This window comes from Oleiharenicola lentus, assembly GCF_004118375.1.
In the GTDB taxonomy this organism is placed as follows: domain Bacteria; phylum Verrucomicrobiota; class Verrucomicrobiia; order Opitutales; family Opitutaceae; genus Lacunisphaera; species Lacunisphaera lenta.
In genome coordinates this window covers 2,866,561-2,979,215 of record NZ_SDHX01000001.1, presented here as the reverse complement: position 1 = coordinate 2,979,215, position 112,655 = coordinate 2,866,561, and the positions used below count along the sequence as shown (strand labels likewise).

The 112,655-nt window shown below is 65.6% G+C and carries 99 protein-coding genes and 1 tRNA gene (1 of these 100 running past the window's edge); 38 read left to right on the top strand and 62 right to left on the bottom strand.

The window, feature by feature from the left end; genetic code table 11:
- Nucleotides 1-1,031, top strand: partial view of a pyridoxal phosphate-dependent aminotransferase gene (locus tag ESB00_RS12240; RefSeq protein WP_129047967.1) — the 3' portion only. The gene continues 160 nt to the left of window position 1, outside the view; 1,031 of the gene's 1,191 nt are visible here — the last part of the coding sequence; the start codon falls outside the window, past its left edge; its stop codon occupies nt 1,029-1,031.
- Nucleotides 1,032-1,304: 273 nt separating this feature from the next.
- Here the strand turns inward: ESB00_RS12240 and ESB00_RS12235 are convergent, their stop codons facing one another.
- Nucleotides 1,305-2,672: an RNA polymerase sigma factor gene (locus tag ESB00_RS12235; protein ID WP_218938739.1), complete on the bottom strand. Its 1,368-nt coding sequence runs from the start codon at nt 2,670-2,672 to the stop codon at nt 1,305-1,307.
- Between the two features lie 7 nt (nt 2,673-2,679).
- Complete coding sequence (locus tag ESB00_RS12230; protein ID WP_129047966.1) at nt 2,680-3,093, bottom strand: YciI family protein; 414 nt, start codon at nt 3,091-3,093, stop codon at nt 2,680-2,682.
- A gap of 375 nt (nt 3,094-3,468) precedes the next feature.
- Between ESB00_RS12230 and ESB00_RS12225 the strand changes: the two genes are divergently transcribed.
- The 4 genes from ESB00_RS12225 (at nt 3,469) to ESB00_RS12210 (ending at nt 6,522) form a co-directional block, all read left to right on the top strand.
- Complete coding sequence (locus tag ESB00_RS12225; RefSeq protein WP_129047965.1) at nt 3,469-3,840, top strand: DUF1428 domain-containing protein; 372 nt, start codon at nt 3,469-3,471, stop codon at nt 3,838-3,840.
- Between the two features lie 15 nt (nt 3,841-3,855).
- On the top strand, nt 3,856-4,059 hold the full coding sequence (locus ESB00_RS12220; RefSeq protein ID WP_129047964.1) for a hypothetical protein: 204 nt from the start codon (nt 3,856-3,858) through the stop codon (nt 4,057-4,059).
- 262 nt (nt 4,060-4,321) lie between these two features.
- Nucleotides 4,322-5,029 carry a DNA alkylation repair protein gene (locus ESB00_RS12215; protein WP_129047963.1) on the top strand — a complete coding sequence of 236 codons (708 nt, stop codon included), beginning with the start codon at nt 4,322-4,324 and terminating at the stop codon, nt 5,027-5,029.
- A 464-nt stretch (nt 5,030-5,493) separates the two neighbouring features.
- On the top strand, nt 5,494-6,522 hold the full coding sequence (locus ESB00_RS12210) for an LLM class flavin-dependent oxidoreductase (protein ID WP_129047962.1): 1,029 nt from the start codon (nt 5,494-5,496) through the stop codon (nt 6,520-6,522).
- A 576-nt stretch (nt 6,523-7,098) separates the two neighbouring features.
- Here ESB00_RS12210 and pepF read toward each other — a convergent pair.
- Nucleotides 7,099-9,009, bottom strand: coding sequence for an oligoendopeptidase F (pepF, locus tag ESB00_RS12205; protein WP_246026476.1), 1,911 nt, complete (start codon nt 9,007-9,009; stop codon nt 7,099-7,101).
- A 442-nt stretch (nt 9,010-9,451) separates the two neighbouring features.
- Here pepF and ESB00_RS12200 point away from each other — a divergent pair, with 442 nt between their 5' ends.
- On the top strand, nt 9,452-10,618 hold the full coding sequence (locus ESB00_RS12200; RefSeq protein WP_164976183.1) for an MFS transporter: 1,167 nt from the start codon (nt 9,452-9,454) through the stop codon (nt 10,616-10,618).
- Between the two features lie 171 nt (nt 10,619-10,789).
- On the opposite strand, the gene soxR is transcribed toward ESB00_RS12200, so the two are convergent.
- A complete protein-coding gene (soxR, locus tag ESB00_RS12195) occupies nt 10,790-11,266 on the bottom strand; it encodes a redox-sensitive transcriptional activator SoxR (RefSeq protein ID WP_129047960.1) in 477 nt (158 codons plus the stop codon).
- A gap of 66 nt (nt 11,267-11,332) precedes the next feature.
- Here soxR and ESB00_RS12190 point away from each other — a divergent pair, with 66 nt between their 5' ends.
- Complete coding sequence (locus ESB00_RS12190; protein ID WP_129047959.1) at nt 11,333-11,854, top strand: NADPH-dependent FMN reductase; 522 nt, start codon at nt 11,333-11,335, stop codon at nt 11,852-11,854.
- 167 nt (nt 11,855-12,021) lie between these two features.
- Here ESB00_RS12190 and ESB00_RS12185 read toward each other — a convergent pair whose 3' ends face one another.
- Both ESB00_RS12185 and ESB00_RS12180 read right to left on the bottom strand, forming a co-directional pair.
- Nucleotides 12,022-12,345, bottom strand: a complete 324-nt coding sequence (locus tag ESB00_RS12185) for a zinc ribbon domain-containing protein YjdM (protein ID WP_129047958.1) — start codon at nt 12,343-12,345, stop codon at nt 12,022-12,024.
- 160 nt (nt 12,346-12,505) lie between these two features.
- Entirely contained in the window at nt 12,506-13,267 is a 762-nt protein-coding gene (locus ESB00_RS12180; RefSeq protein ID WP_129047957.1) for a hypothetical protein, read from the bottom strand.
- A 266-nt stretch (nt 13,268-13,533) separates the two neighbouring features.
- Here ESB00_RS12180 and ESB00_RS12175 point away from each other — a divergent pair, with 266 nt between their 5' ends.
- Both ESB00_RS12175 and ESB00_RS12170 read left to right on the top strand, forming a co-directional pair.
- A complete protein-coding gene (locus ESB00_RS12175; RefSeq protein ID WP_129047956.1) occupies nt 13,534-14,064 on the top strand; it encodes a hypothetical protein in 531 nt (176 codons plus the stop codon).
- A 202-nt stretch (nt 14,065-14,266) separates the two neighbouring features.
- Complete coding sequence (locus tag ESB00_RS12170; protein ID WP_164976182.1) at nt 14,267-16,717, top strand: tetratricopeptide repeat protein; 2,451 nt, start codon at nt 14,267-14,269, stop codon at nt 16,715-16,717.
- A gap of 47 nt (nt 16,718-16,764) precedes the next feature.
- Here the strand turns inward: ESB00_RS12170 and ESB00_RS12165 are convergent, their stop codons facing one another.
- Nucleotides 16,765-17,901, bottom strand: a complete 1,137-nt coding sequence (locus tag ESB00_RS12165; RefSeq protein ID WP_129047954.1) for an alpha/beta hydrolase — start codon at nt 17,899-17,901, stop codon at nt 16,765-16,767.
- A 136-nt stretch (nt 17,902-18,037) separates the two neighbouring features.
- On the opposite strand from ESB00_RS12165, the gene ESB00_RS12160 reads away from it, so the two are divergent.
- Nucleotides 18,038-18,433 (top strand): hypothetical protein, encoded by a 396-nt coding sequence (locus tag ESB00_RS12160; RefSeq protein ID WP_129047953.1) that lies wholly within the window; start codon nt 18,038-18,040, stop codon nt 18,431-18,433.
- A gap of 72 nt (nt 18,434-18,505) precedes the next feature.
- The gene (locus ESB00_RS12155; protein WP_129047952.1) at nt 18,506-19,453 is read left to right on the top strand and encodes a substrate-binding domain-containing protein; all 948 of its coding nucleotides are present in this window, start codon (nt 18,506-18,508) and stop codon (nt 19,451-19,453) included.
- A 273-nt stretch (nt 19,454-19,726) separates the two neighbouring features.
- On the opposite strand, the gene ESB00_RS12150 is transcribed toward ESB00_RS12155, so the two are convergent.
- On the bottom strand, nt 19,727-23,095 hold the full coding sequence (locus ESB00_RS12150; protein ID WP_129047951.1) for a tetratricopeptide repeat protein: 3,369 nt from the start codon (nt 23,093-23,095) through the stop codon (nt 19,727-19,729).
- Nucleotides 23,096-23,277: 182 nt separating this feature from the next.
- Here ESB00_RS12150 and ESB00_RS12145 point away from each other — a divergent pair, with 182 nt between their 5' ends.
- The 7 genes from ESB00_RS12145 to ESB00_RS12115 all read left to right on the top strand — a co-directional run bounded on the left by ESB00_RS12145 (nt 23,278) and on the right by ESB00_RS12115 (nt 26,173).
- Nucleotides 23,278-23,670 (top strand): YciI family protein, encoded by a 393-nt coding sequence (locus ESB00_RS12145; RefSeq protein WP_129047950.1) that lies wholly within the window; start codon nt 23,278-23,280, stop codon nt 23,668-23,670.
- A gap of 71 nt (nt 23,671-23,741) precedes the next feature.
- Nucleotides 23,742-24,101 (top strand): SnoaL-like domain-containing protein, encoded by a 360-nt coding sequence (locus ESB00_RS12140; RefSeq protein WP_129047949.1) that lies wholly within the window; start codon nt 23,742-23,744, stop codon nt 24,099-24,101.
- Between the two features lie 2 nt (nt 24,102-24,103).
- Nucleotides 24,104-24,760: a hypothetical protein gene (locus ESB00_RS12135; RefSeq protein WP_129047948.1), complete on the top strand. Its 657-nt coding sequence runs from the start codon at nt 24,104-24,106 to the stop codon at nt 24,758-24,760.
- A gap of 60 nt (nt 24,761-24,820) precedes the next feature.
- The gene (locus ESB00_RS12130; RefSeq protein ID WP_129047947.1) at nt 24,821-25,108 is read left to right on the top strand and encodes a DUF6172 family protein; all 288 of its coding nucleotides are present in this window, start codon (nt 24,821-24,823) and stop codon (nt 25,106-25,108) included.
- Between the two features lie 93 nt (nt 25,109-25,201).
- Nucleotides 25,202-25,597, top strand: coding sequence for a VOC family protein (locus ESB00_RS12125; RefSeq protein ID WP_129047946.1), 396 nt, complete (start codon nt 25,202-25,204; stop codon nt 25,595-25,597).
- A gap of 52 nt (nt 25,598-25,649) precedes the next feature.
- Nucleotides 25,650-25,883, top strand: a complete 234-nt coding sequence (locus tag ESB00_RS12120; protein ID WP_129047945.1) for a type II toxin-antitoxin system prevent-host-death family antitoxin — start codon at nt 25,650-25,652, stop codon at nt 25,881-25,883.
- On the top strand, nt 25,871-26,173 hold the full coding sequence (locus tag ESB00_RS12115) for a type II toxin-antitoxin system RelE/ParE family toxin (protein ID WP_129047944.1): 303 nt from the start codon (nt 25,871-25,873) through the stop codon (nt 26,171-26,173). The genes ESB00_RS12120 and ESB00_RS12115 overlap by 13 nt, the downstream gene beginning before the upstream one ends.
- Before the next feature lie 5 nt (nt 26,174-26,178).
- On the opposite strand, the gene tyrS is transcribed toward ESB00_RS12115, so the two are convergent.
- The gene (gene tyrS / locus ESB00_RS12110) at nt 26,179-27,468 is read right to left on the bottom strand and encodes a tyrosine--tRNA ligase (protein WP_129047943.1); all 1,290 of its coding nucleotides are present in this window, start codon (nt 27,466-27,468) and stop codon (nt 26,179-26,181) included.
- A gap of 438 nt (nt 27,469-27,906) precedes the next feature.
- Between tyrS and ESB00_RS12105 the strand changes: the two genes are divergently transcribed.
- The 7 genes from ESB00_RS12105 to ESB00_RS12075 all read left to right on the top strand — a co-directional run bounded on the left by ESB00_RS12105 (nt 27,907) and on the right by ESB00_RS12075 (nt 35,972).
- Nucleotides 27,907-28,377, top strand: coding sequence for a redoxin domain-containing protein (locus tag ESB00_RS12105; protein ID WP_129047942.1), 471 nt, complete (start codon nt 27,907-27,909; stop codon nt 28,375-28,377).
- 117 nt (nt 28,378-28,494) lie between these two features.
- A complete protein-coding gene (gene acnA / locus ESB00_RS12100) occupies nt 28,495-31,170 on the top strand; it encodes an aconitate hydratase AcnA (protein WP_129047941.1) in 2,676 nt (891 codons plus the stop codon).
- 107 nt (nt 31,171-31,277) lie between these two features.
- Nucleotides 31,278-31,781 (top strand): STAS domain-containing protein, encoded by a 504-nt coding sequence (locus tag ESB00_RS12095; protein WP_129047940.1) that lies wholly within the window; start codon nt 31,278-31,280, stop codon nt 31,779-31,781.
- A 134-nt stretch (nt 31,782-31,915) separates the two neighbouring features.
- Nucleotides 31,916-33,355: a PP2C family protein-serine/threonine phosphatase gene (locus ESB00_RS12090; RefSeq protein WP_129047939.1), complete on the top strand. Its 1,440-nt coding sequence runs from the start codon at nt 31,916-31,918 to the stop codon at nt 33,353-33,355.
- A 43-nt stretch (nt 33,356-33,398) separates the two neighbouring features.
- Complete coding sequence (gene trpB / locus ESB00_RS12085) at nt 33,399-34,622, top strand: tryptophan synthase subunit beta (RefSeq protein ID WP_129047938.1); 1,224 nt, start codon at nt 33,399-33,401, stop codon at nt 34,620-34,622.
- Between the two features lie 60 nt (nt 34,623-34,682).
- The gene (locus ESB00_RS12080; protein ID WP_129047937.1) at nt 34,683-34,955 is read left to right on the top strand and encodes a four helix bundle protein; all 273 of its coding nucleotides are present in this window, start codon (nt 34,683-34,685) and stop codon (nt 34,953-34,955) included.
- Between the two features lie 147 nt (nt 34,956-35,102).
- Complete coding sequence (locus tag ESB00_RS12075; protein ID WP_129047936.1) at nt 35,103-35,972, top strand: YicC/YloC family endoribonuclease; 870 nt, start codon at nt 35,103-35,105, stop codon at nt 35,970-35,972.
- A 91-nt stretch (nt 35,973-36,063) separates the two neighbouring features.
- Here the strand turns inward: ESB00_RS12075 and lspA are convergent, their stop codons facing one another.
- The 6 genes from lspA to hemF all read right to left on the bottom strand — a co-directional run bounded on the left by lspA (nt 36,064) and on the right by hemF (nt 44,084).
- Nucleotides 36,064-36,654 carry a signal peptidase II gene (gene lspA, locus ESB00_RS12070; protein WP_281278163.1) on the bottom strand — a complete coding sequence of 197 codons (591 nt, stop codon included), beginning with the start codon at nt 36,652-36,654 and terminating at the stop codon, nt 36,064-36,066.
- 33 nt (nt 36,655-36,687) lie between these two features.
- Nucleotides 36,688-37,611 carry a TraR/DksA family transcriptional regulator gene (locus ESB00_RS12065; RefSeq protein WP_129047934.1) on the bottom strand — a complete coding sequence of 308 codons (924 nt, stop codon included), beginning with the start codon at nt 37,609-37,611 and terminating at the stop codon, nt 36,688-36,690.
- Nucleotides 37,612-37,626: 15 nt separating this feature from the next.
- Entirely contained in the window at nt 37,627-40,485 is a 2,859-nt protein-coding gene (ileS, locus tag ESB00_RS12060; RefSeq protein WP_129047933.1) for an isoleucine--tRNA ligase, read from the bottom strand.
- A gap of 105 nt (nt 40,486-40,590) precedes the next feature.
- Nucleotides 40,591-41,964 (bottom strand): protoporphyrinogen oxidase, encoded by a 1,374-nt coding sequence (hemG, locus tag ESB00_RS12055; RefSeq protein ID WP_129047932.1) that lies wholly within the window; start codon nt 41,962-41,964, stop codon nt 40,591-40,593.
- A gap of 75 nt (nt 41,965-42,039) precedes the next feature.
- On the bottom strand, nt 42,040-43,065 hold the full coding sequence (gene hemE, locus ESB00_RS12050) for a uroporphyrinogen decarboxylase (protein WP_129047931.1): 1,026 nt from the start codon (nt 43,063-43,065) through the stop codon (nt 42,040-42,042).
- 80 nt (nt 43,066-43,145) lie between these two features.
- Entirely contained in the window at nt 43,146-44,084 is a 939-nt protein-coding gene (gene hemF / locus ESB00_RS12045; protein WP_129047930.1) for an oxygen-dependent coproporphyrinogen oxidase, read from the bottom strand.
- Between the two features lie 123 nt (nt 44,085-44,207).
- Between hemF and ESB00_RS12040 the strand changes: the two genes are divergently transcribed.
- The gene (locus tag ESB00_RS12040) at nt 44,208-45,236 is read left to right on the top strand and encodes a hypothetical protein (protein ID WP_129047929.1); all 1,029 of its coding nucleotides are present in this window, start codon (nt 44,208-44,210) and stop codon (nt 45,234-45,236) included.
- Between the two features lie 103 nt (nt 45,237-45,339).
- Here the strand turns inward: ESB00_RS12040 and ESB00_RS12035 are convergent, their stop codons facing one another.
- The 3 genes from ESB00_RS12035 to ESB00_RS12025 are packed head-to-tail and all read right to left on the bottom strand — an operon-like array spanning nt 45,340 to nt 47,664.
- Entirely contained in the window at nt 45,340-45,750 is a 411-nt protein-coding gene (locus ESB00_RS12035; RefSeq protein WP_129047928.1) for a hypothetical protein, read from the bottom strand.
- Between the two features lies 1 nt (nt 45,751).
- Nucleotides 45,752-45,982 carry a VF530 family protein gene (locus ESB00_RS12030; RefSeq protein WP_129047927.1) on the bottom strand — a complete coding sequence of 77 codons (231 nt, stop codon included), beginning with the start codon at nt 45,980-45,982 and terminating at the stop codon, nt 45,752-45,754.
- Entirely contained in the window at nt 45,979-47,664 is a 1,686-nt protein-coding gene (locus ESB00_RS12025; RefSeq protein WP_129047926.1) for an energy transducer TonB, read from the bottom strand. The genes ESB00_RS12030 and ESB00_RS12025 overlap by 4 nt, the downstream gene beginning before the upstream one ends.
- 149 nt (nt 47,665-47,813) lie before the next feature.
- Here ESB00_RS12025 and ESB00_RS12020 point away from each other — a divergent pair, with 149 nt between their 5' ends.
- Nucleotides 47,814-51,257, top strand: a complete 3,444-nt coding sequence (locus tag ESB00_RS12020; protein ID WP_129047925.1) for a pyruvate carboxylase — start codon at nt 47,814-47,816, stop codon at nt 51,255-51,257.
- A gap of 137 nt (nt 51,258-51,394) precedes the next feature.
- Here the strand turns inward: ESB00_RS12020 and ESB00_RS12015 are convergent, their stop codons facing one another.
- The 5 genes from ESB00_RS12015 to ESB00_RS11995 form a co-directional block, all read right to left on the bottom strand.
- A complete protein-coding gene (locus ESB00_RS12015) occupies nt 51,395-52,888 on the bottom strand; it encodes an SLC13 family permease (protein ID WP_129047924.1) in 1,494 nt (497 codons plus the stop codon).
- 6 nt (nt 52,889-52,894) lie between these two features.
- On the bottom strand, nt 52,895-54,670 hold the full coding sequence (gene glnS / locus ESB00_RS12010; protein WP_129047923.1) for a glutamine--tRNA ligase: 1,776 nt from the start codon (nt 54,668-54,670) through the stop codon (nt 52,895-52,897).
- A gap of 188 nt (nt 54,671-54,858) precedes the next feature.
- Nucleotides 54,859-56,586 carry a hypothetical protein gene (locus ESB00_RS12005; protein WP_129047922.1) on the bottom strand — a complete coding sequence of 576 codons (1,728 nt, stop codon included), beginning with the start codon at nt 56,584-56,586 and terminating at the stop codon, nt 54,859-54,861.
- Nucleotides 56,587-56,662: 76 nt separating this feature from the next.
- Nucleotides 56,663-58,384 carry a putative manganese-dependent inorganic diphosphatase gene (locus ESB00_RS12000; protein WP_129047921.1) on the bottom strand — a complete coding sequence of 574 codons (1,722 nt, stop codon included), beginning with the start codon at nt 58,382-58,384 and terminating at the stop codon, nt 56,663-56,665.
- Nucleotides 58,385-58,483: 99 nt separating this feature from the next.
- A complete protein-coding gene (locus tag ESB00_RS11995) occupies nt 58,484-59,218 on the bottom strand; it encodes a type II secretion system protein (RefSeq protein WP_129047920.1) in 735 nt (244 codons plus the stop codon).
- Nucleotides 59,219-59,347: 129 nt separating this feature from the next.
- Here ESB00_RS11995 and ilvE point away from each other — a divergent pair, with 129 nt between their 5' ends.
- From ilvE to ESB00_RS11955, 8 genes are all read left to right on the top strand, one after another.
- A complete protein-coding gene (ilvE, locus tag ESB00_RS11990; RefSeq protein WP_129047919.1) occupies nt 59,348-60,214 on the top strand; it encodes a branched-chain-amino-acid transaminase in 867 nt (288 codons plus the stop codon).
- Between the two features lie 116 nt (nt 60,215-60,330).
- Nucleotides 60,331-60,840, top strand: coding sequence for a UvrB/UvrC motif-containing protein (locus ESB00_RS11985; protein WP_129047918.1), 510 nt, complete (start codon nt 60,331-60,333; stop codon nt 60,838-60,840).
- Nucleotides 60,837-61,919 carry a protein arginine kinase gene (locus ESB00_RS11980; protein WP_129047917.1) on the top strand — a complete coding sequence of 361 codons (1,083 nt, stop codon included), beginning with the start codon at nt 60,837-60,839 and terminating at the stop codon, nt 61,917-61,919. Before ESB00_RS11985 ends, ESB00_RS11980 begins: the two co-directional genes overlap by 4 nt.
- A 20-nt stretch (nt 61,920-61,939) precedes the next feature.
- On the top strand, nt 61,940-64,474 hold the full coding sequence (locus ESB00_RS11975) for an ATP-dependent Clp protease ATP-binding subunit (RefSeq protein WP_129047916.1): 2,535 nt from the start codon (nt 61,940-61,942) through the stop codon (nt 64,472-64,474).
- A 99-nt stretch (nt 64,475-64,573) separates the two neighbouring features.
- Nucleotides 64,574-65,539, top strand: a complete 966-nt coding sequence (locus ESB00_RS11970) for a DUF4240 domain-containing protein (protein ID WP_129047915.1) — start codon at nt 64,574-64,576, stop codon at nt 65,537-65,539.
- Between the two features lie 44 nt (nt 65,540-65,583).
- A complete protein-coding gene (locus ESB00_RS11965) occupies nt 65,584-65,772 on the top strand; it encodes a hypothetical protein (RefSeq protein ID WP_129047914.1) in 189 nt (62 codons plus the stop codon).
- Between the two features lie 146 nt (nt 65,773-65,918).
- A complete protein-coding gene (gene hemB / locus ESB00_RS11960) occupies nt 65,919-66,929 on the top strand; it encodes a porphobilinogen synthase (RefSeq protein WP_129047913.1) in 1,011 nt (336 codons plus the stop codon).
- A 17-nt stretch (nt 66,930-66,946) separates the two neighbouring features.
- The gene (locus ESB00_RS11955; RefSeq protein ID WP_129047912.1) at nt 66,947-68,341 is read left to right on the top strand and encodes a Gfo/Idh/MocA family oxidoreductase; all 1,395 of its coding nucleotides are present in this window, start codon (nt 66,947-66,949) and stop codon (nt 68,339-68,341) included.
- Nucleotides 68,342-68,407: 66 nt separating this feature from the next.
- On the opposite strand, the gene ESB00_RS11950 is transcribed toward ESB00_RS11955, so the two are convergent.
- Genes ESB00_RS11950 through ESB00_RS19680 form a run of 4 tightly spaced genes read right to left on the bottom strand, consistent with a single transcriptional unit; the run spans nt 68,408 to nt 72,009 of the window.
- On the bottom strand, nt 68,408-69,094 hold the full coding sequence (locus ESB00_RS11950; RefSeq protein WP_129047911.1) for a hypothetical protein: 687 nt from the start codon (nt 69,092-69,094) through the stop codon (nt 68,408-68,410).
- A 4-nt stretch (nt 69,095-69,098) separates the two neighbouring features.
- Nucleotides 69,099-70,550 carry an amino acid permease gene (locus ESB00_RS11945; RefSeq protein WP_129047910.1) on the bottom strand — a complete coding sequence of 484 codons (1,452 nt, stop codon included), beginning with the start codon at nt 70,548-70,550 and terminating at the stop codon, nt 69,099-69,101.
- Nucleotides 70,551-70,564: 14 nt separating this feature from the next.
- A complete protein-coding gene (locus ESB00_RS11940) occupies nt 70,565-71,161 on the bottom strand; it encodes a polysaccharide biosynthesis/export family protein (RefSeq protein WP_129047909.1) in 597 nt (198 codons plus the stop codon).
- A gap of 50 nt (nt 71,162-71,211) precedes the next feature.
- Nucleotides 71,212-72,009: a hypothetical protein gene (locus ESB00_RS19680; RefSeq protein ID WP_164976181.1), complete on the bottom strand. Its 798-nt coding sequence runs from the start codon at nt 72,007-72,009 to the stop codon at nt 71,212-71,214.
- 212 nt (nt 72,010-72,221) lie between these two features.
- On the opposite strand from ESB00_RS19680, the gene ESB00_RS11930 reads away from it, so the two are divergent.
- Nucleotides 72,222-73,286 carry a quinone-dependent dihydroorotate dehydrogenase gene (locus tag ESB00_RS11930; RefSeq protein ID WP_129047908.1) on the top strand — a complete coding sequence of 355 codons (1,065 nt, stop codon included), beginning with the start codon at nt 72,222-72,224 and terminating at the stop codon, nt 73,284-73,286.
- A 49-nt stretch (nt 73,287-73,335) separates the two neighbouring features.
- On the opposite strand, the gene epsC is transcribed toward ESB00_RS11930, so the two are convergent.
- Both epsC and ESB00_RS11920 read right to left on the bottom strand, forming a co-directional pair.
- Nucleotides 73,336-74,250, bottom strand: coding sequence for a serine O-acetyltransferase EpsC (gene epsC / locus ESB00_RS11925; protein WP_129047907.1), 915 nt, complete (start codon nt 74,248-74,250; stop codon nt 73,336-73,338).
- Nucleotides 74,251-74,404: 154 nt separating this feature from the next.
- Nucleotides 74,405-74,489 (bottom strand) — tRNA-Leu (locus ESB00_RS11920).
- A gap of 186 nt (nt 74,490-74,675) precedes the next feature.
- Here ESB00_RS11920 and ESB00_RS19675 point away from each other — a divergent pair.
- Nucleotides 74,676-76,604 carry a hypothetical protein gene (locus tag ESB00_RS19675; protein ID WP_164976180.1) on the top strand — a complete coding sequence of 643 codons (1,929 nt, stop codon included), beginning with the start codon at nt 74,676-74,678 and terminating at the stop codon, nt 76,602-76,604.
- Between the two features lie 29 nt (nt 76,605-76,633).
- On the opposite strand, the gene tsaE is transcribed toward ESB00_RS19675, so the two are convergent.
- From tsaE to ESB00_RS11765, 30 genes are all read right to left on the bottom strand, one after another.
- Nucleotides 76,634-77,068 (bottom strand): tRNA (adenosine(37)-N6)-threonylcarbamoyltransferase complex ATPase subunit type 1 TsaE, encoded by a 435-nt coding sequence (gene tsaE / locus ESB00_RS11910; RefSeq protein WP_129047906.1) that lies wholly within the window; start codon nt 77,066-77,068, stop codon nt 76,634-76,636.
- On the bottom strand, nt 77,052-78,011 hold the full coding sequence (gene thiL / locus ESB00_RS11905; RefSeq protein ID WP_129047905.1) for a thiamine-phosphate kinase: 960 nt from the start codon (nt 78,009-78,011) through the stop codon (nt 77,052-77,054). The genes tsaE and thiL overlap by 17 nt, the downstream gene beginning before the upstream one ends.
- Nucleotides 78,008-78,880: a CPBP family intramembrane glutamic endopeptidase gene (locus ESB00_RS11900; RefSeq protein WP_129047904.1), complete on the bottom strand. Its 873-nt coding sequence runs from the start codon at nt 78,878-78,880 to the stop codon at nt 78,008-78,010. The genes thiL and ESB00_RS11900 overlap by 4 nt, the downstream gene beginning before the upstream one ends.
- Nucleotides 78,881-79,000: 120 nt before the next feature.
- Nucleotides 79,001-80,395, bottom strand: coding sequence for a dihydrolipoyl dehydrogenase family protein (locus ESB00_RS11895; RefSeq protein WP_129047903.1), 1,395 nt, complete (start codon nt 80,393-80,395; stop codon nt 79,001-79,003).
- Between the two features lie 47 nt (nt 80,396-80,442).
- Nucleotides 80,443-81,810, bottom strand: coding sequence for an exopolysaccharide biosynthesis polyprenyl glycosylphosphotransferase (locus ESB00_RS11890; RefSeq protein ID WP_129047902.1), 1,368 nt, complete (start codon nt 81,808-81,810; stop codon nt 80,443-80,445).
- A 42-nt stretch (nt 81,811-81,852) separates the two neighbouring features.
- Complete coding sequence (locus tag ESB00_RS11885) at nt 81,853-83,049, bottom strand: glycosyltransferase family 4 protein (RefSeq protein ID WP_129047901.1); 1,197 nt, start codon at nt 83,047-83,049, stop codon at nt 81,853-81,855.
- Nucleotides 83,046-83,906 (bottom strand): glycosyltransferase family 2 protein, encoded by an 861-nt coding sequence (locus ESB00_RS11880; protein ID WP_129047900.1) that lies wholly within the window; start codon nt 83,904-83,906, stop codon nt 83,046-83,048. Before ESB00_RS11880 ends, ESB00_RS11885 begins: the two co-directional genes overlap by 4 nt.
- Nucleotides 83,899-85,350, bottom strand: a complete 1,452-nt coding sequence (locus tag ESB00_RS11875; protein WP_129047899.1) for an O-antigen ligase family protein — start codon at nt 85,348-85,350, stop codon at nt 83,899-83,901. Before ESB00_RS11875 ends, ESB00_RS11880 begins: the two co-directional genes overlap by 8 nt.
- Nucleotides 85,343-86,467 carry a glycosyltransferase gene (locus ESB00_RS11870; protein WP_129047898.1) on the bottom strand — a complete coding sequence of 375 codons (1,125 nt, stop codon included), beginning with the start codon at nt 86,465-86,467 and terminating at the stop codon, nt 85,343-85,345. The genes ESB00_RS11875 and ESB00_RS11870 overlap by 8 nt, the downstream gene beginning before the upstream one ends.
- Nucleotides 86,468-86,476: 9 nt before the next feature.
- Nucleotides 86,477-87,037: an LbetaH domain-containing protein gene (locus tag ESB00_RS11865; RefSeq protein ID WP_129047897.1), complete on the bottom strand. Its 561-nt coding sequence runs from the start codon at nt 87,035-87,037 to the stop codon at nt 86,477-86,479.
- A gap of 20 nt (nt 87,038-87,057) precedes the next feature.
- The gene (locus ESB00_RS11860) at nt 87,058-88,218 is read right to left on the bottom strand and encodes a glycosyltransferase family 4 protein (RefSeq protein ID WP_129047896.1); all 1,161 of its coding nucleotides are present in this window, start codon (nt 88,216-88,218) and stop codon (nt 87,058-87,060) included.
- Nucleotides 88,215-89,381 carry a glycosyltransferase family 4 protein gene (locus ESB00_RS11855; RefSeq protein ID WP_129047895.1) on the bottom strand — a complete coding sequence of 389 codons (1,167 nt, stop codon included), beginning with the start codon at nt 89,379-89,381 and terminating at the stop codon, nt 88,215-88,217. Before ESB00_RS11855 ends, ESB00_RS11860 begins: the two co-directional genes overlap by 4 nt.
- 6 nt (nt 89,382-89,387) lie before the next feature.
- Nucleotides 89,388-90,842: a hypothetical protein gene (locus ESB00_RS11850; RefSeq protein ID WP_129047894.1), complete on the bottom strand. Its 1,455-nt coding sequence runs from the start codon at nt 90,840-90,842 to the stop codon at nt 89,388-89,390.
- Nucleotides 90,843-90,851: 9 nt separating this feature from the next.
- A complete protein-coding gene (locus tag ESB00_RS11845; RefSeq protein ID WP_129047893.1) occupies nt 90,852-92,156 on the bottom strand; it encodes a glycosyltransferase in 1,305 nt (434 codons plus the stop codon).
- A complete protein-coding gene (locus tag ESB00_RS11840; RefSeq protein ID WP_129047892.1) occupies nt 92,153-93,208 on the bottom strand; it encodes a glycosyltransferase in 1,056 nt (351 codons plus the stop codon). The genes ESB00_RS11845 and ESB00_RS11840 overlap by 4 nt, the downstream gene beginning before the upstream one ends.
- The gene (locus ESB00_RS11835) at nt 93,208-94,425 is read right to left on the bottom strand and encodes a glycosyltransferase (RefSeq protein ID WP_129047891.1); all 1,218 of its coding nucleotides are present in this window, start codon (nt 94,423-94,425) and stop codon (nt 93,208-93,210) included. The genes ESB00_RS11840 and ESB00_RS11835 overlap by 1 nt, the downstream gene beginning before the upstream one ends.
- A 7-nt stretch (nt 94,426-94,432) precedes the next feature.
- On the bottom strand, nt 94,433-95,386 hold the full coding sequence (locus ESB00_RS11830) for a glycosyltransferase family 2 protein (protein WP_129047890.1): 954 nt from the start codon (nt 95,384-95,386) through the stop codon (nt 94,433-94,435).
- Nucleotides 95,383-96,327, bottom strand: a complete 945-nt coding sequence (locus ESB00_RS11825; protein ID WP_129047889.1) for a glycosyl transferase — start codon at nt 96,325-96,327, stop codon at nt 95,383-95,385. The genes ESB00_RS11830 and ESB00_RS11825 overlap by 4 nt, the downstream gene beginning before the upstream one ends.
- Complete coding sequence (locus ESB00_RS11820) at nt 96,324-97,181, bottom strand: glycosyltransferase family protein (RefSeq protein ID WP_129047888.1); 858 nt, start codon at nt 97,179-97,181, stop codon at nt 96,324-96,326. The genes ESB00_RS11825 and ESB00_RS11820 overlap by 4 nt, the downstream gene beginning before the upstream one ends.
- Entirely contained in the window at nt 97,178-97,930 is a 753-nt protein-coding gene (locus tag ESB00_RS11815; protein ID WP_129047887.1) for an O-methyltransferase, read from the bottom strand. Before ESB00_RS11815 ends, ESB00_RS11820 begins: the two co-directional genes overlap by 4 nt.
- Nucleotides 97,931-97,946: 16 nt before the next feature.
- Nucleotides 97,947-98,900 (bottom strand): glycosyltransferase, encoded by a 954-nt coding sequence (locus tag ESB00_RS11810; protein WP_129047886.1) that lies wholly within the window; start codon nt 98,898-98,900, stop codon nt 97,947-97,949.
- Entirely contained in the window at nt 98,900-99,484 is a 585-nt protein-coding gene (locus ESB00_RS11805) for an acyltransferase (protein ID WP_129047885.1), read from the bottom strand. Before ESB00_RS11805 ends, ESB00_RS11810 begins: the two co-directional genes overlap by 1 nt.
- 11 nt (nt 99,485-99,495) lie before the next feature.
- Nucleotides 99,496-100,656: a glycosyltransferase family 61 protein gene (locus ESB00_RS11800; protein ID WP_129047884.1), complete on the bottom strand. Its 1,161-nt coding sequence runs from the start codon at nt 100,654-100,656 to the stop codon at nt 99,496-99,498.
- Between the two features lie 55 nt (nt 100,657-100,711).
- A complete protein-coding gene (locus ESB00_RS11795) occupies nt 100,712-101,758 on the bottom strand; it encodes a glycosyltransferase family 2 protein (RefSeq protein WP_129047883.1) in 1,047 nt (348 codons plus the stop codon).
- Nucleotides 101,759-101,783: 25 nt separating this feature from the next.
- Nucleotides 101,784-103,046, bottom strand: coding sequence for an ABC transporter ATP-binding protein (locus ESB00_RS11790; RefSeq protein ID WP_129047882.1), 1,263 nt, complete (start codon nt 103,044-103,046; stop codon nt 101,784-101,786).
- Between the two features lie 2 nt (nt 103,047-103,048).
- The gene (locus ESB00_RS11785; RefSeq protein ID WP_129047881.1) at nt 103,049-103,879 is read right to left on the bottom strand and encodes an ABC transporter permease; all 831 of its coding nucleotides are present in this window, start codon (nt 103,877-103,879) and stop codon (nt 103,049-103,051) included.
- 2 nt (nt 103,880-103,881) lie between these two features.
- Complete coding sequence (locus ESB00_RS11780; protein ID WP_129047880.1) at nt 103,882-105,000, bottom strand: glycosyltransferase family 4 protein; 1,119 nt, start codon at nt 104,998-105,000, stop codon at nt 103,882-103,884.
- Between the two features lie 198 nt (nt 105,001-105,198).
- The gene (gene asnB / locus ESB00_RS11775) at nt 105,199-107,094 is read right to left on the bottom strand and encodes an asparagine synthase (glutamine-hydrolyzing) (protein WP_129047879.1); all 1,896 of its coding nucleotides are present in this window, start codon (nt 107,092-107,094) and stop codon (nt 105,199-105,201) included.
- Between the two features lie 145 nt (nt 107,095-107,239).
- Entirely contained in the window at nt 107,240-107,653 is a 414-nt protein-coding gene (locus tag ESB00_RS11770) for a hypothetical protein (RefSeq protein WP_129047878.1), read from the bottom strand.
- A gap of 307 nt (nt 107,654-107,960) precedes the next feature.
- The gene (locus ESB00_RS11765) at nt 107,961-108,500 is read right to left on the bottom strand and encodes a DJ-1 family glyoxalase III (RefSeq protein ID WP_129047877.1); all 540 of its coding nucleotides are present in this window, start codon (nt 108,498-108,500) and stop codon (nt 107,961-107,963) included.
- A gap of 174 nt (nt 108,501-108,674) precedes the next feature.
- Between ESB00_RS11765 and ESB00_RS11760 the strand changes: the two genes are divergently transcribed.
- On the top strand, nt 108,675-109,565 hold the full coding sequence (locus tag ESB00_RS11760) for an NAD-dependent epimerase/dehydratase family protein (protein WP_164976177.1): 891 nt from the start codon (nt 108,675-108,677) through the stop codon (nt 109,563-109,565).
- A gap of 366 nt (nt 109,566-109,931) precedes the next feature.
- Here the strand turns inward: ESB00_RS11760 and ESB00_RS11755 are convergent, their stop codons facing one another.
- The 3 genes from ESB00_RS11755 to ESB00_RS11745 all read right to left on the bottom strand — a co-directional run bounded on the left by ESB00_RS11755 (nt 109,932) and on the right by ESB00_RS11745 (nt 112,615).
- Nucleotides 109,932-110,903: an MBL fold metallo-hydrolase RNA specificity domain-containing protein gene (locus tag ESB00_RS11755; protein WP_164976176.1), complete on the bottom strand. Its 972-nt coding sequence runs from the start codon at nt 110,901-110,903 to the stop codon at nt 109,932-109,934.
- Nucleotides 110,904-111,060: 157 nt separating this feature from the next.
- Nucleotides 111,061-111,426 carry a hypothetical protein gene (locus ESB00_RS11750; RefSeq protein WP_129047874.1) on the bottom strand — a complete coding sequence of 122 codons (366 nt, stop codon included), beginning with the start codon at nt 111,424-111,426 and terminating at the stop codon, nt 111,061-111,063.
- A 49-nt stretch (nt 111,427-111,475) separates the two neighbouring features.
- Nucleotides 111,476-112,615 (bottom strand): AI-2E family transporter, encoded by a 1,140-nt coding sequence (locus tag ESB00_RS11745; protein ID WP_129047873.1) that lies wholly within the window; start codon nt 112,613-112,615, stop codon nt 111,476-111,478.
- Nucleotides 112,616-112,655: the final 40 nt, after the last annotated feature.

Below are 112,655 nucleotides of genomic sequence, written 5' to 3'. Positions count from 1 at the left end.
AGGCCTGCATCGCCGCGCTCAAGGGCGGCAAGACCAAGTATGCGCCCACGCCCGGCATCGAGCCGCTGCGCCAGGCCATCGCCGACCGCTACGTTGCCGAATACGGCCTCAAGGTCGTGCCCGCCCAGGTCGTCGTCTCCCCGGGTGGCAAGTTTTCCTGCTACCTCGCCGTGCTCGCGACCTGCTCGCCAGGCGACGAGGTCATCATCCCCGCGCCGTTCTGGGTCTCCTACCCGGAGATGGTGAAGCTCGCCGGCGCGGTGCCGAAGTACGTCGCCTGCGACGACAAGGCCGGTTTCAAGCTCACGCCCGCGCAGCTCGAGGCGGCCATCACGCCGAAGACCCGCCTGCTCATTCTTAATTCCCCTTCGAACCCGACCGGCGCCGTCTATACTCGCGCCGAGCTGCAGGCCATCGCCGCCGTCGCGCTGAAGCACAACCTCTACATCCTCTCCGACGAGATGTATGAACACCTCGTCTATGACGGCGTCACCCCGACCTGCGTGGCGACCTTCAGCCCGGAGATCGAGGCGCGCACGATCGTCGTGGCCGGCTTTTCCAAGACCTACTCGATGACCGGCTGGCGTATCGGCACGCTCGTGGCCCCGCTGCCCATCGCCAAGGCCATCGCCGAGCTCCAGAGCCAGATGTCCTCCAACGTGACGACCTTCGCCCAGTTCGGCGCGCTCGCCGCGCTCAAGGAGAAGGAGAAGACTGCCGCCGCGCTGAAGGTCATGACCGACGCCTTCGACCGCCGCCGCAAGTTCCTCCACACCGAGCTCAACAAGATCCCCGGTGTCACCTGCCTGTTGTCGCAGGGCGCGTTCTATCTCTTCCCGAACATTTCCAGCTTCGGCCTCAAGGACGCCGACTTCTGCGCCCAACTCCTCGAGAAGGAGCGCGTCGCCGCCGTCCCCGGCTCGGCCTTCGGCCTCGAGGGCTACCTGCGCCTCAGCTACGCGACGAGCGACGCCGTCCTCCAGAAGGGCGTCGAGCGCCTCGCCCGCTTCTGCGCCACGCTGAAGAAGTGAAGGTGGAGCCCGCGCTTCGCGTGGGCTGGCTTTCTTGTCGGGCGGGATCTCCTAATCCCGCCCTTTTTATTTGGAGGGCTCTGCTCCCGCTGAGCCGTTTCGGCTGGCTCAAGGTCCCGAGCCTGTCGAGGGACCGCGGCCCATCGGGAGATGGGCCCTCCACTTCAAGTGTAGGGTCGTCGCTTGCGACGACCTCGGCCGCAAGCGCGGCATGCGTCGCTTTCGCGGCTGAGGTCGGCCCAAGGGCCGAACCTACACGAAGCGATAAAGTTCTCACCCCGCCGAGCGCTCGGCCTCCGGAAGCGCGCCGCCGCTGCGCTCGATCATGCGCGCGAGGTAAGCCTGCTCGGGACCGACCTGCGAGAGACTGAGCGCCCTGCGGAAATTCCACGCGGCGGCCTGGTGGTTTTGCAACCGCCAGTGCAGTTCGCCGGTCACGGTGTAGAGCAGGTAGTGGCCCTCGAGCTTCTCGCGCTGCGGGATGGCGGCGATGGTGTCGAGGCCGGCTTGTGGCCCGTGCAGGTGCGCCACGGCGACGGCACGGTTGAGCGCGACGACGGGCGAGGGCTTGAGGCGCAGCAGCTCGTCGTAGTGCAGCAGGATTTTTTCCCAGTCGGTCGAGGTGTAATCCGGGGCGAGGCAGTGCAGGGCGGCGATGCCGGCCTGCAGGTGGTATTCGCTGATCTCCGTCCCTTGCGCAGCATGGCCGAGGTGCATCAGGCCCTGCGCGATGAGCTGCTGGTCCCATTTGGAACGGTCCTGGTCGTCGAGGCGGAGCAGTCCGCCCTGTTCGTCGAGCCGGGCGGGAAAGCGGGCGGCGGTCAGCAGCATCAGGGCGAGCAGGGCATGGCTGCGCGGGGCGCGGCCGGCGGGGTGGGTGATGATCAGCGCGGCGAGGCGGATGGCCTCCTGGCAAAGTTCCTCGCGGAGCAGGCGGTCGCCGGAGGAGGCCTTGTAGCCTTCGTTGAAGAGCAGGTAGATCGCGGCGAGCACGCCGTCGAGCCGCGGGGCGAGGTCCTCGCCCTCGGGCAGCTCGTAGCCGATGCCGGCATCGGCGATGCGTTGCTTGGTGCGCGTGAGCTGCTTTTCAATGGCCGCCTCGGTGGCGAGGAAAGCGCGCGCGATTTCGCCGGTGCTGAAACCGCAGAGAATTTTCAGCGCGAGGATGACCTGGGCGTCGGGCGCGATCTCCGGGTGGGCGCAGACGAACATCAGGCGCAGGGCGTCGTCGCGGATTTCTTGGGAGGTCTCCCCGGCGACGGGGAGCGGGGCGGTCATCTGCTCGTGATGGGTGATGATCGCCGCCTCCTTGCCCGTGGCCATCTTGCGGTGACGCAGGGCGTCACGGGCGAGGTTCATCGCGACCTGCGTGATCCACGCCGAGGGATTGGCGGGCACGCCGCCCATGGACCAGGTGCGGAGCGCGCGGAGCATGGCCTCCTGGGCGACATCCTCGGCGAGCGAGAGATTGTGGACGCCGAGCAACCGCACCAGCGCGCCGTGCAGGCGGCCCTTCTCGTGGCGGAAGAAGTGCTCCACCAGCAGAGCGGGCTGGGTGGGCTCCGTTTTTGTAGGGTCGGCCCTTGGGCCGACCTCGGAAGTCGCCGCAAGCGGCGACCCTACATGGGAATCCTTGGACACGAGAAGCTCAGGCCGTGGCGGGCACGCTCTTGGTATTCACGCCGAGGTGGCAGTGCGGGGTCATCTCGCGGACCTCGATCAGCATGCCGTAGTCGAGGCCGGGGTGGCGCTGGGCGATGGCGGTGGCTTCGGCGAGGCCGCTGACCTGCAGGGTCACGAAGCCGCCAACGGCTTCCTTGGTCTCGGGAAAGGGGCCGTCCACGATGCGCGCGCCGCCGGGGCCCGCGACAATCCGCGTGGCATCTTCGAGGGGCTGGCCGATGGTCGCCTTGCCCTGGTTGACGAGGTTCTCGAACCAAGCGTTCCAGCGTCCGACCAGTTCCTGTTGCTGGCTGGCGGAAAGGTGCCGGTAGTTCTCCGCGCCGGTGTTGCGGAAGATCAGCATGAACGGCGTGGAAGCGGGGGCGGGGGACGTGCTCATGACGGGAAGAGGGTTGGGTGTTCACAGGCTACGACGAAGCGCCCCATGCCGGAAGGACAGAGTTTGGGTGGTTTTTCGGATTAGAGGTAACCACTAATGAGATTCGCCAAAGGCGAATCTCCGGTGTGCCCTCCGGCTAATCGCCTTCGGGGTAGTAGCTGCGGGGTCTGCTTATCGCAGACCGGGATCAAATGCCCGCGATAAGCGGGCCCCTTGAACCAATCACGGAGGCGATTAGCCGGAGGGGATTCTTAAAATTCCGCCGTTGGCGGAATTGATCAGTGGTTCCTCAAACTCGGTGTCCGGAAGCGTTCGGGTCGTTCGTTGAGGGATTGAACCACCCCTCATCCACCCATTCCCAAGGAGACTCCCCCCATGGCCCAATATGTTGACGGATTTGTCATCCCGCTCCCCCGCAAGAAACTCGCGCTCTACAAGAAGATCGCGACCCAGGCCGCAAAGGTTTGGCGCGAACACGGCGCACTCGACTACCAGGAGTGCGTTATGGACCCCTCGCCGCAACCCAAGGGCGTGCCCGGCGATCTGTTCAAGAAACTCGCCAAGACCAAGCCGACCGAGACGGTCGTCTTCGCCTACATCCGCTACCGCTCCCGTGCGCACCGCGACCGCGTCAACGCCAAGGTCATGGCCGATTCCCGTCTCGCCGCGATGTGCGATCCGCAGAAGATGCCCTTCGACATGGCCCGCATGACCTTCGGCGGCTTCAACGTGCTGGTCTCCGGCTGACCCGATTCGCCCGCCATGCCCGCCGATTCTCCTGTCTGCACTGCGCCCACCGTGCTCGACCGGCTGCGCACCGAGCTGGCCGACCTCGCCTACGACCTCGAACGCCAGGGTCGGCTCGACGCGGCCGACGTCGTGATGCAGATTGATACCCGCGTGCGCGAGCTGGCCGCCGAGGATGGCTGGGATGAAGCGGGGGGTGCTGTGGTAGGCCCATCCTGATGCAGCCCGCTCGGCAGCGTCTCTCCTGGGCAGGAAAAGCCACAAGAATCACTGAATTTGAACCGCAGCGCTTCGGTCGAGGTGGAGCGGCTTGTCTCCAAGACGCTGGTTTGAGCATGTGACTTGCCCAACGCGTTGAGAGCAACGCGAGCCACCTTGGTGACCTTGGTAATGATCGTCTCCGCGCCCTTCGCGCTCTCCGCGTTTAACCTGCCTTGAAAGTGCCTTGGCTCGGTCTGCATTTCATCGCATCACAGCCAACATGCCCGCGAAGAAACCAGCCCTGTTCACCGGTGACCCCGCCACCGGGGCCAAGGAAGCCCTCGCCGAACTGAAACGCCTGAGCAGCGCGAAGGTGCGCGACGGCATGGCCCGTTACGGTCTGCCCAACGACAAGGCCTGGGGTGTGGGCGTGGGGGAGATCCAGAAGCTCGGCAAACGGCTCGGCAAAAACCAAGCGCTGGCCGAGGCGCTGTGGGCGACCGACGTCTATGAGGCGCGGCTGCTGGCGTCGTTCGTGGGCGAGGCCGACCGGCTCACGCCGAGGCTCATGGACCGTTGGTGCCGGGATTTCGACAACTGGGGCGTGGTGGACACGGTGTGCTTCAAACTCTTCGAACAGAGCCCGCACGCGTGGGACCGCATCGAACCGTGGACGAAGCTGAAGGGCGAGTTCCAATGCCGCGCCGGCTACGTGTTGCTCGCCTGCGTGGCCGCGCACAACGACGGCATCCCCGACGAAAAATTCCTCCGTTACCTGCCCCTGATCGAGCGCGGCGCGACCGACGAGCGCAACTTCGTGAAGAAAGGCGTGAGCTGGGCCCTGCGTATGGTCGGCCTCCAAAGCCCCGGCCTCCGCAAGGCTTGCACCGCCCTGGCCAAGCGCCTCACAGAATCCGAGTCCGCCTCCGCCCATTGGATCGGCCGGGAAGCCCTAAGGGAGTTCGCGAAGCTCCGAGGTAAAATGTAAAGCATGTGCCCCTTTCGGGGGCTTTTCGCCTTAGAAAGAGGATACAAAGCTAAAAAACAATCCTCCGGCTGAGAGGATAATAAACGTTAGCACTCCAATCACCAGCATTACGAAACCATTATTCACTCTCTTGCGAAGCAGAAAGGGGATAACAAATGCTGCGACTCCAGCTACACTAACGGCTGTCACATTTTTCCATGGCTCGACATGAGGCATGTGTGCGTTCGCTGTGCTGGTCTGCGCGAGAGTCAGCAAAAACATCAGTGCAAATTGCTCCTTTCTGCTCATAAACATAGGGCATTACCCTGACGGGGTTGATCCGCTTACGCGTAAGTTGGTCTTTTGAAGAAATGAGGGAGGTTAAGCTGTTCGTTTTCAATCTCGGATTCGCGAGCGCAGGCAATTCTCGGGAGCAGGCAAAGCGATGACTGGCCAATTCGAGGAAGCAGGGCTATGTCCCCCGGATGCAAATTGGCGTGGATACGTTTGTCGCGACGGCGCAGCCGGGGCCTCCGGGGGATGCGCGGCGGGTGCAGGAACTGCTCGAGGAGATCGAGCTGGCCGATCAGGTCGGGCTCGATGTCTTCGGCGTGGGCGAACACCACCGGCCGGATTATGTGTCTTCGGCGCCGGCGGTGTTGCTGGCGGCGGCGGCGGCGCGGACGAAGCGCATCCGGCTGGCCAGCGCGGTGACGGTGCTCAGCTCCGACGATCCGGTGCGGGTGTTCCAGCAGTTCGCCACGGTGGACCTCGTGTCGCAGGGGCGGGCGGAGATCATCGTGGGGCGCGGCTCGTTCATCGAATCCTACCCGCTCTTTGGCTTCGATCTCGACGACTACGAGGCGCTGGCGGCCGAGAAGCTCGACCTGCTGCTCAAGGTGCGCGATCAGGTGAAGGTCCATTGGTCGGGTCAGCACCGCGCGGCGCTGACCGGGCAGGGTGTGTATCCGCGTCCGCTGCAGCATCCGCTGCCGGTGTTCATCGGCGTCGGCGGCACGCCGGAGTCGGTCGTGCGCGCGGCCAGGCTCGGGCTGCCGCTCATCGTGGCCATCATCGGCGGCTCGCCGCGGCAGTTTCGTCCGTTGGTGGACCTGTATCGCTCGACCTGGCGGGAGGCGGGGCATCCGGCGGAGAAGGCCTTTGTCGGCGTCCACAACATCGGCTTCGTGGCCGACACGACGTCGGACGCGGCGGAGACCTTCTGGCCCGCCTACCGCGATGCCTTCGGCCGGATCGGTCGCGAGCGCGGCTGGCCGGCGCCCACGCGCGAGCAGTTCGACGCGCAGTGCAGTCAGCTGGGGGCGTTGCTGGTGGGCAGCCCCGAGGCCGTGGCGGAGAAGATCGTGCAGGAGAGCCGGTGGTTCGGTGGCTTGGACCGCCTGACGGTGCTGATCGACAACCGCCTGCTCACGCACGCGCAGATCATGCGGGCGATCGTGTTGCTCGGGACGAAGGTCGCGCCGCTGGTGCGGAAGGAGCTCGAGACGGGGTGAGGGGATGGCCCACGGAACACACGGAACACGCGGAACACACGGAAGGGAAGCAGGCAGGGGGAGTAACCACGAAATACACCAAAGACACGAAAGGGGGCCAAAGCAGTGAATTGGTCCAACGCGTGAAGGTGATTATGGCGGTTGAACCACCAAAGCATAGAGGCGCGAAGGGAAAGGCAGAAGTGAACCACTAATGGGATTCGCCAACGGCGAATCTGATTGGATCCCCTCCGCCTAATCGGCTCCGGTTTGGGTTCCGGGGAGCGGCTAATCGCCGCTGGAGATACTGGCAGCCGGTGATTAGCCGGCCCCCGAAGCTCAGGGGCGGAGCCGATTAGGCGGAGCTGCACCAAGTAGCAGCGCCGTTAGGCGGTGCATCAGTGGTTCACAAATTCCGGGGCTTTTCCAGAGGCCACCTTGTCGCTGCGCTCCAAGGCGGCTACTCGATACAAAAAGAAACCGGCCCGAGGGTGGGCCGGTTTGTCTAGCTGGATCGCCACGGCCCGACTTGCGGGCCTCGCGATGACAAAAGTCTAAAAGCTATGGACGTTTTTTATCAGCCTTCCGGGGGAAGACTCACTTCGCCGCGGGGGCGATCTTGGCGGCTTCGATTTCGAGCTGGGAGACGAGTTCGTTCATCTGGTCGATGACGGCCTGCACGGTCTCGCGCTTGGTGAGGTCCACGCCGGCCTTCTGCAGCTGGTTCATCGGGTGGTCGTTGCCGCCGCTGCGCAGAAGGGTGAGGTAACGCTCGGTGGCGGCGGCGCGCTCGGCAGGCGTGCCGGTGTTCATCGCCTTGAAGAGCTGGGCCGACGAGGCGAAGCAGGTCGCATACTGATAGACGTAGTAGGGCGAATTGTAGAAGTGCGGGATGCGGGCCCAGGTGTATTTGTAGAGATCGTCGATCGTGGCGGCGTCGCCGTAGTAGTCCTGGAGGAGTTTCTGGTAGATGCCATTGAGCACCTCGGCGGTGATGGGCTGGCCCTGCTCGACGCGGCGGTGGGCCTGGAGCTCGAAGTCGGCGAAGAGCACCTGCGTGTAGAAGGTGCGGAAGATGGAGTCCACCGCGTGCTGGAGGAGGAGAAAGCGCTCCTTCGGGTCGGAGGTCTGGCCGAGCAGGTGGTTGAGGAGGAAACGTTCGTTGGTGGTCGAGGCGACCTCGGCGACGAAGATGGTGTAGCTGGAAGTGACGAAGGGCTGGCTCTCGTAGGACAGCACGGTGTGCATCGCGTGGCCGGCTTCGTGGGCGAGCGTGAACATGGCGTCCTGCGTGTCGTTGTAGTTCATCAACAGGTAGGGACCGACGCCATAGACGCCGGCGCAATAGGCGCCGCTGCGCTTGCCCTCGTTCTCATAGACGTCAATGCGGCCGCCGGAGACGAACTGGCGGTATTTCGCCGTGTAGTCGGCGCCAAGCGGGGCGACGGAGGCGATGACAGTGTCCTTGGCCGAGTCGTAGGGATAGCGGGCGTCGGACTTGAAGAGCGGGACCGAACCGTCGTAGAGGTGGTAGGATTCCAGGCCGAGGAGCTTCTTGCGCAGGCGCAGGTAGCGCTGGAGCGGGGCGGTGCCGGCACGGGTGGTGTCCACGAGCGTCTGCACGACGGCGGGCGGGATGGCGTTGCCGTCGAGCGCGGCGTCGAGGGTGGTCGGGTAGTTGCGGGCCTGGGCGTTGGCCCAGCCGCGCTGGAGGATGGCGTTGTAGATCGCGGCGTAGGTATTGGCCGTGGCGGCGTAGGTGTTGAGGTGGGCGGTGAAGGCCGCGGCGCGGTCCGCCTGGTTGTAATTGGTCTCGAGCAGGTGGCCGTAGTTGGCGGGCGAGACGGTCACTTCCGTGCCGTCGGCGAGCTTGATGGCCGGGAACTTGATGTCGGAGGTGCTGAGTTCCTGGAAGATGGCGCCGGGGGTCGAGTTGAAGCGGGAGCCGTAGGAAAGGAGCTTCTCGCCCTGTTCATCGAGGACGTGTTTCTGCTGGCGGTAGGTGTCGAGGATGGTGAACGCGTAGGGGGCGAGTTCGGGCGTGGCCTTGATCCACTCCTCCATCTTCGCCTGCGGGATGGTGAGCAGCTCGGGGTTGAACCAGGCCGTGGCGGTGCCGAACTTGGCGAAGATGACGCCGACCCGCTGGAACTTGCCGGCGATCTCCTGGTTGCGGGTGTCCACGTCGCGCTGGAGCTGCGGGTAGCGATAGACGCGGTATTGGAGCATGCCGATCTCGTCGTAGAGCTTGTAGGCCTTGAGCACGGCGGCGGGACCGGTGGCGAGGCTGCCCTTGAGGGCGGCGAACGTGTCCATCTTGCCCTCCATCTCCTTCATGCCGGCCTCCCACGCGGCCCAGTCGGCGTAGATGGGCGAGAAATCCCAGCGGTATTGGGCGGGGATCTCGGCCCGGACGCGCGTCGCGGGTTTCAGGCTGGCCGTCGAAGTCGCGGCAAAGGTGGTGAGGGCGGTGAAGGGGAGCAGCATCAGCAGGGTGGATTTTTGCATGGGGGATACAGTGTCGGGTGCCGGCGATTTGTCTAGGCGGCAGTGGCTGAGGGGGTGGCCCACGGAACACACGGAAAGGAACCAAGGCAGGGGTTGGGTTGATCAACCATGAAACACACCAAAGACACGAAAAGGGGGCGGCGGAAGAATTTGACCACGGACGGAACGGATGGGCACGGATTCCGAACAAGCCCAAGGCATTTGATGGCCACAAAAAGGCTCAATAAATCGACCACAATGAGACTCTCAAGGCGCCTATAGGTGCGCGGAAGATTTAAGAAGCAGAGCGGAGCCTTTTGTGCCTTTTCGTGGCAAAAATCCGCTGGCCTTGAATCCGTGCCCATCCGTGCAATCCGTGGCGAAATTGACCGGGTGCTGGATTGATAGAGCGGGCTCGCGCCTTGTCATTCTTGGGCGCGGCTGTCTGCGTGGGGACTTCATCGTGGACCAACGTCGCGCTTCGCTTCTCCTGCTGCTGATCATCTACCTCGGCTATATCAGCCTCGGGTTGCCCGACGGCACGCTGGGCGTGGCGTGGCCGGCGATTTATCCGGAGCTGAACCTGCCGATCGGTCTCGCAGGCACGATCATCACCATCGGCACGATCCTGACCGGCTCGGCAGGATTCGCGAGCGGGTGGATCATTGCGAAGTTTCGCACGGGGCCGGTGGTGTTTGTGAGCGGGCTGCTCACGGCCGGTGGCATGTTCATCCTGTCGCAGGCCGAGGGCGCGCTGTGGCTTTATGCGGCGTCGGTGCCGCTGGGCATCGGCGCCGGCGCGGTGGACGCCGGACTCAATGGCTACGTGGCGCGCCACTACAGCGGCCGGCACATGAACTGGCTGCACGCGTGTTGGGGCATCGGCGCGACGAGCGGGCCGTTTTTCATCGGCTGGGCGCTCGGATCGGGCCACGGCTGGCGCGCCGGCTACCTGCTCATCAGCGGCGTGCAGGCCGCGCTGGCGGTGCTCTTTCTGCTCACGCTCGGCCTGTGGAACAAGGTGCCGGAGCGGAGCTTTGCGGACCATCACGCCGCGGGCGGCAAGGTGCCGACGATGCCGGCCAACTCTTTTGCCGGCTGGCTGTCGCCCTTCATTTTCGCGCTGTATGTCGCCGCCGAGTCCACGATCGGCGTGTGGGCGGGCACGGTGCTGGTGGTGCGGCGCGGCTTTGCGCCGGAGACGGCGGCGCTGTGCGTGGCGGGGTTCTTCGGCGCGCTGACGGCCGGGCGCATCGGCGTGGGCTTCGTGATCGAGCACTGGGGCAACCGCCGGACCATCGCGATCGGCGCGGGGGTTGCCGCGATCGGCATCGCGGGCTTCGCCTTTGCGGCGGTGGTGCCGGCGGCCGTGTTCACGCTCGCGCTGGTCGGCTTGGGCATGGCGCCGATTTATCCCGCGCTCATGCACGAGGTGCCGCGGCGGTTTGCGCCGGCCGCGGTGCAGACCGTCATCGGGCGCCAGTCGGGCAGCGCGGCTTTCGGCGCGGCGGTGGTGCCGGCCGTGGCCGGTTGGTTCGCGCAGCATTCCATTTCGACCGTGCCGTGGATTGCGTTCGTCGTGTGGCTGGGCATGATGGCCTGCATCCGGCACCTGAACCGGATCACCTGAGGGGCGGCGGGGCCGCGGGGCAGCCAAGTAACAAGGGACAAGTAATAAGTATCAAGAGGGAGCGGAGGGCGCTGACAGGAAATCGCTCTCTTTCTCGTTCTCCTCTGAGCAGGCAGGCGTTCTGCCGCGAGAACGATCACGAGCAGGAGAACGAGAACGATTGGGATGTGGTCAGTCCTTCGTCTTGCAGGCCAGCAGGTGCGGGCCGGGGCCGCGGCGGGCGAGCTGGTCGCCGGGATTGCGGAGCGGGCAGGATTGCAGCGAGAGGCAGCCACAGCCGATGCACTCGCCGAGCTGGTCGCGCAGGCGCGTCAGTTCCGTGATGCGACGGGCGAGGTCGGCCTGCCAACGGGCGGAGAGTTTGCGCCAGTCGGCCTCGGTGGGGGTGCGACCGCGCGGCAGGGCGTCGAGCGCGGCCTTGATGGCGGCGAGCGGAATACCGAGGCGCTGCGCAACCTTGATGAGCGACACGCGCCGCAGGGCTTCGCGCGGGTAGCGGCGCTGGTTGGCGGCGTTGCGCCAGCTGTAGAGCAGACCCTTGGTCTCGTAGAAGTGGATGGCAGAGACAGCGACGCCGCTGCGGCGGGCGATCTCGCCGACCCCGAGTTCACGGACGCAGTCGGTGCAGGAGCTTCTTTTGGCGGGCATGGTTGACCTCAAGTGCGGTTAAGGCGCTACCCTGCGGGCCTTCCACCAACCTGCAAACCAAACCTCATGATCCTGATCCTCTCCACCAGCCTGAATCCCGACAGCAAGAGCCGCCTGCTGGCGCACGAAGCCGCCCGCGTGCTCGCGGCCGAAGGCGTCGCCGCCGAGGTGCTCGACCTGCGCGAGCATCCGTTGCCGCTGTGCGACGGCGGGTCCGCCTACGCCGATCCCGAAGTAGGGCGGGTGCAAGCCCGTCTCGCTGCGGCCGACGCGCTCATCGTGGCCACGCCGATCTACAACTACGACGGCAGCGCCGCGCTGAAGAACCTCATCGAGCTGACCGGCTCGGCGTGGGAGAACAAGCCGGTCGCGTTTCTTTGTGCGGCCGGCGGCAAGTCGAGCTACATGTCGGTGATGGCGCTGGCGAACAGCCTGATGCTGGATTTCCGCTGCCTGATCGTGCCGCGTTTTGTCTATGCGGAGGCGGAAGACTTCGCCGACGATCGGGTGAGCAATCCCGAGCAGGTTCGCCGCGTCGAGCAACTGACCCGGGCGACGGTCCGCCTGACGAAGCTGCCGCCAGCCTGAGCGCGGGAGCACGACCTCCGGGCGCGCTTAAGGATGACGACGGATGTTGTAGGGCGGCGTCTCCGACGGAGGCTTGGCGGAGATGGCGAAGCAACCCCGCCTATGTTCGAAGACGGTGCCGCATTCGAGGCGGGGGTCGGAGACCCCGCCCTGCATTCAATGAGCACTCAGGCCTTCTTCACGAAGCAGGCTTTCAGGCCGTAGGCGATGCCGTCGATCTTGCAGTCGATCTCGTGATCGCCGTCCACGAGGCGGATGTTCTTGGCCTTGGAGCCCGCCTTGAGCACCTGGGCGCCGCCGAGCTTGAGGTCCTTGATGACCGTGATGCTGTCGCCCTCGGCAAGCACGTTGCCATGGGCATCCTTGACGACGCGCGCGGCCTCGGGGACTTCCTCTTTGGGCCATTCGTGGCCGCAGGTCGCGCATTCCCAGTGGTTGGGATGCGAGAGAACATCGTCGAGGGTGCAGGCCGGGCAGGCGGGCTTGGTCATAGCCGACGAGCGAAAGGCGTCACCGTGTCGGGTTAAAGAGTAAAGTGGGCGGGCGGCCTTAGGTGGGGCGCGTTGTTCCCCAACGCGCCGAGGCGGTTCACGCCGCAAGAAGCGCCCTGAGGAGCAGGTCGCTCCACCTTACCCAGGCTCAACCCAGGGATCAGTTCCCCGACAGGGGACCGCCGCCGACGAGCAGGAAGTGCACGCCGCCGACGCTTTCGATGTCCTTGGCGCCGACGGCGACGATGTTGCGGCCGGGGCTGTGCTGGCGGGCGACGTCGGTCCAGACCGGCAGCCCGAGGAGTTCGCGGGCCTCGTTGGCGAGCGCGAGCGGCACGCGCTGGGTGCGGAGAAAACGGCTGTTCACGGCGATGGAGGGCGTGCCGGTCGTGACCATCAGGCCGGGCTGGTTGCGAAACGCCCAGTTCTCGATCGCGCCGACGAGGACGACGTAGGGCAGGGTGCCGTAGGGTTTCCAGTAGGCGATCTCCTCGGGATAGGCGTCGCGCCGGATCACGAGCTGGTAGGCGCGGTTGATGACCTCGCGGTAGGCGTCGGGCTGGGTGGCCAGTTTGGCCAATTCGGCCTTCACAGCCTCGGCATAGGTGACGCCCTTGGGGTGCGCGCTGCCGGCCTTGAATCCCTGGTGCGCGCCCGTCGCATCCCGATAGGCCTGCACATACACGGCGTCCTGAAGTGCGGCATCACTGCGCAGGTTGTCCCGGTGCATTTCGATCAACTGCGCCAGGGCTTTGCCGGCGTAGGCTTGCTGGGTCAGATCGGCTTCGCCGGCCGGCCGGCCCAGCGCGATCAGGCAGGAGGCGGAAATGGTCTCCGGAGGCGTGGCGGCCTGTCCAAAAAGGGCTGGGAGAGGGGCGAGCAGCGAAGCAAGGAGCAGGGCGGGAAGGAGGCGCAGTTTCATGGGGAAGGGGGCAACGTGGTCACCGGCACAGTCCCCGCAAATGTCGTTCCGGTCAAACAATGGCCTGATGCCCGGGCTCCTCCAGTATCAAGCCTGTAGGGCGGGGTCTCCGAACCCCGCCTTGGGTGGCATCACGAACGAACGTAGGCGGGGTTGCTTCGCCATCTCCGCCAAGCCTCCGTCGGAGAACCCGCCCTACAGACGGAAAAGGGGTGGCTTTGCGGCGAAATCCGGCGATAATGGACGCGAGGACGTCTCCCATGTCTATGCACCGCCGCCTTCTTCTTTGTGCACTTGTCTCCGTATTTTTTGGCGCGCACCGGCTCCCTGCCGCGCAGGTCGCCCTGCCACCGGCGCCGCCTGACCTGACCGGGGTCTATGACGATGCCGGCACGGCCGCGTCGATCCCCGAGGGTCAGCCGACTCCGGCCGTGATCTCGTTGCATGCGCTCCTGAGCCTGGAGTTCAACCCGGGCATGGCCCGACTGCTGCAGGAGCGGACGCGTGAGATCCGGATCACGCACGACGAAAAGGCGCTTTCGGTCGAATTCCTCGACCGCGACGGCGAAAAGATTTGGAACCCGGTTTGGACCCGCGAGAGCGGCTACTCCGTGCGCGACCGGCGCGTCCAGCTCCACCTCAAGCCTGGCAAGTTCGGCAACGACGAGTATGTGCTCGTCCTCGAAAACGTCACCACGCACCGCCTGCTCCAGGTGAACGTGCAGAAGCTCAAGCCGACTTTTTTCGGCCCGGTGTTCCAGTCGATGGGCACGTTTTTGTTCCCGCGGCTGGATTGAGTTTGGTGGCCTTCGGATCGGCTAGGTGTTGCCGGACATGGGCGTTCCCACATTGGGGTAGTTTTCATCCGCCATTGCGGCGCGGGGGCACATTCATTCTTACTCGGGTGCGACATTGCTTTCAGGGGCCGAATACTGGTTCGACGAAGTTGCCCTTACCCATAAGGTTTCTGAAATGATCAACGTCAGGCGGATTAGGTGCATGTGTTCGAGCATTCGAAAAAGACCCTGGGTCATTCTCCTGTTCATCGGCAGCTTCGCCCTGTTTCCTGGGTGTCAATCACCGGGTGATCGGTCGCAAAGAGACCCGGCCTCGGCGAAGGGTTCCGAATCCAAGGAGGGAGCTGATCCTGAAACGGGAGCAATGGCGCTGTTGATGGGATTGGTAAGCGAGCAAGAGCAGGATTATGCCTCGGCAAAGGGGCACTTCGAGGAGGCCGCCAAGGCAGGCAACAGCGAGGCAATGTATCGACTGGGAATGCTGCATTCAAGGGGGCATGGGGTCCCCGCTGATTTCGCGGTGGCGCGGGAGTGGTATGACCGGGCGATCAACGCTGGCAGTGCCAACGCTCTCTACACGATGGGCTGGCATTATGCCAACGGGGACGGAGTGCCGCGTGATCTCGAAAAGGCCCGCTATTGGTATATGCGGGCGGCCGAGAAGGGAGTGAGTGACGCCATGAACAATCTGGGTTGGCTCTGTCATGAGAACGGGGATGGTGCACCGGACTTCGTCGGAGCCCTGTATTGGTATGAGCAAGCCGTCGCTCTTGGAAACAGGTTAGCGATGAACAATCTGGGCCGCCTTTATAGCCAAGGCCATGGAGTTGCGCAGGACTATGCCAAGGCCCTTCTGTTGTTCGAAACTGCCGCCGCCCTGGGAGATCCCGATGCAATCGGCAACCTTGGACAGATGTATGAGAATGGCGACGGGGTGTCGGCGGACTTGGAACTCGCCCGTCAGTATTTCAAAAGCGCAGCGGTGGCTGGCAACAAGGTTGCCATGGGAAAACTGGCGGAATTCTACTTTGATGGAAAAGGCGGTGCACAAGATCTGGGTATGGCCCGCCATTGGTTTGAAGAGGCGGCTGAGGCCGGTGACATGAACGCGATGTATAATTTTGGTTTGCTCCTCGAGCAAGGGCACGGCGGTCCGCAGGATCTTCCGCAAGCCCGCCATTGGTATGAAAAGGCGGCTGAGGCTGGTGACGTCACCGCCATAGTCGCTCTGGCTGGGCTTCTCGAAAATGGTCGGGGAGGACCGACGGACTTGTCGAAGGCATGTGCGTGGTATGAACGCGCGATTGCAGCGGGGAACAGCGACGCGATGGTCAAGCTCGGTGTGATCTATTTCAGCGGACGCATGGGCGTGCGCGATCTCGGGAAAAATCGAGATTTGCAGGAGATGGCCGCCGCGCAGGGAAACTTCGACGCGATGCACAATCTAGGAATTCTCTACTATTTTGGCGATGGCGTGCCGCAAGATTACATGTTGGCCCGAGAATGGTTTGAGAAAGCGGCGGTGGCCGGCAGCCGCGAAGGTATGGCTGCTCTGGCTAAACTTTACGAGCATGGCACCGGCGTGCCGCAGGACTACCATCGCGCCCGAGAATGGTATGAAAGAGCGGCCAACGCCGGTGATGACGGTGCCATGGTCAATCTGGGTGTGATTTATGCCGACGGAAAGGGTGTCGTGCAGGACGTCGCTCTGGCGCGGCAGTGGTATTTTAAGGCCGCAGCCAACGGAAGCGCGCTGGCTATGTTTAATCTAGGTGCCTCCCATGCGAGCGGCAATGGCGCGTCCAAAGACGAGGTGCAGGCGCGTGTTTGGTATGAAAAGGCTGCATTGGCGGGCCACCGTCTGGCCATGTATAATCTCGCGGCCATGTATGCAGACGGCGATGGAGGAGATCGGGATTACCAGCGGGCGCGGCAGTGGTATCAGAAGGCGGCTGAAGCCGGAGAAAGGGAGGCTATGTTCAATCTCGGCCTGATGTATAAGCGGGCCGAGGGCGGGGCGCAGGACTTTCAACTGGCACGTCATTGGTATGAACGGGCTGCCGCCGCGGGCAGTGGCAAGGCGATGAACAACCTGGGTCTCATGTTTGAGGCCGGAGAAGGAGTAGAGTTAGACTATCAGCGGGCTCGGGAATGGTATGAAAAGGCTGCCGCCGCGGGGGACGTTACCGCGATGAACAATCTCGGTGTGCTCTATGCCACTGGCCGAGGCGTGCCGCGCGATTACACGACAGCGCGGCATTGGTATTTACAATCCGCTCGTCAAGGGAACGCTTCGGGCATGTTTAGCCTCGGAGCATCCTATGGTGGTGCGGATGATGCCCCAAAAGACGAAGTGCAGGCGCGGATCTGGTATGAAAGAGCGGCGTTGGTAGGCGACGGCCAAGCTATGTTCAATCTCGCGATCATGTATGGGCGAGGAGCAGGCGGAGAAAGGGATTTTCAGCAGGCCCGAGAATGGTGTGAGAAGGCGGCTGAAGCCGGAGTTGTGGATGCGATGTTTTTCCTCGGCTCGCTATATCAGCGCGGCGAAGGGCTGGTGCAGGATTTTCAGCAGGCTCGGAAATGGTATGAGAAAGCAGCCGAGGCCGGCCACGAGCAGTCAAAGGCGAGACTTGGGCTTCTCCCGCAATAATTGCGAAACTTTCGACGTACGGCAGAGCTCGTGCAAAGATCAGGCTTTCACGGCGCCTTGGCCGGCGCGGGCGCGGGCGCGGGAGGCGGTCCGGGCGGGCGGAAGGAGCGCGGCTGGCGGTCCAGACTGGCGGCGACGTCCCGGGCGGCCAAGGTTTCGACGCCGGGGGCGCCGAGGAAGCCGAGGTCACGGAACCAGTCGAGGAAACGGGCCGACCAGGTGCCGTAGGGGATGCCGCCCATGTTGCTGATGCTGCCGGTGGCCGGCGGCTCGCCGGGCGCGGTCTTGTCGCCGGGATGGCGGCCGCGCGCGTAGAGGAGCATCTCGATGTTGGGCACGCCGTCCATCAGCAGGGCCTCGTAGAACTCGATCGCCCACACCGCGTGGATCCAGTCGCCCTGACCGGCGCAGGCGATGAAGACCGGGGGCATGGCGCGCGGGATGGCGGGTTTTTGCTCGGCGCGGAAAAAGAGCGATGGGCCGGGATAGATGCTGCCGACGAAGTCCGGGCGCGATGAAACCTTGGCCAGCGGGTTGCCGGGCGTGTCGTTGACGCGGTCGAAGTCCTCCCAGCGCAGTGCGGCGTTCATGGCCAGCTCGGCGCCGGCGGAGAAGCCCATGATGCCGACCTTGGCCGGATCGAGTTTCCATTCCTTGGCGTAGGCGCGCACGAGCTTGATGGCCTGGAGGGCGTCGTTCACCCCGTCGGTTTTGGGCTCGTAGCCGTCGCTGCGCAGGCGGTTGCGGAGGATGACGCTGCTCACGCCCTGATGGGCGAGGAACTGCACGAGCGGGGAGGCCTCGCCGACGTTGAGCGTGCGGTGGCCGCCGCCGCCCGCGAGGATGACGACCGCGCCGGTGTTGAGCTGGCTGTTGCCCGCGTGAAACTCGAGCGAGGGGTTGTGGATGTTCGTGACGGCGCCGACGAGCGCGGGCCCCCACAGCTGATAGACTTCGGGCTCAGTGATCTTGTCGGGTTTCAGGTAAGGCGAGCCGGCGGGGTAAAGCGGGATGACCACGCCGCCGGGCAGCACGGCCTGCGGCGCGTAAGGGGCGTCGCTCTTCGGACCGGGAGCCGGGACGCGCTGTGGGGCGGGGAGGGGCGGGAGGGACGCGTCGGTGGCAAAGGCGGAAGCAGCGACAATCAAGGCGAGGACGAAGACAAGGCGGGGCAGGGTAGGCATTGGGTAAGGGGGCGCGGTCAGGATGGGCGGTTCGCGGCGGTATGCAAAAAATTTGCTGAGGAACTTGGGCAGAGTGCCTGTGTCGTAACGGTGTCGGTTGGGCCACCGGCAATCATTATCCCCTAACCCCGTCTGCATGAAAGCCCTCCTTCGCCTGGGTCTGCTCGTCGTCTGTGTGATTATCGTGTCCGGTTGCGCTGCCATCGTGGAGGCGCACATGCGCTCGTTTGCGGCTCCCTCTGATCCGTCGCTGGTGCTGCTGGGAGAGGTGAGCACCGGCGGCGGCGGTCTCATGCCGCCCCAATCCGTGTTGCGGGAAACCTTGCGCGCAGCTGCGGCCGGAAAGTTCAGCGTTCCCGTGGAGGAGATCGTGCTGGGGCCGTTGGAGATTGGCGGCAGCGCGGAGCTGGGTGAAGAGGCGGAATACACGAATGTCGGCGTGGCAACCGTGGCTTTGCCGCCTCGACCGCGCGGGACGGGTTCCTGGCAGGCCTCCGCCGAGGCCAGCCGCCGGATTCCGAAGCAGAGCTGAGGTCCGGGGTGAAAAACGCCCGCCGGCGTTTCTGCGGTTTCATTTTGGCGGGCGACCGCTAGGGTGCGGCGCATGCTATCCCGCCTGTTCGTTCTCGCCCTGGGCCTGTTCACCGCTGCGCTCCATGCGGCCGACACCTACACGCTCGGCATGGTGGCCAAGTCGCAGGGCAACCAGTTCTTCGAGGCGGCCCGCGCCGGCGCCAACGACGCGGCCCGCGAACTCGGTGCGAAGCACGGCATCACGATCAAGATCGACTGGCGCACGCCCAACGAGGAGGACGCACAGAAGCAGGCCGACTTCATCGAACAGCTGGTCCTGTCGGGCGCCGACGGCATCATCGTGAGCTGCTCCGACGCCAATAAACTCACCGACGCGATCAACAAAGCCGTGGACGCCGGGCTCCCGGTCGTGACTTTTTCCGGCGACGCCCCGGCCAGCAAGCGCATGGTCTCGATCGGCATTGATGACTTCGCGTGCGGCGAACGCACGTTCGACGAACTGGCCAAATTGCTCGGCGGGCACGGCGTGGTCGCGGCGATTGATGGCAATCCCAATGCCGTGAACCTCCAGCAACGCGCCGCCGGTTTCCGCGCCGCGGCGAAGCGTCATCCGGGCATCAGGCTGCTCGACATTTTCTACCACAAGGAGACGCCGCTCGATGCCGTCGCGAAGATCGAGCAGGTCATGCAGGCCAACCCCGACATCACGGGCTGGGGTTTTCTCGGCGGCTGGCCGCTCTTCACCGACCGGGCGCTGAAGTGGCCGCCGGGCACGATCCAGTGCGTGTCGGTTGACGCCCTGCCGCCGCAGCTGCCCTACGTGCGCAGCGGCCACGTGCAGATGCTGCTCTCGCAGGACGTCTATGGCTACGGCTGGCGCGCGGTGGAGCGACTGGTCGAGAAACTGCACTTCAAGCAGTCGCCGGCCAAAGTGATCGAGGACACCGAGCTGACCGCGATCACCAAGGCCAACGTGGACGCCTTCGCGAAGAACTGGGAGAAGTGGCTGCCGAAGTGAGGCGGGTAGGGCCGGTCTTCGCCGGCCGGTTATTGGTAACCGCGCCTGAGTCCTGCGCAGCAGGGCGAAAGCGTGGTCCGGCAACGACCACGTTTTTGCCGTGCCGCAACGCGGCCACTAGAGCAGTTAAAAAGAAGTGTAGCCGCTTTGGAGCGCAGCGACAAAGTGGTCGTCCCCTGACCACGCTTTCGCCTGCGGCTCAAGCGCGGCTACGCCTTTTCTGAAAAGGCTCTAACGATGCGCGCGCCTGCATCGGCCGGTCGGAGACCGGCCCTACTGGCTGTCCAGCAGATCCGCGGCGAGGGCGTGGTTCGGGTCGCGCTTCAGCACGGTGCGCAGCAGGCGGCGGGCGGTGGGCCTTTCGCCGAGACCTAGCCGGGCCTGGGCTTCGAGGAAGAGCGCCGTGGTGCCTTGGCGGGCGGCGAGGTCGTCGTCGAAGAGCAGCATCGTTGGCAGCGACGTCGCGAAGTAGTCGATCTTCGCAGGTTGGCGCGCGAGGTGACGGGCGTAGGCGAACAGCGTGAGGAAGAGTATTTGAGCCTCGGCCCTTCGGCCGAGTCCGGTCAGCGAGAGTGCGGAGTAGTAGGTCATCTCCGAATGGGCGCGCACGCTCATGTCCTGGAAGTCACCTTTGGAAGTCGCCGCCTTGAGCCACTCTTCACGGGCCGCGCTTTTTTCTCCGGTCGCGGCCAGGGCCGCGCCGAGCCAGTAGTGGACGTGGCTGCGGTTGGCGAGCAGGTGCCAGGATTCGCCCAGGTTTTCGGGCGGCTGAAGGGCCTGGCGAAAATGTCCGACGGCCGTGGCAGCGTCGCCTTTGGCCATTGCGGCCCGACCCAGGCCGAGCCGGGCGCGCACATACTGCCCGAGCACCTGGCCTTCGCCGCCTTCCCAAGGCTGAAAGCGTCGCGGTCCGAGCGTGGCGAGGGCGAGGTCAGGCCGCCCCTGGTGATTGAGGAGCGCGCAGAGTTCCACCGTGAGATCGTCGCGTTGCGCGACCAGCCGCTCGTGCCGGCGCAGTTCGCGCAAACGGCGGGCCGGCGTGACGCCGAGGCGCTTCCACAGCTGGTCGCGCTCGAAGAGCAGGCGGGCGTCGCGTGGCGCGGCGCGGAAGGCGCGCTCGTAGGCGGCGCGGGCGGCGGCGGGCTGGCCCAGGATGTTGAAGCAGCCGATGCCAAGGTTGCGCCAGGCGACGGCGTTTTTCGGTTCGAGTTTCACGGCGCGGCGCCAAAGGGCGATGGCTTCGCGGTGGCGGCGGCGGTCGTAAAACAGGTTGCCGAGGTAGAATGGTGCGCGGGCGTCGCGAGGATTCGCATCGATTGCGTGCTGGAGAATGGCGATCTCCTCGGGGCGCGCGGGGAAGCAATAGTCGGGAGAGGCTTGGGCGGCGGCACGGAGGGTGCGGCGCGACTCGGACTTCCGGCCCAGGCGATGCAGGAGCCAGCCACGGTAATAGCCGATGAGCGGAGCCGTGCCCGTGTGCGGTTCGGGGCGGGCGCCGTCGAGGACGGCGACGGCCTCCGAGTGGAAGCCGGCGCGGGCGTAGTCGAGCGCGAGGTCGAGGCGCACCTGGTTGTCGCAGGCCAGTTTTTCGCCGAGCAGATCCCGCGACCACCAATCGAGCGGGTCGAGCGCGCGGGTTTCCCGCAGCAGAGCGACGGCCTCGGCGGGCCGGCCGAGCCGGCGGAGAACCAGCGCCTTGAGGTTGCGGGCGAGGAGATGGTCGGCATTCAGGCGCAGGCAGCGGTCGAGGTGGTCGAGCGCGGTGTTCCAGTCGGCACGCGCGCTGTCTATCTCGGCGAGGGCGTGGAAGGCGGCGGACTGCCAGGCGTGGTTCCACGTTGCCTTGGAGAAGGCGGCATAGGCGTCGGTGCGCAGCGAGTCGCGAGTCTGGTCGCTCCCGGAACAATCGGCCTGCGCCCGCAGGCACCGGCCGAGTTGGTAGTGCGCCTCCCCGTCGGCGGGATTGGGATTGCGCGAAGTGGCCCGGGCAATGCTGGCGCGGAGATGGCGCGCAGCGGCGGCTAGTTCGCCGCGGCGCAGGTGCCAGCGGCCGAGGGCGAGATGGCAGCGGGCGTCGCCGGCATCACGACGCAGGGCTTCGCGCCAGTAGGCCTCCGGATGGCGGGTGGCGTGGCGGTATTGCTCGAGGTGCAGGCCGACGAAGTAGAGTTCGTCATTGGTGGCCACGTCGCCGGGCGCGGCGGGTTCGGTGGCGGGCGGCGGAGGCGGCTGCCCGCGCGGCGACCTCGGCGTGTAGCGGATGAGTTCGCGGCCGTCGCGGGTGTGGACGGTCAGCGTCAGGTCGTGTGAGCGCGGCAAGCGCTGGGTCTTGGTAAAGGGAGTGGCCGGTGAAAGGTCGTGCGTGAAGCCGGCCAGCTTGCGCCCGGCGGAGGCGAGCGTGATGCGCGCGGCGGGGTGCGCTGCGGTCACGGCCACGCCGAGGTGAACGCGGCCGCGCGCGATGCGCAGGCTGAGGGCGGCTTCGGGGTTGGCCTGCTGGGCCGGGCCGATGGCACGGATGGGATACCAGCATTGGGTCCAGGTCTTGGTTTCGCCGGGCTGGAGGAAGGAGAAGTCGGGTTGGTTATCGGTGAAGACACCGGCCATGAGCTCGATGTAGGGCGCGTATTCGCCGGCGGCATCGGGAGCGGTGAGGTTGCGGTCCCAAGCGTAACCGAACTCGTGGTTACCCCACGTCCACTGCTTCTTGCCGGGCGCGATGTGGTGGTCGGCGATATGGACAAGACCGGCCTGGGCGCGGTGATCGTAGCCGCCAAAAAAATCCTCCTGCGAGCCCATGACCATGTAGGACGTGGGCACGGGGATGTTGGCATACCAGGAAAGGTCGTTCGCGGCGTAGGACCCGGGCGGCGGTTGAAACTGGCGCGGCTGCTCAGTGGCGGGCACGCCCTCGCGGGCGCGGGCGGCGTAGTCCACGCCGTAGTAGCGGCCGGAGGAGAGCGGAAAGGTGTCGGTTGCGCGTTTGGCGTGATCGGCGATGTGGGTGACGTCGGGCGGGAAAAAGGACTGGTAGTGTTCGTGGACGCGGGTCGCGACGTTGGCCCACCAGAGGAAGGTCTGCACGTCGGCCGTGCGGTTGTAGGCGCGGACGAGAAGATCGAGGCGCGAGCAACCCGGGCGGAGGCGCACGCCGTGCATGCCTTTCAGGCGCGCCATCGGATCGTGATCGCCGAGCCAGACGGTGGCGGAGCCGTCGGGGTGTTTTTCAATGGCCACGTCGGCCGGCAGGAAGGTCGAGGGGCGGTGGTGCTGCGGCCAGTTGAACTCGATGCCGCCGCTGGCCCACGGACCGGCGAGGCCGACGAGGGCGGGCTTGATGACCGGCTGGTGATAGACCGCGTCGTAGCCGTTGGTTTTGTCGAGCACGCGGTGAATGCGCCCGCCGAGCTGGGGCAGAATCATCACGAGCAGAAATTCGTTCTCCAGAAACACGGCCTCCCAGGCGTGGGGCACGGATTTTTCGGCGATGCGGTCGGTGAAGGGCAGGGGATAGACGCGGCCGCTGGAACCCTGATAGACGCGCTTTTCCAGGAACATCGGGTTGCGGTCCGGGGCGGCGGGCAGCCAGGTGGGCAGGGTGACGGTGTCGCGACGGACGAGGACGGCGCTGGGGCGGGGCATGGGTGGAACGCGCAGTCTGAGGGAATCGCCGGGCGCGGCAAGAGCCGGCACGCGTCGGACTGTTCGCGGGGATGTTTTGCCATTAGCCGTCTCCGCTCTGGCCGGACCCAGGCGGATTTTTCGTGGAATATGTCCGCCGGGGCTGGTTTCGTGCGTCGGTTTACTTGAATCCCCAAGCGCCCATGTCTTCCGCTTCCTTTCTCCTGCTCATCCGCAATTCCGGTGCCGACGTGCACGCGCACCTCACGCCGGAGCAGCGCACCGCGCTCGCCGGGCAGTGGAACGATTGGTTCGAAAGCCTCGCCGCCCGCGGCCAGGTCGCGCACGCCAACCCGCTCGACACCGGCGGCCGCGTTGTCTCCGGCCCCCGCGGCGAACGCGTGACCGACGGTCCCTACGCCGAGGGCAAGGAGGTGGTCGGCGGGTATTTCCATCTCACGGTCGCCACTCTCGACGAGGCCACCGCCATCGCCAAGCAGTGTCCCGGCCTGCCGCTCGGCATGACGGTCGAAGTACGACAGGTGATCGGCCAGAGTCCGGTGCTCCCCGAGGTGCGCGGCAGCTTGGCGCGATAGGTTCCTGACATAGGGCTGACAGGAGGATCTGTTAGCCTCCCGACGATTCAACCCGCAACCCCGCCACAATCATGACCACTCAAGCCATTGCCGAGAAACTCGTCGCCCACTGCCGCAAGGCCGCCTGGGAATCTGCCCAGCGTGAACTCTACGCCGACCAAGCCGTCAGCCTCGAACCTTACGCGACCCCCGCCTTCGCCCAGGAGACCAAGGGATTGGCCGCTATCCTGGAAAAGGGGAAGAAATTCGAGGCCATGGTCGAGACGATGCACGCGCTGAGTGTGTCGGATCCGCTCGTCGCCAACAGCTCGTTTGCGTGCACGATGAGCATGGATGTGACCATGAAGGGCGCGGGCCGCATGCAGATGACCGAGCTCTGCGTTTATGAGGTGAAGGAGGGCAAAATCGTGTCCGAGCGGTTCTTCACCTGACCGTGCCGACGGGCGGAGAAAGCGACGCGCACCGGAACCTGAAGCGCCTCGCGCTCGGCTGGGCCCGGGCGCGACGGTTGGTGCTGGCGGCGACCGAGGTGAAGTTGCCGCGCGCGGCGTATCGCGCTGACGTGGCGGCGGCCACGCCCCGCATCCTGTCGGAGGGTGCGCTTACGGCGGTCTTCGAGTGCAAGGCCTCGCGGGCGGACTTTCAGCGGGACAGCGCGCCCGAGGAACGGGCGAAGGTCGCCGCCCTGGCCCGGCGGCTCGACGCGCTGCGTGCGCTCATCGCCGCGCACCGACCGGATCTGCGCCGCGGCGAAGAACTGTTTGCCGAGTTTGACGCCTACGACCTGCGCGGCTTGAAGCATGAGACCCACGACCGCCTTGCCGCCGATCTGCAGACGGCGCAGCGCAAGCTACACGAAGGCACGAAATTCGCCAAGCTGGGCCGCTGGCAGGCGGCGAGTCTCCTCTACGTGGTGACGGAGGAGGGCGTCATGGAACCGTCCGAAGTGCCGGACGGCTGGGGCTGGTTGGTGCGGCGCGGCGAGGGGCTGGAGCTTCTGGTCCGGCCCGGTTTGAACCCGGGCACCCCCGAGCAGCGGGTGGCGCTGCTCGAGCGCATCGCGGCCCGGGCGGGCCGGCCGGTGGCGTGAACCGAGCGGCGGCGACAAATCTCATTGAGTCGCGGCCGGGGCGCGCGACGATGTCACCCCATGAAGAAGAATTTCCCCCTGCAAGCCCCCGGAAAGGATGATGCCCGGGTCCGCGACAAAATCCGTCACGAGATCAACAAATACGTGCGGCGCTGCCGGGGGAAGCCGGTGCCCGAGGGCTTCATGCAGTGGGAGTTCATGTGCCGCGTGGGCCCGATCGCGGAGAGCGCCGAAACCAAAACGCTCAAGGAAGTCGGCGGTGCGGTCGATGACGTGGCGCAGACCGGGGCGACCGCCGTTTATGTCGAGATCGAGGCCGTGCCGGCCCAACGGAGTTCCCGCTCCTGAGCCGGCCATGGCAGTGTCACTTGTGCGCGGCCTGTCGGCGCGGCCGCACCGGTTTCGGCGTGCCTCCATGACGTTTTGTGTTTGGCTCACGGCATGAAAAAAGCGCGCGTGACCGGGCTGGGCGGCATCTTCTTCAAGGTTAAGAACGCAACGAAGCTCGCGGCCTGGTATCAGAAGCACCTCGGCCTGCCGATCGAGCCCTGGGGCGGCTGCTCCTTTGCGTGGCGCGAGGCGAAGAACCCGAAGAAGAAAGGCACGACCGTGTGGAGCCCGTTCCCCCGCGACACGGAGTATTTCGGGAAGGGCCAGCAGGGCCACATGATCAACTACCGCGTGGCCGACCTGAAGAAGGTGCTCGCCGCCCTGAAGAAGGAAAAGGTCTGGATCGATCCGAAGGGGATCGAGAAATCCGAATACGGCCAGTTCGCCTGGATCAAGGACGGCGAGGGCAACCGTATCGAGCTCTGGCAGCCGCCGAAGGGGTGCTGAGGAAACTGGCTTGTGGATTGACCGACACGTCGGCCAAAGCTTCATTCACCCCATGAAAGTGGCGGCCAAGCGCAAAAGCTCCGAATACAGGCAGGGCGAGTCGCCCGCGGTGCTGGTGAAGGAGAATGGCGTGGCGGCCTACCTGGTTGAGGCGAAATCTTACGAGGCGATGACGAAGCGCCTACGGCTGCTGGAAGGGTTGGCGCAAGGCGAGAAAGCCATCGCCGAGGGCAGGGTGGTGTCACATTCACGGGCCAAAAAGCGAATGGCCCGATGGCTCAAATAATTTGGACGGAGCCAGCGCTCGCCGATCTCGAAGCCATTGCGAGCTACATCGCGTTGGACAAACCAACGGCAGCCAAGCGGCTCGTGCAACGGGTCTTTGCCCGGGTGGATCAACTGGCCATCTTCCCGTTATCCGGTGGAAAACCCTCCGGCTTGGCCGACACGCCTTACCGGCAGCTGGTGATCAACCCGCTTAGGATTTTCTACCGGGTGGAGGTAGATCGGGTCTTCATCGTATATGTGATGCGCGGGGAGCAGTTGCTTCGTCTGCGCGATCTTCAGGAGCGTTGAACGACTCACTTCACCGTCAGCACCGCGTAGCTCTTCTTGCCCTTGCGAAGGAGGAGATACTTGCCGAACAGCAAATCGGCGGACGTCACCGCGCGGGTGTGGTCGGGGATGCGGACGTTGTTCAGGTAAACGCCGCCGGCTTCGAGAGCTTTGCGGGCGGCGCCCTTGGAATTTTCCAGACCGGCGAGGACGATGAGATCGACGATCGAGGCGCCGGGGCCGTCGAGTTTGGCGCGTTCGAGGTCTTTCGTCGGCACCTCGCCGACCACGTCGTTGAAGATCGCCTCGGTGACGCCGTCGAGCGAACCGCCGAAGAGGATTTCGGAGGCCTTGAGCGCGCCGGCGAGGGCGTCGGCGCCGTGGACGAGGGTGGTGACCTCGCGGGCGAGGGCGCGGTGGGCCTCGCGGGCGCCGGGGTTGGCGGCGTGGGCGGCCTCAAGCGGTTCGATCTCGGCGCGGGAGAGGAAGGTGAATTTGCGGAGGTATTCGCAGACCTTGGCGTCCTCGGTGTTCACGAAGAACTGGTAGAGGCGGTACGGGCTCGTCTTTTGCGAGTCGAGCCACACGGCGCCGCTGGCGGTCTTGCCGAACTTCGTGCCATCGCTCTTGGTGATGAGCGGGAAGGTCCAGCCCCAGGCGGTGGCCTCGTGGCCGAGCTTCTTGCGGATGAGGTCGGTGCCGGCGGTGAGGTTGCCCCACTGGTCGGAGCCGCCGATCTGCAACTCGCAGCCGAAGGTCTTCTTCAGGTGGAAGAAATCGTAGGCCTGCAGCAGCTGATAGCTGAACTCCGTGTAGCTGATGCCGCCGTCGCCCTCCATGCGGGACTTCACCGAGTCCTTGGCGAGCATGACGTTCAGCGTGAAGTGTTTTCCGACGTCGCGCAGGAACTCGAGGAAACTGAACGGCGCGATCCAGTCGGCGTTGTCCACGAGGCGCGCCGGGTTGGCCGCGGCCGTGAAGTCGAGCAGGCGCGAGAGCTGGGCCTTGATGCAGGCGATGTTGTGGGCGAGTTGCTCGCGGGTGAGGAGGTTGCGCTCGGCGGAACGGCCGGACGGGTCGCCGACCATGCCGGTGGCGCCGCCGGCGAGGGCGATCACGTGGTGGCCGGCGCGCTGGAAGCGGGCAAGGGTGAGCTGGCCCATGAGGTGGCCGACGTGGAGCGAGTCGCCGGTCGGGTCGAAGCCGCAATAGACCGTGAGGGGCGAGCCGGTCGCCAGCCGCTTGCGCAGGCCGTCGAGATCCGTGCAGTCGGCCAGCAGGCCGCGCCATTCGAGGTCGGAAATGAAGTCGCTCATGAAAGCCGCTGTTTATCGGCAGCCCGTCAGCCTGTGACAAGTGGCAAGTGAGCCGGGGAAATTCCAGGCGACGCTAAGCAAAGTAACAAGGATCAAGGATCAAGTATCAGGACGAAGCCAGCGGATGCGCTTGGCGCAGGAAAGACAGACGTCGGGGGGAGTCGCCTGCTGTCGGAAGTATCAGGTCTAGGATCGCCTAAGTTTGCTGGCGAGTGTCAGGGCTGGGGCCTGTCTCTTGTTCCTTGGAGACTTGATACTTGTTACTTCGCGCTGATTTGGACGGTGGGCAGCAAATCTTATAGCCCGACGTGCGGATTTAGTAAGCGTCGTCATACCCGCCCAAAATGGTTTGCGGGGGCTCGCCGGCCGGCTCTACGTTTGCGGCTCCACGCGACGACCGACCGTCGTTCAAATACGAACCATCACTCCCTCCTCACCATGCCCCTCGCTGTTGGCTCCAAAGCCCCTGATTTCTCCCTCAAGTCCAAAGCCGCCGATGGCCTCAAGGACGTCAAGCTGAGCGACTATGCCGGCAAGCAGGTCGTGATCCTGTTCTTCCCGCTGGCCTACACCGGCGTCTGCACCCAGGAGATGTGCGACCAGACCGCCGGCCTCGGCGAATACGAGAAGCTCGGCGCCAGCGTCCTCGCCATTAGCGTGGACAGCCCGTTCGCGCAGGAAGCGTGGGCCAAGGCCAACAATATCAAGGTCACTCTCGCCAGCGACCTGAACAAGACCGTCACCAAGGCCTACGACGTGCTCTTCCCGATGCTCGCCGGCGTGGGCGACACCGCGGCCCGCGCCGCCTTCGTGGTTGGCAAGGACGGCGTGATCAAATACGTCGAGCAGACCCCGACGCCGAAGGATCTCCCGAACTTTGCGGCAATCAAAACCGCGCTCAGCAGCTGAGCGCGGAAAAAATCCAAACGCCAAGGTCCAAACGCCAAACAGTCAGACCGGGCGGGTGATGGCCTCCCGCCGCGCCGATCTTCAATCGAGAATCGTAAATCCAAAATCGAAAATCCTGTGTCCCTCCCGAATCCCTTCAACACCCTCCAGACCTTTGAGGGCGGCAAGAAGTTCTACTCCCTGCCCGCGCTCGAGAAGGCCGGCTTCAACGTCTCGCGCCTGCCCGTGAGCATCCGCCTCGTCCTCGAGGCCGTGCTGCGCAACTGCGACGGCAAGCGCGTGCTCGAGTCCAACATCAAGGAACTCGCCTCGTGGAAGCCCACGGAGGCCCGCACCGCGGAGATCCCCTTCGTGGTCGCGCGCATTGTGTTGCAGGACTTCACCGGCGTGCCGCTGCTCGTGGATCTCGCGGCCATGCGCTCAGCCGTGGCCAAAATGGGCAAGAACCCGAAGATCATCGAGCCGCTCGTGCCCGTTGACCTCGTGGTGGACCACTCCGTGCAGGTGGACTTCGCCGGTTCGGCCGAGGCGATGCAGAAAAACCTCGATCTTGAGTTCTCGCGCAACCGCGAGCGCTACCAGTTCCTCAAGTGGGGCATGCAGGCCTTCGACACCTTCAAGGTCGTGCCCCCGGGCATCGGCATCGTCCATCAGGTCAACCTCGAGTATCTCGCCAAGGGCGTGCTCAACCAGGGCGACGTCTATTATCCTGACACCCTCGTCGGCACCGACTCGCACACCACGATGATCAACGGCATCGGCATCGTGGGCTGGGGCGTCGGCGGCATCGAGGCCGAGGCCGGCATGCTCGGCCAGCCGGTTTACTTCCTTACACCCGACGTCGTTGGCGTTTATCTCACCGGCGCGCTCAAGGAAGGCGTCACCGCCACCGACCTCGCGCTCACCGTCACGCAGCTCATGCGCAAGACCAAGGTCGTCGGCAAGTTCGTCGAATTCTTCGGCCCCGGCGCCGCTGCGCTGCCCGTCGTGGACCGCTCGACCATCGCCAACATGGCCCCCGAATACGGCGCGACCATGGGCTTCTTCCCGATCGACGCCGAGTGCACCAACTACCTGCGCGCCACCGGCCGCGACGAAAAGCACGTCGCCACCTACGAGGCCTACTACAAGGCGCAGGGCCTCTGGGGCATCCCGCAGAAGGGCCAGATTGACTACTCGCAGGTCGTCGAGCTCGACCTCGGCACCGTCGTCCCGAGCGTCGCCGGCCCGAAGCGTCCGCAGGACCGCATCGAGCTGAACAAGCTCAAGGACAACTTCGTCGGCTCTTTCTCAAAGCCGGTCACCGAAAACGGCTTTGGCAAGAAGGCCGAGGAGTTTTCCACCGTGAAGGCTGACATCGCCGGCACCAAGATCGGTCACGGCTCCGTCCTCATCGCAGCCATCACGAGCTGCACGAACACCTCGAATCCCTCGGTTATGCTCGCGGCCGGTCTGCTCGCCAAGAAGGCCGTCGAGAAGGGCCTCAAGCCCAACCCGGTGGTGAAGTCCTCGCTGGCCCCCGGCTCGCGCGTCGTAACCGACTACCTCAACAAGACCGGCCTCACGCCGTATCTCGACAAGCTCGGCTTCCAGACCGTCGGCTACGGCTGCACGACCTGCATCGGCAACTCCGGCCCGCTCGCCGCGCCTGTCGAGGAAGCTGTGGTGAAGTACGACCTCGTCGCCGCGTCGGTGCTCTCCGGCAACCGCAACTTCGAGGCCCGCGTCCACCAGAACATCAAGGCCAATTTCCTCATGTCGCCGCCGCTCGTCGTGGCCTTCGCGCTCGCCGGCCGCGCCGACATCGACCTCAGCTCCGAGCCGATCGGCACGGGCAACGACGGGAAGAACGTCTTCCTGAAGGATATCTGGCCGACCATTCAGGAGGTTCGCGACCAAATGCAGGCCGCGCTCAAGCCCGAGGTTTTCCGCAGGCTCTACACCGACTTCGCGGCGCAAAACCCGAAGTGGAACGAGATCCCGTCCACGACCGGCAACGTTTACGCCTTCGACGCCAAGTCCACCTACATCCAGGAGCCGCCGTTCTTCACCAACTTCGGCATGAAGCCCGGCACCATCGCCGAGATCAAGGGCGCCCGCGCGCTCGGCATCTTCGGCGATTCCGTCACGACCGACCACATCTCACCCGCCGGCGCCATCAAGAAGACTTCGCCCGCCGGCAAATACCTGCTCGAGAACGGCGTGACCTTCGAGGACTTCAACTCCTACGGCTCCCGCCGCGGCAACGACCGCGTGATGACCCGCGGCACCTTCGCCAACGTCCGCATCAAGAACCTGATGCTCGGCGGCAAGGAAGGCGGCAACACGCTCGGGCCCGATGGCGTCGAGACCTCGATCTACGACGCGTCCATGGCCTATCAGAAGGCCGGCACGCCGCTGATCATCCTCGCCGGCCAGGAATACGGCACCGGTTCCTCGCGCGACTGGGCCGCCAAGGGCACCAACCTCCTCGGTGTAAAGGTCGTCGTGGCGCAGAGCTTCGAGCGCATCCACCGTTCCAACCTCGTCGGCATGGGCGTCCTCCCGCTCCAGTTCAAGGAGGGCACCACGGCCCAGTCCCTGAAGCTCGACGGCTCCGAGACCTACGACGTGGTCGGTCTCAGCCCGGCGGTGAAACCGCAACAGGACCTCACGCTCAAGATCACCCGCAAGGACGGTTCGGTCGAAAACGTGTCTGTGCGTTGCCGCATCGATACGCCCATCGAGATCGATTACTACCAGCACGGCGGCATTTTGCCGTATGTGCTGAGGCAAATCGTGGCGCGCGCCTGAAGGCGCGCGAAGTAACAAGGATCAAGTAACAGGTGACAAGAACCAGAGGATCGCCGCTCCCATCCTGATACTTGGAAACCTGACACTTGTTACTTCCTGCCTCTCCCATGTCCGACTCCGCCCAGCCCGTTTTCCTCGTCGATGCCTACGCCGATCCGGTCGTTGTGCGCATCGAGGGGCGGGCTTCTTTTCTGAACAGTGCGGCGGTGAAGGAATTCTTCACCGCCATGGTCGGGCAGGGGAAGACGCGCTTTGCGGTGGATTTCAAGGCCTGCGCCAGCATGGACAGCACCTTCCTTGGCGTGCTCGCCGGCGCGGCGATCCAGCTGCGCAAGCTGAACCCGCCCGGCTCGCTGACGCTCGTGCGGGTGGGGGAGCGCAACCTCGAACTCATTCGCAACCTCGGCCTCCACCGCCTCGCGACGGTGGACACCGGCGGCACCGTGGCGGAGGGCGCCATGAACCAACTCGACGCCCGCAAGCTGGGTGAGATCGAGAACGCCCGCCTCGTTTTGGAAGCGCATGAGAACCTCGTGGCCACCGATCCCGAGAACGCCACGAAGTTCCAGGATGTGCTGGCCTTCCTGCGCAACCAGCTCGGAAGCCGCTGACGCGGCCAAGTAACAAGTGGCAAGTTTCCAAGGATCAGGAAAAGCTGGCTCAGCTGCGGGATCTGCGAAGGTCGGGCCTTCGCTTCGGTCTCTTGTTCCTTGTTCCTTGATACTTGTTACTTCAATTTGAACGCATGTCCCTGTTCCTCCTCGGAGCCCTGCTGAGCGCGGTGATCGTTTACGCGTTCTACTGGCGTGCCCAGCGAGAGGCGGCGCGGCTGCAGGAGGAGAACCAGGTGCTAATGGAGGAGCGGCAGATCGTGATCGACTACATGCACACGATGGTGGACGCCGTGGGCGAGCGGCTGCCGCGCGACGAGCTGTTCCAACGCATCGTGCATGCGGCGATCCTGAGCACCGGGGCGCTGAGCGCCTGCATCTTCGAGAAGGGGAACGATAACCTGATGCGCGGCGTGGCCGTCGAGGGGCTGTTCCCGCCGCACCGGCCGATCCCCGACACCCAGCGCATGAAGATGGGCACACGCGCCAAGTTCATCGAACAGGTGCTCAAGTCGGAAACCTTTCCCGTCGGCGAAGGACTTGTCGGCCGCGTGGCCGCCACGGGTCGCGGCGAACTGATCGCCAACGCCGCCGCTGACCCGCGCATGGTCCGGCACGACGACACGGCGCTCGCGGTGCGCTCGGTCATCGCCGCGCCCATCCTCGTCCGCAAGCGCCTCGTCGGCGTGCTCTGCGTGTGCAATCCGGCCGACGGCCAGCCTTTCACCGAGACAGACTATTCGCTGGTCGAGGCCCTGGCCGAGCAGGCCGGCCTGGCGGTGCACAACGCCGACTTCCTCGCGTTGCAGGTGGAAAAACAGCGGCTCGACCTCGATCTCGGCCTGGCGAGCGACATCCAGCAGATGCTCCTGCCGCGCAGCATGCCCATGGTCCCCGGCGTGGACTTGGATGCCCGCTACCTGGCGGCACAGAAGGTGAGCGGCGATCTCTACGATGTGTTCGAGCTGGGCTACGGCCGGCTGGGCCTCGCGGTGGCCGACGTCTCCGGCAAAGGCGTATCGGCCTCGCTGCTGATGGCGAGTTGCCGCACGGCGCTCCGCCAGATTGCACCGGCGCACTTCTCGCCCGCCAAGGTGCTCACCGAGTTGAACCGGGCCCTGGCGGGCGACATGCGGGAGGGAACCTACATCACGATGGTTTATGCCGTGGTGGACGCCACGCGCAACAGCCTGATCTTCGCGCGCGCGGGACACGAGCGTCCGCTGGTGTCGCGCCGCAGCGCCAGCGCGGGGGGCTTTGTGAGCGAGTTTGTGGCGAGCGAGGGCATGCCACTGGGCCTGGTGGAACCGGCCCTGTTCGAGTCGGTGATCGAGGACAAAGCCGCCGAGTTTCTGCCCGGAGCAACGCTGTTGCTCTACACTGACGGCCTGACGGAGGCGCCCAACGCCGAGGACAAGGAGTTTGGCGGCGCGCGCCTGGCGGACGCCCTGCGCAGCGCGCACGCCGGTTCCGCCCGCCAGATTAACGACGCCATCCTGCAGTCGGTGCAAAATTTCACCGGTGCAGCCGGGCTGCGGGACGATTATACGTTGCTGACGGTCAAACGGGTCTGAGAAACACGTTGCCTTTGCCGGGGCCCGGCCTTGCGATTTGGCCATGTCCGCCACCGCCACGCCCGCTCCCACACAGCTTCCCGATGCCGCCGGGCATTTTGGTCCCTATGGCGGGGTCTATGTTCCGGAGACACTGATGACGGCGCTGGCCGACCTGACGGCGGCCTATGAGCACGCGCGCCAGGATCCGGCTTTTGTCGCGGAACTGAAGTCGCACCTCAAGGAGTTCGCCGGTCGCCCGACTGAGTTGTATTATGCCGGCCGGTTGACCGAGCACTGCGGCGGCGCGAAGATCTATTTTAAGCGCGAGGACCTGCTCCACACGGGTGCGCACAAGATCAACAACGCCCTGGGCCAGGCGATCCTCGCCAAGCGCATGGGCAAGCAGCGCATCATCGCCGAGACCGGTGCCGGCCAGCACGGCGTGGCCACGGCGGCAGTTTGCGCGAAGTTTGGCCTCGACTGCACGGTTTACATGGGCGCGGTGGACATGGAGCGTCAGGCGCTGAACGTCTTCCGTATGCGGCTCATGGGCGCCAAGGTCGTTGCCGTCGAGGCCGGCCAAAAGACGCTCAAGGATGCGGTCAACGAGGCCATGCGTGACTGGGTGACCAACGTGCGCAACACCCACTACATCCTCGGCTCCGCGTTGGGCGCGCACCCGTATCCGATGATGGTACGCGATTTCCACCGTGTGATCGGGCAGGAATTAAAGGAGCAGATTCTCGCCCGGGAGAAGCGCCTGCCCGACGAAATCGTCGCCTGCGTGGGCGGCGGCAGCAACGCGATCGGCGTGTTCTTCGACTTTCTCCAGGACAGTGCCGTGAAGCTCATCGGCGTGGAGGCCGGCGGCCATGGCATCCGACGGGGCGAGCACGCGGCCCGCTTCGAGGGTGGGAAGCTGGGCGTGCTGCAAGGCAGCAAGACCTACATCCTCCAGAATCCCGACGGCCAGATCGAGCTAACGCACTCCGTGTCAGCGGGGCTCGACTACGCCGCCATCGGCCCGGAACACGCCTACTACCGCGACGCGAAGCGCATCGACTACGCCTACGCCACGGACGACGAAGTGATGGAATCTTTCCAGCTGTGTTCACGTCTGGAGGGCATCATCCCGGCCCTCGAATCCACGCACGCGCTCGTGCACGGCCTCAAGCGCGCCAAGGCCCTCGGCAAGGACAAGATCGTCGTGGTGAACCTTTCCGGTCGCGGCGACAAGGATGTGCAGCAAGTGCAAAGGCTCCTGTCGGAGCAAAGTAACAAGTAACAAGGATCAAGTAACAAGAGACGAGTCACCGGGCCATTGACTCGCAATTGAGGAAATAAAATGGCCCGTGAATCCAATGACCTTCTCAGGCGAACCTTCGTGTTTGCCCAGTGCGTGAGGCGTTTGGTGAATCAACTGCCGCGAACCATATCGAACATCGAGGATGCGAAGCAGTTGGTTAGGGCATCCGGCTCGGTGGCTGCAAATTACCTGGAGGCGCAGGAGGGGCTGAGCCGGAAAGACTTCTTCTACAGGATCAAGATATGTCGCAAGGAGGCCCGTGAGTCAGGGCTCTGGCTGCGGCTGTTGGAATTGCCCAGAAGGTCGACGTGACTGTGCTCCACGACAAACTTTTGGTCGAGGCGGAGGAGTTGAAGCGAATCTTCGCCAAGATCGCGGGGAAGGATGATACCCAGGACTAAACGCGCTTGGCATCCCTGTTCTTGCTACTTGTTACCTGATACTTGTTACTTCTCCTGCATGAACAGCATGACCGGCTATGGCCGCGCCACTGCGGCGCTGGGTGACCAGACTCTCACCGTTCAGGTGAATTCCGTGAACCGGAAGAACCTGGATCTAACGATGAAACTGCCCGCCGAGTGGGATGGCTTTGAGGCGGCGGTTGGGGAGGCGGTTCGCAAGGTCGCCTTGCGCGGCAAGGTGCATGTGGCTGTCGAGGTGACGGGCAAAGCGTCCGGGGCCACCGACTGGGACGAGACGGCAGTCGAGGAGAGCCTGGACCAACTTGCGGAACTCGCCAAACGCAAGGGCATCAAATTCGAGCCCAGCGCCGACCTGCTCTGGCAGATCGCGAACAGTCAGCGTGCCGCCGGCGGCTTGCCGGCGGACGACGAGGCCGCGGGAGTCGTGCTCAAGGCGCTCGGCGAGGCCCTGCGGGGCCTGGCGGCCATGCGCGCGAAGGAGGGTGAGGCCCTTCTGGTGGATTTTCTCGGTCGCTGGGAGAAGCTGCATGCCGCGACCGAGGTGATCGCGCAGCGGGCCCCCGGTATCACGACCGCCTACCGCGATCTGCTGCTGCAGCGGCTGCGGCAGGCCGGGCTGGAACTGGAGCTGAACGACGAGCGCGTGCTCAAGGAAGTGGCGCTGTTCGCCGACCGTTGCGACATCACCGAAGAAATCACCCGGCTGCGGCACCATTTGGGGCAGCTCAAGGAGCTATTGCGCAGCAAGGGCGAGATCGGCCGCAAGGCGGAGTTCATTCTCCAGGAGATCGGGCGCGAGATCCATACCATCGGCAGCAAGGCCAACGACCTCGCGGTTTCGCAGAAGGTGATCGAGTTCAAGAACGAGCTCGAGCGCGTCCGGGAGCAGATGGCGAACGTGGAGTGAGCATGGCTCACTCCACGAAGTGCAAAGTATCAAGTAACAAGGATCAAGAGACCGTCAGGACTCTTCCTGATACTTGAAAACTTGATCCTTGTTACTTTGCGGCAGCCGGCTCGGCCGGTTGCCGCAACGACCAGAGGATATACCAGAACACGCCCACGCAGATGCCGCTGTCGGCGACGTTGAAGGTGGGGAAGACGTAGCCGCCGAAGTGGAAGTCGAGGAAATCGATGACGTGGCCGTGGGCGAGCCGGTCCACGATGTTGCCGACGACGCCGCCGACGAGCAGGCCGAAGGCGGGCTGAGCGGCCCGGTATTGCAGGCCCAGCGTGTGCCGCCACCAGAACATCGCCCCGAGGGTCACGATCGCCAGCACCGCGAGCCAGAGGCTTTGACCGGTGAACATGCTCCATGCCGCGCCGGTGTTGCCCACATGGACGAGGTTGAAGAAGCCGGGAATCACCTCGATCTGCGCAAACGTGCCGTAGCTGCCAAAGGGCAGGCGGTCGGCGATCATCTGCTTGGTGATCTGGTCGGCAGCGAAAACCAGCACGCCGACAATCCAGAGGTGGCGATACGCCCAGATCCGCTGAATTTTTGATCTTTGATGCCCGGATTTCGATTGGCCGGAATCGCCGGAAGCAGGCTCGCCCGTCGGTCCGGGAGTCTGGGATTCAGGCTTCAATCGAAAATCCGAAATCCAAAATCAAAAAATATATCATTCTTCGTCGCCGCCGCTGTCGTCGGCGATCTTGCCGCCTTCCTCGTCGGTGCCGTCGCCGAAAAGACCGCCGCGCTGGATGGCGCGGTGAGAGTGGCGCTCAACCTGTTTCTTGGCCTCGGTGGAGTAGCGGGTGAAAGGCACGGCGAGCAGGCGCTCCTTGGCGATGGGCTTCTGGGTGGCCTCGCAGATGCCGTAGGTGCCGGCGTGGACGCGCTTGATGGCGGCCTCGATTTCGGCGAGGGCCTCCTGCTCGTTGGAGACGAGAGACAGGGCGAAGTCGCGGTCGAAGGTGTCGGTGCCGGCGTCGGCCATGTGCTGGCCGTAGCCAGAGAGGTCGCCGGAGTCGTCCTTGGACGACTTGAGCAGGGTCTCCTCGGTGTGTTCGCCGAGCTGCTGGAGCACATGGCTGCGCAATTCGAGCAGGAGTCGGTAATAGCGGCGGAATTTTTCGGGCACCTCGGACTCGTCCACCATGGCGGTCGGCGCCTTCTTGCCCTTGGCCGGGTTGAAGCCGAGGATGTCCGACAACGAGGCGGTTTTCACATGGTGCGGCTTGTGCGGCTTCTCGAGCTGGGCGAGGTCGTGCGCCTTGGTCTTGGCCTGCGTGGCGGCCTTGCTGGTCTTGGCCGAGGACTCGAGCTGCTTCTCGTTCTTCTGCGCGATCTCGCGCACCTCATCGAGGGAGAACGCGATGGCGCGGGTGGACGTGGCGGGTTTGCGTTCGAGGAGCTTGCGCTTGATGTCAGCGGACGACATGGGTGCTTTGGACGTGGATTTGGCGGGAGCGGACGCCGGCGCGGGGGCCTTGGCGGGTGCGGTCGGTTTGGCCGGGGCGGCTTTGGCGGCGGGCTTTTTGGCCGGGGCCGGTTTGGCTGCGACAGGCTTCTTCTTGGCGGTGGTTTTCTTGCTCGTGGCCATAATCGGTAAAACGGGTCAGGAGTTAAGGGCTTCCGCACAGCGAGGGCAAACCTCTCCGTGCGGGGTGGAGACGATTTTCGGGACCCAGCGCCAGCAGCGCGGGCAGCGGGTGAGGCCCGCCTCGGTGGCAGTTGTGATGGTTAACTCGCCAAGATTGGGATTCGTCGTCTCGGAGAGCAAAACATCAGAAACGATGAAAAGTTCAGGCAATTTGGAGAGGTATTTTTCGAGGAGTGCCGAATCAGGGGTAGGATTGGCTGATTGCCGATGAATCGTGACAATAGCGTCCAATGACTTGCCGATCGAGCCGGCCTGGCGGAGCGGTTCGAGAGTCTCGGTGGCCTTGGCGCGCAGCTTCAGCAGCTGATCGAACTCGGCGGCGAGCGACGGGTTGGTCCATTCAGATGGCGCTAGCGGCCAGTCCTGCAGGTGGATGGAGTCGTCGGAGTATTCCTTGCCGGTCTTGGCGAAGCTCCAAGCCTCGTCGGCGGTGAAAGTGAGGAAGGGGGCGAGCAGCTTGACCAGTGCCTCGAAGATCGCGGCGATGGCGGTCTGCGACGAGCGGCGGAGCGGATGGGCGGCGCCGAGGGTGTAGAGGCGGTCCTTCAGGATGTCGTGATAGACGGCCGACAGGGTGACCGAGCAGAACTGGTTGCAGAGCTGATAGACGCGGTGGAACTCGTAGGCGTCGTAGGCCTTGGTGCACTCGGTAATTAGCGTAGCCGTTTGGTGCAGGGCCCAGCGGTCGAGGGCGTCCATCGCTGCGACCGGGACGGCGTGCTGCGCGGCGTCGAAGTCGAACAGATTGGAGAGCTGGAACCGGAAGGTGTTGCGGAAAAGACGGTAGGCCTCCCCGACGTTCTTCAGTATCTCGTCGTCCACGGGGATGTCGTCGCGGAAGTCCTGCGAGGCGATCCAGAGGCGGATGACGTCGGCGCCGTGCTGCGCGATGTAGGCGTCGGCGGTCTGGGGCTTTTGGTAGGTCGAGCTCTTGGAAATCTTCTGGCGGTTCTTGTCCACGATGAACCCGTGGGTGAGAACGGCTTTGTAGGGCGCGGCGCCCGAGGCGATGACGCTGTTCCAGAGGGAGGACTGGAACCAGCCGCGGTGCTGGTCGCTGCCCTCGAGGTAGAGGTCGGCCGGCCAGGAGGTGCCGCCCTGACCCCGCTTGAGCACGGCAGCCTGGGTGGAGCCGGAATCGATCCACACGTCGAGAGTGTCGCGGCCGCAGGTGAGTTCGGTCGCGGCGGGCCAGCCGGCGGGGAGCTTTACACCGTCAAGAATCTCGGCGGCGGAGGCGTCATACCAGAAATTGGTGCCCTTGGCGGCGATCTTGTCGGCCACGGCGCGGACAACCCCGGCGTCAAGGTAGGCTTGTTTGTCAGGGCCGTAGAAGGCGATGATCGGCACGCCCCACGAGCGTTGCCGGCTGATGCACCAGTCGGGCCGCGACTCGACGGCGCCGCGGATGCGGGCCTCGCCCCAAGCGGGAATCCAACCCTGGTTGGCCGCGATCTTGGCAATTTCAGATAGGGCGATCTGGCGGTGGCCGGCCTTGTCCAAGGAGACGAACCACTGGTCCACCGCGCGGAAAATGATCGGGGTCTTCGAGCGCCAGCAATGCGGGTAGCTGTGCTGGTATTTGGCCTTGGCGAGGAGCGCGTTGGCCTCGGCGAGCTTCTTGAGGACGGCGAGATTGGCGGGCGAGGGCTTCTTGGCGGCGAGGTCCTCGACGGTTTCGAGCGTGGTCAGGCCGACGAGGTCGGCGGGGACGCGGCCGTCGTTGAGGTATTTGCCGTCGTCGCCAACCGGGCAGTAAACCTCGAGGCCGTTCTTCAGGCCGGTCTGATAATCCTCCGCACCGTGGCCGGGGGCGGTGTGGACGGCGCCGGTGCCGCTGTCGGTCGTGACGTAGTCCGCGAGCACGACGGGCGAGGCGCGGTCAATTAAGGGGTGGCGGGCCGCGAGCTTCTCGAGTTTGGCGCCAGCGACGGTTTGCACGACCGACGGCTGCGGCTCGATCTTCGCCGCAGAGGCGACGGAGCCAAGCAACGCCGAGGCGACGATGATGCGTTCGGCACCGAGGTCGGCGACGGCGTATTCCACCTCCGGATGCAGCGCGATCGCGAGGTTGGCGGGAATCGTCCAAGGCGTGGTCGTCCAAATGACGATGGAGAGCGGCTTGTCCGTCGGCAGGCCGAACTTCGCAGCCTCGGCGGCGGGCACGGCGAACTTCACCCAGATGGCGACAGAGGTGTGGTCCTTGTATTCGATCTCGGCCTCGGCGAGGGCGGTCTCGAAGGGGATGCTCCAGTAAACAGGCTTCTTGCTGCGATAGACGAGACCCTGTTCAACGAAGGCGGCGAAAGTGCGAAGGATGTCAGCCTCGAAGGCCGGGGCCTTGGTCTTGTATTCGTTCGCCCAGTCGGCGAGCACGCCGATGCGTTTGAACTGGCTCTTCTGCTTGGCGATCCAGCCTTCGGAAAACTCGTCGCACTTCGCGCGCATCTCGGCGGTCGTGAGCGTGAGGTTCTGGTCCTTGATCTCGCGGCTGACCTTCTGCTCGATGGGCAGGCCGTGGCAGTCCCAACCGGGCACGTAGGGCGTGCGGAAGCCGCGCATGGACTTGTAGCGGTTGACGAAATCCTTGAGCGACTTGTTGAGCGCGGTGCCGATGTGAACGTCGCCGTTGGTGAACGGGGGGCCGTCGTGGAGGACAAAGGCGGGTTTCCCGGCGCGTTTGGCCTGGATTTTGTCGTAAAGGCCCAGCTTTTCCCAGTGGGCGACCCGGCCCGGCTCGCGTTTGACGAGGTCCGCCCGCATGGGGAAATCCGTCTTCGGAAGCAGCAGGGAATTTTTCAGGTCTTGGGCCATGGAAAGAAAAGCGCCGGACGCTACTCCGGGGCTACAAAGTATCAAGTATCAAGTATCAGGTATCAGGACGCTACAGCCCCTTGATACTTGGAAACTTGCTACTTGTTACTTGTCCAAGGCTCGCTCCGCCAGCCGCAGCCCCGATTTCACGCAATCCGGCACGGAGATCCCGTCGCGGGCGTTGCCGCCGATGAAAAGGCGGGCGTGGCGGTTCTCCAGGGCGGTGAACTGCTCCTGCCAGCGTTCGTAGCCGAGGACGTATTGCGGGATGGCGCGCGGCCAAAAGGTATGACGGAGAAACACGGGCGCGCCGCTGACGCCGGCCAGATCGCGCAAATCCTGGTCGATCTTGGCGAGCAGTTCCGACGACGTCAACCGCGCCAATTCGGGCTGGCGCATACCGCCGATGAAGACGGTGAGCGCAACGTGGCCGTCGGGGGCACGGTTGGGGAAGAGGGTTGAGGAAAACAGGATGCCCAGCACGTTGCGACGCTCAACCGCGGGCACGAGTCCGCCAAAGCCGTCGAGCGGATGTGCGACCTGGTCGCGACGGTAGCCGAGGAACAGCGAACTGACGGGCGGGTGGGGGATGTTTTCCAGCGAAGCGAGCGGGCGCTCGCCGAGCGTGCCGATAGTGAGCTGGGCCAGCGCGCCGGCCGGCGCGGCCAGCACGACGGCGTCGAACTCGCCGGACTGGGTCTGGCCGTCCTGTTTCCAAACGAGGCGGTGCGGCTGGCCGGGGAGCAGGGTTTCGACCGCGGCGTTGAGCTTGAGCGAGCCGGCCGGGAGTTTCGCGGCGAGGGTGTCGGTGAGCGTCTGAAGCCCCCCGGTGAAAGAAACGATGGGCGGGATGCCGCCTTCGCCGGCGGCCTTGCGGGCCTTGGCGCCGGCCATCATGCCGCGGATCAGCGAGCCGTGCGAGCGTTCGGCCTCCCAGAGCATGCGGAAGGAATGGCGAACCGAAAGTTTCTCCGGATCGCCCGCGTAGATGCCCGCGACGAGCGGGTTGACCGCGTAGTCCACGAGTTCCTGCGTGAAGTGCGAGCGGACGAGTTCGGCGAGGCTGAGGTCGGTGGTGCGCACGCGCGGGCGGCTGAACATTTCCAGCGGCAACGAGAGCTTGGTGCGCAGGCCGAAAAGCGACGTCTTGAGGAAGGCCGGCGGCGAGGATGGCACCTGCACGAACTTGCCGCCGCGGACGACGAAACGGCGCTTAGCGAGCGGGTTGGCGGGCACGACGGACGATTCCAATCCGAGGTCTGAGACCAGCTGCTTGATGTCCTTGCCGTATTGGAGGGAGTTGGGGCCGGACTCGTAGAGCCAGCCCTCTTCGGCGGTGGAGCGGATGGAACCGCCGGGCTGGGGGCCCTTTTCGAAGACGGTGACGCGGCAGCCGCGCCGGGCGAGGTGGAACGCCGCCGTGAGGCCGGTGATGCCGGCCCCGACGATGGCAACGTGCGTGGAAGTTGCGTCGGACATCGGATTAGCTCCGAGGATACTCAAACCATGACCCGGGGACTGCGCAAATCTTGGCCATGGTTGCGCCGATACGGGTCATTTCCAGCGGGTGACCGTGTCCACGAGGGCTTCCATGCACTCGATCTTGGCCTGGGGCATGATGCCATGGCCGAGGTTGAGGATGTGGCCAGGGGCGCCGCGCAGGGATTCGAGCAGGCGGGTGGTCTCGCGACGCACGATGTCGGGCGTGGTGTTCATCAGCACCGGGTCGAGATTGCCCTGCAAGGCGATGTTGGCCGGCACGAGGCGGCGCACGACGGACAGATCGGCCGTCCAGTCCACGCCGAGCACACGCGCGCCGCTGAAGGCGAGGTCGGTGAGCTGGGAGTTGACGCCCTTGGCGTAGAGGATGATCGGGAAATCCTTCGGCAGGGCCGCGATGATCGCGCGCATCCAGCGGAGCGAGGCGGCCTCGTAATCCTGCCCCGCGATGATACCGCCCCACGAGTCGAAGAGCTGGATGGCGTCGGCGCCGCAGCGGATCTGCATCTGGAAATACTCGATGAGCGCGGCGGTGAGTTTTTCCATCAGCGCGTCGAAGAACGGCCGGTCGGTGTAGAACAGCTCCTTGATGCGGACGTAATCGTCGGAGCTGCCGCCCTCGACCATGTAGGTGGCGAGCGTCCACGGGGAGCCGCCGAAGCCGAGCAGGGCGCGCTCGCCTTTGAGCTCGGCCTTCACGCGCGCCAGGGCCTTGCCCACGTAATCGAGGCGGAACTGCACGCCCGTCGGGTCGAGCCGGTCGAGCTGCGCGCGGGTTTCCAGGCGGAATTCCATGCCGATGCCGCCGCCCTCGCGGAACTGGTATTTCTGTCCGAGCGCCTCGGGGATCACGAGGATGTCGGAGAAGATGATGGCCGCATCGAGCGCGAAGCGGCGGAGCGGTTGGAGCGTGACCTCGGCGGCGAGTTCGGGCGTTCGCACCATTTCGACGAAGGAGTGCTTGCCCTTCAGGGCGCGGTATTCGGGCAGGTAGCGGCCGGCCTGGCGCATCACCCAGACGGGCGGGCGGTCGAGCGGTTGGCAGGCGGTGGCGGCGAGGAATCGTTCGCGACTGGTCATGAGGTTATTGGCCACAAAAAGGCGCAAAAAGCCACGAAAAGGAATGGTTTGTTTTCGTGTATTCTCGTGCCTTTTCGTGGCTATTCATCCGCCCAGTTGCGCGGTTGGAGGAACACGTCGTAGAGCCGGGCCTCCGGCGTGCCGGCGTCGGGTTTCCAGTCGTAGCGCCAGGCGACGAGCGGAGGCAGGGACATGAGGATGGATTCGGTGCGTCCGCCGCTCTGCAGGCCGAAGTGCGTGCCGCGGTCCCAGACGAGGTTGAACTCCACGTAGCGGCCGCGGCGGTAAAGCTGGAAGTCGCGCTCACGTTCGCCGTGCGGCGTGGCTTTGCGCTTTTTCACGATGGGCAGGTAGGCGGGGATGAAGGCGTCGCCGACCGCCCGCATGAGCGAGAAACTCGCCTCGAAGCCCGGGGCGTTGAAATCGTCGAAGAACACGCCGCCCACGCCGCGCGGCTCGGCGCGGTGTTTGAGGTAGAAGTAATCGTCGCACCACTTCTTGAAGCGCGGGTAGTGCTCCCCGGTCGCAGCCTGCGCGGTGCGATGCCAGTGAACGCAGTCCTCTGCGAAGCCGTAATAGGGCGTGAGGTCAAAGCCGCCGCCGAACCACCAGGTCGGATTTTCGATTTTTGATTTTTGATTTTCGATTGGTCCACCTTGGTTCGCCGCCGCTGCCGTCGTAAAGAAGCGCACGTTCATGTGCGACGTGGGGACGTAGGGGTTGCGCGGATGGATCACCAAGGATACGCCTAGGGCATGAAAGGCTTTGCCGGCGAGTTCAGGGCGGCTGGCGGTGGCGGAGGGGGGCAGCGAGGCGCCGGAAACGTGGGAGAAGCCGACACCGGCCTTCTCGAACACCGCGCCCTCGCTGAGCACCCGTGAACGGCCGCCGCCGCCTTCGGCGCGGGTCCAGGCATCTTCCCTGAAGCGGGCGCGGCCGTCCTCCATTTCCAGGGCGGCGCAGATCGAGTCCTGCAGGGCGAGCAGGTAGGAGCGGACGGCGTTCAGATCGGGCGGCATGGCGGTCAAAGGCCCCAATCAGCCACAAAGCAGATGGAAAATACATGCCAAATCTGCGCTGCGGCGGAACCGGGTGAGGCGGGACCGGTCCCAAAGATGGCCTTTTCACCCCAACCCTTCCCCATGAAAACCTGCGTCCGCCTCGGCGCGATGGTCCTCGTCCTCAGCCTCGTCGGCCTTTTCGCCGGCTGCGCCAGTCAGTCCTCGGCCTACCGCCGCCAAGCTGCCGACGACTTCGAAATTGTCGAGACCTCCACCAAGCGCACGTTTAGCGACCGGGAGATGGCCTACCTGCGGGCCAAGGCCATTGAATACCTCAACCGCGAGGGTCAGACCGGCAGCGGCGACTACTACCTGAAGATCAATCTGGCCGAGGAGGCGGGGCAGCCGAAGGATGAATGGGTGGTCGTGCGTTACTCGCGCTTCCCGGAGGCGGAGGTCCGGATGGTGGCGTCCTATCCCAGCACCTCCTATCCGCTCTATCCGCGCTATTCCTATGATTATTCGCCTTTCGGGTGGTTCGGTTTCAATGCCTTCACTTTCCGCTACTACGACGATCCCTACTACGGCTATGGCAGCTATTATCCGTCGTGGACGTATCCGCACTACACCGGCAACTGGCGGCATCCGGACCGCCGGCCGGATCATCGGCCGGATCGCGATCCGCCGACCACCGACGGCCGGCCCAATGGCGCGCTGAAGCCTTCCTACGTGCCTTCCCAGGGCGATCGCACCCGCTGGAGCGGCAACAACCGGGACAACGACAACCGGGGACGTGATCGCGGCAATCAGACCTCGAACAACGGTGGCACCCGCCCGAACTGGCGCGATCGCGACAACCGGTCGGATGCGCAAAACACGGGCAGCACTTACTCTCCGTCATCGAACTCCGGTTCGAACCGACCGGCCACGCGTTCAGATTTCCATCGCGACCGCAGCACCTCGGGGGACAATTCTTCGAACCGTGGGCGCGATTATTCGCCGCCGCCATCGTCGCAATCGTCCACCGCGACGGAGAGCCGTTCCTATTCTCCGCCGGCTCCCAGTTACACGCCGCCGCCCAGCTACAGTCCGCCGGCTTCCTCCGAGTCCTCGCAACCGGCCACGCGTTCCGTCCTGCACGACGGCGGACGCACAGCGCGGGAGCCGTGAAGCTGCGGGCGGCGCGATTTCGGAAAGTCCGGGTTACCGCCAGGTCGGGTCCCAATTCCCGGGGCGAGGGCGCCCCGGTTCCATCCCGAGCCACCCACCACGCTCACCTTTTCAGTCTGAGCTTGGTGGAGGGTTTCTTCCGCTTTCGGGGCTGCGGCGTGATGCCGATCCGCGGGTCACGCCGACGGGCCAAGGCAACGAGCTTGGTGGCGGTCGCCTCAAAGGCATCGGCCGTTTCGGGCAGGTAGAGCCATTTCGGCAGGATCGGGTGTGGTGTGAGGGCAGCGAACTCCGTCTGCAGGGCCGCTTGGCGTTCGTGGCTCGTGCAAACCAGCACGCCACGCCAAGGCTCTTCGCCGGCGCTGAAGCAGAGCACCATCTTGCCGTCCAGATACACGGCTCGGGCGCCAAACATGGAACGCAGCACAAAGGTCGCGTCGTCGGCGAGCGGCTCCCACAGCCATTCGTAACGGTGGGGTAGGCGGGCGGCGGGCGGTTGGCGGGACTTGAGCATGTCAGGACCGGCGGCTCAGGTGCTCGCGATAGAGCGCCTCAACCTCCTGTCGCGCCCAGGGGGTGCGGCGCAGGAACTTCAGGCTGGAGCCGATGCTCGGCTCAAAATTGAAGCAGCGGATGCGCACACGCCGCCCCAGTTCGGCCCAGCCGTAGGCGGCTTCGAGTTCCGTGAGGATTTTCTCGAGGGTGACTCCGTGCAGCGGGTCCTTGGATTGGTGGGGCGTGGTCATCGGTCGCGGAAGCGCAGGCGGGTGACGAAGCTCCAGTCGCCGGCGACATTCTGGATCTTGATCAAAAGGTGGTTTTTGCCGGCCTTCAGGCGCAGCGGCACGATGTCGTCGTCGATGCGGCTGATGCGGCGCGTCCAGCGGTCGTTTACGAGTTCGCCGTTGTGCCAGACCTTCAGGCCGTCGTCACTGCCGATGCCAAGCCAGGCCTGGGTGTCGGCCGAGACCTCGATCTCGGTCCACGCGTAGCCGACGCAGTATTCCGGCCGCGGGTAGATGCCTTCCTGCAGGTTGACATAGCCGTTCTGCGACTGGATCGCCTTCCAGGCATAGGCCTTGCCGTCCACGATCTGGGCCTGTCCGTCCACGGGCACAACGTTCGCGGCGCCGGTCTCGCCGAAGAAATCACTGTTGAACGCGCTCTCCTGCGAGGCACGGGAAACGCGCCGGTCAGAGACCTCGAAGGCACGCAACACGACCCGCCCGTCGGGACCGACGCTTTCGATTTCGCTGAACTCCTGTTCGTTGACCGGGATCGGCCCGAGGGTTTTCCAGGCCAGCAACGGCACTTCGCCCCGGATGCTGCGGTCGAGCCATGCGAGGTCGGCGTCGGCCTGCGGAGTGGCGGGCGGGACCTCGAGCACGTAATCGCTGGTGGAGGCGACGGCTTGGCCCCCGTTCATGGCGGGCAGGAACATGGCGCGTTTCAGCGCGTCCGTGAGCGGGCCGGCCAGTTTCGCGGGCACGGCGGCGTCGGGTTGCAGGGTGGCGGCGGTAACCTTGCCCTCGGCGTCGATTTCGAGCTTTGCGGTGACGCGACCGACGCCGCGCTGGCGCAGCCCGTCGGCGCGGAGGGGATTGCCAATGAGCTCGGGGCCGGTGTCGGTGCTGGCGTAGGCAAGGGAGCGCACGGCGCGGCCGTAGTGCGCCCGATCGGTCCAGGCGCGGCTGTTGAGCGGGCTGGCGGCCCAGACCAGATCGGATAGGTCGTCGATAAACTTCCGGATGGCCGCAAGGTTGAGCGGACGGGCCCACAGCAGCAGGTCGCCGTCACGCGTCATGACGACCATGGCCGAGCCGTCCGGCGGAGCCCGGCGGGTGAGGGTGGGCATCTCCGCCTGACGTTTGAAATCGGTGACCAGCCACGGAGTCCAAGACTGGATGGTGACCCGCTCATGCTCCTGCTCGTTGTGCCACATGCCATAGAAGACCGTGGCCGTGAGACCGGGATAGACGTTTTGCAGCCGGTTATGGATCGGCACGAGATTGTTCGAGAGCATCCAGGTGCCTGAGTCGCCGTGGTAGCCGTAGATGACGACGAGCAGCTCAGGCTCGGGCCGGTCCGAGAGGTCGGCCGGGATCATGCGGCGATATTGGTATTCGAGGCGTTTCAAGGCGCCGTTGAGTTCGCGGGTCGCCGCGCTCTGCGCTTCCGACCAACGGGTCGCGCGGGCCGGACGGCTGGCCAGGACTTGGTGGAAACGCTGACATTCCTCGATTGAGAGCGCGCGCAGCGGCACGCGCTTGAGCACCGGGTCGGTGGTGCGAAACAGCGCGAGCGAGCCAAAGATCGCGGCCGGTTCGCCCTGGAAACGGACGCCATCGGCATCGGGCCAGTCGGTGGTCGCGCCGAGGCGCGCAACGCTGACGAAGATCAGCAGGACAAGCAGGAAGCGGGGTGACACGCCGCCATTGCTGCACGATGCCCGCCGGATGTGAAGCCGGTTTCCGGGCCAGGCGTCGGCGGTTTCAAATTAGGACTGTCCGGCAACCTCTGCAAAGTTGACGCCGTCCGCCGCGCCCGCCTTTGTGCAGGCAGCTTTCTACCCCACGCATGACCAAGCTGCTTGTTGCCAACCGGAGCGAGATCGCCATCCGCGTCTTCCGCGCCGCCACCGAACTCGGCATCCCGACCGTTGCCATCTATGCCCACGAGGACCGCCTCGGCGTGCACCGTTTCAAGGCCGATGAGGCCTACCTGATCGGCGCGGGCAAGGGCCCGGTCGCGGCTTACCTCGACATCCCCGGCATCGTGGCGCTGGCCAAGGCCAAGGGCGTGACGCACATCCACCCGGGCTACGGCTTCCTGTCGGAGAACGCCGCCTTCGCGCGCGCCTGTGCCTATGCGGGCATTACCTTCGTCGGTCCGCGGCCTGAGCTGCTCGACATGATGGGCGACAAGACCGCCGCCCGCGCGCTCGCCCAGAAACTCAGCGTGCCTGTGCTGCCCGGCACCGAGGAACCGGTGAGTGACCCGGCCGAGGCCATGAAGCTCGCGCGCAAGATCGGTTTCCCGCTCATTATCAAGGCGGCCTTCGGTGGTGGCGGACGCGGCATGCGCGTCGTGCACAAGGAGGAGGACTTGCGCGCCCGCCTCGACGAGGCGCAGGGCGAGGCCGCCACGGCCTTCGGCAACCCGGCCGTCTTCCTCGAGAAGTTCCTCCCGCGCGCCAAGCACATTGAGGTGCAGGTGATCGGCGACCGCCACGGCAACGTCCTCCATCTCCACGAACGCGACTGCTCCGTCCAGCGCCGTCACCAGAAGGTCATCGAGATCGCGCCTTCCTATGGCCTGCCTGAGCAGGTGCGCAAGGAGCTCTGCGAGTCGGCCGTGCGGCTGGCCAAGGAGATCCGTTACGACAACGCCGGCACGCTCGAATACCTCGTCAACGCCGACAACCCGGCGGAGTGGTATTTCATCGAGATGAACCCGCGCATCCAGGTGGAGCACACGGTGACGGAGATCGTCACCGGCGTGGACATCGTGCGTTCGCAGATCCTCATCGCGCAGGGCCACACCCTGCACGGCCCGGAGCTGGACCTGCCGGTGCAGGCCGAGGTGCCTCGCATCGGCTACGCGGTGCAGGCCCGTATCACGACGGAGGATCCGGCGAACAAGTTCACGCCCGACTACGGCAAGATCGTCAGCTACCGCAGCGCCGCCGGGCTCGGCATCCGCCTCGACGGCGCGATGGGCGACACGGGCAGCGTCATCACGCCGTTCTATGATTCACTGTTGGTGAAACTGACCGCCTTTGGTCCTAAATGGGGCATCGCACTCCAGCGCATGGACCGTGCGCTGAAGGAATTCCGCATCCGCGGGGTGAAGACCAACATCCCGTTCCTCGAGAACGTGATCACGCATACCGACTTCAAGTCCGGCGCGGTCACCACCGGGTTCATTGACCACAACCCTGGGCTCTTCGAGTTCAAGCAGCGCCGCGACCGCGCGACCAAGGTGCTGGCCTTCCTCGGCGACATTGTCGTCAACGGCAACCCGCATGTGAAAGGCCGTCGCCCGGCCAAGGTGCCCACGCAGCCCGCGGCGCCGTCGTTCCCGCCCGAACTGCCGCCGCCGGCCGGTTCGCGCCAGCTTCTGCAGAAACTCGGGCCGAAGAAGTTCGCCCAGTGGGTGCGGGCCGAGAAGCGCCTGCTCGTCACCGACACGACCATGCGCGATGCCCATCAGTCGCTCATGGCGGCCCGCGTGCGCACTTACGACATGCTCCGCGTGGCCGATGCCGTCGCCCGCCGCACGCCGAACCTCTTTAGCCTCGAGTGCTGGGGCGGCGCGACCTTCGACACCTCGATGCGCTTCCTGCGCGAGGATCCCTACGAGCGTCTGTCCGCACTGCGCTCCCGCGTGCCAAACATCCTGTTCCAGATGCTGCTGCGCGGCGCCAACGCTGTCGGCTACAGCTTCTATCCCGACAACGTCGTGCGCGGCTACGTGAAGCACGCGGCCGCGGCCGGCGTGGACCTTTTCCGCGTCTTCGACTCGCTCAACTACCTGCCCAACCTCTACGTGGCCCTCGACGCCGTGCTGGAGACGAACGCGCTCGCGGAGGCGGCGGTCTGCTACACCGGCGACCTGCTCGACCCGAAGCGCGACAAATACTCGCTCAAATACTACGTGCAGATGGCGAAGGACCTTGAGAAGCGCGGCGCCCACCTGCTCGCGATCAAGGACATGGCCGGTCTGTGCAGGCCCTACGCCGCGGCGAAGTTGGTGAAAACCCTGCGCGAGGAGGTCGGTCTGCCGATCCATTTCCATACGCACGACACCAGCGGCATCGCCTCGGCCTCGGTCATTGCCGCGGTGGACGCAGGCGTGGACGTCGTGGACCTCGCGCTCGCCTCGATGTCGGGCTCGACCAGCCAGCCCAACCTCAACTCGATCGTCGCCGCGCTCGCCCACACCAAGCGCGACACAGGGTTGAACCTCGACACGCTCAACGAATTCTCCGGTTACTGGGAACAGGTGCGCGACCTCTACGCGCCGTTCGACTCGGCTCCCCGGGCCGGCAGCGCCGAGGTTTACCAGCACGAGATGCCCGGCGGCCAATACACCAATCTCAAGGAGCAGGCCGCCTCGATGGGTCTCGGCGCCCGCTGGCCCGAGGTCGTGCGCACCTACGCCGAGGTGAATCTGCTGTTCGGCGACATCGTGAAGGTCACGCCCTCGTCCAAGGTGGTCGGTGACATGGCTCTCTTCCTCGTCTCACGCGGCATCAAGACCGCCGACGTGGTCAACCTGGAGCCCGGCTCGATGCCGTTCCCGGCCTCGGTCGTGGACATGCTGGCCGGCGAACTCGGCCAGCCTCCCGGTGGCTGGCCCAAGAAGCTGCAGAAAGTCGTGCTCGGCGCCCGCCAGCCTCGGCGCGGACGTCCCGGTGCAAACCTGCCGCCCGTCGACCTCGAAAAGGAAAAGGAGGCGCTGCACAAGAAGCTCAAGATCGAGGTCGGCGACGCGGCGCTCTACAGCCACCTGATGTATCCCGAGGTGTTCGCCGACTTCGCGAAGTTCCAAGTTACCTACGGCGACGTCAGCGCCGTGCCTACGCGGGCATTTCTCTACGGGCTGTCCGTCGGCGAGGAAATCACGGTCGAGATCGAGGAGGGCAAGACGCTCTTCATCAAACTCATCAACGTCAGCGAAGTGGACCGCGACGGCTTCCGCACGCTGAACTTCGAGCTGAACGGCCGTCCGCGCGAAACCCGCGTCGCCGACAGGTCAGTGGCCACTCCCGCCAAGGTTCGCACCAAGGCTGATCCGGCCGACGCGCTCCAGATCGGCGCGCCGATTCCGGGCCTGGTCACCGCGCTCGCCGTCAGTGTCGGCGCCAAGGTCACCAAGGGCGACAAGCTGCTCACGCTCGAGGCCATGAAAATGCAGACCACGCTCTACGCCTCCGCCACCGGCATGGTGAAAGAGGTCCTCGCGTCCGTCGGCGACACCGTCGAAAGCAAGGACCTGCTCGTGCGCTTGCAGGCCTGAGGTGTTTGGCGGACAGCCTGTGGAGGCGAGCTTGCCCGAGGTGTTGAAAGTCCAAACGCGTCGGCAAGCCCGCTCCCATGGTCTGAAGCCGGTTCAGCTGCAAAATCCGGTCTGGCCGGGAAGCCGCTGGCGGCTGGTCAAAGTTTGAATACCCAGCGGCCGAGCGTCCACATGAGCACAGGCAGCAGAAGCGCGAAAGTGAGGTTCATCCAAAGACCGGCGCGCACCATGCGGGGCAGCGGCACGAGGCCCGAGCCGTAGGCGATGGCGTTGGGCGGGGTGCCGACGGGCAGCATGAAGTCGGCACTCGCGGCCAGGGCGACGGGCACGCACAGCAACAGCGCCGGCTGGCCGACGGCGAGCGCCAGTGCACCGGTGACCGGCAAAAATGCCGTGGCGGTGGCCGTGTTGCTGGTGAGCGCCGTGGCGAAAATCATGACCAGGGTCACAAGAAATACGACCGCCAGCGGTGGCCAGCCGTTCATGCCCTCGAGGGCCTGGGCGAGCGCGAGCACGAGGCCCGTTTTTTCCAGTGCAGCGGCGAGGCTCAGGCCGCCGCCGAACAGGATAAGCACGTCCCAGGGCAGCTTCCTCATGTCGGACCAGCTCAGCACGAACCCTTGGCCGCGTCCGGCCGGGATGAAAAACAGGAGGAGCGCCGTGCCCATGGCGATGACCTCATCGGTGAGCAGCGGGCCGAGCGGCGGGATTCCCTTCCAGAACTCGCGGCTGATCCAGAGCGTGACCGCGAGCACGAAGGCACCGGCGACCGTCCATTCCGCCCGGCTCAGCGGCCCGAGTTTGGCGCGGGCGGAGGCAATTTCATCGCGCACGCCGGCCGAACCACTCGCGGGCACGCGGAAACTGAGGCGGGTGAGGATCAGCCACGCCACGGGCAGGGCGAGCAGGATCAGAGGCACGCCCAGCATCATCCACTGGCCGAAGCCGATGCTGATCCCGTGTGAGCGTTCGAGGTAGGCCTTGAGCACGGCATTGGGCGGCGTGCCGATGAGCGTGCCCATGCCGCCGATGTTGGATCCATACGCGATGGCCAGGACCAGGGCGGCACCGGTCTCACCTGCACCGGATCGAACGGCGGAGGAAGATTGCAGGAGGGAGTAAACGCTGACGCCGATGGGCAGGAGCATCATCGCCGTGGCGGAGTTGCTTGTCCACATGCTGATGAACGCACCGGCGCACAGGAAACCCAGGACAAGCGAGCGCGGGTTCGTGCCGACGGTGGCGATGATCGCGAGTGCGAGCCGCAGGTGCAGGCGGCAGCGCTCCATCGCCAGCGCGAGCATGAAGCCGCCCATGAAAAGGTAGATGACGGGATCGGCGTAGGGCGTGGCGGCCTGCCGGATAGGCGCGATGCCGAGCAGGGGCAGCAGGACCAGCGGCAGCAACGCGGTGGCCGGGATGGGCGCGGCCTCGGTCACCCACAACACGGCCATCAGGGCCGTGAGCAGGGCGACCTTGGTGGCGGCGGCGTCCAGCGTCCCGAGCGGCGGCAAAAATAGCATGGCCGCGAAAAGAACGGCCCCCAGACCCGCGCCGATGCGCTGTCGGAGATCGTAACCGGTTTCCGAGGTGTCCGGGGGCGCGGAACGGGGAGCCGGGCTGGGGTCCATGGCGGGCTATTTCGCCCAGGTGTCCTTGAGCGTGATGGTGCGGTTGAAAATCAGGCGCGAGTCGGGGGCTGAATCCTTGTCCAAGGCGAAGTAGCCGAGGCGCTCGAACTGGAAGCGGTCGGCGGGCTTGGCGGTGGCGAGGGAGGTCTCGAGCCTGGCGGTCACGATCTCGAGCGACTTCGGGTTCACGACCTTGAGGAAGTCCTCCTGCGCGGCGGGCTCGGCCACCGTGAACAAACGGTCGTAGAGACGGACCTCGGCTTCGATGCAGTGCGAGGCGCTGACCCAGTGAATGGTGCCCTTGACCTTCTTGTCGGCGTTGGGCTGGCCGGAACGGGTGTCGAGCTGGGCCGTGCAACGGAGCTCGGTGATGGTGCCGGTGGCGTCCTTCACGATTTCGTCGAGCTTGATGATGCAGGCGTATTTCAGGCGCACCTCGCCGCCGGGTTTCAGGCGGAAATACTTCGGCGGCGGGACCTCGGCGAAATCGTCGGACTCGATGAAGACCTCGCGCGTGAGCGCGACCGGGCGCGTCGTGGGATTTTCGTCCTGCGGGTTGTTGGTGGCGGTGCACTCGACGACCTCGCCGGGCTGGAGGTTGGTCAGCACGATCTTGATGGGCTTGAGCACGGCCAGCCGGCGGGCGGCCGTGGCGTTGAGGTCGTTGCGGACAGCGTTTTCGAAGACGGCGGCCTCGGTGAGGGAATCAAACTTGGTGACGCCAACGCCGGTGACGAAGGTGCGGAGCGCGCTGGCGGGGATGCCGCGGCGACGCAGGCCGGAAATCGTGGGCATGCGCGGGTCGTCCCAGCCGGTCACGACCTTCTCGTTGACGAGCTGGAGGAGCTTGCGCTTCGACACGAGGGTGTAGGCGAGGTTGAGTTTCGCGAATTCGTATTGGTGCGGAAGGGCGCGGGGCAGGCCGAGGGAATCGAGCACCCAGTCGTAGAGCGGGCGGTGGTCCACGAACTCGAGGGTGCAGATGGAGTGTGTGATCCCCTCAAGGTAATCGCTCAGGCAGTGGGCATAGTCGTAGAGCGGGTAGATGCACCACTTGTCGCCGGCGTGGTGATGGGCGACGTGGCGGATGCGGTAGAGGAGCGGGTCGCGCAGCCACATGTTGGGCGAGGCCATGTCGATCTTGCTGCGCAGCGAGCGCGCGCCGTCGGGGAACTCGCCGGCCTTCATCCGCTGGAACAGGTCGAGGTTCTCGGCGACGGAGCGGTTGCGGAAGGGACTGTCCTGACCCGGGCGGTCGGGCGCGCCGCGGTATTTCTCGGTGTCTTCGGGGCTCAGGTCGCAGACGTAGGCCTTGCCGCGGCGGATGAGTTCGAGGGCGTATTCGTAGAGCTGGTCGAAATAGTCGCTCGCGAAAAATGCCTCGCTGTCGGCGCCGGGTGCGACCGGTCCGAGGTAGTAATCCGGCTGGCCGTTGCTGGTGACCTTGGCCGGATGCGCGCCCTTGGGCTTGAAGCCGAGGCAGTGGTCGGCCCAGCCGGCAACGAGCCACTGCACGTCGGTGGTGATGGACTGCACGTATTCGACATCCTCCTTGACGGGATTGGTGTCGTCGAAGCGCAGGTTGCACTGGCCGTTGTGCTCGCGGGCGATGCCGAAGTTCAGGCAGATGGATTTGGCGTGGCCGATGTGCAGGTAGCCGTTGGGCTCGGGCGGGAAACGCGTGACGATCTTGGCGTAGCGTTTTTCGGCAACGTGGCCGGCGACGATATCGCGGATGAAATCGCTGGGCGCAGGCGCGGGAGTGGTGTTCTCGACGGACATTCGCACCCATGAAAGGGCCAACCGCCCCGGCAAGGCAATGGCGCAGTTGGGATCGGTCGGGGCCTTTGGTTTTCCGGCTGGGTTGCCGTGCAGGGGCGTTGACTGCGCCGTCCTCGTGCATGAGGTCGGCCCAAGGGCCGACCCTTGTTGCTACATTCGATCAAGCTATCGGGGGCTTTCCGTGGGAACTACTTCAGTCCGGCGCCGGCCGGCAGGAGCGACAGGAGGCTGTTGAACTGGGCTTTGGTGGCTTCGTCGGCAGCGAAACGCAGGCCGAGACGCGCAATGGCGGCGGCGGTGTCCGCCGCGCCGATGCGGTGGTAAAGCAGGGCGGTCTGGTGAAGCAGGGCGCTATTGCGGGGGAAGCGCCGCACGCCTTCGTCGAGCACGGCGAGGTGCTCGGGTTTTGGGGCAATGGAACTGGCGGCCCAGGCCTCGGCGATGGTCTCGTATAGTTCGGGTATGGGAGGCGGTAAACTGCGGGCCTTGAAGAGGGGGCCAAGCACCGCGGCGAGCTGTTGCTGGGTAAGCTTGCCGTCTGGGCCCGGGTCGGCGCGGAAGGCGGCGAGGCGGTTGCGGGCCTGGCGGACGAAGGCGGAGGGCCGCGTGACACCGGCCTTGATTGCCTCGTCGGCGAACTTGGCGGCCATCTCGGGGTTGGGCACGGTGGCGGAAAGGCCGGCGAGCAGCGCGGGCTCGCGACTGCCGCGGCGATAGGTGTTGCGATATTCGGTGTAGGCGGCCTCGGGGTGGCCGGCCAGCTGGAGCGTGTCGCCCTTGATCAGTCCGACCTGGGTGGCGGAGGCCACGGTGAGCTCGATGTCGGCCGTGGTGAGGCGGTCGCCGGCCTGCAGGTTGTATTGCTGGTATTTGTGGCGGGTGTGGCGGAGGTAGCCGTTGAGCTCCTCGACCATGCCCTTGTAGCCCGTCTTGAAGCATTCTTTGAACAGCTCCTCGCTGAGCGGCTCCTGCACGAGGCGGCCGACGAAGGTGACCAGCGCTTCCTTGTGGCGGAGATTCGCGCCAAACATGCAGTAGTGGACGAAGGCGTAGGCCTGCTTGGCCCAGAGGTTGTTGCCCAGGGGAGTGCGGGCGATTTCGGAGTCTTCGCTGACGGCGAAGAATTCGTCCAGCGGCATGAGCCGGCGGAACTGCAGCACGGCGTTGAACGGACGCTCGCCCACGACGGCGGTGGGAGCGGCGGCATCGGCATCCTCGCCGGGTTCGAGCGGGGAAACGCCGGAGACATCGCCCTTAAAGGTGTCGATTTTGCCGTAGATCAGGCGACGGTCATTCAGTTCCACGTCCATGATGATCTGGGCGAGACCTTCCTTGAGCCAGGCAGGGATGCGGGCTTCGGACTGGCTCAGCAGGTAGTGGATGTATTCGCGGTAGAGTTGGCGGTAGTGGTCCACTTCATACTCGGCCGCGGAGGAGGCGGCGTTGAGCGTCGCCATCGGATCAAGGATGCTCATCCGGGTGGTCTCAAGATCCACGACGATGGCGATCTGCTCGCGATTGCGCAGGAAGAGACTCGGCAGGGGCGCGTCGGCGTTTTTCAGACTGTTCGGGATGAAGGCATCGTAACGGCCCTTCTCACCGCAGAGCACCAAGGTTGAGGCGGCGAGCGGCTTGATGGGCGCCGGCCAGACGAGTTTCACCGCCTGCCGGAACTTCTGAAAGTCCACGAGCAGGCGCTTGATGTCGCGCTCGTTTCCGCAGGCGAGGATTTCGAACGAGTCGAGCCGGGTGTGGTGCCATCGTTCCAACTCAGGCAGGTCGGCGGGCTCGTTGACGGTGAGCTTGGGCAGCTCGAAGATCGGCTCGGTGGCGGGAAGATCTGCGCCCGATTGGGCGTCGAGGACACCGGCGGCGATAAACGGCAGGGCGGCAAGACGGAGAAGGAGGCGGCGCATGCGCGGGTGGGGCTGGGAGAACGTAAAACGAGACGGCCGGCGGGAACCCCGGTTACGCACGCCGGGGCTAAGCGGTTCAGCGCGTAAAGGGCGCGCCGCTCCGGTTGCGGGTGCCGGGTGACACGTCGTCGTGGCTCATCGCCTTCAGCACGTCGGTGAGGTAGGGGATGAGCTGCTTCTTGCGGCTGACGACGCCGGGCAGGTCGAAGATCTCGTCCTGCTGCACATGGGCATAGGAGATGCGGCGGATGAACTCAGGGTCGCCCTTGGCGAGCATGAGCGAGTTCTGGGTGTTGATGTCGGTGACCAGCAGGGCGGCGAAGGCCAGCCGCTCGGTCGCGCGCAGATCGGCGAGCGCCTGGGAGAGTTGCGTGGCGTGCTGCCAGAAGTTGTCGAAACCGAGTTCCTCGACCTGGGAGACGGCGAAGCGCACGCCCTCCTCGGCATAGACCTTGAAGTCGGAGCGCACGACCTTGTCGGCGGGGTTGGCGAGAATGACGGAGCCCGAGCTGAAGATGAGGTGGGCGAGTTCCTGCGCCTTGATGTCGGCGTGACTTTGGAGCCAGTTGAGCACGTCGGCGTCCTTCGGCGTGGAGGTCGGGCTCTGCAGCAGCAGCGTGTCGGAGATGAGGCCCGACATCATGATGCCCGCGAGGTCGGCGGAAGGTGCGATCCCATGCCGGCGGAAGTGGTCGGCGACGATCGTGCAGGTGGAGCCGACGGGCTCGTTGATGAACAGAATGGGCTGCGAGGTGGCGACCGGCCCGAGGCGGTGGTGGTCGAGGATCTCGGTGATGACGACCTCGTCGGCGCCGGGCACCGCCTGGGTGAGCTCGTTGTGATCCACGAGCACGAGGCGCGTGGGCACGGGCTTGAGCAAGTCGGACTTGGTGAGGATCCCCTGAAGCAGGTTGTCCTCGCCGGTGACCATCATGGCGTGCGGGGAGAATTGGGAGAATTTCCGGCGCACGTCCGCGATTCGGGCCTCGGCGTTGAGCGAATTGAAGCGACGGTCGGCCAGCTTGCCCACGGTCGAGGCGGTGCGGACGAACCAGGCGGTGGTGGCGGTGTCGTGCGGGCTGGAGATGAGGCCGACGCCGCGCTCCTTGGCGAGGGAGACGATTTCAGGGTCAACGGGGAGGCTTCCCGTGATGACCAGCGCGCGCACGCCGAGCTCGATGCTGCGATGCTGGATGTCGCGCCGGTCGCCGACGATGATCAAGGATTGGGCGGCGGAAATCTGTTCGCGTTCCGAGATGGACCAGAAGGTGCGGACATCCATCGCGCCGATGCGGACGTAGAGGTCCTCAATGCGGTTCTCCTCGGCGGTGTGGAGCACGGCGCCCTGCAGGGTGCGGGCGATGCGCGCGAGGCTGGTGCGGACCTGCCGCATGGCGCGGGGTTCGTCGAGGCGGGGGATGAAAAAGTGGCCGAGCTGGGCGAGGGTCAGCGAGCCGACGGCCTTGTTTTGGTCGGAAACCACCGGCACGTAGGTGATGCCGTGGCGGTCGATCAGGCTGAGCGCCTCGGCGCAGGTTGCCTCCTCGTGCACGACCAGCGGCTCGTAGGACATCATATCGCGCACGCGCGGATAGACGTCGCTCAGATAGTGGGGCAGGGGGGTGTGGAACCGTTCGAGGATGGCATCGATGCGGGCGTTGGAGTTGCCGCAGCGGGCCGCCAGGTAGCCATGTTCCCCGCGCGCCTGCTTGAAGGCGGCATAGGCGATCGCCGAGCAAATGGAGTCGGCGTCGGGATTGCGGTGGCCGATGACGTAAATGGGGTTGGCGGGGGCCATGGTGTGGTCCGGCCAGACTGGGCCGCGCCTGCTCCGGGGGGAAGAAAAAAGCCCGGCTGCATGAGGCAGCCGGGCCGGACTGGGAGAAGCCTGTTCTACTCAGGGCGCGAGACCGGCCGTGCCGGTGAGCGATCCGATGGTTGTGCCACCCGACGGGGTCGTCGCATAGATGCGCGCCGATACCGGTATGGCTTGGCGGATGTTCGCGCCCTTGGTGCCGTTGGTGAGCGTCAACTGGGTGTCGGTGGCGCTGACGTTGGGGTAGAACTGGATGTTGCCCCCCAGGAAGGCGATGTGGCCGCCGGTGTCCTTGTAGGCTCCGCTCGTGGTGTCCCATGCGCCCGAGGTTTGCAGTCCGCGGGTGAAGGCCACCGGCGTGTTGGCGCTGTCGCCCATGCGCAGACCGCCGACGAATTCGAAGCTCAGGGTGCGAGCGCCGAAATCGGTGGCGATGGTGGTGGGGCTGGCGGGTTGCACGACGGAGGCCGGGGCGCTGCCGCTGTAGAACGGGTCGTTCTTGGCGAAGTAGAACGCGGCGTCGGTAACGATGCCACGTTGTGCCAGGATGCCCGCCCATGCGTAGGGACCGGATCCCAGGTTGGGGTATTGGGTGGCGATCACCGCAGGGTCGGGGAGCCGGTCGTTGTTGTCCGCGGCATAAATGCTCGCGGCTTTGACGACCTCGCGGAGGTTGTTGGCATCCACCGTGCGTTGGGCGGTCTCGCGGACCTTTCCGATGGTGGGGAATATCAGGGCTGCCAGGATGCCGATGATGGCAATAACCGTGAGCAACTCGATGAGCGTGAAGCCGTGAACGGCTCGATACGGGCGCATATACTTACTGGGGTTGGAGGTTTGCGGCCCGTGCGCCGTCACAGTCTCCCGTCGGAGGAGCGGATACAAGCCCATTCTCCCATCCCGGGACTCGACAAGCGTCATAGCTTGGGGTCACATCCGGTCACCATGGTCGTTTACTTTGATGGCAAATACGTGGACTCCAACGATGCGAAGGTTTCGGTCTTCGATCACGGCCTGCTTTACGGCGACGGAATCTTCGAGGGCATCCGCATCTACGGCGGCAACGTGTTCCGCCTCGACGAACACCTCGAGCGCCTCGAGCTGTCGGCCCGCGCCATCATGCTCACCATCCCGCAGTCCCGCGCCGAGCTGGCCGAGGCCGTCTGCGAGACCTGCCGTCGCAACCAGCTTCAGGACGGCTACATCCGTCTCGTGGTGACCCGCGGCGTTGGCGATCTCGGCCTCGCACCTTGGTCCTGCGCGCATCCCACGACGTTCATCATCGCCAGCAAGATCTCGCTCTACCCGCAGGAGTATTACGACAACGGCCTGAGCATCGTCACGGTGCCCACCCGCCGCATCGCGCCCGACGCGCTGCCGCCGACCGTGAAGTCGCTCAATTACCTCAACAACATCCTCGCCAAGATCGAGGCCAAGCAGGCCGGCGCGCTTGAGGCCATCATGCTGAACCAGCAGGGCTACGTGGCCGAGTGCACGGCGGACAACATCTTCGTCATCTCCAAGGGTGAGATCATCACCCCCGCCTCCACCGCCGGTGCGCTCAAGGGCATCACTCGTGGCACGATCTTCGATGTGGCCAAGGCCATTGGCGTCACCATCCGCGAGGCCAACCTCACTCGCTACGATGTCTGGTGCGCTGACGAATGTTTCCTCACCGGCACCGGCGCCGAGGTCATCCCGGTGGTGAAGCTCGACGGCCGCGTCATCGGCACCGGCAAGCCCGGTCCGATCACGGCCCAGGTGCTCGTCGGTTTCCGTCAGCGTGTGCTGGTCGAAGGCACCCGCATCTGACGGCCTCCGCGCTTGCTTCGGGCTGCGCAACGGGCACAGTTTTTGCAGAAGGAAGGGCCAGTCCGGCGCATTTGCGTTTCCGGGCCGCGGCGCTTATCCTGCCTTAACCTTTTTCCATGGCCAACTCTCTCAAGTGCGACCTCTGCTCCAAGCCCGCGACCGTCCATCTCACCCAGATTGTTAACAGCAAGATACACAAGGTGGACCTCTGCGAGGCGTGCGCGCAGGCCAAGGGCGTAACCGATCCGAGCGGCTTCTCGCTGGCCGATCTGTTGCTGAAGGCCTCGCTCAACCCGGAGCCGGCCGGCGACGCCAAGTGCTCGGCCTGCGGCTTCACGCAGCAGGACTTCAAGAAGACCGGCCGCTTTGGCTGTCCGGAGTGCTACTCGCACTTCAGCCGCCTGCTCGATCCGATGCTCGACTCGATGCACAAGGGCAGCGCCCATACCGGCAAGATTCCGCAGAAGGCCGTCACGCGCCGCTCGCTCTACGAGCGACTCACCCAGCTGGAGACGGAGCTCGACCAGGCCATCAAGGCCGAGCGTTACGAGGATGCCGCGCGTTACCGCGACGAGATCACGCAGGTCCGCCAGGCCGCCGGACGCAAGGAGGAGGCGGGCAAATGAAGATCAACGAACTCATCGACTCTCCCTCCGAGCTGACCGACACCGCCGCCAGCAAGAGCGCCGTCGTGTTGATGACGCGGATCCGCCTCGCGCGCAATCTCGCCGCCCAGCCGTTCCCCGGCTGGGCCCGTGAGGCGCAGAAGAAGGAGATTCGCGACCAATGCATGCAGGCCGTCGCCGCCTTGCCGCAGATGAAGCGTGGCCTCGCGATTCCCGTGGAGAGTCTCGACGAGCTGCAAAAGCAGATCTTGGTGGAGCGCCATCTGATCAGTCGCGAGCTTTGCCACGCCAAATCCGGCTCGGGCATCGTCATCAGCAAGGACCAGTCCTGTGTCGTCATGGTCAATGAGGAGGACCACCTGCGCATCCAGGTCCTCCGCGCCGGCTTCCAGTTCAAAAAGGTCTGGAACACGATCAACGCACTCGACTCCGACCTGGAGGAGCACCTCGACTTCGCTTTCTCGCCCAACCTTGGCTACCTCTCCGCCTGCCCCACCAACCTCGGCACCGGCATCCGCGCCTCGGCGATGATGCACCTGCCGGCGCTGGTCATCTCCAGCCAGATGGAGAAGGTCGTGCGAGCCGTGAACCAGCTCGGCATGGCCGTGCGCGGCCTGTTCGGCGAGGGCTCCGACGCGAGCGGTAGCATCTTCCAGATTTCCAACCAGACGACGCTCGGCGAAAGCGAGGAGGAGATCATCAAGCACCTGCACGGCGTGCTGAACACCATCATCGAGCAGGAACTGAATGCCCGCGAGAAGCTGATCGAGACCGACCCGAACAAGCTCTTCGACAAGATCGGCCGCGCGTTCGGCATCCTCCAGAACGGCCACCTGCTCAACTCGGGCGAGGCCATGAACCTGCTGTCGCTCATCCGGCTCGGCATCGACTTCGGCGTCTTTGCCGACACCCAGCGGGCCGTCGTGGACCGGCTGTTCATCGAGTGCCAGCCCGGCCACGTCCAGCACGCGGCCAAGGGCTCCTTCGATCCCAATCAGCGCGACGTGCTGCGGGCCAGCCGCTTGCGGTCTGAATTTGCCAAATTGCCCCCGCCGGACTTCACTTCCGCCGCCAAGTAACCGATATAACCAAGGCACCCATGGAACCGATGAACAACTTTACGCCGCGCGCCCAGCAAGTGCTGGCCTTGGCCCGCAAGGAAGCCGACCGCTTCCACCACAACTACGTCGGCACCGAGCACCTGCTGCTCGGGTTGATCAAGCTGGGGCAGGGCGTCGCCGTGAGTGTTCTCCAGAAGATGGGTCTCGACCTTGAGACCGTCCGCGCCGAGGTCGAGAAACAGGTCGGCATCGGCCAGGAGTCCAAGACGCCCGTCGGCAGCATTCCCTACACGCCCCGCGTGAAAAAGGTCCTCGCGCTCGCCGGCAAGGAGGCCAAGGCGCTCAATCACTCCTACGTCGGCACCGAGCACATCCTCCTCGGTCTGCTCCGCGAGGGTGAGGGCGTCGCCGCCCGCGTGCTCAAGACCCTCGAGGTGGATATCGAGCGCACCCGCAATGAGATTCTCCGTGAACTCGACCCGCAGTTCTCTTCCGGTCAGGGCGACGGCGGTCAGGGCTCCGCCGGTGGTGGCGGTGGCGGCGAGGAAGTCGCCCCGCGTGGCAGCTCCGAGGAGGGCAAGAAAGAGGTCAAGACGCCCGCGCTCAAGGCCTTCGGCCGCGACCTCACCGAGCTGGCCCGCAAGGGCGAGATGGATCCCGTCGTGGGCCGCAAGAACGAGATCAGCCGCGTCATCCAGATTCTCTGCCGCCGCACCAAGAACAACCCGGTGCTCGTGGGCGAGGCCGGCGTGGGCAAAACCGCCATCGTCGAGGGCCTCGCGCAGGAGATCGCCAAGGGCAACGTGCCTGAGATCCTCGCCGACAAGAAGGTTATCACCCTCGACCTCGCGCTCATGGTCGCCGGCACGAAATACCGCGGCCAGTTCGAGGAACGCATCAAGGCCGTGATGGACGAGATCAAGCGTTCCAAGAACGTCATCATCTTCATCGACGAGATGCACACCATCGTCGGCGCCGGCGCCGCCGAGGGCGCGATGGACGCCTCCAACATCTTCAAGCCCGCCCTCAGCCGCGGCGAGCTGCAGTGCATCGGTGCGACCACCCTCAACGAATACCGGAAGTATATCGAGAAGGACAGCGCCCTCGACCGCCGCTTCCAGATGGTCAAGGTCGAGCCGCCCTCCGTGGACGACACCGTGATCATCCTCAAGGGCATCCGCGGCAAGTACGAGGAGCACCACAAGGCCGTCTTCACCGACAAGGCCATCGAGGCCGCCGCCAAGCTCTCCGACCGCTACATCACCGGCCGCTTCCTGCCTGACAAGGCCATCGACGTGATGGACGAGGCCGGTTCGCGCGCCCGCATCACCACCCTCAACCGTCCGCCCGAGATCGAGGCCCTGGGCAAGGAGATCGAGGAGGTCTGCACCAAGAAGGAGCAGGCCATCGCCGCCCAGCACTTCGAGGAGGCCGCCAAGTTCCGTGATCAGGAAAAGCAGCTTCGCGCCAAGCAGGACGAGCAGATCGAGTCGTGGAAGAAGACCCGCGACGAGAACCGCATCACCGTGGACGAGGAGCAGATGGTCCGCGTCGTCGCCGAGTGGACCGGCATCCCGCTCAACCGCCTGGAGAAGAAGGAGAGCGAGCGCCTGCTCGCCCTTGAAGGCGAGTTGCAAAAGGCCATCGTCGGCCAGGATCCCGCCACCGTCGCCATCGCCCGCGCCCTCCGGCGCTCCCGCGCCGACCTCAAGGACCCGCGCCGCCCGATCGGCTCGTTCATGTTCATGGGCCCGACCGGCGTCGGCAAGACCGAGCTCGCGAAGCAGCTCGCCGCGCAGATCTTCGGCAACCAGGACGCCCTCCTCCAGATCGACATGTCGGAATACATGGAGAAGTTCGCCGTCTCGCGCCTCATCGGCTCGCCTCCGGGCTACGTCGGCTACGAGGAGGGCGGTCAGCTCACCGAGGCCGTCCGCCGCCGGCCGTATTCCGTGATCCTCTTCGACGAGATCGAAAAGGCGCACCCCGACGCGCTCCAGCTGCTCCTGCAGATTCTGGAGGACGGCCGCCTCACCGATTCGCTCGCCCGGACCGTGGATTTCCGGAACACCATCATCATCATGACGACCAACGTCGGCGCCGCGCTCATCCAGCGCCAGACGACGATGGGTTTCGCCGCCGCCAAGGCGTCGGACTTCCACGACATGGACAAGCTGAAGGAGAAGGTGCTCGAGGAGGCCAAGCGCGTCTTCAAGCCCGAGTTCCTGAACCGCATCAACGACCTCGTGGTCTTCAAGCCCCTCGACAAAAACGACCTGCTCAAGATCGTGGAAATCGAGACGGCCAAGGTCGTGAAGCGCCTCGCCGCGCGGAACATCCACCTGGAGTTCTCGCCCGAGTCCAAGGCCCTGCTGGTCGAGAAGGGCTACGACGAGAAATACGGCGCCCGTCCGCTGCGCCGTGCCGTCGAGCACCTCCTGGAGGACCCGCTCGCCGAGGCCCTGCTCCGCGGAGACGTCAAGGAAGGCGAACCCATCACGGTCGTCCGCAATGGCGACAAGCTGGAGTTCAAGACCCAGTCCCCCGCCGCCGGCAGCGGCGTAACGTCCTAAGGCAGTACTTTTCTGATTTCACGCCGCCGGCGCCCTTGCGTGCCGGCGGCGTTTTGCTTTGCGGGATGGGGAGCGCGCTTTATCACTCCTGCCTTGTCCATGAAGCTGCCTCGCCTCGCTTGTGTTGCCCTATCGCTGGGACTCGGGGCGACCGCCGGATGCATGAAGGAGCGTTCAGATGTCGTCTTCCGGCCGACAAACAAGGAATACCCGCGTGAAGTTCAGGTCGTGGACGGAAAGGCGCATGAAGTCGTATTGCTGAAGCCGGCCACTGTCGAGGAAGCCGCTGGCATCTACGCGGATTTTTCGAAAAAGGAGGTCCGGGTGCCTCGCGCCCTAATCGAACAGCCGTTGGCCGATCATGGCGAGTCCCGGGTGGCTCCTGACGGTGTGACCAACTTCATGGAGTTTGTGCTTCCTCTCAGTCGTATCGAGATTGTTCGCCTCAATGGGGACGCAGCAGAATTCCGGACGTGTGCGATTCCTTTTGGACGCATTGTCGCCAAGACTCCGCCCCGCGCCACTCCCGAGCAAGTCGCAGCCGCTAAGGCGGCCATGGACCTCGACCGGTTCTGGCAGCTCATCGAAACGGCGCGTATCGGGAGCGGGCAGGAGGCCGACGGCTTCCGCCTCGCCATCGCATTGCAAACTGAACTCGGCAAGCTGCGGGCGGAGGAAATCCTCGGATTTCAGTTCCACTTGAACGAGCGCATGGCGGAGTGCTCCCGCTGGGACCTTTGGGCGGTCGCTTACATCGTCAATGGCGGAGCTTCTGACGATGGTTTCGGATATTTTTGCGGATGGCTGATTTCTCAAGGCAGAGCCTATCATGAAGCAGCACTGAAAGGTCCGGTTCGTGCCGCTGATCGTGCGGTCAGACATCAACAGAACGAGAATGAGCAGATATTTTATTCCGCCATGCAGGCCTACCAAGCCAAGACCGGCGCAGCCATGCCCCAAGTGCCGTATTCCGGCCCGACCAGCCCGATAGGGAAGCCGTGGAAGGAAGAGGACTTGCCCAAGTTGTATCCGGAGCTGACTAAGCGGTTTAACAGCGGCTCCTGAATCCGCACCTTTAAGAGAGGAGGCGTTGTAGACTATCTTGCACTATGAGCAGCACGAGGGAGCTGGCGGATGCGGCAATTGAGGCGCTACCGGAAGATGCCACCTTGCAGGATGTCGCTTACAAGCTGGCGCTGCTCGCTGCGTTGGAAAAGAACCGGGATAGCTGCAAAACGGGCCATTGGAAACCGCAGGCAGAGGTGGAGAAGCTGCTGTCCCAATGGCTCGGAATATGATCTTTCACGATTTAATGCTCCCGATGACGGCCCCCTCACATGAGGGGGCTTCGCTGCGCAATTTCTGCGTGTGATTTGGACGGTCCGCGCGTAAAAGATTGGCGTGAAATGCCGGGAAACCTTGGTTTACTGGCGTTCTTCGCACCATGGCCAAGACCCCCAAACTCGACCTCACGCACCGTCCCCGCCGGCTGCGCCGCCAGCCCAGCCGCCGCGCCCTCGTCGCCGAGACCGCCCTGCGCGCGCAGGACCTCATCGCGCCGCTCTTCGTGGTCGAGGGCAAGGCTCGGCCCGAGCCCATCGCCTCGATGCCGGGCGTGTTCCGCCTGTGCATTGACGATCTCGTCAAGGAGTGCCGCGAGTTGCACAAGCTCGGCGTGCCCGCCGTGGCGCTGTTTCCCAAGCTTTCGCCCAAGCTGAAGGACGAGGTGGGCACCGAGGCCCTCAACCCCGAGACGCTCGTGTTGCGGGCCGTGCGCGCGGTGAAGAAGGCCGTGCCGGAGCTGACCATCATCACCGACGTGGCGCTCGACCCCTACACCAGCCACGGCCACGACGGCGTGCTGACCGAGGCCGGCGACGACGTGGACAACGACCGCACCGTGACGATTCTTGGCCGGATGGCCGTGTTGCAGGCCGAGGCGGGCGTGGACTTCGTGGCGCCGTCGGATATGATGGACGGCCGGGTGGGGCACATCCGCAAGGCGCTCGACGCCGCCGGCTTTACCGACACCGGCATCCTGGCCTACTCGGCGAAATACAACTCGGCCTACTACGGCCCTTTCCGCGACGCCGTCGGCAGCGCGCAAGCCGCCGGCACGCGCCTGCTGAGCAAGGCTACTTACCAGATGAATCCCGCCAACCGTCGCGAGGCCGTGAGCGAGGTCGAACTGGATGTGGCCGAGGGCGCGGACATCGTGATGGTGAAGCCCGCCGGCGCCTACCTCGATATCATCCGCGACGTGCGCAACGCCATCCGCGTGCCGGTCGCCGCCTACCAGGTCTCCGGTGAATACGCCCAGATTCACGCCGCCGCCCGGCTCGGCTGGCTCGACCTCGCGCGCTGCCGCGACGAGTCGCTGCTGGCCATCAAGCGCGCCGGCGCCGACATGATCCTCACCTATTTCGCCAAGGAAGTGGCGAAACAATTGCGTTGAAGCAGCGTCTTTACCCCATGCCCGTTACCCCTCGTCCCAGTCCCGAAGTCACCAACCCCGCCCGCCGTCAGTTTCTCACCGCCTCGCTGGCCGCGGGTGCTGCACTCGCCCTGACGCCCTCGCGCCTCGTGCGCGCAGCGGAGGTCGCGCCCGAGGGCCGCAAGCTCAAGGTCGCCTTCGTGGGCATCGGTTTCCGCGGGCTCGACCTGGTGAAGACCTTTCGCGACACCGGGATGATCGAGACGGTGGCGATGTGCGACGTGGACCTCATGGCCGAGCACACGGCCGAGGCGCGGGCCATTTTTCCCGACGCCAGGCTGTTTCAAGACTACCGCGAGATGTTCGCCAAGGCCGGCGACACCTTCGAGGCCGTCATCATCGCGACTCCGGACTTCACGCACTTCGTCGTCGCCATGCACGCGATGAAGAAGGGCAAGCATGTCTATGTGGAGAAGCCGCTCGCGCACACCTTTCATGAGGTCGAACTGCTCATGGCGCAGGCCGCAAAGAGCAAGGTCGTGACGCAGATGGGCAACCAGGGGCACTCCGGAAACAATTTTCACCAGTTCAAGGCCTGGCAGGAGGCCGGCATCATCGCCGACGTTACCCGCGTGGACATGTTCATGAACTCCCCGCGCCGCTGGCACGGCTGGGAGGTGAAGGGCTACGATTCCGGCGATCCGGTGCCGCCGACCATCGACTGGAACCTCTGGCACGCCAACAAGCCCGTGCATCCTTACAGCCCGCGCCTGCATCCCGGCAACTGGCGCGGCTGGTTCGCCTACGGCAATGGCGCCTTCGGCGACTGGGGCCCACACATCCTCGACACCTGCCACCGCTTCCTGAACCTAGGCCTGCCGCACACGATCGAGGCGGTGAAGCGTGAGGGCGCCAACGACTACATCTTCCCGCAGGCCACGACCATCCGCTTCGACTTCGCCGCCCGCGGGGCGATGCCGCCGGTCGAGGTGTTCTGGTATGACGGCGTGAACAACCTGCCGCCGCTGCCGGCCGAGCTAGGCGCGAACCCGAATTTCACGCAGAAGAACGGCAAGTTCATCTACAGCAAGAAACTCACCTTCCTCGGCGGCACGCATGGTGATACGCTGCGCATCATTCCGCAGGAAAAAATGAAGGAAGTTGGTCCGACCCTGCCGCGCATCACCGGCGGTTTTTCGGATCACTTCCAAAACTTCGTGCTGGCCTGCCTTGGACGCGAGGAGACGAAGTCGCCGTTCCATGTCTCCGGCCCTCTGTCGCAGGTGTTCATCCTCGGCGTCATCGCCCAGCGCCTCGGCGGCAAGCTGGAGTTCGACCCGGTGAAGAAACAGTTCAAGAACAACGTCCGCGCCAACGACCTTCTGACGATGGAGCCGCCCCGCGCGGGATGGGAAGGGTATTACGGGGTGTGAGGGTAGGGCCAGTCTCTGACTGGCCGTAGCGCCGCGAATCCGAATGTGGCCGGCCGGAAACCGGCCCTACTTGGCCTGCCGGCCCCACAGCGCCCGCGTCAGCACGATGTGCCCGAACAGCGCCCCGCCGACACAGACCGGCGCAATCAGCGCGTAGGGCAGGTGGAACGCGAGCAGGAGCGGTGGCTGGACGTTCCAGCCGAAGGCCACCGGGGCGGACAGGATGGCCACGCGCATGACATTCAACAGCAGGGCGAATCCGACGACATTGGCCAGGCGCGCGGCCCACCGATGGCGGTTGGCCAGGGGAAAGCAGGCGAGAGCAACGAGGCCGCTGGCGATGTCCCAGTTGTAGCCGGACCAAGTCATGGTCTCCGGGATCACACCCTGCTTAAACCAGGCGTGCAGGACGAGCTCGAGGGGCAGGCGGAAGGCCTGGAAGCCGACCAGCGCGGCGAGCGAAATTGTGGCGGCGAGTCGGCCACCAACCGGTGAAACCGCAAATCCAATACAGAACACGAGAATGGGGCCAAAAAAGAACGGCAGGCCGTTGAGCGGCAGGGTGGCCAGGCGTCCGCTGGCGACAAGGGCGGACAGGATGCCCAGCCAGATGCCGATCACGATGCCCGCCAAGGCGGTGATCTTCAGGGATCGCCACGCGAGGTGGATCGCGAACAGCACGGCGTAGAGCACGCCAATCAGGATGGAGCAGAAGGCGAGCAGCGAGCCGGTGCTGGCAGGCGTGAAAGGCACGGTCTCACTTCGCCAGCAGGCTGTGTCGACGGCTGTAACCGAAGTAGATGACGAAGCCGAAGCCCATCCAGATGGCGAGGTTCAGCCAGGTGATGAGCGGCAGGAAATACATCTGGAGCGCACAGCTCCCGATGCCCAGCAGCGGCACGAGCGGTACCCAGGGCGTGCGGAACGGCCGGGGCAGGTCGGGCCGCGTGCGGCGCAGCACCAGCACGCCGGCGCACACCAGCGAGAAGGCCAGCATCGTGCCGATGGAGATCAGTTCACCCAGCAGATCGAGCGGGAAGAGCCCGGAAATGACGGCGCAGGAGATGCCGGTGATCCAGGTCGTGATGTGCGGCGTGCCGTATTTGGGATGAATCTTGGCAAAGGTGGGCGGCAGGAGGCCGTCGCGTGACATCGAGTAGAAGATGCGCGGCTGGCCCAGCAGCGACACGAGGATGACGGAGGTCAGGCCGGCGAGGGTGGCAGCTTCGATCAGATAGCGGAAAAAGGCGGGGGCCTGAACCTGCTGAAGCGCAAAGATGAACGGTGCGTCCACGTTGAGCTGCTTGTAGTTCACCATGCCGGTGAGCACGAAGGACACGGCGATGAAGAGCACGGAGACGACGCCCAGCGTGCCAAGCAGGCCGATGGGCATGTCGCGCTGGGGATTCTTGGTCTCCTGCGCCGCGGCGGACACGCAGTCGAAGCCGACGTAGGCGAAGAAAATGGCCGCCGCGCCGCGGAAGATGCCGCTCCAGCCGTATTCGCCGAAGGTGCCGGTATTCTCCGGGATGAAGGGCACGAGGTTGGCCTTAGCGATTTCCGGGTTCTTCAGCAGATACCAGAGCCCATAGCCGACGAGGGCGACCAGGATGCCGACCTTGATGAAGACCATGAAGTCGTTGACGGTGGCCGACTCCTTGATGCCGATGTAGAGCACGTAGGTCAGCGCAAGCGAGATGAAGACTGCCGGCAGGTTGATGAGTGCGCCCGTGGTGACGATGCTGCCACCGGTCACGGCCAGCGGGGCGCTGGAGAGTGCGACGGGCAGGGTGACGCCGAATTCGAGCGCGATGTCGCGCACCGCCCCCGACCAGCTCACCGCAACGGCGGCGCCGGAGAACAGGTATTCAAGCACGAGACACCAACCGACGATCCAGGCGAAGAGTTCGCCCAGAGTGGCATAGCTGTAGGTGTAGGCGCTGCCCGAGACCGGAATCATCGAGGCAAGCTCGGCGTAGCACAGGCCCGCGAAGAGGCAGGCAATGCCGGAGAAGACGAACGACAGTGCGATACCGGGGCCGGCGTATTGGGCGGCCGAGGTGCCGGCGAGGACGAAGATACCCGCGCCCACCACCGAGCCGATGCCGAGGCTGATCAGACTGAGCGGCCCGAGCGTGCGTTTGTAGCCGTGTTCGGCGCCGGCTTCCCGCTGCAGATCGGCGATGGGCTTGGTGCGAAAGAGGCTCATGCGCAGTCGTCGCCTCAGAAGGCGGAGCGGGGCACCTGGATCGAGTCGCCCGGGAAGAGCAGCGGGTCCTCGTTCGGCTGGCGCTGCGCGAGCTTCACGTCGAAGTCGTAGGCCTTGCGGTCGCGGGTCAGCGTTACCTTGTTCTCCTTCGCGTAGAGCGTGAAACCGCCGGCGGACTGCACGGCCTTGGCGAGGGTCAGGTCAGGTGACCACGGGATGCGGCCCGGACGCTGCACTTCGCCGCCGATATAGACGTAGCGCTCGGTGACGCTCACCGAGACATCGAGCGTGGTGTAGAATTTCTTGGCGATGTAGGTGTCGCGAATGCTTTGGGAAAGCTCGGCGGTGGTGAGTCCGGCGGCTGTGACCGCCCCGATGTATTGCAGGCGGATCAGGCCCTGCTCGTCGATTTGCACGTTCGTCGTGATCGGCTCGGGGATGCCCAGCAGCGAGACCAGCATGGTGTCACCGGGCCGCAACTGGGCGGACATCGAGGGCGCGTCGATCCGGGGATTGGCCGTCGCGGTCGTCGTGCCTTCGGTGACACAACCGGCCCAGCAACACGCGAGCCAGAGGGCGGCCAGAAGAACGGACAGTCGGCGAGAAGTCATGCGGTGTGCAATCCAGTGAGGGATTGTCCGCAGGCTGGCAACACCGGCTTTCAGCGCCCGCGCTTGCTGCTGCGGCGGGGCTTCTCGTCCTCTTCCTCGGAGTCGTCCGAATCCTCGTCGTCCGAGTCTTCGTCCTCGTCGTCGCCTTCCTTCTTTTTGCCTTCGCCGTCCTCGTCGGAGTCCTCGTCCTCATCCTCGTCCCACTTGAGCGAGGAGTCGTTCTTCATCTTCTCGTCCTCCTCCTCTTCGACGTCGGGCAGATCATCCTCGTCTTCCGCGGCGCGGCCTTTGTCGGACTCTTCGTCCTCGTCGCCGAAGCCCTCGGGGGTGTAATCGAGGATGGCGGTGATCTCGGTGAAGAGATGCACGGCCTTGCCCTCGATGAAGTCACTGTTTTGCGCCTCGCGGATCTGGTCCTCCACCTCGTCCACGGTAAGCTTCTCCTCGAGATCGAGGACCTCGTTGAGCATCTTCACGCGCAGGCGGGTGATGTGATCGAGGAAGTCGGCATAAGGGCCGTTCTCCTCGTCGATCACGTCGGGCAGGGCAAAAAGCTTTTCCTCGGACTCCAGCAGCGGCTGTTTGACGCGGGTCAGCCGGACCTTGCCCTTGCCGAGGTCCTTGGCGATGCGGAAGGGGATGAATGCGCGCTCGAAGACATCCTGGTCGAAACCGTATTCGCGCAACGGTTCGATGAGTTCGACGATGTGGTCCACCTGGCGGGGGTCGATGATGCTGAGACCATCAACATCCCAGTGGACGGGGTCGCTGACCTCGTCCACCCACCAGTTGTGATCTTCGCCGAGACGGACGACGCACCATTCGAGTTGGGGGGAGCCTTTCGCCATAGTTTTTTACTTATTTCGGTTGGACCAAAAGGGCTGGCTTCCGGCCTTGTCAAATCCTGAAACACAAAATGTTGGAATATTTGCGTAACACACGGATGCCGATGCCTTCCTCGGGGCGGAGGGTGGGGCCGAAGGATGCGCAAACAAGGACAAAAATGGCCCCGGGCGGGGGCTTGAAAGTTGGCGTCCGGGTGCCACAGTCCGCGCACACCATGGGCTGGCTCTACCAAAATGTCCTCAAACCCGCCTTCTTCCGGCTCGATCCCGAGCGCGCGCACCACGTTGCCGTGGACAATCTCGCCCTGCTGGGTCGGGTGCGGCCGCTCTGCGCAATGCTGGAGCGCCTGCACCGGCTGGACCCGGCACTGCACCGGCCGGTGGAGTGTTTCGGCCTGAAATTTCCGAATGCGGTCGGACTCGCCGCGGGTTTCGACAAAAACGGCCGTGCCTGGCCGGCCGCCGCGGCGCTGGGCTTCGGTCATGTGGAAATTGGCACGGTCACGCACCAGGCCCAGCCGGGCAATCCGCAGCCGCGGGTCTTCCGCTATCCGGCGCAGCAGGCCGTGATCAACCGCATGGGTTTCAACAACGGCGGTGCTGCCGCCTTGGCCGCCCATCTCGCCAAGCTGCCCGGGCCGGGGCAGCGGGCCATCCCGCTTGGCATCAATCTGGGCAAGACGAAGGTGACGCCGCTCGAGCAGGCCACGGAGGATTACCTCGGCAGCTTCCGGCTGCTCGCCGATTACGCCGACTACGTCGTGGTCAACGTGAGCAGCCCGAACACGCCGGGACTGCGCGAACTGCAGGACGCCTCGTGGCTCAAACCGTTGCTTGCCGCGCTGGTGGCTGAAAACCGGACGCGCCTCGGCGCCGGCAAACCGCGCCGTCCGGTATTGCTCAAGATTGCGCCTGACCTCTCCTGGGCGCAGGTGGACGCCGCCTTGGACGTTATCACCGATCTCGGCTTGGATGGAATCATCGCAACCAACACGACGCTGGCGCGCCCGGGTTTCTTCGCCTCGGTGAACGAGGCCGGCGGCCTCAGCGGCGCTCCGGTGCGTCGGCGCTCGACGGAGATCGTGAACTACATTTCCCGCGCCACGGGCGGTCGCCTGCCGATCATCGGGGTCGGTGGCATCATGGACGAGGCCGGTGCGGCTGAGAAAATGGATGCCGGTGCCACGCTGGTGCAGCTCTATACCGGACTTGTTTACCGCGGTCCGTTTTTCGCTGCCGAGGTGGCGCGGGCGTTGGCGGAGCGGCAGCGCGTTCGCTGAACTTGGAACCACACGACGGGACTGATAATCCCGCCGCCAACGAAGGATTTCAAATATTCCAATCCGCGCCGTCCACGAGGATTTCGTGCGGCTTGCGCGGGCGGACGACCAGACTGGTCTCCTTGTAGTAGGCGATGCTGTGGGGCGGAATTGAGTCACGCACCCAGACATTGGCGCCGATCACGGAGTGGGCGCCGATGCGGGTGTCGCCGCCGAGGATCGTGGCATGGGCGTAGATCGTAACGTGGTCCTCGATGTCGGGGTGACGCTTCACGCCCTTGACCGGGTTGTTCTTGCCGTCGGTCTCGAAGGATTTCGCCCCGAGGGTCACGCCCTGGTAGATCTTTACGTGCGTACCGATGGTGGCGGTCTCGCCGATCACGACGCCCGTGCCATGATCGATGAAAAAATGTGAACCGATGTGCGCGCCGGGGTGGATGTCGATGCCAGTGCGTTCGTGGCCGTATTCGGTGAGCATGCGCGGCAGCAGCGGCACCTGCAGCGCGTAGAGCATGTGGGCCAGGCGTTGCAGCGAGATGGCCAGCACACAGGGGTAGGCGAGGATGATCTCGTCGGTGCTGCGGGCGGCGGGGTCGCCGGAGTAGGCGGCGGCGACGTCGGTTTGCACCAGACGGCGCACCTCGGGCAAAGTGCTCAGAAACTGCGTGGTCAGGCGCGCCGCGTTGGCCTTCGGATCGGGGTCCTTGGCGAAGCGCAGGCATTTCTCGACCTCGATGACCATCCGGGAATCGATCTTCTCCAGCAATTTGTCGAGCCAGCCGGGCGCATCGGCCTGGGTCAGCCCCGTGTCTTCGAAGAAGCCGGGGAAAAGCAGGTGCATCAAATCACGCGCGAGTTCGGTGACGCGGTCCTGCGAGGGCAGGTTGGCCCCGTCGAGGTGGTTGATGCCGCCACCCAGGGCGTAGGATTCCAGGAGGGCCTGTTTGATGGCGGGGGGCGTCATGGCTTGCGGGTCGGAGGCGGAATCTTCCGCAAAAAGCCCCTGCGGTCAAATGCGTTGGGGAGCCAATTCGTCATAGCGGACGACAGTTCCCGCGGAGAATTCCGCCAGATTGTCGTTATCAAGACTCTGTCTGCGGCTTCGGAGGAGCGAAAGCTGGTGCTCGGGACAGGACTCGAACCTGCACGCCTTACGGCACACGCACCTCAAACGTGTGTGTCTACCAATTCCACCACCCGAGCGTTCCAACGATGGGAGCGGTGACTTAGGTAAATCCGCGAAGTCTTGTAAAGCCCCGAAATGCGCTTGCGTAGCACTTTCTTCTGGGAGCACACTCCGGTTCCGTTGGCTTGACCGCCAACAACGGAACTTCCCGACCTAAACCAAGCATCGACACCGGGTAACCACGCCCGTTCTTCCGCCCTTTCATGGACGATAACAAGCCTGCCAATGAACCCAACGAGCCGGGGTTGAACAAAATCGACCTCAGCCAGTTGCAGTCCTTCAACTTCGGTACCCAATGGACCGAGGTGAAGCCCGTCTCCCCCGGCCGCCGTGAGCGCGATTTTGAGCGCGATGACCGCGGGGATCGTCGCGACCGGCGTGACCGTCGCGAAGGCGGTGGTGGCGGCGCCGGTCCGGCCGGTGCGCCGCGCGATCGTCGCGGTTTCCGCAAGCCCGCGGGAGCGCCGACCGGTGGTCCGGGAGCTGCGCCCTCGGGGCCGGCCGGTGAAGGTGGGGCCCAGCCTCAGGGCGGCCCGGGCGGCGAACGCCGCCGTTTCGAACGCGGCCCCGGTGCGCCGCGCCGTGATTTTCGTGGTGGTGATCGCAGGGACGGTGGCGAACGCCGCGAGGGCGGCGGCCAGCCGTTTGATCGCGCGCCCTATATCAGTCCGTTTTTCTCCGCGACCTGCTACCCGGAAGACACGGGGTTCGCCGCGATCGTGAAGGCCGTGCGCGCCTCTTGCCGCACTTTCCAGCTGTTCGAGATCACCAAGGCGGTGCTGGAGAAAAATGACCGCTTCGTGGTCGTCATCCAGCGCACGAAGCCGGCCTCGTCCGAGGGCCAGCCGGCCGCGAAGCCGGCGCCGCTCTACATGTCGATGCCCGACCATCTGCCGTTCGACACGGAGGACGCCGCGATCCAGCACGCCATTAATAACAATCTCGGAGCCTTCTTCGAGATGCAGGAAGTCGAGGTCGAGGCGCCCAAGGGCAGCTACCCGATCATCAACAAGTGCGGCGTGACCGGTGAACTGCTCGGGCCGCCGAATTATCACCGTTACCAGCAGATTCTCCAGCAGCACTACGCCGCCAAGATCAAGGGCATGTCGTTTGACCGCTTCCGCGACAGCGTCGTGTCGGTGCGCGAGCCCGAGGTGGTCGCCGCCTGGCAGGAGAAAATGAAGAAGGCCACCCGCTACACCTGGAAGCCTCCGGTCGCCCGCACCTCCACCAAGCCGCCGATGGAGGTTCCAGCCGCTACCGAAAATTCCGCCGAGACCTCTGCTCCGGCAGAAGCTCCGGTCGAGGCCACTGCGGTTGCCGCGGAAGCTGCTCCCGCGGCCGCGGAAGTCGCGCCCGCCACTCCGGCCATCACGTTTGACAGCCTGGAGGATGCGCGTCTGCACCTGCTCACCCACGCGCGCGAGCGCATGGTGCGCACGGTTGAAACCGTCCGCTTCCACGGCAAAAACTTGGAAAAGCTTCCCCCCGGCGAAATTCGTCGCGCGCTGGAGGGCCATATTGAGCGCCAGCGCCGCTTCCCTCTCGATACGGCTAACGCCCTGCGGGGCCGCCTCCGTCGCGAGGGCTTCACGATCTTCAAGAAGGGATCGCGCGGCGTTTCCTACGTCTGTGCGGTCAAGCGCCGCTTCCGCGTCCCCGGCCAGGTATTCTCCGAGAGCATCGGTACGCTGATCGACTTCATCGAAAAGCATCCGATGGTGCATGTGAAGGACCTGCCCAAGGCCTTCCTCGGCATCGAGATTCCGTCCGCGCCCGCGGCGCCGGCCGCTCCCGCCGAGGGAGCCAGCGCCTCCCAGTCGCCGTTTGCGGCGATGCCGCCCGAGCAGTCGGAAAAGCTGCGCAAGATGAGCAACGACCTGCGCTGGCTCGTGATGGAGGGATACGTCACCGAGTTCTCCGACGGCAAACTCTTCGCCCCGCCGGTTATGGCGCCGCAGGCTGCCAAAAAGGCCGAGGCGGGTGAGGAAGAGCACGACCCGGTGGACTTCCCCGAGGCGCATCCGGCCGTGGCCGCGGCTCCCGCCGCCGAGCAAGCGGCCCCCGAGGCTGCTCCCGCCGAGCCGGAACCCGCTCCCACTGAGGAACCCAAGCCGGAAGGCCTGGCCTGATTTCAAGCCCGCTCGCGAGAGCGGGCTTTTTAGTGCAACCGCACCGAATGCCGGTCGCCGTCCACGATGGACAGGGTGAGGTGCCACGCATTCGCCGGCAGCCAGGCGCCGGTCTTCTCCGGCCACTCGACGGCGAGGCACCACGGGCTGGTCAGGAACTCCTCGAGCAACAGCTCCTCCAGCTGGCGTTCGTTCTCCAGCCGGTAGGCGTCGAGATGGACGAGCTTGGCGCGCGTCCCTGCGTAAACCGAGTAGATCGCGAAAGTCGGACTGGTTACCTGCTCCTTGACGCCGAGACCCTGCGCGAGGCCCTGCACAAAGGTGGTTTTCCCCACGCCCATGTCGCCGTGCAGCGCAAGCACGGTGTCGGGAGGTAGAGCGTTCGCGAGTTCCGTCGCAACCCGGCGGGTTTCCCCGGCCGAGCCGGTCACGAGACCGGGACGAAGTTTATCGCAGATGTTCATAGCCACGCAGGGAAGTGAGATCCAGTGCACCGGACGGGCGCCGCCCAACCAGCTCGAAACATCCGATCCGGCTGAGGGGCAGGCGAGGAAAGCGCCGGTGCCAGTCGCGGTGCAGGCGGGCGGGATCGGTGCGGGCCTTCACCACGACCAGCAGTTCGTAATCTTCACCATCGGAGAGAGCATGAGCCAGCGGGGACCGGCCGGAACGACGCGCACTGAGCCGGGCGGCGGGGCTGAGGGGAATGGAGCGTTCGTCCAACGCCACCACGAGGTGGCTCGGAGTCAGCGCGTCGAGGTCGTTGGCGATCCCGTCGCTCACATCCATCATGGCAGCAACCTCACTCCGTCCCGCCAGCCAGGCGCCTTCGGCCAGCCGGGGCGTGAATTTGAAATGGTGACCGAGCAGGCTGCCGCCGAGTCGGCCGGTGACGAACAGGTGATCGCCGCGGCGCGCGCCGGTGCGCGTGACGACCCGGTTGCCGGCCGATTCCCCGTGGAGGGTGAGAAAGGCGCCGAAGAAACCAGCGGGGGCCTGGGTGATGTCGCCGCCCACGATCTTCACGGCGAACTTCCGGGCCATGGCGGCGAGCCCCAGATAGAAATCGCGCAGCCACGCGGTGCTCGTTTCCGGTGCCAGCGCCAGCGAGACCACCGCGGCGACCGGCTTGCCGCCCATGGCGGCGATGTCGCTCAGGTTGCGCTTGAGCAATTTGGCGCCCACGGCCCGGGCCGGCACGCTGTCATCAAAGTGCCGGCCGTGGATGACCGGGTCGGTCGTGACGAGCTGATGCCGGCGGGTGGGCGGGATGACCGCGCAGTCGTCGCCGATGCCAAAGGGGGCTGCCGGCGAAGCGTCGCCGAGCCAGCGCCTGATTTCCCGGATAAGGGCGCGCTCACCCAGAGCAGAGACGGCGTTCGGGCGACGGGTGGTGAACGGGCTCATGGGCTGAGGTCGTGCAGGCCGGAAAGCACGATCAGGATGGTGTTCAGATTAAAGAGGCTGTGGGCCAGCACCGGCACGCGGATGGAGCCGGTGGCCTCATAGACCAGCGCCAGCAACATGCCCAGCACCGCCAGCGGGAGAAATCCCGCCCAGTTGCCGTGCAGGATCCCAAAACAAACGCCGCTTACCAGCAGCGCGGGCCAACGACCGAGCTTCTGCCGGATGAAGCGGTAAAGTCCGGCGCGGAAGATCAATTCCTCGCTCAGCGGCGCCAGCACACAGGCGACCAGGAGCATGCCGGTGACCACGAGCGGCGAACGGGTCTCGATAAAAACACCGATCAGATCCTGCGGCTGGTCGGGCAACCCGGCGGCGCGCAAGCCGGCGGTCCAGCCGAGGCTGAGCACCGTCAGCACCGGCAGCGCCACCAGCAGGGTGCCGAGGGCGTAGCGCAGCAGCCGGTCCCACGCCAGAGTCGGTGCCGCCCGCAAGGGTGGGGGCTGGCTCCCGTATTCCGCATAAAGCCGGCGTCGCAGCAGGGGGAAAAGGCTGCATCCGCCCAGAATGCCGCCATGGAATCCGGCGCCATAGAGAAACAATTCCAAGCCGGCTTGGTCAGCCTGGCCCGCCAGATGTGGACCGGCCAGCGAGTGGACTGCCGCCTGCACCATGAAACCGCCGGCGAACACCAGCATGGCGGCCATCAGGAACTCGGGGATCGAAACCTCCCAGTAGGTCAGGGCGTTCGTGCCGAGCCAGCGCTGACGCTGGCGGGCGTTGACGAGCAGCCAGAGCAGAAAGCCGGCCCCGCCGAAAAGCAGGGTCATTTCCAAGGCGACGAGGGAAAGTTGAGCGGGCCCGTTAGGCATGAAGCGTCCCCATGGTTGGCAGGCCCGGTGGCGAAAAACCACCCCGAAAGAGCGAGCCGGCCCGGCCGGTCTGAAATGCGGACATGGCGATGCCCCCTGAGGACCGGTTGGTGGGCGGCCTCAACCCTTCAGCTGGTCGGCGATCTCCTCGAGCGGATAGGTGACGATCTCCGCGAGGGTGGGATGATACCAGGGCGCCCGGAGCATGTCGCGCACGGTGGCTCGCAGGGCGAGTGGCGTGGAAAAACAGTGGATCAACTCACCGGCGTCCTTGCCCACGATCTCGGCGCCGAGGATGCGGCCGCGCTTGGGTTCGGCGAGGACCTTCACGTAGCCGTAGTTGGCCTCCATGAGGATGGACTTGCCGTGGTCGTTGAACGGGTAGCTGGCCTTGAGGTAGCGCACGCCGCGCGCCTCAAGGTCGCGTTCCAAGGCGCCGATCGTGGCCAGTTGCGGGTCGGTGAACACCACATTGAGCAGCAGCGAAAAATCTACGGGCTTCAGTTGCTTCACGCCGGCGGCGTGCCGGGCGGCGAGTTCACCCTGGGCGATGGCGATATGCACGATTTCATGGGGTCCGGAACAGTCACCCGCCGCGTAGATGTGCGGAGTGCTGGTTTGCTGCCAGCGGTTGATGAGGATCTGGCCGTCGGGGCGGGTTTTGACTCCGGCGGATTCCAGTCCGAGACCGGCCGTATTGGGCACGCGCCCGAGGGCGTTGAAACAGTGCGCGGCCCGGCGAGTGACGGTGCGGCCGTCGTGCTGGAAGGTGATGCTGACGCCGCGGCGATCTTGGGCGATTTGGTTGATCTGCGTGCCGGCGAAGAGTTCGATGCCTTCGTCGGCGAGCGCTTGTTGGACGACTGTCGAGGCGTCGTCGGAGTGGTCGCGCAGGATGTTGCGGCTGCGCTGGACCAGCATGACCTTGGTGCCGATGCGGTTCAGGAACTGCGCCAGCTCGCAGGCCACAATGCCGCCGCCGAGCACGAGCACGCTTTTCGGCACGAAATCCAGATTGAGCACCTCGTCGCTGGTCCAGGTCTTGATGTCGGCCAGGCCGGGCACGGGCGGCACCGCGACCTTGGAACCGGTGCCAATCAGAAAGTGCCGGCCCCGGATTTTCTTCCCGCTGGAGAGCTCCAGGGTGTGCGGATCCACGAACCGTGCCTGCGCTCGGATGAGATCGAAACGGCCGGCGGTAAGCGCCTGGTGACGGTATTGGGCGAAATCGGCGATGATGCGCTTTTTGCGTGCCTGGACGGCCTTCATGTCCGCGCGGGCTCCGGCGACCTTCAGGCCGAAACGCTCCGCGTGGCGGGAATGGTGCAACACTTCGGCGGCATAGAGCAGCGTTTTGGACGGCATGCAGCCGCGGAGGATGCAGAGTCCGCCGAGCTCGCGGGCCCCGTCCACGACAGCGGTCCGGAGGCCGAGGGAGACGGCGACACGCGCGGCGTTGAATCCGGCGCTGCCGCCGCCGATGCAGATGAAGTCGTAGGATTTGGGTTTAGCCACGGATCGAACAAATAGCCGCAAAGTCGCTTGAGTCGAATGCGCCGTTGTCACCGGCCTTTGCCGAAGATCATGATGTGAATCGTCTTCAGGACGATCGAGGCATCGAGCACGAAGGAGAAATAGCGGATATAGTAGAGATCGTATTCGAGCTTGTGCAGGGTGTCATCGAGATTGGCGCCGTAGGGGTAGTTGACCTGCGCCCAACCCGTGATGCCGGGCTTCACCAGATGCCGGAAGTGATAGCAGGGGATCTTTTTCTCGTAGTCCTCCACGAGTTTCACCCACTCCGCCCGCGGTCCGATCAGGCTCATGTCGCCGGTGAGCACGTTCCAGAGTTGCGGCACCTCGTCGAGGCGCGTGGCGCGCAGGAACCGCCCGATCGCGGTGATGCGGCTGTCCTGCTCGTCGGTGTAAAGCGCGCCCTCCTGATGCACGCGCATGGTTCGCAGCTTCAGGATGTCAAACAGCACGCGGTTCTTGCCGACGCGTTGCTGGCGGAAGAAGACGGGGCCCCGGTCTTCCAGCCAGATCGCCGCGGCCACGAATGGAAAAAGCGGCAGGGCGATCAGCAGGCCAAGGGAGGCGAGCGTGATGTCCGAGATGCGCTTCAGGCGCTCGAAGACGGGTTCGCGCGCGATCTGGAATCCTTCCTGGAAGAGCCAGGTCTGGTTGAGGCGGTAGAGCGGGATCTTGCGCCAGTAGATCTCGTGGAACAGTTCGAGCGTGTAGGTCGGCACGCCCGAGAAATGCAGCTGCATGAGGCGGTCGGCCACCGGGGTGGGCAGCTCGATGCTCGACTCGCGCAGGATGATGGCGTCGAGATTGCCCTCGTGCTGTTCGAGATAGTTGGTCACGTCGCCCATCGGCGGGAGGGAGACTTCGGAAGGCGGCAACCCGTGCACGATGGTCTCGTAGGTCGCATAAAGCACGGACTGGGTCATGCGATTGCGCCGGCACTCCTCCTTGAAGGCGACACAGCTTTCCGGTGTGCCCAGAAACAGGAAGCTGCGCTGCTGGCGGCGTGACTGTCGCCGCAGGTAGAACCAGCGCCGGTAGGGCAGGGTGAGCGGGATGACCAGCAGGCTGGAGACTGTCAGGACGAAGCGGCTGGATTGCAGAGGGAAGCCGGCCGGAATGAAGACGTAGGTCAGCAGCAGGGTCAGCAGGGCCACCGTGAGCAGGGCGATGGCGTGCAGGCTGGTGTAGGTGAGCGACAGCACGTCGGTGCGCGGGTTGTATCCGTCCACGAGATAGACGGCGATGACGTGCATCGTGAGCGGCAGCAGCAGCGCCGCGACCAGCGGCTGTTCCCAGCGCACGACGCCGTAGAGCCAGCCGACGGAGTTGAAGACGAGAAACACCACGACGGCATCCAGCAGCAGCAGGGTGAGGGTGACTGATCTGCCCTGGTTCATGGTTCGAATAACACGCGGGTGGCGGGTGGTGGCAAACTGAAGTTAGCGCCGGGCGGCCACGCGGCGCAGCAGGGCTTCCCAGCCGGCGAGGGCGGCGTCGCCCGTGAAACGACCGGTGTAGAGCTGCCGCGCGCGCTGGGCCTGGCCCTCGCGCAGCGAAGTGTCTTCAGCGAGCCGGCGGATCAATTGGACGAGTCCGGCCACATCGCCGGGCAGGCAGGCGGCGCCGCAGCCGGATTCACGCACCAGCCGGGCGATTTCGCTGTCGGCCGGACCGACAAAAAGCACGGGACGGCCGGCGGCCAGCACCCCGGCCAGTTTGCTCGGATAGACCAGCTGACGGTAGGCGGGCAGAAGGGTGACGAGGTGGGCGTCGGCCGCCCCCAGCAGCTGGGGCAGCTGCGTGCGTGGCACCGGCGGCAACAGGCGGACATTGCCGAGGGAACGTTGCCGGGCGGACTGCGCGATGCGCTCGAATCGGGCGCCACCGCCGACAAAGAGCAGAGTGATCCGGGGATCGTCCCGCAGCCGGGCGGCCGCCTCGACGATCGTGTTGGCATCATGCACCCGGCCAAGGTTGCCCGCGTAGGCGACGATGAATTTGTCCGCCAGGCCCCACCGGGCCCGCAGGGCGGCGAGTTCGTCGGCTGGAGGCTGCACATGCAGTTCGCGGGGCGCCCAGTTGGGCAGGATGCTGATGCGGCTGCGCAACACGCCCTGTTCCGAAACCAGCGCGGCCATGTCCTCGCCCAGTGTGACGCAGCCGGCGGCGGAATTCCAGGCCGCATCGCGCTTTCGGCGCAGGGGCTCCAGCGCCAGGCTGGCCAGAAAACCGAAATGGGCCGCGGCGATCTCCGGGTAGATGTCCTGGATCCAGTGGACCAGATGCGCTCCCTCCGGTGCCGCCCGGGCCACGGCGGCGCCCAGCATGGGGGGATCGGTCATGGGCACCAGGATGTCGCCCGGCCGGGCCAGCGCGGTGATCCGGGCCGCGGCGTCACGCAGAAATTTCCGGTAGTTGCGCGCGCGGGAAATCATGCCGCCATGTTCGCCGCCGCCGCCCGTCCGATGGATGGTTACGCCGTTGCGGACGGTGCTGTCCGTCCCGGTGGCGATCACCTCCACCGGCCAGCCGCGCACGGCGAGTCCCTCGGCGAGATCGGTGAGCAGTTGGGCGGTCGCGGCCGTGGACGGCCAATAGACGCGGTTGACGAAGATGACGCGCGGGAGACCGCTCACGGGAGGGGCTGCTTGGGGCCGGACCGGCGCAGTTCGCGCGCCTTGGCGGTGTTCAGGAATTCATACCACCCCATGAGGCGGCAGAAAACGAAGCCGCGGTGGCCGTCGAGAAATCCGGCCCGCCAGACATAGTGGTAGAGAAATCGCAGCGTCGGGCGAAAGGGCAGGCGCCACGCGAGGCGGCGGAGACGGCGTTTGCGGGCGAGGTGCGGGTCAAGGCCGGCGGCGTCGCTTGTTTCTCCGGCGACCTGCTGCTTCGCCTCCCAGTTGCTGTAGCGGTTGTGCTTCTCCACCCAGGTGGCGATGTCGGGAAAGGCGTAGTGCTCCATTTCGCCGGCGAGATAGCCGGCGGTGCCTTGCAATTCGACATGTTCGTGAACCTCGTTGTCGCCCGAACCGGCGGCGACGGCCCCCGCCGGCTGCTCGTAGCGTCCCAAGCGATGCCGGAAGAGGCGCAGGTTCCAGCTCGGGTAGTAGCCGCAGTGGTTGAGCCAGCCGTCGAGGAACCAGAAGCGGCGGTTCACGTAATAGCCGGCGTGCGGGCCGGCGAGGGCCGCGCGCATCGCGCGCTCCAGTTCGGGGGTGGCCCGTTCATCGGCGTCGATGATGAACACCCACTCGTGCTTCCAGGCGACGTGGGCCAGGGCCCAGTTCTTTTTGCGCGGGAAAGTGCCATTCCACCGGAAGTCCACGACCCGCGCGCCGGCGTTCCGGGCGATTTCCGGCGTGCCGTCGGTGCTGCCGGAGTCCACCACGACGACATCGTCGCACCACGCGACCGAGGCGAGGCAGGCGGCGAGGTTGGCCGCCTCGTTGCGGACCGGGATCAGCACGGAGATGGGCGCGCGCTCAGCCACGGGTGCGGGCCTCGTCGGTTGGTTCGGGCTGGTCAAGGGCGGTGTAGCGCACGGCACAGCAAAGGAGCGCGCAGAATGTGAGGAGCACCGCCGGGTTGGCAAAGGGGAATTCCAGCCAGGCGTAGAGCAGGATCAGCCCGCAGCCGGCGAGCAGGTAGCGCGGCAGCAGCGAGCGGCTGCGCCGCCAGCGGGTGGAGAACAGCACGCCAAGGCCCAACACGAGGAGCAGGCCCGTGCCGACGAAGCCGACCTCGGCGAGGGCCTGCAGCCAGTCGTTGTGGGCCTCCGCGTAGAAGGGAATCCACACCCAGGTCTCGGCGGCGCGCTGGGTGTTGAAGATGCGGAAGACGTGCGCGTAGCTCTCCAGTCCCCACCCAAACCATGGCTTCTCGGCCGCCATCTGCCAGGTGTCACGGTAGAGCGTGAGACGCGAGGCAATCGCCTGCCCCTCGGAGAAGTTGGCGAGCTGCCGGGAGGTCTGCTGGATGCGCTCGGCCATCGCGCCCCGTCCGAGGTAGGCGATGGCGGCGGCGGCCAGGACCGCAACCACCACGAGTCCCGCCAGCGGCGCCGCCACGGGTTCGCCGGCTTCGCGTCTGCGCCGGACGATGCGCAGGGTGAAATGCAGCAGCGCTCCGCTCAGCAAGAGGGCGGCCAGCAGCGTGCAAGAACGCGAGGCGCTCAGCGGCACCGAGGCGGCGAGCAGCAGGGTGGCCACCGCGCCCAGCGGGAGCGGCGAGTGCCACGGGTCACGGTAGCCGCCATGCCGGTGATAGTGGAACAGGAGCGCCAGGCACACGGAGGTGTTGAGCAGCGTGAACGCGCCCCAGTGGTTGTGGTAGATGAAGGTCGCGAAGAAGCGCTGGTTGGGCGACGGGACCGCACCAAACCAGAGGCCGTCCGCGCCGACGAGCTTTTGGAAACTGCCGAACACGGCGAGCGCGACGGCGTTGCCCGCGATCAGGAACAGCAGTGTGCGCACCTGGCTGCGCCGGCGCAGGGCGTAGAGCAAATTGAAGCAGGAGAGCACGAGGCCGTTGAACTGCCAGAGCTCGCGCGCGGCCAGCCGGGGCAGCGCGGCCGTGGGCAGCCAGGGATGGGGCGAGCCCTTCGCCAGCATCGCTTCGCCCGCGACGGTGATCTCGCGAAACCCCGGGTTGAAGCAGCTGATCACCACGATCAGGTCGAACACCCAGAGCGGCCACAGCAGGCGGATGGCCGGATGCAGCCGTCCATCCGGGCGCGAATGGACGAAGGAGGCCCAGAGAAACAGCGCCATGCCGGCCGTGCCCCACCAGGCGATCACCAGGCGCGCCCACGGGGCCTGCCCGCCAAAGGCCCAGGTCGTGAAGACCAGCAGGACTCCGAAATGGATCGGAATCAGCCGGTGCGGCCAGGGTGGGCTCCGGGACAATTCCCGATGACGGTGGCCGGGCTCAGGCATGCAGCAGGTGGCGGTAGAAACTGTGCAGCAGGCTCGCCGCACGGGACCAGGAATACTCGTTGGCCACCCACTGGCGGCCGCTTTGGCCCATGGCCTTCAGCTCGGCGGTCGGGGTCAGCAGGGCCTGGGCGAGGGTGGCGGTGTAGTCCGGCCACGGCACGCACCAGCCGGCGTGGTTGGGGGTGAGATCCGACCACGGTGTCGTGTCGGTCACCACCGCCGGCACGCCGGCGGCCAGCGCCTCGGCGATGACCAGCCCGAAGTTTTCCGAATGGGACGGCAGCACAAACAGCGAGGCAATCGCATACGGCGCCGGCCGGCCGGCGCCGTCAAACACCCGGATGTTCTCGGTGTGGCCGAGGTCGGCGACTTCCGCGGCGAGTCTCTCGGCGGTGTATTCCTCCGCGGTGCCGACGATGAGCAGCAGCCAGTCGCCGCGGGGAATGGAGAGCCAGGCGTCGATCAGCTCGCGCACGCGCTTCTTGTGGTGCAGGCGCGAATAAAAAAGCGCCACCGGCCGCGTGCGGGCTTCCGGGCAAAGTTCCAGCCAGGTCGCCCGGGCGGCGGCAAGGTTGGCCGCCTCGGGGAGGTCCACGCCGTTGGGCGCAACACAGACCGGCTGACGGAAGCCGAGCGCGTGAATGTCGGAGGCTTCCTCCGCGCTGGTGGCATGCCAGCCGGCCGCGTGCTTCAGGGCGCCGGGGTGGATGAGTTTTTCGGCGAGGACTTTTCTCCAGCGACGGTGGCGCCAGGCCCAGGCGTTCATCATGCCGCGGGGGGAGATGACCAGCGGCGCGCGGTGCCGGCGGGAGGCCTCGGTCGCGTAACGGAGGGTGAGCAGCCAGAGCGAGTGGTGGTGAATGAGGTCGGCCGGCACCTCGACGAGGTAGTCGCGCAGCGTTGGCGAGCAGGTCAGCCATTGCGGCGTAACGCAGCGGAAGAGCCGGATCTTGGCCCGGTCGTCGGGCGCCGGGGTGACGGTGTCGCCGCGCACGCCGGTGGCAAGGAGCTCGACCGCGGCGCCGGCGTCCACGGCGTGGTTGGCGAGGGCGCGGACCGATTTGGACGGACCGCCGTGCCGCTCGGCGAGACTGGGCACGATGTGGCAGAGACGCATGCGGTTGGTTCAGACCGGTTGCGACCGGTCCCGAATCGGCCGGCAGGGCGTGCCGATACAAATTTTCCCCGCGGGAAGGTCGTCCACGACGACCGAGCGGGCGCCGACCACGGTCAGTTCACCGACGGTCACCCCGGGACCGACAAAGACGTCGGCCCCGATCCAAGCGTTGCGTCCGAGAGTAATGGGGGCGGCGATGAGCGGCATGGACCAGCGGGTGAAGTCATGGCTGCCGGCGCAGAGGTGCGTGTGCTGGCTGACGTTGGCGCCGTATTCGAGGCGGATGGGCGCCAGGTTGTAGAGGAGCACGCGCGGCCCGATCATGCTGCGCGGCGCGAGCGAGAGTTTCCAGGGGAACGTCACCCGCACCGTGGGGAAGACCACGACCGGTCCCTCGATTTGCGCGCCGAACAGCCGGAGCAGCATCGCGCGGAAACCGTGCAGCGGGCGCGGACTCCAGCGAAAGACCGTGGATTGCACCACCAGCCAGAGCCAGCGGCGCAGCACCTCCGATTTCGGGTAGGGGGTGACGCAGTTCTGGCCCAGGTAAGGACTGTCTGTCGTGCTCAAGGCTTCGGGGATGATCCCAGTCAGCGAGGGGAGGCCGGAGCGGTCAACCGTGCAAACTCGCCGAGGAGACAACGCGCCGCCTCGGCGTAGTCGTGGCGGCGCACGTCGGTCTGGCCCTGCCGGGATACGCGTTGCCGCAGGGGTTCATCCTGCAGCAGCCGGGTGAGAATGTCGGCAAGCTCCCGGACGGCCGTCGGACTGGACTGGTCGAACTGAAACCCATTTTCCTTCGGACGGATCAGGTCGCGGTAGCAGTCGAGTTGGGAAACGACCGCCACCGCCCCCGCGGCCATCGCCTCCATCGGGGCGATGCTCAGGCCCTCGCCTTTGGCGGCGAGGCTGGGATAGCAGAAGATCGCCAGCCGGCCGTAATGTTCCGCCAGGATGTTGGCGTCGTAAACGGGCGGCAGGATCGCGAGTCGGTCGCCAAGCAGCGGGCCGTAGCGGGCCAGCAGGCCGTCGCGGTAGGCTTCGCCTCCGCCGCCTTGCGGCACGGCCACGGGCCCGATGAGTTCAACCCGCCAGGCTGGCAGGGCCGGCTGTTCGCGCTGAAGCAGCACGGCGGCGTCGAGCAACTGTTCGAGGCCCTTTTCCGGGTGGATGCGCCCGATGTAGCCGATGGTCAGGACGCCGGCCTTGGCGGCGGCCCCGGCGCGCTGATGCAGCTGCCAGTCGATGGGATTGGGAAATTTGAAGATGCGCGCGTCGAGCGAGGCGTTTTCCGCCCGGATCTTGTCGGCCACGGCCGTGCTGGTGGCGAGCAACGTGTCCACGGCGGCGTAGGCGCGGTTCTGGCCCTTAGGCATCCGCCCGAGGACAACCGCCACGCGCCCGGCGGCTGGTTTTACCCAGCGGAGATAGACGGGCAGGGTGACCGTGTTGCAGACGACAACATCGGCCGGGGGCAGATGCCAGGCAACCTGTAGGCCCCAGAGAAAATCAAGCAGCAGGTTGAGCGGCAGAAAACGCGTGTGCGTGCGGCCAGGCAGGCGCAGGTGGGTGAGCCCTCCATCCAGCTCGGTCTCGCGGTCCGGCCAGCCGGGCCAGCGGCGGGAGACCATCGTCACGGTGTGTCCGGCGGCGACGAACTCGCGGGCGAGGCGATGCCAGATTTTTTCGGTGGAGCCGCCGAGGATCGGGGGCACCGGAAGAAAAAAACCGCAGACAATGGTGATTTTCATGGCGAGTGGGCGGTGGCCTGGTCGAGGGCCGACTGGAGCCCGCGGGTGGCTTGGGCGTAGGTGTAGCCGCCGATGCGGGCGGCGAGGCGCAGGCGGAGCGGCTGGGTGTCGCCGCGCAACCCGTCGAGGGCGCGGCGGAGCGCGGCTTCCAATCCAGCCGGGTCGGTCGCGGGAAAGACCCAGCCGGTCTCGCCGTCGGTGACGAGATCGCGCTGGCAGCCCACGCGGTCGCTGACGAGACAGGGCACGCCGAGGTGCATGGCCTCGTTCACCGCCAGGCCCCAGGTTTCATAAAGCCCGCGCGAAGGCAGCACGAAGAGATCGGCGAGCGCGTAGCGGGACGGCATCTCGCTCTGGTTGGCAAAGGGCAGGAAGCGCACGGCGCAGCCGGGGTGTTGTGCCGCGCGGGCCTCGAGGGCGGTGCGCTCGGGGCCTTCACCGACGAAGACCAGCGCGAAGTCGGCCGGCGCCAGCCGTCGAAACGCCTCAAGCAGCGCGCCGGGCTGCTTGGCGGACACGAGCTTGCCGGCGTAGAGCACGACCTTGCGGTTGCCGATGGCCAGTTCCTCGCGCAACCGGGCCGCGGCCAGCTGGCAGGCTTCGTCGCGCACGAAACGGTCTGCGTCCACGCAATGCGGGGCAAAGTGCAGCCGGTTGTCCGGCACGCCAAAGGTCCGGAAGTAGTCGCGATTGGCCTGACCCACGTAGGTGACGGCGGCAAAGCGGGCCAGGATGCGCCGCAGCACGCAGCGCTTGAGCCACGAGGGCGAGTGGCCGATCAGGTGCGAGTCGCCGCGGAAGATCAGCGGCGCGGGTGGGTGACGGATCAGGTCAAGGTGGCTGCGCCACGCGTAGCCGAAGAGCAGCACCGCATCGGGATGCCAGTCGCGGAGGCGTTCGCCGAGCGCAGGATTGCGCAGTCCGCCGAAGTGGTGGGTGCCGGGATCACGCGCGGTGTTCGGCACGAACTCGTGGTCGTACCCGGAGAGCAGGTCCACGTCCCACTTGAACCGGTGGCCGAACTGCGGGTCGCGTTGCTCGGTGACGCCAAATTCCCAGAGGTAGAACACCTGGAAGTCCAGCCGCGTGTGCGTGCCCATCCAGCGGAACCACGGGCTGTAATACTGCGTGGGGTGGGAGAGGACGATGGCGAGGCGTGACATGCGAGGTCAGTTTCCGCCGAGAAGGTTCTTGATGAGGAACGGCACGCCCAGCACCACGACGAGCGCCTGCTGGAACGAGGAGATCCACGCCGCCATCGTGAGCTCGGAGTTGAAGGCCCATGCGGTCAGAAGCACCATCATCAGGCCGGCGAAGGAAAGCATCGGGCTGAAGGTGGACCAGATCTGGAGCTTCTTGAGCGTGAAGCCCCAGAACGTACCCAGCAGGATGGCGCCGAAAAGGCCGAAGTTGGCGTAAGCCTCGGCCAGCAGACCGAACGCGATGGTGGTGGTCTCGGTGTCCTCCTCGCGCTGGATGCCGTAGTAGATCGAGAGTTCGTAGGTGGCGATGTGGGACTTGGGTTTTTCCGGCCAGAAAAAGCGGGGAATGAGCTGGGGCAGGACGTGCCGGTAGGTGGAACCGTAGAGGTAATCCTGCCGCTGGGGCGTGTAGGAACCGATCAGGCAGAGGATGTGCATGAGCGAGGTGCGCTCGAGCAGGCGCCGGCTGGCGGCTTTTTTTTCCTCCGCCTTCTGGAGGCCGTATTCGAACCATTCGCCGTAGTAATCCGCCAGCTGCGTGAGGCCGGGCTGGGGCAGTTCGCCTTCCCAGTATTTTTCACGCATGCGCGACTTGCCGGTGTGCAGGACCGCCAGAATGGCGAAGGTCACGAGCATCACCACCCACGGGATGCGCTTGCCGCCCGACAGGTAGCCGAGCAGCGCGATGCCGACCTGGCTGATGGCGCCGATCAGCACGAGGCCCACGGACATGAAGATCATCTGCGGCACCAGCGAGCACACGAACAGGCTCTTTTCCCCCTGGGTCAGCTCGCCACGGCCCCAGCGCTGGGCGCTGATAAAGGTGCAGAGGATGCTCAGCCCGAAAAACACCGCGCGCAGCACGCTGCCCAGTGCCGGGGGAATCCAGTCGGTGAACACGCTGATGCCCACGTATAGCGCGGAGACCGGCAGGCCATAGATCACCGAGCGCTCAATGCCGGGGGACAGCAGGGATTCCGTCCAGAAGCTGCCGCGTCCCGGGTCGCCGCGCGTGACCCGGTAAACGACGTTGGCGCAAATCACGTAGAGGACCACCAGCCAGCCGGAGCGGGTGATGACCTCGTCACTGTAGTCGGCCATCTGCTCCCGCACGTTCAGCAGCGGCAGCGCATAGGAGTTGGCGCAAAGCAGCATGATCGTCTCAAAGACCGGGAAGCGGCTGCCCCCCGTCTTCGCCCAGAGCAGGCCGGGGAGCACGGAGAGGGTCAGGATGAGCAGCCCTTGGAAAACATGGAGGCTGTTTTCGGTGTTGGCCGTGTAGCCGAGGTAGCCGAGCGCCGCGGCGAGCAGCACGAGGCCGGTGGTGAACAGGCGCTTGCCGCGTTCGAGATGCTCGCCACCGAGCAGCGTGTAGTCCATCGCCTGCGTGGCGGGTTGGGAATCGCGGCTGATGTTTTCCATTTTAACGGCTCAGTCTGAACAGCCGATGACGCGGGAGAAAATCTCCAATTGGCGGCGGGCCACCGCCGCGGCCGAATGCCGGACCTCCAAGCGTGCGCGGTCCAGCGGTGGTGCGGGCAGGGGCCGGCCGGCGATGCAATGCTGCAGCAAACTGGTCAGCGCCGCGACGGCCTGATCGTCCGCGGTCGGTTGCGGCCGGTAGGTGACGAGGGCCGCACCGCCGAGTTCCTCGACGGCTCCGGCCAGAACGCTCCCGGTCGGTGCGATAGCCATCGTGGGGCGTCCGGCGAGCAGCGTCGGGTAGATTTTGGACGGCGAGTATCCCTGATCCTCGGAGCCCAGCACCAGCGCGACGTCGGTATCTATCAGCAGGCGCAGCGAATCCAGATAGCCGATCCGGGCCGGTTGCTCATGCACGAGGTCCGCGATGCCGTGGCGCTGCGCACAGGCGGTCCCGGTCGATTCCGCCCGGTCCGCTCCGGCGTAGGAGGTGCCGAAGAAATACAGTTCAACCGGACGCGTGGCGTCCCGGCAGCGCGCGACGGCGGCGAAGAGGACCTCGAGGGTGGGCAGCATGTCCGGTCCGAGGCGTCCGGCGTAGGCGATCCGCAGGGAGCGCTTGCCAGCGGGCAGCAACGCTCGCGTCGCATCGGGTCGGGCGCGCAACAGCGCGAAGTCCTCGTCCGGTGCGCCAAAGGTCAGCACACTGCCGCGGTCGGGCGTCCACCACGGATAACGGCGCGCCAGGTCGTCGAGGTAGCGGGCGGACACGCTGATAACGTGAGCACTGCGGCGCAAGGTCCAGCCTTCGAGCAGGCGCGCGCTGGCGTCGGCGAAGCGGTATTTCCAGCCGCCGGGCGGCGGGGGGGCGCCGGGCTGGCGGTAGTAGTCGTTCACCCATGGGTCCTGCAGGTCGATCACGTAAGGGAGGCCGTAGCTGCGGCGCCAGAGGCGCCCGAGCGGCATCGTCGTGAACTGCGTGGTGGAAAAATAAATCACCGACGGACGCCAGGTGCGGATGAGGCGGATGCCCGCGGTGGCGAGAAAGGGCAGCATCCGCCACGCGAGGTTGTTGAGACCGAAGAAACGCGTCCAACGCCGGCTGAGACAGGGCACCCGGATCACTCGCACGGAATCGGGCACGGTCTGCAGGAGGGCCGGTTCCAGCGGGGCCTGCGGCTCCCGGTCATCCGCCGTTAGCACGGTGACTTCCCACCCGGCCTTCACGAAATGCGGCAGGCTCATGCGCACGCGCTGCATGTCCGGTGCGTTGACCGGTGGAAAATGCGGACTGACGATCAGCAGGCGTTTCATGCGGACGGGCCGGCGGTCGCTCGGCCACAGGCTTCCTGGTAAAGTGCGAGGTAAAGGTCTGCGCAGCGGGCGAGACTGAAGCGCTGCTCCGCATCTGTCCGACAGGCGCGCCGATCGAGCGAGCCGAGCCGGGTGACGGCGGCGGCGCCTTCCTCCGCGTTTTGCACAAAGAAGCCGGTGGTGCCCGGACGGATGATTTCCGGGAGGGCGCCACGGGCGCAGCTGATGACGGGTGTGCCGGCGGCGAGCGCCTCGGCGAACACGATGCCGAAGGGCTCGTCCCACCGGATGGGCACGACGAGGGCGGCACAGCGGCCGAGCAGCCGGTTCTTCTCCAGGTCGCCGACTTCGCCGACCCACTCGATGCCGTCATGCCCCAGATGCGGGGCGACCTCGCGCTCGAAGAATTCCGCTTCAGGGCCTTCCGTGGCCCGGTTGCCGGCGATCAACAGCCGGCGGCCGCATCGTCGTGCAATGGCGATGGCCACGTCTGGTCCCTTGATCGACTCGACGCGGCTGAGGAATAGCAGCGGGGCGTCCGCGGGCACTTCGGCTTGGAAGTCAATGCGATCAATTTCCACGAAGTTCGGGATCGCGGTCCACTGGGTGCCCGGGGACCGGCCCTGGGCGCAGATAAACTCGCTGCAGCCCGTGAAAGTCAGTGAATCGCGGCGGGCCAGGCGCAGGGCGGGGCGGACCTGCCCGGGCGAAACATGGCGCTGGTAGGACATGATTTTGGGCCGGGCGGTCGGTTGAATCAGCGACAGGTAGGCAAGACGGGAATAACTGTGGACCAGATCCGGCTCAAATTCCCGCACCGCCTTCGCCAGCGCGAACGTGTTGCGCAGGGTGTCGAGCTTGCCGCTCACGTTGTCGCCCGGCCAAGGGAAGAAAGCATCCACCGGGCAAGTGGATCCGGCTTTCGCGACGAGACCGACCGTGTGGCCGCGACGGCGGAACTCGCGTGCCAGGGCGTCCACGATGCGCTCAATTCCGCCGTAGCCGGCGGGCGGCACCGGAATGATGGGATCGGCGGTGAGGAGGATGCGCATCAGTGGGCGAGCGCGGCGGACGCCAGCGCGGCGTAGCGGGCGGCCTGGGTTTCGTGCGCCAGGGTGGCGACGAAGGCGTTTCGGGCCGCCTTTCTCGCGGCGAGCAGGGAATCGGGATCGGCGGCGAGACGGTTCAGGGCGGACGCGAGGGCTTCCGCATTGCCAGCCGGGAAAATCACCCCGGCGCCCGGGGCGAGCGCGAGGCCTTCGCGGTGGCCGGCGGTATCGCTGGCCACGACCGCCAGACCGGACTGGAGGTAGTGGAAAAATTTGTTGGTGAGCGTGAGATTGCGGCTGGGGATGGTGCTTTCCTCCAGCGCGAGCCCGATGTCGTGGCGGGCGATGGCGGTTGCGAGCTGATCGTGCGACACCGTCGGGTGAAACTGAATCCGACTGCTCAATTCGGCGGGCAGACGGGCCAGCAGCTCGTTTTTGTAGGGCGAGCTGATTTCGCCGCGGAGGTGCAACATCCAATTGAAGGTCAAGCCGGGCAGAGCGGCCATCAGGCATTCGAGACCGCGCCCCGGGCCGATGACTTGCGAAAACCAATGCAACGCCACGGCGCGTCCGTTGGCCGAAGTGACTTCGGGCTCCGGTCCGGCGGGAAAGGTGTTGTAGATCACGGACGGGGCCGGCCCCTTGAATTGCGTGGCCAGCGCCTGGGCGAGGGCGCGCGAGGTCGTCGTGGCGTAGGGTGTCGCGCGCCCGAGCGTGGCTTCCAACTCGGCCAGACGCTCGACAGGCCGGCCGCGTTGCTGGTCGGTTGGCAGGTCACGCGAGAACCAATCCTCGTAATCGACACCGATCCGTTGGCCGCGCCGATGAAGTTCCGCGGCGATCGCGAGGCCGCCTTCCGAATGGACGATGGTGAGGTCGGCCGGATCCTGCAGGGCGTGACGCATCAGCGCACCCTGCGCGTAGCCCCAGACTTCGGAAGTCACCCGGCCGGTGAGCGCGAACCAGTCACGCGCGAGGCGATGACGAAGGCGGGCGACCAGCCAGCATGTCGCCTGACCCTTGGCGGTGAAATCGGCGACGGGCGCCCAACGCCAGGCACGTCCTTGCGCCAATTGGGCGTCGCGATCTGCGGAGACCGGATCGAAGCACACGCCGTGCACCGTGACCTCGTGCCCGGCCGCGGCGAGGGCATCGGCCTCCTTCTGCGGGCGCGGCGCGGTGCAGAGGTGGCGGGCTAGATAGATGCGGATGCGGGCCATCGGGCAATTAGCGGGGGCGACGTCCGATCAGGTGACGGACGCCAGCCGCGAAACGCCAGCCGGCGAGGCGGGCAAGCTTCTGGAATCCGGCCCCGCCGCCGGGCCGCAAGTCGGAGCCGCCCAGTTCGGCGACGCGTTGCTCCACCGCTTGGCGCAGGTCCCCGTGTTCGGGATAGAAACTGTAGATCAGTTTCTGGAGCATGTTGGCCGAGAGCCGGCGCGTCTCGCCCGAGTCCTCGACGGCGATCAGGTGTCCGATGGCGAGGTTGGTGGAGAGGATCGCGGATTCCCAGGCCCGGCGGCTTTTGTGACCGGAAAGGCTCCCGGGCAAACCCGAGCGATAAAGGAGCTTGGCGTCCGGGGTGAAAACCAGCCCGGATGAAGCGAGGGCCAGCCGGGTGAAGAATTCGAAGTCGTCGATCAGGGTCAGCCGCTCGTCCCATCCGCCGGACTTCTCCAAGAGCAGGCGCGGAATCAGAAATATGCCGCACTGATACATCGGCTCGGTGTCACGCCAGGTTTCCTTGATCCAGGCGAGTCCGTTGCCGTCGTGCCAGCCGGGGTGCGGGGTGAAGACCGCGCGCGAGTGGTCTTCGTGGAATCGCGCCCACGGGCCGAAGGCGAGTCCGCTTGGATTGCCGGCGAGTGCGGCGACCTGCGCGGACAGGGCGTCCGGCGAGAGCAGATCATCGGCGTCGAGGAACTTGATGAACGCACCGCGGGCCAGCTGGAAGCCATGGTTGCGGGCTGCGCTGGCGCCGCGGTTGGGCTGGTTCACCACAGTCACACCGCGACCGGTGAAGCGCTGCGCCACCGTCAGGCTGCCGTCGCGAGAACCGTCGTTCACCACGATGATCTCCCGGTGCGGCCAGGTCTGGGCCAGGGCCGATTCCACTGTTTCGGCCAGCCACGCCTCGGCATTGTGGCAGGGGATGATGAGGCTGACGAGTGGCGCCGTCATGGTTTCAACGCCCGCTGTGCTTCGCGCCAGCCGTGGCGGTAATACCAGCGTTTCGATTCGGCGACGTAGTGGTGCATGACGGCGCGGGGCTGCATGCCTTCCGCGCGGTCGGGCTTGGTGAGATAGTCGCCGGCCGGGGCGATGGCGCAGGGTTGGGTGCGTGCGACCAGCATCGCGACGAGGGCCTGTTCCAGGTAGTAGCTGGTTTTCTCCCGGGCGATGAGTTCGGCGCACCAGGCCTCGAGCTCGTTCCAGTCGAGCAACTCGCTGCGGAGGCCGCACAGACCCACGTTCACCAGCGGGGGAATCGGGGCGCCGGCCAGTTTTTCCAGCAAGCTGCGCGAGTAGCCGTAGCTCTCCGCGCAGTCCACCGCGTGCAGCGGGCGGTCCGGCGCAGCACACCAGGCGAGGAGGAAGTCCGGACGCCGGAAGAAGAGCAGGTCGGAATCAATCACGAGTTTCCAGCCGGTGGACCCGAGGTGCGGATCGGTCAGCTTGCGGATGTTCGGATAATTGCGCCACCGCTCGCGCAGCACGGGAAAACGCGACTCCGGCAGCAAGGCGTCGAGTTTGGCGCTGGTTTCGGCCATCGGATGAAAAACGACACCGGGACCAAGCCGGGCCAATTCTGAAAGCAGATCCTCGTCGAAACTGCCGTCGTCGTAAACGTGCGCCTCGATGGCCGCGCCGGAATGTCGGGCGAACGAGTGCAGGCAAAAGGCGGCCTGGTAGAGGAAGCGCTTGCCCGTGAGCAGGTGCAACGCGACCCGCGGGGCGTTGGCGGGTTGCGGCAGCTCCGGCAAGTGGCGGGCCGCCTCGATCATCAGCTGTCGTTGCCGCTCGGTCTCGCGCTCGGTGAGGGGACCACCGTTGCGCAACGAATCCTTCAGCCGGTTCATCGGCGTGTGGTAGAAGCGGAGCAAGAACTGGCCGGGGGTCATTCGGTTGGCTTGGTGCGGAGCCGGGTGAGACGTTGCTCTTCTTCGGTCCAATGCGACTTGAGCGTTCTTTGGGGGCGGAGCGCGGCGAACGGAACGCAAACGCCCCGGATCAACAGGCGAAATAACTGGGCGATCCAGGCACGATGACCGTGAAAAGCCGCGATTGGACCGAAGCCGGGCACGAAGGCGCGGGCGCCGGGCCGGCGGTTGAGATCCCGGGCCAGTGCCGGCAGGTCGCTCCGGCCGTGCAGCAGCCGCACGGCCCACATGGTGTAGTTCGGGGTGATGGTGATGAAGTGAAACTCACTGGGCAGCGGTGCGATCCTCACGCCGGCCCGGAAGGCCGCCCGGCGGAAGGCCGGCTGGTCGGTGACAAAGCCGTTGCTCGCATGCAGCGTCTCGTAGTCAGCCTTCCAGGTTCGGAAAAATTCCTCGGCTGCGGGACCGCGCCGGAAGGCGATCACCCCGGTGTTGTATTCGGGGAAGGCGGCGGGCACTTCCGGCAGCGTGTAGTGCCAGCCGCGCAAGGTTTCAGGGGCGGCTGCCAGATCGAAACGGTCGAGCAGAATGAACAGGTCGGAGAGGTCGCCACAGACATGGGTGTCGGTGTCCAGAAACACACAGCGCTCGAAAGGCGCCTCCCAGGCGAGGAGCTTGTCGATGGGCTGGTGGCGCACCTCCGTGCGGACGATAACAGTGGTGAAGAGGCCGGCGGTTGCCTCATCCGGCGGCAAATCCGTGACCAGGGCCACGGCGGCGTCCGGCATGCTCGCGCGCAGGCTGCGGGCGGAGCGGCAGGCTTCGGCGACGTAGCGCGCGCCCGTGGCGACATAGACGAAGCCGGAGGTGCTCATGCGCGGGGCAGCAGCACCGTCAGCCCGTTGCTGCGTTCGGTGGCGAAGGTGTGGACATGGAAGCGGTCCAGGCTTTCCCGCACGGCGCGACGCACACCTGGCGCGGACAGCGAATCGTGGAGCACCAGGCAGCCGCCGGGAGCGAGCCGGGCGCGATAGAGGGCGATTTCCTCCAGCGTCGGCTGGTATTCGTGGGAGGTGTCGATGAAGACGACATCTGCTTCCGCGGGCAGCTGGCGGAGCACGTCGGGCGAGGTTGACATGCCCTGCAACGGCGTGCCCAGCTCCGCGAGGCCGAGCCGCCTCAGGTTGGCAGTCGTCTGATCGAGAAAGCGCTGGTCGTAGTCGAGGTAGTGAATGTGACCGGTGCCCGCCTGCTGCATGCCATGGGCCATGTGGATGGTGGACCAGCCGGTGAAGCAGCCCAGCTCGATGACCTTGCGGGCGCGCTTTGCATGGACCAGACGCCCGAGAAATTGGGAGACACTGGGCTCGGACGACCAGCCTTCGGTGTAGGCCGAGTCGGTCCGGTTGAAGGGGGTCGGGTCGAAGGTGGGAAATTCCAGCAGGGGCTGCCGGTCAGGGGAAAGCTTGGCCAGCAGGGAGAACGGCTCCGTGTCGCCGCAAACATCGGTGATGCCCATGCCGTGGTCCCGCATGATGTCGCCGAGATCGCCATAGACGAACCGTTTGGTGAGCGCGATCCGGAGGAGACGAAGCCGGGTGGATAGGTTGCTTTGCAGCGACATGGCGGGGAGGAGCGGGTCAGCTGGAAACAGCGGGTGATTTAACGCGACCGTCGAAGTGGCCGCAGGCACCCTGCCAGCGAATGTAGGGCGCGTTGCGGCTCCAGGCGCGATGGCTGAACCAGGCCTTCAGTTTGCGCAGGCTGGCGTCCATGGGACTGAGCGGGGCAAACGGATTGGCCCCGTGAAGCGAAAGCACCCGCATCCACGATTGTTGGATGGCACGGTTAAGTCGCGCAAGGTAGTCGGGCGTCGTGCGCCCCGGTGGGATGAGGTGGGTGAGGCGCAGGGTCGGAAAGTAGCCCGCTTCCCAGCCGGCTTTCATGGCGCAGAGGACGATGTCGTTGTCGCCCCCGGAAGTCAGCTCGGTGCCGCGCCGGTCGGAGAGTTGGTGGCGGGTGGGCGACTTGAGCCAAGCTTCCCAGGCCGCTCGCCGGATCGCCATGCCGGCGCCGATGGGTGCGAAGCCGGGATAGGCGTGGTGGCTGGCGCCGGCGGGACGGAGTCCGCTTGAAATCAGCGGTTGGTCGCCGAGATCGCGCAGGGCGAGCAGGCCGTGAAATTCGGCGGTCCAGTCGGCGGGTGGGGATTCGAACTCCGGTTGCGACTTGCCGCCGAGCACGCCAACGCGCGGATGCTCGGAGAACAGCGCGACCACTTGGGCGAGATAATCCGGGGCCAGCACGTTGTCATCGTCCACCAGCACGGCGAAATCCCCGCGGGCCTCGGTGAAACCTCGAACACGGGCGTGGGTCAGTCCGGCGACTGGCTCGCGGAGGATTCGCAATCCGGCCGGGGCCGTTTCCACCAGGGCTTCCGCTGCGACCGCCGGTGACGAGGCGTTGTCCACCAGCAGGCACTCCCATTCGGACGCGGCCAAGCTCTGCGCGCGCAGTCCGGTGAGCGTGCGGTGCAGCCGTCCCGGATGGGGGTTGTGCGCCGGGACGACCACCGTGAGCCGTGGGTTGGGCATCAGGTCTGGGCGGAGCTGCCGTCGCGGAACCGACGGACCTCGGCGGGACTGCCGTAGGCGATGGCGCCGGGCGGCAAATCGCGGGTCACGACCGAGCCGGCGCCAACCACACAACCGTCACCGATGGTCACACCGCCGAGCACGGTCACCGCGGCGCCGAGCCAGACATCGCGGCCGATCTTGGTCGGGAGCAACAGGTCGGGCTGGGAACGGATGGGCGTGCCGGCCGGCGGAACGGTGTGGTTGGAGGAGAGGATCCGGCAATGCATCGAGACGAGGGTTTCGTCGCCGATCTCGACGCCGCCGTGACCGTAGATGACGGCGCCGGGTCCGATGAAGACATCACGGCCGACGGAGATGCGACCGCCGTAGGGATGGAGCAGCACGCCGTGTTGCAGCCGGGTGCCTTCGCCGAGTTCGATGATCCCGCGGCGTCCGGGCGCCGGTCCGAGCGCGACCTCGCAGTTCCGGCCGAGGGTGACGGCCGCCGCGGATTTTACGCCGCTCAACGAGGCCAGCCACGCGCGCCAGCGCCCGCAAAGGTGGCTGCCGTGGTGAAACAGTGACTGCAGTTGCCGGGTCATGGGATGGGGGTTCAGGCGAAATGAGGCTGCAACCAGCGGACATCGGACTCCTTCTGAAAATCAATCTGCACGGCGCAATGCCTGAGTCCGGCGACCTGCGCGAGGCGGGAGTAGAAGGTGTTCGCCCCGGGGGCGGAGGTCTCGCAGAACTCCCAGACCTGCGTGCCGGCGGGAGCAAAGACCAGGCCCGCGAGTCCGGCGCCGTGCGGGCCCGCGATGACTCGGGCCGTGCGCATCAGGCCGATCTGTTCCGCGGGGGAAAGATCCTGCAGGACCACGGTTTCAAAACCGGGGAGCTGGGCCAGCAGCGCCGATTCCCAGCGCAGGTCGCGCTCGGAGGCGCCGCGTCGGGAAATCCAGAGCCGCCGGTTGGCCGCGGGCCCCGTTTCTCCGCGAGGCCAGAGCGAGTGCAGGTGTCGGAGCACGGCCGGGGTGGCGTAGTGGTGTCCGGTCAAAGGGCCGGTGAAGAGCAGCTGGTCGCAACGGTAGTGGCCGAGATCGCCCAGCCAGCGCAGCTTCGCGGCGGGGATGCCGGCATGGATCAGCCAGCGTTCGGCGAATCCACCGGCCCTGCCGTTGACGATAAAGTGATCGATGGAATCCCACCACGGCCGGCACAGGGCGAGTTTGGGCAGGCACTCGAGCAGAAAGTGGTAGAACGATTCGATCGAGAGCACCCCCAGCACGAGGCCGACTCCGGGCAGGGTCTCCGCCCGGGGGAAACGCGGCGCAGCAAACAACGGATGATGGGAAACCGGCGTGTCCCACTGCCTGATGCTTTCCTCCACCGCCACCCGGGTCTCGGGGCAATAAACGACGCAGTCGTTCCCGGCCACTGCTCCCGGGCACAGGCTGAATATCGTGGCGGCCGGCCCCGGGGCGATCCCCGCGCTGGCGGTCGGCGGGTGGGTCACGGACAACGCGCGGACCGTCCCATCGGGAGCGAGGACGCGGAACGGTTCAAACGCACAGGACTCACCCGCGGCTTGGCTGATGATGCCGGTGAGGCGTTCGGGTTGTGACAGGCTGCGGCGCTGGCCCGGGTGCTGGCGCCGGAGGTGCCAGGCAAAGGGCTCGATCACGCCGGACGGACCGGCTCCGAAGCACCGGGTGGCAAGGCGACGGGCCGCCTGGCTGGCGGTTTCGATCGGACCTTGCGGCTTGGATTTCATCGCGGGGAAGGCGAAAGGATGGGCGGGGCGGGGTTGGCGGGGCAAGCTTCGGCGATTACGCGGCGCGGGCCGGTCCCGGGGTTCCGCGCAGGCTGCGTTTGATCTTGCGGGCCAGCAGGGGCAACAGGCGCCGTGCCAGCGCCGCGGGTTCCGGCAGTGAGCGCCAGATGAACTTCGCTAGCAGGCCCGGGCGGATGGTTGGCCCGCTTTCCAAAAACCAGAACCGGTGCAGATCACCCGTCCATTGTCCGATCCAGCGCCGGTGCATCAGGCTCAGGTGGTCGGGTGCCACGCCCAGTTGCCGCCAGCGGGCACGGAGTTCGTGGCAGCGGTAGAAGAAATCAAACCACCGAGGCCGGGCCCATTCTTGCGCGCCCAGGCTCGCGAAGGCCAGCGGGCGCCCGCAGTAGAACACGGGGCGGCGCTGCGCCGCGTTGAACAGGAGCACGAGGTGCGGAAAGGTGTCTTCCAAAGTGTCGAAGAGCGCCGCCTGCTGCAACGGTTCGTTGGGCAACCGGATCTCGCGCCAGCGTCGGGTGCGGGTGACGTGGCCGACCACATGGCTGGGAAACTGAAAATTCCCCTCGGTCGCCTCCAGGACCCGCGCGATCGAGTCCTGCCGGACGAGCCGCCGGTCCGGACAGGCGAGGCTTTCCTCCGGCGGTTCATAGCCGGGATCATTCTCCGTGCGCAGCCGGCAGCATTCCTCATAGCTGCCGTGCGTGTAGTTCAGCACGAAGTGGTCGAGGTCCGGATTCTTCCCGAGCAGTTCCAGCAGCAACGGTAGACTGCCGGGCAGGATCAGATCGTCGTCGCCAATGACCCAGAAGAACTCGCCCGAGGCGTATTCGCGCGGTGTGGTCACGATGTTCGCGTTGCCGGAAATGCCGACCGACCGGCGCACCGCCCGGAAGTTCGCTTCGCCCGCCCACCGGGCCACCACCGCGGGCGTGCGGTCGGTGGAGGCATTGTCCACCACCACCACCTCGATCCGCTCGATGTAGGGCCGGCGCGTTTCCATGAGATGGGCCAGCGCCGGCTCCAGCACGTCAGCCCGGTTGTAGGTGGGGATGCAGATGGAGAGCAGCGGAGCCGTGGGCATGGCGGAGACGGACGGCGGGCGGCACCTAGGCGGACGACGGGGTGGGGGGCAGCGGGACGGACTGCCAGCGCAGCTGAGGGCGAACGCAGCCGTTGATCACTCCGCCGTATTCCTCGCGGCCGACCCCGGTCTCATGCACGGTGAAGGAAACAGCGTCGCGCACCTGGACCTGGATGTTGGTCACATCCGTCAGGAGGATGATGCTGACCTGGTAGAGCCCGTCGTTGAGCAGGTTGCCGGGCAGCGTGACCCGGTGGCGGTAGGCGCCGGGATCGAGTTCCGCGCTGGCCGGGCCCGAGCAGAGCACCCAGACACCCTGTTTGTCGAACAGGTGGATGCTCGTGGACACCCGGCGACGCGCGCCCGTCACGGCAAAGTCAAACTCGACGACCGCATCCTGATCGATCGGAACCTCCGCCGCGGTGCGCCCGGCCACGGTGACGCGCGCGGCGTGCAGCCGCATCCGCTCGTTGCCGGCCACCGGGTCGTCCTCCCGCCAGGTGGCCTCTCCCGCGTGGTGGGCTGCGGCCTGGATGTAGGCGTTGACGCCCGCCGAGGTCGTGCCGTCGGTGAGAACCCGGCCCTCGCCCAGCATGATGACACGCGAACACAGGTTGGCGATCACGCCCATGTTATGGCTGACAAACAGCACGGTGCGGCCGCCGCCCTGGGCGACCTCCTGCATCTTGCCGAGGCACTTTTTCTGGAACTGGGCGTCGCCCACGGCGAGGACCTCGTCGATGATGAGGATCTCGGGTTCGAGGTGGGCGGCGACGGCGAAGGCTAGGCGCACATACATGCCGCTGGAGTAGCGTTTCACCGGCGTGTCGAGGAATCGCTCGATCTCGGCAAAGGCCACGATCTCGTCGAACTTCCGCGTGATTTCGGCCCGCGACATGCCGAGGATGGCGCCGTTGAGGAAGATGTTCTCCCGGCCGCTCAGGTCGGGATGGAAGCCGGTGCCGACTTCGAGCAGCGAGGCGATCCGGCCGCGGAGCCGGACCGAGCCGGCCGTGGGCTCGGTGATGCGGGAGAGCACCTTCAGGAGCGTGGATTTGCCGGCGCCATTGCGGCCGATGATGCCGACCACCTCGCCCGGTTGCACGGCGAAGGAGACGTCGCGCAACGCCCAGAACTCCTCGGTCTCGAAGCCCGTGCCCCAGCGGAAACGACGCCAGAGCTTGCGCGCCGTGTGGTGGAGCGTGTCGCGCAGGCTGTCGTGCCGCGACTCATGCTGGATCACGTAACGCTTGCTCAGACCGGAAACTTCAATGGCGGGCGAGGGCATGCTCAGATGATGTCCGCGAACTGGCGCTCGGTTTTGCGAAAATACCAGAGCCCGGTCACGAGCAGGATGGCGGCCACGACCACCGAGGAGGCGAGGCCGGGCAGATAGAGTTCGGTGCGACCGCCGAGCAGGCTCCAGCGCACCCCGTCCACGACGCCGGCCAGCGGGTTGAGCGCCAGCAGGTCGCGCCAGTTGGGCAGGTGGTCGGTGCGGAAGCCGACGGGCGTCACAAACATGCCGATCTGCAGGATGAACGGGGTGATGAAGCGGAAGTCCCGGAACTTGACGGTGAGCGCGGCGATCCAGAGACCGGCGCCGAGTGCAATCAACAGCCCCAGCAGCAAAAACAGCGGAAGCAGAAGCAGCTGCCACGCAGGGTAGATGCCGAATCCGGCCATCACCGTGAGGGTCAGCACCAGCATGATGCCAAAATCTATCAGGGCCACGGCCAGCGACGAGAGCGGCACGACCAGCCGCGGAAAATAGACCTTCGAGATGAGATGTGAGTTGCCGACGAGGCTGTTGCCCGCGCCGTTGAAGGCCGAGGTGAACAATTGCCACGGCAGCAGGCCGGCGAGCACGATGAGCGGGTAGGGCAGGCCGCCGTCGGGCATCTTGGCCAGTTTGCCGAAGACGAAGGTAAGCAGCACGGTCTGCACCACGGGCTGGATGACCGCCCAGGCAATGCCGAGCGCCGCCTGCTTGTAACGCACCTTGATGTCGCGCCACGCGAGGAAGCCGAGGAGTTCACGGTAGCGCCAGAGGTCGGACCAGTAGTGCCGCGATGAGCGGCCGGCTTCGAGCACGAGTTCGGGTGTTGGCGGTTGGGACATCGTCAGGCGAGGACGGCGGCGAGGCGCTGGGCGAACACGGGAAAAGCAAACGCGGCGGCGTGCCGGCGCACAATCTCCGAATCACGGGGCGAGCGCACCAGTTCGTCCACGGCGGCGGCGATCTCGGGAATGTTGCCGTATTCGACCAGCCGGCCGACGGTGTCGTTGACGACCTCCGGGGCGCCGCCGGCCCGGGCGGCGAGGCAGGGTTTGCCGTGAATCATGGCCTCCAGGTAAACGAGCCCGAAACCCTCGCGGCGGCTGGGCAGGGCGAACAGGTCGCAGGCCGTGTATTCGAGGCGCAGGGCGTCGTCCTCAACGGGGCCGAGGAAGTCCACCGAGCCTTGCACGCCGAGGCGCTGGGCGAGCGCGGTGAGGCGCGGTTGGTCGTCGCCCGTCCCGACGATGCGCAGGCGGGCGGCGGGGTATTCGCGACGGATGGCCGGCAGCGCTTCGATGAGCGTGTCGAAGCCCTTGTAGGCGTCGGCGGCGGAGAGGCGTCCGACCGTGAGGATGCGGGGCAGCGCGAAGGGAACGGCGTCCCGTTGCGGCGTGCTCGCCGCCCGGGATGCGTCCGCAGAACTCGCGCCCCATGCGTCGCGATTCTGCGGCGCAAAGTGCGGGTCGAGCGTGTTGGGCACGACGACGAGTCGCTCGGGCGAGAGCGCCGGGAGGAAGCGCAGCAATTGGCGGCGGGTGTATTCGCTGACGCAGAGGATGCGGTGGGCACCGAGCAGTGCGCGACGCTCCAATGCGGAATAAGGACGCCAGACCTCGATACCATGGGCCACGAGGCAGTAGCGCAGGCGCGAGTTGAACCGCTGCGCTAGCCATGCGATGGGCAGGTGGTGCAGGTGCGCGCACACGAGGAGGTCGGCCCGCTTGGCCAACCGCAGGGTCTGGCGCACGAAGGCGAGCTTGCGTCGGTCGCAGCCGATGCGTTCGCCCAGACGTGCGTTGGCGTAGCGGGCCAGCCGCACTTCCGGGCCGGGGCGATCATTCAGGACGACTGAGTCCACATGCGCGGCGGTCTCGCACAGCGCCTTCAGGTAAAGCCGCATGATGCGCGCGATCCCGCCCTCGTGCAGGAAAAGCTCCGGGGACATGAGGAGGACGTTCATGCCGATGCAGAAAAGCGATTGGCCACAAAAAGCACAAAAAACGCAAAAAGCGGAGTGACGTTCCGGGGGCTCGACCGCACTCGCGTCGGAAACTGACTGAGCACGTATTGCGCAAAGACTCCTCCAAGCTTGTGGACCGAAAGTCTCCTTTTTGCGCTTCTTGTGCTTTTTGTGGCCATTCCTTCCGAGGGATTGCTCCTATTCCGGCTTCCGATTCGCAAACGCCACCAGCATCGCCACGGTCCACACCCGCGACCAGGCCCGCGGATCATTTTTCGTGGTGTAGTCTCGCCAGAGGGTGGCCACGGCGCCGGCATCAAGCCACGGGCAGCGGGCGAGCGACGCGGGAGAAAAGGTTTCCTCCAGGAACGGCCGCAGTTCGGCGAGCATCCAACGGGCGAAGGGCAGGGTGAAGCCCTGCTTGGGGCGGTTGCGCACGGCGGCGGGCACGAGGTCGGAGGTGGCGTCGGCGAGGGCGCGCTTGAGCCGGCGAGGGTCATATTTGAACCACGTCGCCTGCGGCCAGAGCCACTCAAGCAGCACGCGGTCCACGAAGGGCACGCGCAGTTCCAGCGAGTGCGCCATGCTGAAGACGTCGCTGTCGCGTAGGAGCGTGTCGGCCATGTAGGTCCGCAGCTCCCAGCCGCTGATGATCTGAAACGGATCGGCGCCGGACAGCTCAAACGCGTAGTCGTCGAGCATCGGGTGGTTCGGACCGAGCCGCCCGGCCTGCACGCGGGCGTCGGGGGCGAGGAGGGCAAGGCGCTGCGTCTCGGGCAGCACGCGGCGCTGGAGCGAGGCGAGTTCGTGCAGGTCGCGGGCGTGCGCGAGGAAATCGGCGAGCTTGCGGGCGCGCGCCGAGGGACGCGCCTGCAATTGAGCGAGGATCGTTCGACGCACGCCGCCGGGCAGGCGCCGCCACCACGGCAGCAGGGCGTTCAACCGGGGCAGATCGCGGAACGACGGGTAGCCGCCGAACAACTCGTCGCCGCCGAGGCCGGACAACGCGACGGTCACGCCGCCGGCCTTGGCGAGGCGGCTGGCGTAGTAGGTGTTGATCCCGTCACCGGTCGGCTGGTCGAAGCTCGCGAGGAGGTGCGGCAGGTCGGCGGCGACGCGGGCGCCGGTGAGCAGGTCCTCGGTGTGCTCGGTGCCGAAGGCCTGGGCCGAGGCGCGCGCCGCGGCCTGCTCGGAGTAACCGGCTTCGCCGAACACGAGGGAAAAGGTCTTCAGCTTCGGGCCGCCGAGGCGCGTCATGAGCCCGACGACGGCGGTGGAGTCCAGGCCGCCGGAGAGAAAAGCGCCGACCGGCACGTCGGCTACGCGGTGCGCGCGGATGGTGTCCTCAAGCTGGTGCCGCAGTCCGTGGACGAAGTCGTGGTAGTTGCGTGCGGCGCGTCCGGGCTGGACCGGGGCGGGCAGGTGCCACCAGGCCTGCGTGCGGACATTGCCGCTCGCGTCGAGCGTGAGGGCGTGGCCGGGCGGCAGGTTGGCGGTGCCGCGGTAGATCGTGCGCGGGGCGGGCACGCCGAACCACGCGAGGTATTCGCCGGCGGAGGCGGGATCGATCTCGCGCGGCACCTGGCCGCTGGCGAGCAAGGCGCTGAGCTCGGACGCAAACGCGAGGCCGCCGCCGGGCAGGCGCGCGTAGTAAAGCGGCTTGATGCCAAGCGGATCGCGGGCGACGAACAGCGTGCGCTCGCGGGCGTCCCATGCGGCGAAGGCGAACATCCCGCGCAACCGCGGCAGACAGGCCGCGCCGTGGTGCGCGTAGGCGGCGAGCAGGACCTCGGTGTCGCAGTGCGTGCGGAAGGTCCAGCCGGCCGCCTCCAGCTCCGCGCGCAGCTCGCGGTGGTTGTAGATCGCGCCGTTGAAGACGAGCGTGACGCGCCCGTCGGGCGTCGTCATCGGCTGGTGTCCGTTGGCCGGGTCGAAGATGGCCAGCCGGCACATGCCGAGCGTCACGTCGCCGCCGGAGAATAAGCCGCGATCGTCCGGCCCGCGGTGCGCCGACCTCTGCACCATGCGCCCGACCGCCGCCTCGCGCTCAGCGGGCGACAGTTTTGGAGAGAACAGTCCGGCTATGCCGCACATGGTGGGTTAGCCACGGATTTCACGGATGGACACGGATCGCCGAGGGGATTGGCCACAAAAAGCACAAGAAGCGCAAAAGGAGAGAAGAGTAGCTACAAGCCCGTGGGATTCTAGCGTTGGCTCTGGCCTTCGTTGGCTTCTTTTTTCATACGCGTGCGACGGCGGTGATGATGTCAGCCGGGAGTGGACCGTCGACGCCAGAAACCAAGATGATCTCTTCATCTTCAGGGTGCTCGATAAGCTGCAACGGAACGTGATCGCGAACTCGGTAACGACGAATGCCGTGAGCCTCGCACAACTCTTCGCTAATCGTGACAATTACTTTCGATGTGCTGGCGTATCGCTGCGCAACTGACCACTCGCTGGTGCATGATATCCCGCGGGTTGGATATTTGCTATTCCATTGATGCTCTCGAACAGCGTGTTCTTCCAGCTCGCCCAGCGTGAACGGGAGGACGAGCGGTAGACGGGGATGTGCTAAAAACGGCGCTTGGCTCTTCGGAAGGAGGATATTTCCGGCTTTGATTTCAGCCTCACGTAGTGCGCGAAAGAGGGGCATTTTCGGCCAAGGTTATTTATGGCACTGTCGGTGGCTCAATCAAATGTGGGTATGTTTGAGCGAGAGAATGTAACCGAAAATCAACTCTGGTCCGAGGGTAGGGTGGGCGAGGGCTTGTTGAGTCAGCCGAGAAAATCTTTTTCGGATGCATTAGGTAGCTTCGGGACAGCTTCGCCGCATCACTTCCTAGGGCAGAAGGTGACCCGGGGTGCGCGTTGGCGGGGTAGGTCCAAACGGAGGCCTTTGCGGGCCGTGCGCAGCCAACAGCAACCCCTCGGGGGTAGCAATGCCGTTTTAACGCAAAGCCTTAGAAGCAAATGGCTTTGCTTATATCGGCAGCTTTCTCGGGGCTAGTAAGCAATGCCACCAGATGCAGGCCGAAATCCACGGCTGTGCCGGCGCCGCGGGAGGTCGTGATTTTGCCGTCGGTGATGACCTTCTCGTGGGCGAGGATGGCGGGGAGTTCGGTGGCCACGGAGAAATGGGCGGTGTAGCGGCGTCCGGCCAGCAGGCCGCAGTCGTGCAGCACGGCGGGCGCGGCGCAGATGGCGGCGAGCCAGCGGCCGGCGGCGTGTTGTTTCAGCACGAGGTCGCGCACGCGCGGGTCGGCGCGCAGGTGCTTCACGCCCGTGCCGCCGGGCAGGAAGACCAGGTCGAAGTCGCGGCCGAGGACGGCGGCCAGCGTGGTGTCGGCGTGGGCGGTGATGCCGCTGCGTCCGGTGACGTGGATGCCCTCGGCGAGAGCGGCGGTGGTGACCTCGACGCCGGCGCGGCGCAGAAGGTCAACGGGAGCAAAGGCCTCGATTTCCTCGAAACCTTCCGCAAGCGGGACAAGCACGGTGGGCATAGGGAGAAGTATCAAGTATCAGGTAACAAGTAGCAAGAGGAGGGAGGAGAAGTAACTGGGATCAGGTGACCAGTATCAGGAACGGAAACAGGCTGGCCGCGGACATCAGCGCAGATCGGGCATCTCTTCTTGATACTTGTTACTTCCACCTTGTTACTTCCCGCCATGATTTCCATGGCAGGCAAACGTCTCGTGATCCTCGGCTGCGGTTACGTCGGCTCGGCTGTGGCCAAGGCGGCGTTGGCGGCGGGGGCGCGGGTGGAGGCGTTGACGCGGAACCCAGAGAAAGCCGCGGCGCTACGGGCCACGGGGTTGTCGCAGGTCGTGGTCGCCGAGCTGGGTTCGCTTCAGTGGCACGCGCAGATCGCCCCGGCGCCGGATTTTGTCGTGAACTGCGTGAGTTCGGGCGGACCGGACCAGTATTGGCAGTCCTATGTCGTGGGCATGCAGTCCATCGTGAGCTGGGCGACGAAGAACGGGCCCGTTGGCACGATGGTCTATACGAGCAGCACGTCGGTCTATCCGCAGGGCGACGGCGCGGTCGTGGACGAAACCGCCTGGGCACCGGGCGCGACGCCGAACGGCCGCACCATCAGCGAATCCGAGGTGTTGCTGAAGACGGCACCAACCACGGCGATACAGCGGCATTTCATTTTGCGGCTGGCGGGCATCTATGGTCCGGGGCGGCATCATCTGCTCGACCAGCTGCGCACGGGCACGGAGACCCTCAACGGCTCGGGCGAGCATCGCCTCAACCTCGCGCACCGCGACGACATCGTGGCCGCGATCATCGCGTGCCTGAGCGCGCCGGAGAGCGTGGGCACGGAGATTTTCAACGTGGCCGACACCGCACCTGCGACGCGCGCGGAAGTGGTCGCGTGGTTGTGCACGCAGCTCGGGCGTCCGGTCCCGGCCTTCGACGGCACGACGACCGCCCGCCGAGGCGGTGCGCCGATGCCGGACCGGATCATTTCCAGTGCGAAGATTCAGCAGGTGCTTGGCTGGAGGCCGCTGCATTCCGACTTTCGGACGGGCTTCGGAGCGATTCTGAAGGGCGAGGGCTGAATGTTGCCCACGGAATACACGGAAAACACGGAACGAAGAAGGGAAGGGGATTTGTAGGGGCGCGCCTTGGGCGCGCCCGTTTGGACAGGGCCGGGGGGGCGCCGGCTCCACGCCATCAGACACCCCTTATGGCACACTTATAAGAGTTGTAGCCGCGCTGTAAGCTACAGGCGAATGCGTGGTCAGGGGGAAGACCTCTTTGTCGCTGCGCTACATAGCGGCTACACCACAATTTAAACTGCTCTAGCTTCAGACTGGCATGGCGAGGATCCCGCGTCCGCGGGAGACGAAGCAATCCAGCTGGATCGCCACGGCCCGCGATGCGGGCCTCGCGATGACAAAAACCTAAAAGCTAGGGGCCTCTGGTCACACGAGGCCGAGGTCCAGCTGGTTTTGCTGGCCGAGCGCCCAGGCTTCGATACCGCGCGCGCGCAGGGTGGCGGCGAACTCCTTGGCGAAGCCGTGCACGGTATAGACGACCTTCGGCTGCACGCGCTCGACGAAGGCCAGCAGATCGGGGTAGTCGGCGTGGTCGGAGAGCGGGAAGGCCGCATCGCAGCCGAACTGGTATTTCGCGCTGCTGTCGAGGGCCCAGCCGGAGGCGATGGCGGTGCGCTTGGGGTTGATCCACGTCATGGGCTCAGTGGCGCCGGTCATGGGCGGGGCGATGATGACGTACCCGGCGTAGTGGTGGGGGTCGAGCTGGGCGTAGCGGGGGAGCTTCATGCCAAGCTCGGTGTAGCGCTGCGTCATGCGATAACCGTGCGGGTGGATCATCACGGGCAACCCGGCCCGGCCGACGATCTGCAGCAGCTCCTGCGTCTTGCCGAGGCCATAGGCGTAGAGCACGGGGGCGACATTGTCCTCGAGTGCCTGCCGGCAGAAGGCGACGATGTCGGCCTCGATCTGCGCGTCGGGTGGGAAGTCATATTTCGGCAGCCCGAAGGTGGTCTCCATGATCACCACGTCGGCGACCACGGGCTGGCAGGGCTCGGCGGCGAGACTGGGGCGGAGCTTGAAATCCCCCGTGTAGAGCAACGTGCCGTGCTCGCTGCGTGCTTCGAGCATCGCGGAGCCGAAGATGTGGCCGGCCGGGTGAAGGCGGAATTCACAGCCGAAGTCCGCCACCCACGGCTGGCCGTAGTCGAGGATGGTTTCCTGGCGTTTGCCGGACAGGCGCAGCCGCATGAGGCTGGCGGTCGCGCACGTGGCCACGATCTCACGGTGGGCGCCGATGTGGTCGGAGTGGGCGTGGGAGATGAAGGAGCGGTGCTGGGCCTTCTGCGCGTCGAGCCACCAGCCGATCTGCGGCAGGTGGAGTCCGTTCTGTTGGCGCACGTCCCAAGGCATGACTCCAGCAAGCGCGCGGAGGACGGCGAAGTCAAAGTCGGGTCGCGTGACTCCTGACAGCGGTGCGTCAGGAGTCACGCGCCCTGACCACGCTTTCGTTCCGCGTTCGCGGAACTCAAGCGCGGCGACCTCCTTTGAAACCGCTTTAGCGCTCGATGCCCGGTGCCAGCGGGATCAGCCAGTAGGTTTCGCCGCGGTATTCCCACGGCTTCGCGCCGGCCGGACGGTCATGGGGCAGCTTGCGCTGGCGCGGGAGGCCGGGTGCATCGTAACGGGGGCCCGGCTGGGCCGGAGAAAGGGCCGGGGGCTGGGTGGTGCTGAAGAAAACAGGCGGAGCCTCGGCGAGCTTCGGGGGGTTGATCGTCTGGCCGGAAAGGGTGGAGGAGACGACGGGCTGTTTCGCCTCCTCGACGGTCCGGTCCCACGCGCGGGCGATCTCGGCGGGGTGTTTCAACTCGGCGGCGGAAGCGGCCACGGCCGCGCAGCAAACGGGGAGGAACAGGCGTTTCATGGGACGGGGTGTGCTTGGTCTCCGACAGGCAACCGGCCCGGGAGTTCGCTCAGTCGGCGAAATACTTCTTCCGGGCCAGGCGCCAGGCGGTCACGAAGAACGCGGTGAGCGGCACGGCCAGCAGCATGCCGAGCACGCCGCCGAAGGCGTGACCCCAGAAGAATACGGCGAAGATGATGGCCACCGGATGCAGGCCGGTCTGCTGGCCCATGATGCGGGGCGTCAGCAGCCAGCCCTCGAGGAGCTGCACGGCAACGAAGACACCGAGGCAGACCGCCACCAAACCGAGACCGCCGTCCTGTTGCAGGAGCGCGAGCGGAATCACCACGCTGAGGCCGAGGATGGACCCGAGGTAGGGCACGATGTTGAGGAGGCCGACAAGCAGACCCAGCGCGAGGCCGAAGCGCAGGCCGCCGAAGGAGAACCCGATGGCCAGCAACACGCCCATGATCAGCCCGATCAGGATCTGGCCGCGGAAGAAAGCCACGATGATGCCGAGGAACTCCCGGATCAGGAACAGCACGTCCTCGCGCTGGGCCGGTTTGAGGAAGGTCAGGTGCTCGGGCAGCTGCTTGACCGGGTCGTTGGTCCCCGACAGCAGGAAAAAGAAGAGATAGACGGGGATGATGGCGAGCGAAGCCACCAGGCCGAAGAAGCCGAAGATGCCCGCGCCCGCCTGCTTGAGCGACGGGGCGAACTGCGCGAAGAGGTCCTGCGCCTGCTGGGTGAGGGTGTCGAGCATGCCCTTGATGGCCGGGTTTTCCAGGTAACGGCGGGCGATCTGCAGCCACTCGGGGAAATGCTGTTCACCCCATTTCAGCGTATTCTGCCAGAGCACCGGCAGGTAGGCGATGAAGTCCACGACCTGTGAGATCACCGCCGGGGCGAAGGCCAGCAGCACGCCGCAAACGGCGAGCACAAAGAGGGCATACAGCAAGATGACCGCACTCAGGCGCCGGAGCTTCAGGCGGAGCTGAAACAGGGTCACCACCGGACGGAGGATCAGGGCGAGGATGCCGGCGGTGGCGATGGGCCAGATGACGCCCGAAAACTCCCCGAGGAACCGGCCCAGCATGACGATGACCAGGCCCAACAGCCCGAAAATCGCCACCACGGCGCCGAAGGCGAGGGCGAAGCCCACCAGCTTGCGTTGGGCAGGGGAGAGCAGCGAGGTGTCAGCTTCGGCCATGGCGGGAGGGAAACGGCCGGGCTCCGCGCAGGCAAGCATG

What these genes read in the sequence shown, in the direction of transcription:
- ESB00_RS11760 (WP_164976177.1), top strand. Translation starts at nt 108,675, where the DNA reads ATGGCAGGCAAACGTCTCGTGATCCTCGGCTGCGGTTACGTCGGCTCG.
- ESB00_RS12095 (WP_129047940.1), top strand. Translation starts at nt 31,278, where the DNA reads ATGTCCGACTCCGCCCAGCCCGTTTTCCTCGTCGATGCCTACGCCGAT.
- ESB00_RS12190 (WP_129047959.1), top strand. Translation starts at nt 11,333, where the DNA reads ATGATCCTGATCCTCTCCACCAGCCTGAATCCCGACAGCAAGAGCCGC.
- ESB00_RS11785 (WP_129047881.1), bottom strand. Translation starts at nt 103,879, where the DNA reads ATGTCCCAACCGCCAACACCCGAACTCGTGCTCGAAGCCGGCCGCTCA.
- epsC (WP_129047907.1), bottom strand. Translation starts at nt 74,250, where the DNA reads ATGACGCCCCCCGCCATCAAACAGGCCCTCCTGGAATCCTACGCCCTG.
- ESB00_RS12005 (WP_129047922.1), bottom strand. Translation starts at nt 56,586, where the DNA reads ATGCGCCGCCTCCTTCTCCGTCTTGCCGCCCTGCCGTTTATCGCCGCC.
- ESB00_RS11825 (WP_129047889.1), bottom strand. Translation starts at nt 96,327, where the DNA reads ATGACCCCCGGCCAGTTCTTGCTCCGCTTCTACCACACGCCGATGAAC.
- ESB00_RS19680 (WP_164976181.1), bottom strand. Translation starts at nt 72,009, where the DNA reads ATGGCGAAAGGCTCCCCCCAACTCGAATGGTGCGTCGTCCGTCTCGGC.
- ESB00_RS11930 (WP_129047908.1), top strand. Translation starts at nt 72,222, where the DNA reads ATGGGCTGGCTCTACCAAAATGTCCTCAAACCCGCCTTCTTCCGGCTC.
- ESB00_RS12145 (WP_129047950.1), top strand. Translation starts at nt 23,278, where the DNA reads ATGTCTTCCGCTTCCTTTCTCCTGCTCATCCGCAATTCCGGTGCCGAC.
- ESB00_RS11845 (WP_129047893.1), bottom strand. Translation starts at nt 92,156, where the DNA reads ATGAAACGCCTGCTGATCGTCAGTCCGCATTTTCCACCGGTCAACGCA.
- ESB00_RS12125 (WP_129047946.1), top strand. Translation starts at nt 25,202, where the DNA reads ATGAAAAAAGCGCGCGTGACCGGGCTGGGCGGCATCTTCTTCAAGGTT.
- ESB00_RS12015 (WP_129047924.1), bottom strand. Translation starts at nt 52,888, where the DNA reads ATGGACCCCAGCCCGGCTCCCCGTTCCGCGCCCCCGGACACCTCGGAA.
- ESB00_RS11835 (WP_129047891.1), bottom strand. Translation starts at nt 94,425, where the DNA reads ATGGCCCGCATCCGCATCTATCTAGCCCGCCACCTCTGCACCGCGCCG.
- pepF (WP_246026476.1), bottom strand. Translation starts at nt 9,009, where the DNA reads ATGCAAAAATCCACCCTGCTGATGCTGCTCCCCTTCACCGCCCTCACC.
- ESB00_RS12140 (WP_129047949.1), top strand. Translation starts at nt 23,742, where the DNA reads ATGACCACTCAAGCCATTGCCGAGAAACTCGTCGCCCACTGCCGCAAG.
- ESB00_RS12150 (WP_129047951.1), bottom strand. Translation starts at nt 23,095, where the DNA reads ATGCCCCGCCCCAGCGCCGTCCTCGTCCGTCGCGACACCGTCACCCTG.
- ESB00_RS11780 (WP_129047880.1), bottom strand. Translation starts at nt 105,000, where the DNA reads ATGAACGTCCTCCTCATGTCCCCGGAGCTTTTCCTGCACGAGGGCGGG.
- ESB00_RS12075 (WP_129047936.1), top strand. Translation starts at nt 35,103, where the DNA reads ATGAACAGCATGACCGGCTATGGCCGCGCCACTGCGGCGCTGGGTGAC.
- ESB00_RS12065 (WP_129047934.1), bottom strand. Translation starts at nt 37,611, where the DNA reads ATGGCCACGAGCAAGAAAACCACCGCCAAGAAGAAGCCTGTCGCAGCC.
- ESB00_RS12220 (WP_129047964.1), top strand. Translation starts at nt 3,856, where the DNA reads ATGCCCGCCGATTCTCCTGTCTGCACTGCGCCCACCGTGCTCGACCGG.
- ESB00_RS11980 (WP_129047917.1), top strand. Translation starts at nt 60,837, where the DNA reads ATGAAGATCAACGAACTCATCGACTCTCCCTCCGAGCTGACCGACACC.
- hemG (WP_129047932.1), bottom strand. Translation starts at nt 41,964, where the DNA reads ATGTCCGACGCAACTTCCACGCACGTTGCCATCGTCGGGGCCGGCATC.
- ESB00_RS12000 (WP_129047921.1), bottom strand. Translation starts at nt 58,384, where the DNA reads ATGGCCCCCGCCAACCCCATTTACGTCATCGGCCACCGCAATCCCGAC.
- ESB00_RS11940 (WP_129047909.1), bottom strand. Translation starts at nt 71,161, where the DNA reads ATGACTTCTCGCCGACTGTCCGTTCTTCTGGCCGCCCTCTGGCTCGCG.
- ESB00_RS11985 (WP_129047918.1), top strand. Translation starts at nt 60,331, where the DNA reads ATGGCCAACTCTCTCAAGTGCGACCTCTGCTCCAAGCCCGCGACCGTC.
- ESB00_RS11870 (WP_129047898.1), bottom strand. Translation starts at nt 86,467, where the DNA reads ATGCGTCTCTGCCACATCGTGCCCAGTCTCGCCGAGCGGCACGGCGGT.
- ESB00_RS11790 (WP_129047882.1), bottom strand. Translation starts at nt 103,046, where the DNA reads ATGCCCTCGCCCGCCATTGAAGTTTCCGGTCTGAGCAAGCGTTACGTG.
- ESB00_RS12225 (WP_129047965.1), top strand. Translation starts at nt 3,469, where the DNA reads ATGGCCCAATATGTTGACGGATTTGTCATCCCGCTCCCCCGCAAGAAA.
- thiL (WP_129047905.1), bottom strand. Translation starts at nt 78,011, where the DNA reads ATGAGCCCGTTCACCACCCGTCGCCCGAACGCCGTCTCTGCTCTGGGT.
- ESB00_RS11955 (WP_129047912.1), top strand. Translation starts at nt 66,947, where the DNA reads ATGCCCGTTACCCCTCGTCCCAGTCCCGAAGTCACCAACCCCGCCCGC.
- hemF (WP_129047930.1), bottom strand. Translation starts at nt 44,084, where the DNA reads ATGCCGCCCGATCTGAACGCCGTCCGCTCCTACCTGCTCGCCCTGCAG.
- ESB00_RS11815 (WP_129047887.1), bottom strand. Translation starts at nt 97,930, where the DNA reads ATGTCGCTGCAAAGCAACCTATCCACCCGGCTTCGTCTCCTCCGGATC.
- soxR (WP_129047960.1), bottom strand. Translation starts at nt 11,266, where the DNA reads ATGCCCGCCAAAAGAAGCTCCTGCACCGACTGCGTCCGTGAACTCGGG.
- ESB00_RS12020 (WP_129047925.1), top strand. Translation starts at nt 47,814, where the DNA reads ATGACCAAGCTGCTTGTTGCCAACCGGAGCGAGATCGCCATCCGCGTC.
- ESB00_RS19675 (WP_164976180.1), top strand. Translation starts at nt 74,676, where the DNA reads ATGGACGATAACAAGCCTGCCAATGAACCCAACGAGCCGGGGTTGAAC.
- ilvE (WP_129047919.1), top strand. Translation starts at nt 59,348, where the DNA reads ATGGTCGTTTACTTTGATGGCAAATACGTGGACTCCAACGATGCGAAG.
- ESB00_RS12030 (WP_129047927.1), bottom strand. Translation starts at nt 45,982, where the DNA reads ATGACCACGCCCCACCAATCCAAGGACCCGCTGCACGGAGTCACCCTC.
- ESB00_RS12130 (WP_129047947.1), top strand. Translation starts at nt 24,821, where the DNA reads ATGAAGAAGAATTTCCCCCTGCAAGCCCCCGGAAAGGATGATGCCCGG.
- trpB (WP_129047938.1), top strand. Translation starts at nt 33,399, where the DNA reads ATGTCCGCCACCGCCACGCCCGCTCCCACACAGCTTCCCGATGCCGCC.
- ESB00_RS11840 (WP_129047892.1), bottom strand. Translation starts at nt 93,208, where the DNA reads ATGCGCATCCTCCTCACCGCCGATCCCATCATTCCGGTGCCGCCCGCC.
- ESB00_RS12180 (WP_129047957.1), bottom strand. Translation starts at nt 13,267, where the DNA reads ATGAAACTGCGCCTCCTTCCCGCCCTGCTCCTTGCTTCGCTGCTCGCC.
- ESB00_RS11810 (WP_129047886.1), bottom strand. Translation starts at nt 98,900, where the DNA reads ATGCCCAACCCACGGCTCACGGTGGTCGTCCCGGCGCACAACCCCCAT.
- ESB00_RS11830 (WP_129047890.1), bottom strand. Translation starts at nt 95,386, where the DNA reads ATGACGGCGCCACTCGTCAGCCTCATCATCCCCTGCCACAATGCCGAG.
- ESB00_RS11890 (WP_129047902.1), bottom strand. Translation starts at nt 81,810, where the DNA reads ATGAACCAGGGCAGATCAGTCACCCTCACCCTGCTGCTGCTGGATGCC.
- ESB00_RS11855 (WP_129047895.1), bottom strand. Translation starts at nt 89,381, where the DNA reads ATGTCACGCCTCGCCATCGTCCTCTCCCACCCCACGCAGTATTACAGC.
- ESB00_RS11800 (WP_129047884.1), bottom strand. Translation starts at nt 100,656, where the DNA reads ATGAAATCCAAGCCGCAAGGTCCGATCGAAACCGCCAGCCAGGCGGCC.
- ESB00_RS12040 (WP_129047929.1), top strand. Translation starts at nt 44,208, where the DNA reads ATGAAAACCTGCGTCCGCCTCGGCGCGATGGTCCTCGTCCTCAGCCTC.
- ESB00_RS12210 (WP_129047962.1), top strand. Translation starts at nt 5,494, where the DNA reads ATGCAAATTGGCGTGGATACGTTTGTCGCGACGGCGCAGCCGGGGCCT.
- ESB00_RS12230 (WP_129047966.1), bottom strand. Translation starts at nt 3,093, where the DNA reads ATGAGCACGTCCCCCGCCCCCGCTTCCACGCCGTTCATGCTGATCTTC.
- ESB00_RS12090 (WP_129047939.1), top strand. Translation starts at nt 31,916, where the DNA reads ATGTCCCTGTTCCTCCTCGGAGCCCTGCTGAGCGCGGTGATCGTTTAC.
- ESB00_RS11820 (WP_129047888.1), bottom strand. Translation starts at nt 97,181, where the DNA reads ATGAGCACCTCCGGCTTCGTCTATGTCGCCACGGGCGCGCGCTACGTC.
- ESB00_RS11860 (WP_129047896.1), bottom strand. Translation starts at nt 88,218, where the DNA reads ATGAAAATCACCATTGTCTGCGGTTTTTTTCTTCCGGTGCCCCCGATC.
- asnB (WP_129047879.1), bottom strand. Translation starts at nt 107,094, where the DNA reads ATGTGCGGCATAGCCGGACTGTTCTCTCCAAAACTGTCGCCCGCTGAG.
- ESB00_RS11770 (WP_129047878.1), bottom strand. Translation starts at nt 107,653, where the DNA reads ATGCCCCTCTTTCGCGCACTACGTGAGGCTGAAATCAAAGCCGGAAAT.
- ESB00_RS11945 (WP_129047910.1), bottom strand. Translation starts at nt 70,550, where the DNA reads ATGAGCCTCTTTCGCACCAAGCCCATCGCCGATCTGCAGCGGGAAGCC.
- hemE (WP_129047931.1), bottom strand. Translation starts at nt 43,065, where the DNA reads ATGACCAGTCGCGAACGATTCCTCGCCGCCACCGCCTGCCAACCGCTC.
- ESB00_RS11745 (WP_129047873.1), bottom strand. Translation starts at nt 112,615, where the DNA reads ATGGCCGAAGCTGACACCTCGCTGCTCTCCCCTGCCCAACGCAAGCTG.
- ESB00_RS12175 (WP_129047956.1), top strand. Translation starts at nt 13,534, where the DNA reads ATGCACCGCCGCCTTCTTCTTTGTGCACTTGTCTCCGTATTTTTTGGC.
- ESB00_RS12215 (WP_129047963.1), top strand. Translation starts at nt 4,322, where the DNA reads ATGCCCGCGAAGAAACCAGCCCTGTTCACCGGTGACCCCGCCACCGGG.
- ESB00_RS11970 (WP_129047915.1), top strand. Translation starts at nt 64,574, where the DNA reads ATGAAGCTGCCTCGCCTCGCTTGTGTTGCCCTATCGCTGGGACTCGGG.
- hemB (WP_129047913.1), top strand. Translation starts at nt 65,919, where the DNA reads ATGGCCAAGACCCCCAAACTCGACCTCACGCACCGTCCCCGCCGGCTG.
- ESB00_RS11900 (WP_129047904.1), bottom strand. Translation starts at nt 78,880, where the DNA reads ATGCCTAACGGGCCCGCTCAACTTTCCCTCGTCGCCTTGGAAATGACC.
- ESB00_RS12185 (WP_129047958.1), bottom strand. Translation starts at nt 12,345, where the DNA reads ATGACCAAGCCCGCCTGCCCGGCCTGCACCCTCGACGATGTTCTCTCG.
- ESB00_RS12105 (WP_129047942.1), top strand. Translation starts at nt 27,907, where the DNA reads ATGCCCCTCGCTGTTGGCTCCAAAGCCCCTGATTTCTCCCTCAAGTCC.
- ESB00_RS11765 (WP_129047877.1), bottom strand. Translation starts at nt 108,500, where the DNA reads ATGCCCACCGTGCTTGTCCCGCTTGCGGAAGGTTTCGAGGAAATCGAG.
- ESB00_RS11850 (WP_129047894.1), bottom strand. Translation starts at nt 90,842, where the DNA reads ATGGAAAACATCAGCCGCGATTCCCAACCCGCCACGCAGGCGATGGAC.
- tsaE (WP_129047906.1), bottom strand. Translation starts at nt 77,068, where the DNA reads ATGAACATCTGCGATAAACTTCGTCCCGGTCTCGTGACCGGCTCGGCC.
- ESB00_RS11975 (WP_129047916.1), top strand. Translation starts at nt 61,940, where the DNA reads ATGGAACCGATGAACAACTTTACGCCGCGCGCCCAGCAAGTGCTGGCC.
- ESB00_RS11805 (WP_129047885.1), bottom strand. Translation starts at nt 99,484, where the DNA reads ATGACCCGGCAACTGCAGTCACTGTTTCACCACGGCAGCCACCTTTGC.
- ESB00_RS12120 (WP_129047945.1), top strand. Translation starts at nt 25,650, where the DNA reads ATGAAAGTGGCGGCCAAGCGCAAAAGCTCCGAATACAGGCAGGGCGAG.
- ESB00_RS12035 (WP_129047928.1), bottom strand. Translation starts at nt 45,750, where the DNA reads ATGCTCAAGTCCCGCCAACCGCCCGCCGCCCGCCTACCCCACCGTTAC.
- ESB00_RS12115 (WP_129047944.1), top strand. Translation starts at nt 25,871, where the DNA reads ATGGCTCAAATAATTTGGACGGAGCCAGCGCTCGCCGATCTCGAAGCC.
- ESB00_RS11995 (WP_129047920.1), bottom strand. Translation starts at nt 59,218, where the DNA reads ATGCGCCCGTATCGAGCCGTTCACGGCTTCACGCTCATCGAGTTGCTC.
- ESB00_RS12155 (WP_129047952.1), top strand. Translation starts at nt 18,506, where the DNA reads ATGCTATCCCGCCTGTTCGTTCTCGCCCTGGGCCTGTTCACCGCTGCG.
- ESB00_RS11875 (WP_129047899.1), bottom strand. Translation starts at nt 85,350, where the DNA reads ATGCCTGAGCCCGGCCACCGTCATCGGGAATTGTCCCGGAGCCCACCC.
- ESB00_RS12170 (WP_164976182.1), top strand. Translation starts at nt 14,267, where the DNA reads ATGTGTTCGAGCATTCGAAAAAGACCCTGGGTCATTCTCCTGTTCATC.
- glnS (WP_129047923.1), bottom strand. Translation starts at nt 54,670, where the DNA reads ATGTCCGTCGAGAACACCACTCCCGCGCCTGCGCCCAGCGATTTCATC.
- ESB00_RS11965 (WP_129047914.1), top strand. Translation starts at nt 65,584, where the DNA reads ATGAGCAGCACGAGGGAGCTGGCGGATGCGGCAATTGAGGCGCTACCG.
- ESB00_RS12160 (WP_129047953.1), top strand. Translation starts at nt 18,038, where the DNA reads ATGAAAGCCCTCCTTCGCCTGGGTCTGCTCGTCGTCTGTGTGATTATC.
- ESB00_RS12080 (WP_129047937.1), top strand. Translation starts at nt 34,683, where the DNA reads ATGGCCCGTGAATCCAATGACCTTCTCAGGCGAACCTTCGTGTTTGCC.
- ESB00_RS12165 (WP_129047954.1), bottom strand. Translation starts at nt 17,901, where the DNA reads ATGCCTACCCTGCCCCGCCTTGTCTTCGTCCTCGCCTTGATTGTCGCT.
- ileS (WP_129047933.1), bottom strand. Translation starts at nt 40,485, where the DNA reads ATGGCCCAAGACCTGAAAAATTCCCTGCTGCTTCCGAAGACGGATTTC.
- ESB00_RS11750 (WP_129047874.1), bottom strand. Translation starts at nt 111,426, where the DNA reads ATGAAACGCCTGTTCCTCCCCGTTTGCTGCGCGGCCGTGGCCGCTTCC.
- tyrS (WP_129047943.1), bottom strand. Translation starts at nt 27,468, where the DNA reads ATGAGCGACTTCATTTCCGACCTCGAATGGCGCGGCCTGCTGGCCGAC.
- ESB00_RS11795 (WP_129047883.1), bottom strand. Translation starts at nt 101,758, where the DNA reads ATGCCCACGGCTCCGCTGCTCTCCATCTGCATCCCCACCTACAACCGG.